The organism is Streptococcus pasteurianus (assembly GCF_004843545.1).
Classification (GTDB): domain Bacteria; phylum Bacillota; class Bacilli; order Lactobacillales; family Streptococcaceae; genus Streptococcus; species Streptococcus pasteurianus.
In genome coordinates this window covers 265,515-380,857 of the sequence record NZ_CP039457.1, presented here as the reverse complement: position 1 = coordinate 380,857, position 115,343 = coordinate 265,515, and the positions used below count along the sequence as shown (strand labels likewise).

At 38.1% G+C, this 115,343-nt stretch carries 105 protein-coding genes, 6 tRNA genes, 5 rRNA genes and 5 pseudogenes (2 of these 121 cut by a window edge); 19 read left to right on the top strand and 102 right to left on the bottom strand.

Annotated features, from left to right (window positions below; genetic code table 11):
- The 19 genes and pseudogenes from E8M05_RS02170 to E8M05_RS02080 form a co-directional block, all read right to left on the bottom strand.
- On the bottom strand, positions 1–181 hold the 5' end (the start) of the coding sequence (locus tag E8M05_RS02170) for a Cof-type HAD-IIB family hydrolase (RefSeq protein ID WP_013851492.1). 632 nt of this gene lie to the left of the window's left edge; 181 of the gene's 813 nt are visible here — the first part of the coding sequence; the start codon lies at positions 179–181; its stop codon lies beyond the left edge, outside the window.
- A gap of 2 nt (positions 182–183) precedes the next feature.
- The gene (locus E8M05_RS02165) at positions 184–801 is read right to left on the bottom strand and encodes a trimeric intracellular cation channel family protein (RefSeq protein WP_048791319.1); all 618 of its coding nucleotides are present in this window, start codon (positions 799–801) and stop codon (positions 184–186) included.
- 101 nt (positions 802–902) lie between these two features.
- Positions 903–1,106 carry a heavy-metal-associated domain-containing protein gene (locus E8M05_RS02160; RefSeq protein ID WP_013851491.1) on the bottom strand — a complete coding sequence of 68 codons (204 nt, stop codon included), beginning with the start codon at positions 1,104–1,106 and terminating at the stop codon, positions 903–905.
- Between the two features lie 21 nt (positions 1,107–1,127).
- The gene (locus E8M05_RS02155; protein WP_013851490.1) at positions 1,128–3,365 is read right to left on the bottom strand and encodes a heavy metal translocating P-type ATPase; all 2,238 of its coding nucleotides are present in this window, start codon (positions 3,363–3,365) and stop codon (positions 1,128–1,130) included.
- 23 nt (positions 3,366–3,388) lie between these two features.
- Positions 3,389–3,820: a CopY/TcrY family copper transport repressor gene (locus E8M05_RS02150; RefSeq protein WP_013851489.1), complete on the bottom strand. Its 432-nt coding sequence runs from the start codon at positions 3,818–3,820 to the stop codon at positions 3,389–3,391.
- Positions 3,821–3,961: 141 nt separating this feature from the next.
- Positions 3,962–4,510 (bottom strand): nucleotidyltransferase family protein, encoded by a 549-nt coding sequence (locus E8M05_RS02145; protein WP_013851488.1) that lies wholly within the window; start codon positions 4,508–4,510, stop codon positions 3,962–3,964.
- 12 nt (positions 4,511–4,522) lie between these two features.
- Complete coding sequence (locus E8M05_RS02140) at positions 4,523–5,065, bottom strand: LOG family protein (protein WP_013851487.1); 543 nt, start codon at positions 5,063–5,065, stop codon at positions 4,523–4,525.
- Between the two features lie 110 nt (positions 5,066–5,175).
- Positions 5,176–5,526, bottom strand: coding sequence for a 30S ribosome-binding factor RbfA (gene rbfA, locus E8M05_RS02135; RefSeq protein WP_003063416.1), 351 nt, complete (start codon positions 5,524–5,526; stop codon positions 5,176–5,178).
- 451 nt (positions 5,527–5,977) lie between these two features.
- Positions 5,978–8,686, bottom strand: a complete 2,709-nt coding sequence (gene infB / locus E8M05_RS02130; RefSeq protein WP_061100091.1) for a translation initiation factor IF-2 — start codon at positions 8,684–8,686, stop codon at positions 5,978–5,980.
- A 19-nt stretch (positions 8,687–8,705) separates the two neighbouring features.
- Complete coding sequence (locus E8M05_RS02125; protein WP_003063412.1) at positions 8,706–9,008, bottom strand: YlxQ-related RNA-binding protein; 303 nt, start codon at positions 9,006–9,008, stop codon at positions 8,706–8,708.
- The gene (gene rnpM, locus E8M05_RS02120) at positions 9,001–9,297 is read right to left on the bottom strand and encodes an RNase P modulator RnpM (protein WP_003063410.1); all 297 of its coding nucleotides are present in this window, start codon (positions 9,295–9,297) and stop codon (positions 9,001–9,003) included. Before rnpM ends, E8M05_RS02125 begins: the two co-directional genes overlap by 8 nt.
- A 19-nt stretch (positions 9,298–9,316) precedes the next feature.
- The gene (gene nusA, locus E8M05_RS02115) at positions 9,317–10,507 is read right to left on the bottom strand and encodes a transcription termination factor NusA (RefSeq protein ID WP_043910362.1); all 1,191 of its coding nucleotides are present in this window, start codon (positions 10,505–10,507) and stop codon (positions 9,317–9,319) included.
- Positions 10,508–10,591: 84 nt separating this feature from the next.
- Positions 10,592–11,077 carry a ribosome maturation factor RimP gene (rimP, locus tag E8M05_RS02110; RefSeq protein WP_172456429.1) on the bottom strand — a complete coding sequence of 162 codons (486 nt, stop codon included), beginning with the start codon at positions 11,075–11,077 and terminating at the stop codon, positions 10,592–10,594.
- 252 nt (positions 11,078–11,329) lie between these two features.
- Positions 11,330–11,807 (bottom strand): annotated as a pseudogene (locus E8M05_RS11770) (hypothetical protein); the annotation flags it as partial.
- Between the two features lie 399 nt (positions 11,808–12,206).
- Positions 12,207–12,291: transfer RNA gene (locus E8M05_RS02100), tRNA-Ser, on the bottom strand.
- Positions 12,292–12,332: 41 nt separating this feature from the next.
- Positions 12,333–12,971 carry a tRNA (guanosine(46)-N7)-methyltransferase TrmB gene (gene trmB / locus E8M05_RS02095; protein ID WP_003063401.1) on the bottom strand — a complete coding sequence of 213 codons (639 nt, stop codon included), beginning with the start codon at positions 12,969–12,971 and terminating at the stop codon, positions 12,333–12,335.
- On the bottom strand, positions 12,971–13,765 hold the full coding sequence (ccrZ, locus tag E8M05_RS02090; RefSeq protein ID WP_012961430.1) for a cell cycle regulator CcrZ: 795 nt from the start codon (positions 13,763–13,765) through the stop codon (positions 12,971–12,973). Before ccrZ ends, trmB begins: the two co-directional genes overlap by 1 nt.
- A 64-nt stretch (positions 13,766–13,829) precedes the next feature.
- Positions 13,830–14,864, bottom strand: a complete 1,035-nt coding sequence (locus E8M05_RS02085; protein ID WP_048791316.1) for an ABC transporter permease — start codon at positions 14,862–14,864, stop codon at positions 13,830–13,832.
- Between the two features lies 1 nt (position 14,865).
- The gene (locus E8M05_RS02080) at positions 14,866–15,591 is read right to left on the bottom strand and encodes an ABC transporter ATP-binding protein (protein ID WP_013851484.1); all 726 of its coding nucleotides are present in this window, start codon (positions 15,589–15,591) and stop codon (positions 14,866–14,868) included.
- 63 nt (positions 15,592–15,654) lie between these two features.
- Here E8M05_RS02080 and E8M05_RS02075 point away from each other — a divergent pair, with 63 nt between their 5' ends.
- On the top strand, positions 15,655–16,074 hold the full coding sequence (locus tag E8M05_RS02075) for an HIT family protein (RefSeq protein WP_013851483.1): 420 nt from the start codon (positions 15,655–15,657) through the stop codon (positions 16,072–16,074).
- Complete coding sequence (locus tag E8M05_RS02070; protein WP_013851482.1) at positions 16,071–16,373, top strand: hypothetical protein; 303 nt, start codon at positions 16,071–16,073, stop codon at positions 16,371–16,373. Before E8M05_RS02075 ends, E8M05_RS02070 begins: the two co-directional genes overlap by 4 nt.
- Positions 16,374–16,723: 350 nt before the next feature.
- Here E8M05_RS02070 and E8M05_RS02065 read toward each other — a convergent pair whose 3' ends face one another.
- From E8M05_RS02065 to E8M05_RS02040, 6 genes and pseudogenes are all read right to left on the bottom strand, one after another.
- A complete protein-coding gene (locus E8M05_RS02065) occupies positions 16,724–17,107 on the bottom strand; it encodes an HAD hydrolase family protein (RefSeq protein ID WP_325052501.1) in 384 nt (127 codons plus the stop codon).
- 337 nt (positions 17,108–17,444) lie between these two features.
- Positions 17,445–18,635, bottom strand: a pseudogene (locus E8M05_RS02060) (IS110 family RNA-guided transposase).
- A gap of 367 nt (positions 18,636–19,002) precedes the next feature.
- The gene (locus tag E8M05_RS02055; protein ID WP_061100090.1) at positions 19,003–20,475 is read right to left on the bottom strand and encodes a glycoside hydrolase family 1 protein; all 1,473 of its coding nucleotides are present in this window, start codon (positions 20,473–20,475) and stop codon (positions 19,003–19,005) included.
- Between the two features lie 13 nt (positions 20,476–20,488).
- Positions 20,489–20,980, bottom strand: coding sequence for a PTS sugar transporter subunit IIA (locus tag E8M05_RS02050; protein ID WP_053092473.1), 492 nt, complete (start codon positions 20,978–20,980; stop codon positions 20,489–20,491).
- Positions 20,981–21,003: 23 nt separating this feature from the next.
- On the bottom strand, positions 21,004–22,371 hold the full coding sequence (locus E8M05_RS02045; RefSeq protein WP_053092472.1) for a PTS transporter subunit EIIC: 1,368 nt from the start codon (positions 22,369–22,371) through the stop codon (positions 21,004–21,006).
- A gap of 70 nt (positions 22,372–22,441) precedes the next feature.
- Positions 22,442–23,260: a PRD domain-containing protein gene (locus E8M05_RS02040; RefSeq protein WP_048791313.1), complete on the bottom strand. Its 819-nt coding sequence runs from the start codon at positions 23,258–23,260 to the stop codon at positions 22,442–22,444.
- A 328-nt stretch (positions 23,261–23,588) separates the two neighbouring features.
- On the opposite strand from E8M05_RS02040, the pseudogene E8M05_RS02035 reads away from it, so the two are divergent.
- Positions 23,589–24,479: pseudogene (locus E8M05_RS02035) on the top strand (IS982 family transposase).
- Between the two features lie 757 nt (positions 24,480–25,236).
- Here E8M05_RS02035 and lytR read toward each other — a convergent pair.
- The 6 genes from lytR to E8M05_RS02005 all read right to left on the bottom strand — a co-directional run bounded on the left by lytR (position 25,237) and on the right by E8M05_RS02005 (position 30,390).
- Positions 25,237–26,394, bottom strand: a complete 1,158-nt coding sequence (gene lytR, locus E8M05_RS02030; RefSeq protein WP_003063388.1) for a glycopolymer--peptidoglycan transferase LytR — start codon at positions 26,392–26,394, stop codon at positions 25,237–25,239.
- A 10-nt stretch (positions 26,395–26,404) separates the two neighbouring features.
- Positions 26,405–26,917, bottom strand: coding sequence for a GNAT family N-acetyltransferase (locus E8M05_RS02025; RefSeq protein WP_013851480.1), 513 nt, complete (start codon positions 26,915–26,917; stop codon positions 26,405–26,407).
- Positions 26,910–27,353, bottom strand: coding sequence for a tRNA (adenosine(37)-N6)-threonylcarbamoyltransferase complex ATPase subunit type 1 TsaE (gene tsaE / locus E8M05_RS02020; RefSeq protein ID WP_003063385.1), 444 nt, complete (start codon positions 27,351–27,353; stop codon positions 26,910–26,912). The genes E8M05_RS02025 and tsaE overlap by 8 nt, the downstream gene beginning before the upstream one ends.
- A gap of 183 nt (positions 27,354–27,536) precedes the next feature.
- Positions 27,537–28,958, bottom strand: a complete 1,422-nt coding sequence (locus E8M05_RS02015; protein WP_013851479.1) for an NCS2 family permease — start codon at positions 28,956–28,958, stop codon at positions 27,537–27,539.
- Positions 28,959–29,062: 104 nt separating this feature from the next.
- Positions 29,063–29,662 (bottom strand): DUF1361 domain-containing protein, encoded by a 600-nt coding sequence (locus E8M05_RS02010; protein WP_003063380.1) that lies wholly within the window; start codon positions 29,660–29,662, stop codon positions 29,063–29,065.
- Positions 29,663–29,805: 143 nt separating this feature from the next.
- A complete protein-coding gene (locus E8M05_RS02005; protein WP_013851478.1) occupies positions 29,806–30,390 on the bottom strand; it encodes a hypothetical protein in 585 nt (194 codons plus the stop codon).
- An 89-nt stretch (positions 30,391–30,479) separates the two neighbouring features.
- Here E8M05_RS02005 and E8M05_RS02000 point away from each other — a divergent pair, with 89 nt between their 5' ends.
- The 6 genes from E8M05_RS02000 to serS all read left to right on the top strand — a co-directional run bounded on the left by E8M05_RS02000 (position 30,480) and on the right by serS (position 36,478).
- A complete protein-coding gene (locus tag E8M05_RS02000; protein ID WP_003063376.1) occupies positions 30,480–31,292 on the top strand; it encodes a Cof-type HAD-IIB family hydrolase in 813 nt (270 codons plus the stop codon).
- A gap of 327 nt (positions 31,293–31,619) precedes the next feature.
- Positions 31,620–32,612 (top strand): PTS sugar transporter subunit IIB, encoded by a 993-nt coding sequence (locus E8M05_RS01995; RefSeq protein WP_013851477.1) that lies wholly within the window; start codon positions 31,620–31,622, stop codon positions 32,610–32,612.
- 159 nt (positions 32,613–32,771) lie between these two features.
- The gene (locus E8M05_RS01990; RefSeq protein WP_003063373.1) at positions 32,772–33,575 is read left to right on the top strand and encodes a PTS mannose/fructose/sorbose transporter subunit IIC; all 804 of its coding nucleotides are present in this window, start codon (positions 32,772–32,774) and stop codon (positions 33,573–33,575) included.
- A 14-nt stretch (positions 33,576–33,589) separates the two neighbouring features.
- Entirely contained in the window at positions 33,590–34,501 is a 912-nt protein-coding gene (locus tag E8M05_RS01985; protein ID WP_003063371.1) for a PTS system mannose/fructose/sorbose family transporter subunit IID, read from the top strand.
- 76 nt (positions 34,502–34,577) lie between these two features.
- Complete coding sequence (locus E8M05_RS01980) at positions 34,578–34,949, top strand: DUF956 family protein (protein ID WP_013851476.1); 372 nt, start codon at positions 34,578–34,580, stop codon at positions 34,947–34,949.
- A 251-nt stretch (positions 34,950–35,200) separates the two neighbouring features.
- Entirely contained in the window at positions 35,201–36,478 is a 1,278-nt protein-coding gene (gene serS / locus E8M05_RS01975; protein ID WP_013851475.1) for a serine--tRNA ligase, read from the top strand.
- Between the two features lie 134 nt (positions 36,479–36,612).
- On the opposite strand, the gene E8M05_RS01970 is transcribed toward serS, so the two are convergent.
- The 14 genes from E8M05_RS01970 to E8M05_RS01905 all read right to left on the bottom strand — a co-directional run bounded on the left by E8M05_RS01970 (position 36,613) and on the right by E8M05_RS01905 (position 48,217).
- On the bottom strand, positions 36,613–37,386 hold the full coding sequence (locus E8M05_RS01970; protein ID WP_003063365.1) for an acetyl-CoA carboxylase carboxyl transferase subunit alpha: 774 nt from the start codon (positions 37,384–37,386) through the stop codon (positions 36,613–36,615).
- Positions 37,383–38,249, bottom strand: a complete 867-nt coding sequence (gene accD, locus E8M05_RS01965; RefSeq protein WP_013851474.1) for an acetyl-CoA carboxylase, carboxyltransferase subunit beta — start codon at positions 38,247–38,249, stop codon at positions 37,383–37,385. The genes E8M05_RS01970 and accD overlap by 4 nt, the downstream gene beginning before the upstream one ends.
- Before the next feature lie 8 nt (positions 38,250–38,257).
- Positions 38,258–39,628, bottom strand: coding sequence for an acetyl-CoA carboxylase biotin carboxylase subunit (gene accC / locus E8M05_RS01960; RefSeq protein WP_013851473.1), 1,371 nt, complete (start codon positions 39,626–39,628; stop codon positions 38,258–38,260).
- 95 nt (positions 39,629–39,723) lie between these two features.
- A complete protein-coding gene (fabZ, locus tag E8M05_RS01955) occupies positions 39,724–40,146 on the bottom strand; it encodes a 3-hydroxyacyl-ACP dehydratase FabZ (protein ID WP_009853419.1) in 423 nt (140 codons plus the stop codon).
- Positions 40,143–40,628, bottom strand: coding sequence for an acetyl-CoA carboxylase biotin carboxyl carrier protein (gene accB / locus E8M05_RS01950; protein ID WP_043910357.1), 486 nt, complete (start codon positions 40,626–40,628; stop codon positions 40,143–40,145). Before accB ends, fabZ begins: the two co-directional genes overlap by 4 nt.
- Positions 40,629–40,630: 2 nt before the next feature.
- Positions 40,631–41,863, bottom strand: a complete 1,233-nt coding sequence (gene fabF, locus E8M05_RS01945) for a beta-ketoacyl-ACP synthase II (protein ID WP_013851471.1) — start codon at positions 41,861–41,863, stop codon at positions 40,631–40,633.
- Positions 41,864–41,925: 62 nt separating this feature from the next.
- Positions 41,926–42,660 carry a 3-oxoacyl-[acyl-carrier-protein] reductase gene (gene fabG / locus E8M05_RS01940; protein WP_013851470.1) on the bottom strand — a complete coding sequence of 245 codons (735 nt, stop codon included), beginning with the start codon at positions 42,658–42,660 and terminating at the stop codon, positions 41,926–41,928.
- Positions 42,661–42,669: 9 nt separating this feature from the next.
- Complete coding sequence (gene fabD / locus E8M05_RS01935) at positions 42,670–43,590, bottom strand: ACP S-malonyltransferase (RefSeq protein ID WP_048791311.1); 921 nt, start codon at positions 43,588–43,590, stop codon at positions 42,670–42,672.
- 59 nt (positions 43,591–43,649) lie between these two features.
- Positions 43,650–44,606: an enoyl-[acyl-carrier-protein] reductase FabK gene (fabK, locus tag E8M05_RS01930; RefSeq protein WP_003063349.1), complete on the bottom strand. Its 957-nt coding sequence runs from the start codon at positions 44,604–44,606 to the stop codon at positions 43,650–43,652.
- Between the two features lie 162 nt (positions 44,607–44,768).
- Positions 44,769–44,993: an acyl carrier protein gene (locus tag E8M05_RS01925; protein WP_003063346.1), complete on the bottom strand. Its 225-nt coding sequence runs from the start codon at positions 44,991–44,993 to the stop codon at positions 44,769–44,771.
- A 62-nt stretch (positions 44,994–45,055) separates the two neighbouring features.
- Entirely contained in the window at positions 45,056–46,030 is a 975-nt protein-coding gene (locus tag E8M05_RS01920) for a beta-ketoacyl-ACP synthase III (protein WP_003063343.1), read from the bottom strand.
- Between the two features lie 2 nt (positions 46,031–46,032).
- Positions 46,033–46,467 carry a fatty acid biosynthesis transcriptional regulator FabT gene (fabT, locus tag E8M05_RS01915; protein ID WP_012961424.1) on the bottom strand — a complete coding sequence of 145 codons (435 nt, stop codon included), beginning with the start codon at positions 46,465–46,467 and terminating at the stop codon, positions 46,033–46,035.
- 115 nt (positions 46,468–46,582) lie between these two features.
- Positions 46,583–47,371, bottom strand: a complete 789-nt coding sequence (locus E8M05_RS01910; RefSeq protein WP_003063335.1) for an enoyl-CoA hydratase — start codon at positions 47,369–47,371, stop codon at positions 46,583–46,585.
- Positions 47,372–47,566: 195 nt separating this feature from the next.
- Positions 47,567–48,217: an HAD family hydrolase gene (locus tag E8M05_RS01905; protein ID WP_003063332.1), complete on the bottom strand. Its 651-nt coding sequence runs from the start codon at positions 48,215–48,217 to the stop codon at positions 47,567–47,569.
- A gap of 94 nt (positions 48,218–48,311) precedes the next feature.
- Here E8M05_RS01905 and E8M05_RS01900 point away from each other — a divergent pair.
- From E8M05_RS01900 to E8M05_RS01895, 3 genes and pseudogenes are all read left to right on the top strand, one after another.
- Positions 48,312–49,668: pseudogene (locus E8M05_RS01900) on the top strand (aspartate kinase).
- 329 nt (positions 49,669–49,997) lie between these two features.
- Positions 49,998–50,138 (top strand): hypothetical protein, encoded by a 141-nt coding sequence (locus tag E8M05_RS11205; protein ID WP_013851467.1) that lies wholly within the window; start codon positions 49,998–50,000, stop codon positions 50,136–50,138.
- Positions 50,139–50,218: 80 nt separating this feature from the next.
- On the top strand, positions 50,219–50,644 hold the full coding sequence (locus tag E8M05_RS01895) for a hypothetical protein (protein ID WP_233437508.1): 426 nt from the start codon (positions 50,219–50,221) through the stop codon (positions 50,642–50,644).
- 877 nt (positions 50,645–51,521) lie between these two features.
- Here the strand turns inward: E8M05_RS01895 and E8M05_RS01890 are convergent.
- The 11 genes and pseudogenes from E8M05_RS01890 to E8M05_RS01840 form a co-directional block, all read right to left on the bottom strand.
- The gene (locus E8M05_RS01890) at positions 51,522–52,007 is read right to left on the bottom strand and encodes a sigma-70 RNA polymerase sigma factor region 4 domain-containing protein (RefSeq protein ID WP_043910355.1); all 486 of its coding nucleotides are present in this window, start codon (positions 52,005–52,007) and stop codon (positions 51,522–51,524) included.
- Positions 52,008–52,165: 158 nt separating this feature from the next.
- A tRNA-Asn gene (locus E8M05_RS01885) sits at positions 52,166–52,239 on the bottom strand.
- Positions 52,240–52,244: 5 nt separating this feature from the next.
- A 5S ribosomal RNA gene (gene rrf, locus E8M05_RS01880) occupies positions 52,245–52,360 on the bottom strand.
- Positions 52,361–52,442: 82 nt separating this feature from the next.
- Positions 52,443–55,301: ribosomal RNA gene (locus E8M05_RS01875) — 23S ribosomal RNA — on the bottom strand.
- Positions 55,302–55,445: 144 nt separating this feature from the next.
- Positions 55,446–55,518: transfer RNA gene (locus E8M05_RS01870), tRNA-Ala, on the bottom strand.
- 55 nt (positions 55,519–55,573) lie between these two features.
- Positions 55,574–57,122, bottom strand: a 16S ribosomal RNA gene (locus E8M05_RS01865).
- The 16S, 23S and 5S rRNA genes sit together here with 2 tRNA genes alongside, the layout of an rRNA operon.
- A 498-nt stretch (positions 57,123–57,620) precedes the next feature.
- Positions 57,621–58,549: pseudogene (locus tag E8M05_RS01860) on the bottom strand (ABC transporter ATP-binding protein).
- Positions 58,549–59,595: an ABC transporter ATP-binding protein gene (locus E8M05_RS01855; RefSeq protein ID WP_003063311.1), complete on the bottom strand. Its 1,047-nt coding sequence runs from the start codon at positions 59,593–59,595 to the stop codon at positions 58,549–58,551. Before E8M05_RS01855 ends, E8M05_RS01860 begins: the two are co-directional and overlap by 1 nt.
- A gap of 11 nt (positions 59,596–59,606) precedes the next feature.
- The gene (locus E8M05_RS01850; RefSeq protein WP_136596400.1) at positions 59,607–60,638 is read right to left on the bottom strand and encodes an ABC transporter permease; all 1,032 of its coding nucleotides are present in this window, start codon (positions 60,636–60,638) and stop codon (positions 59,607–59,609) included.
- Positions 60,639–60,648: 10 nt separating this feature from the next.
- Entirely contained in the window at positions 60,649–61,563 is a 915-nt protein-coding gene (locus E8M05_RS01845; RefSeq protein ID WP_003063307.1) for an ABC transporter permease, read from the bottom strand.
- 109 nt (positions 61,564–61,672) lie between these two features.
- Entirely contained in the window at positions 61,673–63,328 is a 1,656-nt protein-coding gene (locus E8M05_RS01840; protein WP_013851462.1) for a peptide ABC transporter substrate-binding protein, read from the bottom strand.
- Positions 63,329–63,502: 174 nt separating this feature from the next.
- Here E8M05_RS01840 and pbp3 point away from each other — a divergent pair, with 174 nt between their 5' ends.
- A complete protein-coding gene (gene pbp3 / locus E8M05_RS01835) occupies positions 63,503–64,741 on the top strand; it encodes a D-alanyl-D-alanine carboxypeptidase PBP3 (protein ID WP_013851461.1) in 1,239 nt (412 codons plus the stop codon).
- Positions 64,742–64,789: 48 nt separating this feature from the next.
- Here the strand turns inward: pbp3 and sufB are convergent, their stop codons facing one another.
- The 9 genes from sufB to E8M05_RS01790 all read right to left on the bottom strand — a co-directional run bounded on the left by sufB (position 64,790) and on the right by E8M05_RS01790 (position 74,886).
- Positions 64,790–66,208: a Fe-S cluster assembly protein SufB gene (sufB, locus tag E8M05_RS01830; protein WP_003063304.1), complete on the bottom strand. Its 1,419-nt coding sequence runs from the start codon at positions 66,206–66,208 to the stop codon at positions 64,790–64,792.
- Between the two features lie 12 nt (positions 66,209–66,220).
- On the bottom strand, positions 66,221–66,658 hold the full coding sequence (gene sufU, locus E8M05_RS01825) for a Fe-S cluster assembly sulfur transfer protein SufU (protein WP_003063303.1): 438 nt from the start codon (positions 66,656–66,658) through the stop codon (positions 66,221–66,223).
- Complete coding sequence (locus E8M05_RS01820; RefSeq protein ID WP_003063302.1) at positions 66,645–67,877, bottom strand: cysteine desulfurase; 1,233 nt, start codon at positions 67,875–67,877, stop codon at positions 66,645–66,647. Before E8M05_RS01820 ends, sufU begins: the two co-directional genes overlap by 14 nt.
- A gap of 1 nt (position 67,878) precedes the next feature.
- Positions 67,879–69,141, bottom strand: coding sequence for a Fe-S cluster assembly protein SufD (gene sufD, locus E8M05_RS01815; protein WP_013851460.1), 1,263 nt, complete (start codon positions 69,139–69,141; stop codon positions 67,879–67,881).
- Between the two features lie 73 nt (positions 69,142–69,214).
- The gene (gene sufC / locus E8M05_RS01810) at positions 69,215–69,985 is read right to left on the bottom strand and encodes a Fe-S cluster assembly ATPase SufC (protein ID WP_003063299.1); all 771 of its coding nucleotides are present in this window, start codon (positions 69,983–69,985) and stop codon (positions 69,215–69,217) included.
- A 113-nt stretch (positions 69,986–70,098) separates the two neighbouring features.
- Complete coding sequence (locus tag E8M05_RS01805; protein ID WP_003063296.1) at positions 70,099–71,262, bottom strand: glycosyltransferase family 4 protein; 1,164 nt, start codon at positions 71,260–71,262, stop codon at positions 70,099–70,101.
- Position 71,263: 1 nt separating this feature from the next.
- Positions 71,264–72,019, bottom strand: coding sequence for an adaptor protein MecA (mecA, locus tag E8M05_RS01800; protein WP_003063294.1), 756 nt, complete (start codon positions 72,017–72,019; stop codon positions 71,264–71,266).
- Positions 72,020–72,099: 80 nt separating this feature from the next.
- Positions 72,100–72,939 (bottom strand): undecaprenyl-diphosphate phosphatase, encoded by an 840-nt coding sequence (locus E8M05_RS01795; protein ID WP_003063292.1) that lies wholly within the window; start codon positions 72,937–72,939, stop codon positions 72,100–72,102.
- A 51-nt stretch (positions 72,940–72,990) separates the two neighbouring features.
- Positions 72,991–74,886: a DUF2207 domain-containing protein gene (locus tag E8M05_RS01790; protein ID WP_003063289.1), complete on the bottom strand. Its 1,896-nt coding sequence runs from the start codon at positions 74,884–74,886 to the stop codon at positions 72,991–72,993.
- Between the two features lie 132 nt (positions 74,887–75,018).
- On the opposite strand from E8M05_RS01790, the gene E8M05_RS01785 reads away from it, so the two are divergent.
- The 4 genes from E8M05_RS01785 to E8M05_RS01770 all read left to right on the top strand — a co-directional run bounded on the left by E8M05_RS01785 (position 75,019) and on the right by E8M05_RS01770 (position 78,328).
- On the top strand, positions 75,019–76,590 hold the full coding sequence (locus E8M05_RS01785) for an ABC transporter permease subunit (protein ID WP_003063286.1): 1,572 nt from the start codon (positions 75,019–75,021) through the stop codon (positions 76,588–76,590).
- Positions 76,590–77,330: an amino acid ABC transporter ATP-binding protein gene (locus E8M05_RS01780; protein ID WP_003063284.1), complete on the top strand. Its 741-nt coding sequence runs from the start codon at positions 76,590–76,592 to the stop codon at positions 77,328–77,330. The genes E8M05_RS01785 and E8M05_RS01780 overlap by 1 nt, the downstream gene beginning before the upstream one ends.
- A 174-nt stretch (positions 77,331–77,504) precedes the next feature.
- Positions 77,505–78,113 carry a VanZ family protein gene (locus E8M05_RS01775; protein WP_003063281.1) on the top strand — a complete coding sequence of 203 codons (609 nt, stop codon included), beginning with the start codon at positions 77,505–77,507 and terminating at the stop codon, positions 78,111–78,113.
- 95 nt (positions 78,114–78,208) lie between these two features.
- Positions 78,209–78,328 carry a putative metal homeostasis protein gene (locus E8M05_RS01770; RefSeq protein WP_003063277.1) on the top strand — a complete coding sequence of 40 codons (120 nt, stop codon included), beginning with the start codon at positions 78,209–78,211 and terminating at the stop codon, positions 78,326–78,328.
- Between the two features lie 88 nt (positions 78,329–78,416).
- On the opposite strand, the gene E8M05_RS01765 is transcribed toward E8M05_RS01770, so the two are convergent.
- From E8M05_RS01765 to rpmB, 9 genes are all read right to left on the bottom strand, one after another.
- On the bottom strand, positions 78,417–79,301 hold the full coding sequence (locus E8M05_RS01765; RefSeq protein WP_003063275.1) for an SPFH domain-containing protein: 885 nt from the start codon (positions 79,299–79,301) through the stop codon (positions 78,417–78,419).
- Positions 79,302–79,515: 214 nt separating this feature from the next.
- Positions 79,516–80,766 carry a threonine ammonia-lyase IlvA gene (ilvA, locus tag E8M05_RS01760; RefSeq protein WP_013851457.1) on the bottom strand — a complete coding sequence of 417 codons (1,251 nt, stop codon included), beginning with the start codon at positions 80,764–80,766 and terminating at the stop codon, positions 79,516–79,518.
- A 132-nt stretch (positions 80,767–80,898) separates the two neighbouring features.
- Positions 80,899–81,921 (bottom strand): ketol-acid reductoisomerase, encoded by a 1,023-nt coding sequence (ilvC, locus tag E8M05_RS01755; protein WP_013851456.1) that lies wholly within the window; start codon positions 81,919–81,921, stop codon positions 80,899–80,901.
- Positions 81,922–81,990: 69 nt separating this feature from the next.
- Positions 81,991–82,473, bottom strand: a complete 483-nt coding sequence (ilvN, locus tag E8M05_RS01750) for an acetolactate synthase small subunit (protein ID WP_003063269.1) — start codon at positions 82,471–82,473, stop codon at positions 81,991–81,993.
- A complete protein-coding gene (locus tag E8M05_RS01745) occupies positions 82,466–84,169 on the bottom strand; it encodes an acetolactate synthase large subunit (protein WP_003063267.1) in 1,704 nt (567 codons plus the stop codon). Before E8M05_RS01745 ends, ilvN begins: the two co-directional genes overlap by 8 nt.
- Positions 84,170–84,302: 133 nt before the next feature.
- Positions 84,303–86,024, bottom strand: coding sequence for a dihydroxy-acid dehydratase (gene ilvD / locus E8M05_RS01740; RefSeq protein ID WP_048791002.1), 1,722 nt, complete (start codon positions 86,022–86,024; stop codon positions 84,303–84,305).
- Between the two features lie 265 nt (positions 86,025–86,289).
- Entirely contained in the window at positions 86,290–87,954 is a 1,665-nt protein-coding gene (locus E8M05_RS01735; RefSeq protein ID WP_003063264.1) for a DAK2 domain-containing protein, read from the bottom strand.
- On the bottom strand, positions 87,954–88,319 hold the full coding sequence (locus E8M05_RS01730) for an Asp23/Gls24 family envelope stress response protein (protein ID WP_003063261.1): 366 nt from the start codon (positions 88,317–88,319) through the stop codon (positions 87,954–87,956). Before E8M05_RS01730 ends, E8M05_RS01735 begins: the two co-directional genes overlap by 1 nt.
- 147 nt (positions 88,320–88,466) lie before the next feature.
- Positions 88,467–88,655, bottom strand: coding sequence for a 50S ribosomal protein L28 (gene rpmB / locus E8M05_RS01725; RefSeq protein ID WP_136596399.1), 189 nt, complete (start codon positions 88,653–88,655; stop codon positions 88,467–88,469).
- Between the two features lie 228 nt (positions 88,656–88,883).
- Between rpmB and E8M05_RS01720 the strand changes: the two genes are divergently transcribed.
- Positions 88,884–89,837 carry an IS30 family transposase gene (locus tag E8M05_RS01720; RefSeq protein ID WP_003067143.1) on the top strand — a complete coding sequence of 318 codons (954 nt, stop codon included), beginning with the start codon at positions 88,884–88,886 and terminating at the stop codon, positions 89,835–89,837.
- 121 nt (positions 89,838–89,958) lie between these two features.
- Here E8M05_RS01720 and E8M05_RS01715 read toward each other — a convergent pair whose 3' ends face one another.
- The 11 genes from E8M05_RS01715 to tig form a co-directional block, all read right to left on the bottom strand.
- Positions 89,959–91,392, bottom strand: coding sequence for a glycoside hydrolase family 32 protein (locus tag E8M05_RS01715; protein ID WP_003063255.1), 1,434 nt, complete (start codon positions 91,390–91,392; stop codon positions 89,959–89,961).
- Positions 91,393–91,450: 58 nt separating this feature from the next.
- A complete protein-coding gene (locus E8M05_RS01710; protein WP_003063253.1) occupies positions 91,451–92,848 on the bottom strand; it encodes a PTS transporter subunit EIIC in 1,398 nt (465 codons plus the stop codon).
- 139 nt (positions 92,849–92,987) lie between these two features.
- Positions 92,988–93,983 carry a LacI family DNA-binding transcriptional regulator gene (locus E8M05_RS01705; RefSeq protein WP_003063250.1) on the bottom strand — a complete coding sequence of 332 codons (996 nt, stop codon included), beginning with the start codon at positions 93,981–93,983 and terminating at the stop codon, positions 92,988–92,990.
- Between the two features lie 283 nt (positions 93,984–94,266).
- Entirely contained in the window at positions 94,267–94,683 is a 417-nt protein-coding gene (tnpA, locus tag E8M05_RS01700; protein WP_003063248.1) for an IS200/IS605 family transposase, read from the bottom strand.
- Between the two features lie 169 nt (positions 94,684–94,852).
- A tRNA-Thr gene (locus E8M05_RS01695) sits at positions 94,853–94,925 on the bottom strand.
- Positions 94,926–95,028: 103 nt separating this feature from the next.
- Complete coding sequence (locus E8M05_RS01690; protein WP_003063246.1) at positions 95,029–95,910, bottom strand: class II fructose-bisphosphate aldolase; 882 nt, start codon at positions 95,908–95,910, stop codon at positions 95,029–95,031.
- 213 nt (positions 95,911–96,123) lie between these two features.
- Positions 96,124–96,209: transfer RNA gene (locus tag E8M05_RS01685), tRNA-Leu, on the bottom strand.
- 52 nt (positions 96,210–96,261) lie between these two features.
- Entirely contained in the window at positions 96,262–97,197 is a 936-nt protein-coding gene (locus E8M05_RS01680; protein WP_003063243.1) for an alpha/beta hydrolase, read from the bottom strand.
- 117 nt (positions 97,198–97,314) lie between these two features.
- Complete coding sequence (locus E8M05_RS01675) at positions 97,315–98,919, bottom strand: CTP synthase (RefSeq protein ID WP_003063241.1); 1,605 nt, start codon at positions 98,917–98,919, stop codon at positions 97,315–97,317.
- A 272-nt stretch (positions 98,920–99,191) separates the two neighbouring features.
- Positions 99,192–99,764, bottom strand: coding sequence for a DNA-directed RNA polymerase subunit delta (gene rpoE, locus E8M05_RS01670; RefSeq protein WP_003063238.1), 573 nt, complete (start codon positions 99,762–99,764; stop codon positions 99,192–99,194).
- Positions 99,765–99,955: 191 nt separating this feature from the next.
- A complete protein-coding gene (tig, locus tag E8M05_RS01665) occupies positions 99,956–101,239 on the bottom strand; it encodes a trigger factor (protein WP_003063235.1) in 1,284 nt (427 codons plus the stop codon).
- Positions 101,240–101,486: 247 nt separating this feature from the next.
- Between tig and E8M05_RS01660 the strand changes: the two genes are divergently transcribed.
- A complete protein-coding gene (locus E8M05_RS01660; protein WP_003063231.1) occupies positions 101,487–102,329 on the top strand; it encodes a mechanosensitive ion channel family protein in 843 nt (280 codons plus the stop codon).
- Between the two features lie 47 nt (positions 102,330–102,376).
- On the opposite strand, the gene E8M05_RS01655 is transcribed toward E8M05_RS01660, so the two are convergent.
- The 17 genes from E8M05_RS01655 to E8M05_RS01570 all read right to left on the bottom strand — a co-directional run.
- Positions 102,377–102,940: a TIGR01440 family protein gene (locus E8M05_RS01655; RefSeq protein ID WP_003063227.1), complete on the bottom strand. Its 564-nt coding sequence runs from the start codon at positions 102,938–102,940 to the stop codon at positions 102,377–102,379.
- Positions 102,941–102,968: 28 nt separating this feature from the next.
- Complete coding sequence (locus tag E8M05_RS01650; RefSeq protein ID WP_003063224.1) at positions 102,969–103,436, bottom strand: ECF transporter S component; 468 nt, start codon at positions 103,434–103,436, stop codon at positions 102,969–102,971.
- Entirely contained in the window at positions 103,423–104,190 is a 768-nt protein-coding gene (locus E8M05_RS01645) for a bifunctional hydroxymethylpyrimidine kinase/phosphomethylpyrimidine kinase (RefSeq protein WP_003063221.1), read from the bottom strand. Before E8M05_RS01645 ends, E8M05_RS01650 begins: the two co-directional genes overlap by 14 nt.
- A complete protein-coding gene (gene truA, locus E8M05_RS01640) occupies positions 104,180–104,929 on the bottom strand; it encodes a tRNA pseudouridine(38-40) synthase TruA (RefSeq protein WP_003063219.1) in 750 nt (249 codons plus the stop codon). The genes E8M05_RS01645 and truA overlap by 11 nt, the downstream gene beginning before the upstream one ends.
- Before the next feature lie 118 nt (positions 104,930–105,047).
- On the bottom strand, positions 105,048–106,187 hold the full coding sequence (dnaJ, locus tag E8M05_RS01635) for a molecular chaperone DnaJ (protein ID WP_013851454.1): 1,140 nt from the start codon (positions 106,185–106,187) through the stop codon (positions 105,048–105,050).
- Positions 106,188–106,527: 340 nt separating this feature from the next.
- The gene (gene dnaK, locus E8M05_RS01630) at positions 106,528–108,357 is read right to left on the bottom strand and encodes a molecular chaperone DnaK (protein ID WP_003063215.1); all 1,830 of its coding nucleotides are present in this window, start codon (positions 108,355–108,357) and stop codon (positions 106,528–106,530) included.
- An 81-nt stretch (positions 108,358–108,438) separates the two neighbouring features.
- Complete coding sequence (gene grpE, locus E8M05_RS01625) at positions 108,439–108,978, bottom strand: nucleotide exchange factor GrpE (RefSeq protein ID WP_003063213.1); 540 nt, start codon at positions 108,976–108,978, stop codon at positions 108,439–108,441.
- Positions 108,979–109,020: 42 nt separating this feature from the next.
- Positions 109,021–110,055 (bottom strand): heat-inducible transcriptional repressor HrcA, encoded by a 1,035-nt coding sequence (gene hrcA / locus E8M05_RS01620; RefSeq protein WP_013851453.1) that lies wholly within the window; start codon positions 110,053–110,055, stop codon positions 109,021–109,023.
- Between the two features lie 134 nt (positions 110,056–110,189).
- Positions 110,190–110,771 carry a glycoside hydrolase family 73 protein gene (locus E8M05_RS01615; protein WP_003063210.1) on the bottom strand — a complete coding sequence of 194 codons (582 nt, stop codon included), beginning with the start codon at positions 110,769–110,771 and terminating at the stop codon, positions 110,190–110,192.
- Positions 110,768–111,541 (bottom strand): M15 family metallopeptidase, encoded by a 774-nt coding sequence (locus E8M05_RS01610; RefSeq protein WP_003063208.1) that lies wholly within the window; start codon positions 111,539–111,541, stop codon positions 110,768–110,770. Before E8M05_RS01610 ends, E8M05_RS01615 begins: the two co-directional genes overlap by 4 nt.
- Positions 111,525–112,229, bottom strand: coding sequence for a histidine phosphatase family protein (locus E8M05_RS01605; RefSeq protein WP_041973320.1), 705 nt, complete (start codon positions 112,227–112,229; stop codon positions 111,525–111,527). The genes E8M05_RS01610 and E8M05_RS01605 overlap by 17 nt, the downstream gene beginning before the upstream one ends.
- A 217-nt stretch (positions 112,230–112,446) precedes the next feature.
- Positions 112,447–113,784 (bottom strand): PFL family protein, encoded by a 1,338-nt coding sequence (locus tag E8M05_RS01595; RefSeq protein ID WP_003063201.1) that lies wholly within the window; start codon positions 113,782–113,784, stop codon positions 112,447–112,449.
- Positions 113,785–113,795: 11 nt separating this feature from the next.
- On the bottom strand, positions 113,796–114,062 hold the full coding sequence (locus E8M05_RS01590) for an ACT domain-containing protein (RefSeq protein WP_003063199.1): 267 nt from the start codon (positions 114,060–114,062) through the stop codon (positions 113,796–113,798).
- 132 nt (positions 114,063–114,194) lie between these two features.
- Positions 114,195–114,683 carry a sigma-70 RNA polymerase sigma factor region 4 domain-containing protein gene (locus tag E8M05_RS01585; RefSeq protein WP_043910349.1) on the bottom strand — a complete coding sequence of 163 codons (489 nt, stop codon included), beginning with the start codon at positions 114,681–114,683 and terminating at the stop codon, positions 114,195–114,197.
- 160 nt (positions 114,684–114,843) lie between these two features.
- Positions 114,844–114,917, bottom strand: a tRNA-Asn gene (locus E8M05_RS01580).
- A gap of 5 nt (positions 114,918–114,922) precedes the next feature.
- Positions 114,923–115,038 (bottom strand): 5S ribosomal RNA (gene rrf / locus E8M05_RS01575).
- 82 nt (positions 115,039–115,120) lie between these two features.
- Positions 115,121–115,343, bottom strand: a 23S ribosomal RNA gene (locus tag E8M05_RS01570); it runs 2,678 nt beyond the window's last position.

Sequence of the window (115,343 nt, the reverse complement as noted above, 5' to 3'; positions counted from 1 at the left end):
CATCAGTCAAGCCAAGTCGTTCAAAATAAGGCAGAATCCCTGATTTTGGTCGTCCTGTACAAAGAACAATTTTCACACCTGCTTTAGCAGCTTTTTGAATAGCTTTGACATTTTCATCAGGAATTTTTTTATCTGAATTGAGTAAAGTTCCGTCTAAATCAATTGCAATTAATTTAATCATTTCTAAGTGACCTTCCGTTTAATTTTTGGCAAATGCCATTGACGCCAGTAACCTATCATACGTAAGATGGTCAGAATCAAAACAAGCAAATAATAACCTGAATCGTTATGGACGATTTTAAAGTAAATCGCTAGCGCTGCTAAAATTGACCAACCTGCATAAACTTCGCTTCGTAACACCCCAGGTTTTCTCCCGGCTAAAACATCACGAACAATACCACCACCTGCACCGGTCAAAACTGCCGCAACAATGACTGCACTCAAGGGTTGATGCAATTTCACCGCATACATAGCCCCTTGCACACTAAACGCCGCTAACCCGATAGCATCCGTCAATACTTCTGCCTTTCTCCAACCTTTATGAGTAATGATGTTTGGAAATACCATGATAAATAGCATAGCAATCAAGGCAAAATAAAATGCTTGACCTTGCGACCAAAGCGCACTAATGGGTAATCCTATTAAAAGATTACGAATGGCACCACCACCAAAAGCTGTTACAAATCCTAAGATAAATAATCCTAGAATGTCAAAATCTTCTTCCATGGCAACAATAGCTCCTGAAAGTGCAAAAGCAATCGTTCCGATAATACTTAAAATATCCCAAACATCTATTGTCATTTTCGTTCCAAATTCATTTTTTTCTTACTAGACTAGTTTATCATTTTTAACGCAAAAAAAAACAGCACTGAGTCTGTTTTTTTATGATTTTTGAAATTCTTTTAAATTTCTTTTCCAAGGGTGAATTTTGTTCCCTTGAGTGCTCGTTTTAGGGAGAGTTTGAAAGGATTACCTGTGACAGTTGCTTGTTTTTTATCCAAATCAACAACCACTTTTTCAACGCCACGAACAGCTGACAATTTTTCTGTCACTGTTTTGACACAACCTTGGCATTTCATACCAGTAATTTCATACGTTTTTTCCATGTGAAACTCCTTTGTTTATCATTAATTCAGTTTAATATATTTTAGGCGAAGGGCATTGAGGACGACTGAAACTGAACTAAATCCCATGGCAAGTCCTGCAATCATTGGATTTAACAGAGGTCCACCAAATAGATATAATACACCCATAGCGACAGGAATCGCTAAGATATTGTAGATAAATGCCCAGAAAAGATTTTCCTTGATAATTTTAATCGTTAAACGACTAATGCTCAAGGCTTTCAGAACATCTGAGATTTCTGGTTTCATGAGAATAATATCTGCTGATTCAATAGCAATGTCTGTCCCAGAACCGACAGCGATACCAATATCTGCTACCGCTAAGGCAGGTGCGTCATTTATCCCATCACCAACCATGGCAACCATTTTTCCTTGACTTTGCAAATCCTGAATGGCTTGCGATTTCTGGTCTGGTAGAACTTCGCTAATAACTTTTTTGATACCAGCTTGTTTGGCAATAGCTTGCGCTGTCTTGCTATTGTCACCTGTCAGCATGACAACATCAATGCCTTTTTCTTGCAATTTAGCGACGGTTTCTTTACTGTCTACTTTTAGCAAATCAGCTACGGTGATAAGTCCTAGTAGTTGTTCATTTGCCGAGATGTAAATCGGTGTTTGTCCTTTTTGAGTCGCAGCCAGCACCGCTTCTTGACTAGCGGTCAAGTCAACCTGATATTTTTCCATTAACTTGCGGTTTCCGACGTAAACTGTTTGTCCGTCAATATCGGCCTGCAAGCCAAATCCTGTTAAGGACTTAAATTGTGTGACCTCTGTCAAAGCTAACTTATCTGCGGATGCTTTTTCCACAATGGCTTGACTAAGAGGGTGTTCTGACAATTTCTCGATTGAGGCAACTTGTGCAAGAAGCTTATCTTTATCGCCTTGGTAAGCAAAAATATCAACAACTTGTGGTTTGCCTTGGGTGATAGTTCCTGTTTTATCAAAGACAATGGTATCGAGGTGGTGAGCATTTTCAAGGGTATCACCGCGTTTATAGAGGATACCATTTTCAGCACCGCGACCAGTTCCGACCATAATCGCTGTCGGTGTTGCAAGACCAAGCGCACAAGGACAAGCAATGACAAGAACCGCAATGGCAACTTGGAGAGCAAAGACAAAGGTTTGTCCCATAATCAAGTACCAGAAAATGAAGGTGACAAGCGCAATCACGATAACAGTTGGAACAAAAACACCTGCTACCTTATCCGCAATTTTCGCAATCGGTGCTTTGGTCTGCTGCGCATCCTCAACCAATTTAATAATTTGGGCGAGCAAGGTTTCATCACCAACTTTTTCAGCACGAATGGTTAGCGCCCCTTGTCCATTGATTGAAGCACCATAAACCTTATCCTCTGTGACTTTCTCAACTGGGATACTTTCCCCTGTCAACATTGACTCATCAACCGCTGAGTGCCCTGAAACCACACTACCGTCAACAGGGATTTTTTTCCCAGGTTTTACTAAAATGAGGTCCCCAACGTGCACGTCCTCAATCGCAACAGCTTGTTCCACACCGTCACGGATAACCGTTGCTTCTTTAGCTGATAATTTCACCAATTTTTGAATGGCATCTGACGTGCGACCTTTTGACAGCGTTTCAAAGTATTTCCCGAGAGTGATTAAGGTCAAAATCACCGCAACTGATTCAAAATACAGCATATGCGCGTGGTGGCTATGCCCCAGTATAATATGATAAACACCGTAAAGGCTGTAAACGAAGGCAGCCGTTGTTGCCAAGGCAACCAACGAGTCCATATTAGGATACCCTTTAAACAATGAGCGGAAGCCATTGACATAAAAACGACGTCCAAAATACATGACAGGAAACGTCAAAATCAGCTGAATCAAAGCAAAGTTCAATGGGTGAGCTGACATGCTAATGATTTCTGGTACCCAAAGCCCCACCATACTTCCCATAGAAATATAGAGGAGCGGTATCGCAAATAAAGCTGATAAAAGAAACTTATGCCACATATTCTGTGTGGCTTCACTTTGGCGCTCTGATTGACTCTTTGCCGTTGTCGGATCAAAAACGCTGGCGCTATAACCTGCATCTGCTACCGCTTTTTCAATTTCTTTTTCACTGACTAAGTCAGGATTATAATCCACCGTCATTTTTTCTGTTGTTAGATTGACAACAGCGGAGTCAACATGGTCTAGCTTTTTAACAGCATTTTCAACCGTTAAGGCACAAGCTGCACAGGTCATGCCGTCAATGACGAAAACTTCTTCTTTTGCCATTTATTTTCCTTTCCAATCTAACCCTAAGCACTCAAATGCTCTTTACAGCGACATTGCCCAGGGATGCAATTGCACGGCACTTCTTCAAGTGCCTCTTCTTTTTTGGACAATAGCAGAGCTTGCAAGTCGTTAATGTCTGCCATTGTCATCGGCGTTGTTTCCAAGAGATGTTTGATAATTACGGTATGCTTGCGCTGACAAAATTTATCAAAAAGCTCATCGGCTTGTCGATTAATAGCTTCTTCTTCAGAAACAAGTGTTGAATAAAGAAATGATTTACCCGATTTCTGTGTTGCTAAATAGCCTTTATCCACTAATCGTTTCAACAATGTCTTAACAGTAGAGGCTGTCCAGTCTGTCTTTTGCTCGAGAATTTCCAAAATCTGGCTGCTAGTTGTTTCCTCTTTCGTCCAAACAACACGCATGATTTCCCATTCTGCATTTGAAATTGACATTGTTACCTCCTTTAAAATAGTTTTGGTTTACTTTTGTAGATTCATTATACGATTATAGTTTACATTTGTCAACGATAAAAGATTAAAAAATAAAACACATTGCAAAAATTAAAGCAATCTGTTTCACCTAGCGTATTATTCTTATTTATCAAGCAGTTGTAAGTTTGGCCATTTTTCCTGCCAATCTTTCTTAGCAAGGCGTTCACGATAGACCTGCATCCGTTTCTTATCTGCTAAAAAATGCGGTGTCGGTTGCACGACAAAATTAACAATATCGTCATCACCATAAGGCAAAAACAGTTCCAACTCATCATTGTTCAATCTTGCTGCAATGGCTGTGCAACGCTCTGGATATTTGCTAACAGCATCTCTCGCATTTTGGTAAGGGAGCGTATTTGGACTATGGCTGTGCATATAAACCTGGTTCTTGATTTCCCATTGATAGGCTGGATAGCGCTGTTGAAGGTCTTGCTGAAGCACCAGCGTTTCAGCATAAGACACATTGACATCATAAAAAACGACATCTAAATCACTTGCTTGTATCAAGCCAGCTTTTCCTGACAAGACATTCCAAACATAATTGCGTAATGTCCCAGCTGCTAGCCAAGAATCCTGCAAACCCAGCTCTGCTATTATCCTAAGAATCATCATTAACTCTTCATCTTGCACAAATAACGCTTGTAAATCCATAAATCCCATCCTTCATTTCTGATAACTACTGATAACCTCTTCTAACGCTTGCAGACTATCGACAAAGATAACCTTTTTGCGGTCAAATGTCGTTAAAAATCCTGCACACACCATCTGATTAAATTGTTCTTTGAGGCTATCATAGTAACCGTTCATGTTAAAAAGCAAGCAGGGTTTGTCGAGTTGCCCAACACGCGCCCATGAAATAGCCTGAATAATTTCTTCAAGTGTCCCTGGACCGCCTGGAAATGCAACTAAAATGTCGCCCTCTTCCATTAAGAGACGCTTACGCTCATCCATGTTATCAACAATTTGCAAGTGTGTTAAGCCTTGGTGTGCCTTTTCACGTTTTTGCATAAAATCAGGCATGATACCATAGACTTTAGCCCCCTGTGCCAATGCCGTGTCCGCCAAAACTCCCATAAGCCCAGTTTTGCTTCCACCATAAACCAAACAATGGTCATGTTGAGCTAACCAATTCGCAAATGCGACAACTTGTTCATGATAATCTGGTGTATTTCCCATACTTGAAGCCAAATAAACTGTAATATTCATCTTTTTTATTTCCCCATTTCAAAAAAACACTTTTATTATAACACAAAAGAACCCGCCAATTAGCGAGTTCTTAATTGTTTTTCTATTTTTAACTGAAATGGAAAGCTATGTTATTTTTTAGTTTCCAAATCACGAAGCATTTGGTCAATTTTATTGCCGTATTCGATTGATTCATCTTTGATGAATGTCAAATCTGGAATTTTGTACATAGTTAAGTTGCGACCAAGTTCACGTTTGATAGTTCCTTTTGCTTTTTCAAGACCAGTTTGGGCTTTTTGATTATCTGACGCAAGTTCAGAGTGAATAGTGTAATACACTTTAGCCATTGAAAGATCTCCAAGCATTTGGACATCAGTAATTGTCACATCTTGAACACGTGGGTCACGAACTTTTTTCTGCAAAATTTCGTTTACTTCACGTTTAATTTCCATACCAACACGGTCAACACGATGATTAGCCATAAAATATCCTTTCTAGTTATTTTGATATTTCTTATTTTTCTAAAGAAGTCTTTTTAATACTTTCCTTAAGTGGTGCGGACGGCAGGTTCAATAGTCCAGTGGACTATTGAAGGAATCCAAGGAATTCCATGCCTAAGTTTTGAGCCTAAAGTCTCAAAACTTCCGAGTGGCTGAATAGTAGTAAATTCAGCCACTTTCACCACAGCGGTAAGTAGCGTCTTGTTGCTCGCTTCGCTCGCAAATAATCAATCAATAGACAAGACTTACAAATTTTAGAAATTATTTCATAAAAACTAAATTTGTTGATACTCTAAAGATAGCTACCACCGTGGTAAAACAAGACTGCAGTATGTAGCTCTGTTTTTACTAGAGAATTCTTGAAAGCTAGCCATCAACTGAAAGTCTGCTAGAGCTTATCATACGCCATTAGAAACTTTAGTCTCAATGGGAATTAACGTTTAATTTCTTCCATGATGTAGCCTTCGATGATGTCATCAACTTTAATGTCGTTGTAGTTTTCAATCATCAAACCACCTTCTTGGGCGTTTCCGATTTCTTTAACGTCATCTTTGAAGTGTTTAAGGCTAGCAAGTTTTCCGTCGAAGATAACGACACCATCACGGATGACACGGGCGTTAGCATCACGAGTGATTTTACCACTTGTAACCATGAATCCACCGATTGTACCAACTTTAGAAACTTTGAAAGTTTCGCGGATGATAGCTTCACCGATAATTTTTTCTTTGTATTCAGGGTCAAGCATACCTTTCATGGCATCTTCAACTTCTTCGATAACTTTGTAGATAATTGAATGAAGACGAATTTCTACTTCATCAGTTTCTGCTTGTTGACGTGCTTGTGGTGTAGGACGTACGTTAAATCCAATGATGAAGGCATTTGAGGCTTCAGCAAGGGTAACGTCTGATTCGTTAATAGCACCAACAGCTGAATGGACAACTGAGACTTTAACGCCTTCAACATCAATTTTAAGAAGTGAGGCAGCAAGAGCTTCAACTGAACCTTGTACATCGGCTTTGATGATAACATTAACAGTCTTAACTTCACCTGCTTTAAGCGTATCAAATAGGTTTTCAAGGCTAACACGTTGTGTTACTTGACGTTGTTTCATCAATGCACGTTTAGCACGTTCTTCACCAGCGGCACGCGCAGCTTTTTCATCTTCATAGACGGCGAAGTGGTCACCTGCCATAGGTACTTCATTCAAACCAGTGATTGATACTGGTGTTGATGGTTCAGCTACTTTTACACGACGTCCAAGGTCATTAACCATAGCACGAACACGGCCAAACGTGTTACCAACAACGATTGGGTCTTGAACGTGAAGAGTACCTTGTTGAACAAGAAGTGTTGCGATAGCACCTTTACCTTTATCAAGACGAGCTTCAATAACTGTACCAATAGCACGAACTGTAGGGTCAGCTTTCAATTCTTCCATTTCAGCAACAAGGAGAACTGTTTCTAGCAATTCATCAATGTTTTGACCAAATTTGGCTGAAATTTCAACAAATTCACAGTCTCCACCCCAAGCAGTTGAAATAATACCGTGTTCTGCCAGTTCACCAATAACACGTTCTGGGTTGGCTCCTGGTCTATCAATCTTGTTAATTGCAACGATGATTGGGACACCAGCAGCTTTAGAGTGGTTAATGGCTTCGACTGTTTGGGGCATAACACCGTCATCAGCAGCAACAATCAAGATTGTAATATCTGTAATTGATGCACCACGCGCACGCATTGATGTAAATGCCGCATGTCCTGGCGTATCAAGAAAAGTAATTTTCTTACCATTTTCAATAATCTGATAAGCACCAATATGTTGCGTGATACCACCAGCTTCGCCTGTAGCGACACGTGAATTACGAAGGGTATCAAGAAGGGTTGTTTTACCGTGGTCAACGTGGCCCATGATTGTAACAACAGGCGCACGTTCAACCATGTTTTCAAGGTTGAGGTAATCTTCATCTACGAAGAAGCGTTCGATATCAGCTTCGTCAACCTCAACTTTTTTATGAGCTTCAATACCATAATCAACCATCAGCAGTTCGATTGTATCGCTGTCGAGGGATTGGTTTTGTGTTGCCATAACACCCATCATGAACAATTTTTTAACAATTTCAGCTGGTTCGCGTTTAATACGTTTTGCGATTTCAGCGACTGTCATACCTTCAGTATATTCAAATTCTTTAGGCAATTCATGGAACTTACGCTCTGTTACAGGTTTTGGAGCATTATTACGATTATTTTTACCTTTTTTGTTTTTCTTATTATTATTCCAGTTACTATTTCTTTGATTTCTCACTTGGTTTTGATTATTCCAGTTTTTTCTATTTTTATTCTTGCGCGATTCGTCTTCATGACTGTAATCATGTGATTTTTCAGGACGAACTTGTTTCTTACGACGTTTATCAGCAGTTGGGGTAGGAGGTTCTGCCACCACAGTTTGTGGAGCAGGCGCAACCTTTTTAACTACCGCTTTCTTCTCTTCACTCTTAGCTTTTGCCTCAACACGAGCTTTTTGTTCTTGCTCTTTTGCAGCAGTTGCTTTACGTTTGGCCTTTTCCTGCTCATAAATTCGTTTTTCGCTTTGACGTGAATACTCAGCATTTTGTTCAGCTTTTATAGCAGTGGCACGTGCTTTAAAGTCAACACGTGGTTTTGCTGCTTGCTGACGGTTATCACGTTGATCTCTTCGACTATGATTTTGAGGATTGTGATCGCGTTTATTCTGTTTGCGATTATTTTGAGTATTCCCTTGTCGGTCATTAGGATTTGAACGATCATCGCGACGCTGGTCGTTACGACGTTTTTTATCGCCACCATTAGCACGTCTTTCAGCTTCGGCTTTGGCACGTGCTTCACGCTCAGCCTTAAAATTACGGCTTTGTGGTTTTGATGGTGTTGCAGGAGTAGCTTTTGGAGCTCGTGCAACTGTTTTTTCAGATGCTTTTTCTACTTTAGGTTTAGCTGGAGTAGATTGAGGCTTATCTGAAAATTTTGCCACAATACGTTTGACATCAGATTCTTCCACGCTAGAAGAATGGCTCTTAACAGCAAGTCCTAATTCTTGAGCATATTCAACAATTTCTTTGCTTGATTTACCTAATTCTTTAGCGATTTCATATAATCTTTTCTTTGACAATTGATGTCCTCCTATTCTTTTAGTTCATAAGAGTCCTCATTTTCTTTGAAAATCCAGCATCTGCTATGGCTACCACTTTACGTGGTTTTCCAAGAGCAGCACTTAATTCCAGTGTGTTAAACACTGTAGAGACTTCTATTTTGTAATATTGACATTTATCAGCTGTTTTCTTTGTCAAATTAGCGCCAGCATCATTAGCTAGAAAAATAAGCTGTGCTTTTCCAGATTGAATCGCTTTGATAACTAACTCTTCACCAGAGATAACTTTTCCTGCTCGCTGTGCTAAACCAATTAAATTTGACAATTTTTCACGGTTATTCAAGACCCAACTCTCTTCTTTTTACTTTGTGATCAACGTAAGCAATTAATTCATCGTAAAATTCGTCAGGAACTTCCATTGAAAAACTACGATTAAACACTTTTTTGTTTTTAGCTTGGATTGCCTCTTCATTGTCAAGTTTGATGTAGGCACCGCGACCGTTTTTCTTACCAGTCGGGTCGATAAAAATCTCGCCTTCTTTATTCTTAACAATGCGAAGCAAATCGCGCTTATCAATTACTTCGCCTGAAACAACTGATTTTCTTAAAGGTATTTTACGTGTTTTAGCCATCAAACACCTCTATCTTTCTTTACTCTGCGTCGTTTGCTACAACTTCAGTTTCAACAGATTCAGCTGCTTCTTCAACAGGTGCAACTTCTTCTTGTGCTACAGCTGCGTTTGCTTCATGTTCAGCTTCAAGTGCTTCGTATTCTGATGCAGATTTGATGTCGATACGGTAGCCAGTTAAATGAGCTGCCAAACGAACGTTTTGTCCACGACGACCAATAGCAAGTGACAATTTATTGTCAGGAACGACAACAGTCGCACGTTTACTGTCCTCTTCGTCAAAAAGAACCATATCAACTTCTGCTGGCGCAATGGCATTGTAGATGAATTCCGCTGGATCTTCAACCCATTGGATAACATCAATATTTTCTTCGATTGGCACTTCAATACCAGCCTTAGCATCATAACGTTTTGGATGGAATTTGCTAATCACTTTCTTAATGTTGCTTCCACCACGACCGACAATAGTACCGATAGCATCAACGTTTGGATTGTGGCTACGAACAGCAACTTTTGTACGGTCGCCTGCCTCACGTGAAACGCTCATGATTTCAACTGTTCCGTCAAATACTTCAGGAATTTCTTGTTCCATAATGCGTTTGATGAATTGTGGGTGGCTACGGCTTACAAAAACGTTGACACCTTTTGGATTGTTTTCAACTTTGTAAACATAAACTTCAATACGGTCATGTGATTTGAAGGTTTCACCAGGAATTTGATCTTGGTGTGATAATTGCGCTTCAAGCGAACCAAGGTTAACATAGATGAAACGTTGGTCAAAACGTTCAACAGTACCAGTCATGATTTCGCCTTCGTGTTGTTTGTACTCATTGTAAGTTACTTCACGAATTTGACGGCGCATTTTTTCCATGATTGTTTGTTTAGCTGATTGAGCAGCAACTCGACCAAATTCAGCAACAGATTCTTCAAAACGAATTTTATCACCGAGTTCATAAGCTGAACTGATTTTCAACGCATCTGACAAACTGATTTCTAAACGGCTATCAAAAACTTCTTCAACAACTTCACGAACAGTGTAAACTTTAAAATCACCTTTTTTGTCATCGAATTCAATAACACATGATTCAGATTGACCATAACGACGTTTGTAAGCTGATTTCAAAGACTCTTTCACAGCATCAATGATGTCTTCTTTGTTAATGTGTTTTTCTTCTTCCAAAATACGGAAGGCTTCTAGCATTTCTTTGCTCATTGTTTTCATTGCTCTACATGGTCAGTAGAGCGTATCCTTTCGTCTATATCTAAATAAAATCAGATTGTAGTTTGTAAAACTTGACTACAATTTCACTGCCAAACGCGCTTTTGCAACTGTCGAATACGGAATTTCAACTGTTTTTTTCCGCGTTTTATCCAAATAATCAATGGTCAATGTGTCACCGTCAAAAGCAACAAGGTCCCCTTGGAATACCTTAACTTTATCAATCGCTTTGTAGAGACTAACATTGACATAAGAACCTACAGCTTTTTCAAGAGCTTCTTTCGTTTTTAACGGACGCTCTAAACCAGGGCTAGACACTTCCAACATATACTGCTCTGGAAATGGGTCTGGTTTAATGGCATCAAGCAAAGGGCTGATAATTTCAGTCAACTCTGCTGTATCATCTACCGTAATGCCTTCTGGCTTGTCAATTAAGATGCTAAGCACATAATCGCTCCCCATCTTCTCATACTCGACATCAACTAATTCAAACGGCTCTTTAATAGCTGGTGCAACCACTTCTGTAACGACATCAATGATTGTATTTGCGTTTGCGATAAGAATCCCCTCCTTTATCTTTTAAAATCAAAAATAGAAAGTTCACTACGATCACTTACTTCTACGAAGTGGACTTGTAGCGTCTCATCGTAGAACTTCGCTCTTAATCTCTTATAATCACTAGCCTTTTTAGCTAAAATGAGATTTAAGCACCACAAGAGGCGAAGTCACAAACTTCGCCTCCTTCCTCTTATTTTCTATTATAATAGCACATTTTATCTGAAATATCAAGACTTATGCTTGATGAAGCTAGAAAACTTACCCTTTCCCAGCAAGAATGTCTGATACTTTATACAATCCTGGGGAATATGTCCGACCAAATAATTTTTTCGTCAAGGCATTAAACGTATAATGGTCATCTAAAATCAAGACTTCGTCATATGTTTTTAGAGTGCAATAAAGTCATCGTCTGTTAAATCGAAATTATCCCTAGTATCAATATTTTCATTCCAGAGGTAATACCTTGTTGCGCTGTCGCTGTACAATGCCATTAAATCTAAAAATTCTTGGTCAGCCGACACAAAATTATCTCTGGTATATCAACATTGGCATCCCACGGATAATAACAACTAGCATATTGGATAAAATAACTATCTACATGTTCTTTATCCGCCGTTACAACCAAAATTCTATCCGTTAACGAATCGCTCTGATTTCCAGTAAGCTGATGAATTTCTTTTGCGACCTCATTTGTTTCCTGATTGTTATTGTAAACAATGCTATTATTTTCTGCCAAGACCTAGATTATGTTTACTGATAATTTTTCATAAGGACTAGTATTCCTACCAAGATTGCTAAAACGATGAGATTGTCATGGCCAATCAAAACACCGTTATACACTGAGCGTATCAATAACATTAACACAGCAAAATACTTAATGATGCTTGATTAAAAAAATCCCTTACTTTTCCTAATACCATTACAGCCTCACCATTCTAAGTAGTTTTACTACCAGCAGCTTGCTCCCAAATATTCAAACTATAGTTATTATTTTTTAAATATTTATTAACATCGGTGAGAGTCTTTCCCATTCATAAATCTCAATAACATTACGATAATTGAGTACAAAAAATGCCCTGATTTTTTACATCATTATCTATAAAATAAAGGGCATCTTTTACTATTCAATTTTGTAAGGAGAGGAGGGGATTCGAACCCCCGAGCCCAATTGGACTACACGCTTTCCAAGCGTGCGCACTCGACCACTATGCGACCTCTCCGAAAGAAGCTTAGATAACCACTTCTTTAACCAGTCCACTAATTACTGAAATTGTGCTTCAACACGGTAAATGACTTGTCCTTTTTGAGAAAATTTTTCCTCATATTCAGTCATGACATTTCCCTCAAAATCACTAGCATGCAGATCTAACCAAACTTGTTTTAAAATCATGCCATATTGTGAGAAACTTGCCAAACTGTATTCAAACAAACCACGGTTATCCGTTTTGAAATGAATTTCACCTTGTTCTGGTAAAATTTGACGGTAAGTATCCAAGAATGTCTTATAAGTTAAACGGCGTTTTTCATGACGTTTTTTCGGCCATGGATCTGAAAAATTCAAATACATTAAATCAATCTCACCATCTGCAAAATAATTTGTCAAATCAGAGCCATCAACTAACAACAAACGAACATTCGGTGCTTGACTATCTAACACTTTATCTAAAGCATAGCTAAGCACAGATACTTGAATGTCAATTCCGATATAGTTAATATCTGGATTTTGCAAAGCCATTCCAGTAATGAAGGCTCCTTTTCCTGAACCTACTTCAATGTGGATTGGATTATCATTACCAAATACTTCGCGCCAACGTCCTTTGGCTTCTTCTGGATTTAAAATAACATAGTGTGGGTTATTTTCTAAGTGCTCCTCAGCACCCTTACGTTTTCTAACTCGCATTATTTCTTTTTACTAACTAACTCCCTAAATTTTCGTAAACCATAAATTTCTTGATTCACGTGCTCCATGTCACGCTTATCAAAACAGTTTAAAATTTGTGAAAGATATGAGAATTGTCCGTACCAAACAATTTTTTGGCGTACTTTCTCATTATCCTTGTAACCATAATAATTTAACCACTCATGCCAACGTGAATATGGAATGTAATGACTCAAAAGAAAGGCTACATCATACATTCTATCTGTCAATCGTACAGAATCCCAATCAACAAGGTAAATCATACCACTAGTCGTAATGACCCAGTTGCTATGCTTAATATCACCATGCACAATCGTTGCAACTTCTGAACGAAACTCTGGTAAACTGCGTTTTAATTCTTTGACGATACTTTGCAGATAAGTATTCTCTTGGATTTGAAGTGGGGCATTTTTTTCCCAATCCACCAACAAATCATAAGGATTTTCAATCTTATAGTTCAACTGTAACAGCTGATTAACTAGAGGGCGTGATTTGTGCAAACGCAAAAGAATATGGACAATTTGTTTACTCCCCATATCCTCTTTTGTCAAAATTCTACCATCAAGCCACTCTTGAGCACTCATTGTATCACCATTGCCAGTTCGACGTACCCACAATAATTGTGGTGCAATCTGTTCTTTAGCAAGTGCAGGCAAAATCGGTGTCGTATTCAATTTAATAAAGATTTTTTCACCGTTTGGATATTGACCAATAAAGGCTTTACCACTCTTACCTTGCAAGGGAGTCATTGTCAATTCTTGATCCGATACTGTCACCTGTCCGCCCTCCTTTTCTTTCGTGAATCGTTTGTTTACTCCTATTTTACTTGTTTTACAGCGCCTAGTCAATCATCTTATTGATTTTGTAAGGAAGATACCATTCTGTAATAATAACCGTTACCAAAATCAATAAGCCTGCTGCTTGCCAAGAAAACGTTAATAACAACTCCAAAAAGCTCAATAAATACGATAATTTTTTCAAAAATGTCTTTAAATTAGCCGCCTTTTGCTTTTCAGAAATTGGATAAAGATTGGTCAAATATTGATAATCAAAATGTTGGGATAGGGTTAATAATTGAAAAAGTAATAAATAATTAAAGACCAAAGCCAAGCCAACTGCTACCAAGCGATTGGAAATAAAGATAAGCGCAAGCAAGCTCAATGCGAGTAATCGCAAGGTTAAAGCAAAATAATCTGAACTCCGTAAAAACGCACGTAGGTATAAATTTGACCATGTTTTGGCATGTGTTTTTTTGACCAAACCAAGCAAACTATCCAAGTACGAACGACGTTTCACACTAGCTGAAATTCCCTTAACCGTTGTGAAAAGTGAAAAGAATTTAAGCACTCCTTGACGACGTTTTGCTTCATAAGAAATGGCAGCATCCCATGAAAATTTTCCTTGAGAAAAGAATACCTTGCTTTTTTCTTTCATTACAAGCCATTTCACAACCGCTAAAGCAAGCAATAAAATGCCAAAGGTAACCGTTGAAAAACCTAGTTTAAAGAAGATGGGAGCTAATAAAACAAGAATTGCCGTTTGCACGATTGTCCAAATCACAAAAGCACGACGTCTTGCCTGTGATAGCCATTGCAAAATCTCAATTTCTTTTGGCAAATAGAACAATTTATCAGGTGCTTCCAAATAAGTCGCAATCTTCCCAAGGCTAAGCAAAACAAGGATAACCAAGACCAAAATCACGTCAATAACGACTGTCTGACTTGGAAACTGACGTAACAGCTGGCTGTATTGAACCATCAGAAAACCTGTTAAGAAAACCAAGACTAGCACAAAATGGTCATTAAAGACATAACGAAGATACTTTAAGCATTGCCCTAAAAAAGCACTACGGCGCTTTTGAAAAACTTCTTTCATATCACACCTCTTTAGTCAATGACATATAAATATCATTAAGCGTTGCTGTCTCATCACCAAATGCTTCACGTAGCTCTGCTAATGTACCAGTTGCACGAATTTTCCCTTGATGCAAAATCACAAAACGGTCACACATCTTTTCAGCAGCATCCAAAACGTGTGTTGACATCAAAATCGCTTTTCCTTTTGCCTTTTCTTGCGCCAATAATTCTGTCAAATCAGAAATTGCTAATGGGTCCAAGCCCAAAAAGGGCTCATCAACGATAAACAAACTTGGATTAACCATAAAGGCACAAATAATCATGACCTTCTGCTTCATCCCTTTAGAGAAATTAATCGGAAACCACTCTAATTTATCAGATAAACGGAAAAGTTCCAACAATTCTGTCGCACGCGCCATCGCCTCATCATAATTAAGGTCATAAGCCATTGCAACTGTTTCTAAATGTTCACGTAAAGTCAATTCTTCATATAAACTTGGCGTTTCTGGGATAAATCCAATTTTCTTACGATATTCTGCCTGATTCTGCGCCAAAGTCAAACCATCAATCGAAATTTGCCCTTGATATGGCGTTAAGAGCCCAATAATTTCATTGATTGTCGTTGACTTACCAGCCCCATTCAAACCAATCAAGCCAATAAGCTCACCATCACCAACTTCAAAAGAAATATTTTTTAAGACAGGGATGTTAATATATCCCCCAGTTATATTTTCAATTTTTAACATAAGATACCCACAAATTTTTGATATAATAATTATAACAAAATCAAAGGATTATAGGTGATTCAAATGGAAAATTGTATCTTTTGTAACATTATCGCTGGTGACATTCCGTCATCAAAAGTCTATGAAGATGACCAAGTACTTGCTTTTTTAGACATTTCACAAACAACTAAAGGACATACTCTATTAATTCCAAAAGAGCACGTCCGTAATGTTCTTGCCATGTCTCAAGAAACATCAGAAACACTCTTTGCTCGTTTACCGAAAGTCGCACGTGCCGTCCAAAAAGCTACTGGTGCTGTCGGAATGAACATTCTTAATAACAACGAAGAAGTCGCTGGACAAACTGTTTTCCATGCACACGTCCACCTCATCCCACGTTATGATGCTAACGATGAAGTCACATTTGCTTTCACAGAACATGAACCTAACTTTGAAGCTCTTGGCAAATTAGCAGAGCAAATCTCTCAAGAGGTAAAAGCATGAAATTAAGACATCTTATCGCACTCGGCGTGGCTGGCTGCGCAGGATATGCAGCCTATCATGTCTATAAAAACCGCGACCAATTTAAAGCAGAAATCGCAGAAGCTGATGACATTAGCGAAAGAATTTCAACTGACATCGTAAAAATTCGTCGCAGTATTGACGACATTAACAACCAGCTTCCAACACTTCAAACAATCAGCCAAGATTTGGATTACAAACGTCGCCTTTTTGAACAAGAAACCAATAGCCGCTTAAAGCAAATCAAAGCAACGCTAGCAAAATATCAAGAAGAAAACTAAGCAACAACCACCAAGCTAAAAGGCTTGGTGGTTTTATCAGCCATATTCAACAGTTAATAGTGACATGATTTCTGATAAATTATTTCAATATCTGACACTTCAACTAGTTCTTAGTACATTAATATTTTTACAAGTGACTAATAAGAAATCAACCTTTCATTTATTTCCCTTTTGAACTTGCTTTTATATGTCTATGGATACAAGAATATATATTTTCCCTATTAATAAAGAGTGCTAAAAGGGAGCCAAATATAGTTTGTTTAACATTAGCATGTTGCAAAAAGTTATAAAATTTCATTTTGAATTAAGTTTGACGTCGTTTATCAGAATGTATTCATAATTTATATTACTTATTGAATAAAAGTAGTACCTAATTTGTATAAAATGACATAAAAATTAAATTTATACTTTGTATCCCAAAAAGAAGCTGCCGATAAGACAACTTCCTCATAAGTTAGAAAAACATTGCACTTTGCTTTCTCAGAAACATTTGATGGTGTATAGGAATGATTGAAATAGTCTAGCATATCACTATCATTGTCCCCATAACCGAATACATAAATTTCATTTGAATCCCATTGATTAATTTCCATTAACTTTTGGACATATTTGGTAGGATTTAACTCTAATATATCAATCTTTACCACCTGATCTTTAATCTTTCGAACATCCGCTTCAAATTGAAAATGAGATAACATGTAGTTTATATATTCTTGGTTTCTATTTTTTAATATTCTCTTATTCCAAATACTCCATATAGAACAACACTCAATATATTATATTCTTTACGATACAATCCAACGTATATCTTACTCTATTATAATATATCCAACATTATAGTTGAATAATATTTCCATAATGTTCTCTGCAACTTGAGGAACAACAATCTGTTTATAAATTATTTTTTCTACCATTTGTCAATTATAACAAGGTAATTCTCTTTAGAAAATGTTTAATACCTTTACTTAGAGGATGCTGTCAGCTGATTTTTCCAAAAAAAGGGTACACAAAATCATCACCTTACTATCAATTTTTTAAATAAGGTGTTACAATAATTGAGCATAGACGACTTTAATGACTTTGGGTAGCAGTATAGTCGTAAAGTTTGTTATGCGTTATGAGGTAATACATTGTCCGAATGTGACGATGTACAGCGGCAATCGTATGTGGCTTCGTTGAAGTTGTTTGCGATTGTCTTTTTCGTTTGTCATAGAAGTCCGCAATATGACTGGGATTAGTGTGACTAGCAACAGCGATATTGTGAATGCATTTATAGAGAATTTTCCTAGCATAAGGATTTCCCCGTTTTGTGATGTGTTCTTTGGCAAGAAAGTTTCCAGATTCGTAATGCCTTAAATCAATACCAATAAAGGCATTAATTGGGTTGGCAGACTGAAAGCGGCGAATGTCCCCGAGTTCTCCGATAATGCTTGTTGCTGTTGCTTCAGCGATACCAGGAATAGAGCATAGAATATCGTACTCGGGTAATGGTTGAGCTAGACTAACCATTTCATCCAGTACGACTTGTCTTCGTTCTGTTAGTCTAAGTAATTCTTGGCATAATATCTTACTTCTTCAGTCATAGGAGAGTTTTTCTTAACAGCACAGTATGACTGTTTAGCAAGCGGTTTAAGTTTGTCAATCAAATAAGCAATGCGTTTATCAGAGATTCGTTTAGAAGTGGATTGAGAAATGACGTCGGTTAACTCACCTTCACTTAAATTGAGAACGAAGTTCCTGCTAGGAAAAGCAATAACCAATTTCCAGTATTGTTCTCCAGTAGGTGCAGATAAGGGCTCCTCCAATTCAGGGAAAGTCACTTGTAAAACCTTGTGAAGTCGATTCTTAGTACGAACAATATCTTCAGTTAGATTCTGATAGAATCGACTTAAATCATGTAAGTTTTGATAGACTTCTTTTTGAACGTAGGTTGGCTTTCTATTTAGCACAAACTGAGATTGTGCTAGCTTTTCAGCGTCAATTTTATCTGTTAAGCTATCGAGTTGTTTCTTAGCTTCCAGTGAATTGAGTCGTGTATAAGCGTAGCCACTGTCTTCAAGAAAGACCTGGAGGCGCCGAGAGTAGACTCCGGTTGCCTCAAAGATGATTTCGGGGTTGTTGGACGATTGTTAAATCGCTCAAGAGACGTGCAAATCCGATGGCGTCATTTGTTATTGTGTAATTATGGATTTTCTCTCCATTAACTAGAATAGCAACTTCTGAACTTGCCTTACTCACATCAATTCCAAAAACAACTCTCATGATAAATACCTCTTTGTCTTGAATGATTCCTTGTTTTAATGATTTCATTTTCAATACTCGACGTTAAACGTCCCACATACTTCGATAAAATTCCACCTAAAACAATGATGTCTTGCCAGTTTTATATACGACGTCTAGCGCCTAAAGAACTTACGACTTAACAAGACACCTCTACTTTAACATAATGAAAAAGTAGTAAGTACTTTCTCTCGTCAGAGATTTCCTCACTACTAATCTTAGAATGTTTTATTTCTATCTAAAATGATTACCCCATTCATAATGATAGAATATATAGGTTGTTTATAGAAATCCAAACATCTTACCCCATAATGAGTTCCATCTAAATCACTCACAAAACTCTTCATAATTATAACTCAGTTCCATTTGATGCGATTACTTTCTTATAGAATTCAAAACTATCTTTCTTGATACGATTATATGTACCATTTCCATAGTCATCTATATCAACATAGATAAATCCATAACGTTTGCTCATTTCTCGTGTGGATTCAGAAATCAAGTCAATACATCCCCACCAAGTATAACCAATCAAATTAACACCATCTAAGTTTATCGCATCACTCATAGCACATACGTGTTCTTTCAAATAATCTTCACGATAAGGATCATGCACTTTTCCATCTTCTGAAACCACATCTCTTGCGCCTAAACCATTTTCCACGATAAATAATGGCTTTCTAAAACGATCATACAGTTCTACTAAAGAATAACGTAATCCCGAAGCATCGGTTTGCCAGCCCCATTCACTGCTTGGAAGATATGGGTTTTTAACTCCGTTAAAGGTATTTCCCGGAGATAATTCCAATCCTTCTGTACTAGCTGCCCAACAAGAGGTCATATAATAAGAAAAACTTACAAAGTCTACAGTACCTTCTTTTAAAATTTCTTCATCATCTTTTTCAAAATGAACTTCAAATCCTTTATTATCGATTTCTTTCTTTAAATAAATAGGATATTCACCAAATACTTGAATATCGACATAGCGATAAACACTTCTCATTCTTTGTTGCGTTGCCAAATTATCTTCCGGCTTACAGGTAAATGGATAGAAACATAATTTTGTCATCATGCAGCCAATCTGAGAATCCGGACAAATTTCATGTCCTATTTTAACAGCCAAAGCACTGGCAACCATTTGATGATGCATGGCTTGATACATCGCCTGTTCAAATGGCACATCATCAAACTGGTCTTCGATCAGCCCGCCACTTGTAACCGGATGTCTTAACATGGCGTCTACTTCATTGAATGTCAGCCAATATTTTACATATTTTCCAAAGTGTTCAAAACATGTTCTTGCGTATTTTATGAATAAATCTATACATTCTCTACCATACCATCCACGATACTTATTGATCAGTGCAACCGGTACATCATAATGAGAAAGCGTAACCAAAGGCTCTATATCATATTTCTTTAATTCTTTAAGTACATTCAAATAAAATTCTATACCTTTTTCATTTGGCACCTTATCTTCAGGATTTGTATAAATTCTTGACCAGCAAATGGACATTCTATACACTTTAAATCCCATTTGCGCAAACAGTGCGATATCTTCTTTGTAATGATGATAAAAATCAATACCTCTTCGTTTTGGATAATTGATATCATTCTCTGTTTGAGCCATTTCCAGATTTTTAGAAGAAAACGCAAATTGTTTTCCCATATCTGAAATGTTACCTGCACGGAATTCTAAACAATCTTGGATCGTCATTCCTTTTCCATCTTCATCCCATGCGCCTTCACATTGATTTGCGGCTGTAGCACCACCCCACAAAAAATCTTTTGGGAAGTTTAATTTTCCTTCATTTGTATACATTATCATTTCCTCCTTATAGTACAACTTCTGCTTTTGTCTTTTGTCCAAATGAACTAAAAGAATATTCTTTATTGTCAACACCTTCAGTAATGATCAACATTGTCGTTGGATCATATCCGGCTTCCTTTACCATTTCCAGATCAACATCAACAATTTTTTGTCCGGCTTTTACATGAGATCCCTGTTTAACATGTACATTGAACCCTTTTCCATCTAAATCAACTGTATTGATACCTACATGAACCAATACTCCGGTACCATCTTTCATGCGAATCGCAAACGCATGTCCGGTTGAAAACATGACTTCTAAAACCCCATTACAAGGAGCTACGATTTCTTTGGATATTGGAATAAAACCTACTGTTTTTCCCAGAACTTCTTTTGAAAACATCTCATCTTTGATATCTTTTGCCGGAATCATTTCACCATCACATACAGAAACCATCTTGTCATCCGGAATATTCGGTAACGTTTCTTTCTTTTTGAACATATTCAGAAATCCCATAGTAAACATCTCCTTTTATTTTTCTAAATTTTTTCGTCTTCTTTAATTCCAAGAACCATTACGATCACAAAAGCTACAATAGCCGATACTGCCATTCCTAAAGCTACACACCAAAAATTATCTGTCATGAATGCCGGAGTAGATAAAATACAAGAGTTAACATATGCCGATGCTCGACCACCAAACATACCGACAATTGCACCACCTACAGCACCGCCAACAACTGTCGCAAGCATTGCGTTTCTAAATTTCAAGAATACGCCATAAATACCGGGTTCGGTAATACCGATAAATGCTGAAATCGCAGTAGAAGCTCCAATTTGTTTATTTTCTGATTTCTTTGCACGGATCCATACAGCCAAGCAGGCTCCAAATAATGCAAGCGTCCCCATTGTATGCATAGGCAATAACCAGTCATAACCCAATCCAGCCAAATTTCCTAAACAAATTGTACTCAATGATAAATGCATGCCTGTCATTACAACAAACAAACGAGTTCCACCAATGATTGCCCCGGCAATGATTGGAGATAAACCATATAAGAAATTAAACAAACCAACCAAAAGTTCAGAAATATACATTGCCAAAGGTCCAATCGCAACTAATGTCAATGGAGTCATGATCAATAATACAACCATTGGTGTAAATACAATTCTTAAACTCTTAGGGATAATTTTATCCGCATATTTATAAACATAAGATAATACCCATACTGTCAAGATAATCGGAATTGTACTTCCATAATATCTAGGAAACGGAATCGGTAAACCAAACAAGCTCATCGCTTCTAAGCCTGCTGTATTTCCCGCTGTCATTGTCGGATATAACAAGACACCTGCCAAAGAGATTGCCATTGCGATATTTGTCTTAAAATGTTTTGCGGAAGACCATGCCACTAAGAAAGGTAAGAAATAGAAAGCACAATCACCAGCCATATTCAATACAACATTAAATGTACTCTCTGCATCAACTCCACAATAAGAAGTTAAAATTGTCGAAATACCTTTGATCATACCGGCACCGGCAATAGCAGGAATTACAGGTAATAGAATTGCTGCCAGTGTTTGAAAAATCGTATTGATTCCAAACTTGTATTTTTCATCGTCTAAGTTTTCTTCAATCTTTGATTCTGTATTTAATCCAGATACTTTACAAAAATCCTGATATACATCATCTACATGTTGCCCAATAATGATCTGTAGCTGATTACCATTCCACTGATAACCCGTTACACCATCAAGCTTTTCAATTTCTTCTACTTTAACCAAACCTTTATCTTTAACATTTAAACGTAAACGAGTCATACAATGATAGGCACGAGTAATATTTCCGATCCCACCAACTTTTTCAAGAATCTCTTTCGATAATTCTTTATAATCTTTTTTAGCCATTTCAAGCTTCCTCCTAATTTCTTAATATATTTTTTCGATACATTGCGCGCTTTTATGTATCGTAAAAACCTTATTCAACTATTTCTTCTCGATTACTCAATCGATTCACATGAAGAATGACATACATCATTTCTTCATCATTCGGTAATATATCTAATGCTTCACAAATTCTCTTTGCACATTCATATGTCTTAGGATATTCATCAATCAATTGATCAAACATCTTCTTATTTTCGGTTTTGATCTCTTTATTGTTCATTACTCTTTCTAATAAGTAATACATATGAGATACAAATCTTGAATAATTAAATCCCTCTCTATCAATTTTTAAGCCCATACACTCTTCAACGATCTGAGTACACTTTTCGATCTTGCTTTGATTTCCTTTTGTACCTGTTTCAACTGTAGCTAGTCCATAATCAATAACATGTAAAGTGATTAGTGCTGCTTCTTGTTTTGGCAAATCTATATCCAATCTGTGTTTGATAAGTTTTAAAGCATGCTCACCAATCTGCATTTCATTAGGATACATATGCTTTACTTCATAGCTCAAAGGCAAATCTATATGAATATTTTCTTTATATCTGCGAATACTAAACGTAATATGATCGGCAAGAGTAAAAATTAAATTTTCATTAAACTCTGTCTTTAAAAGTTGATTTGCGTAATCGATAATTTCTGTACTTAATTGAATTATTTCTTCCGGTATTTGAGATAACATATCAATAAACATTGGGTTAACGTTATAGAATGTTCTTTCAATTCTATTGATTGGAATATCATAAGGCGGTTTCATAAACCCAATCCCTTTTCCAAAAGCGATTACTTCATTTCCCTTACTGTCCAAACAAAGGGAAATATTATTATGAATATTTTTCACTATCCTCATACAGCAACCTCCTTAAATGCAAAAAAACTCTTCGACCTCGCCATCACACACAAAAAACTAAAATTTGTGTGATAGGACAAGCCTCGAAGAGTAACTAACCTATTCAATAACTAGATTGTATCAAATATTGTAAACGATGTCAACAGACTTATTAAAATTAATTATATGAATATAACTGAAAGTTCCAAAATGAAATTGGTCACTCACTTGAAATTTGATAAAGTTAGTTAGAAGTTATATTTATATTCCCGCTGTGCTAGTTAATCCTAACCGAACTAAAAAACTTTGCGTATCATAACTCAAAACAACCATGAAATGAGGAGATGATATGCAAAGCCAAGTTCATTATCTTGTAAATCCCAATCAAACACAAGTCATTTTTTCAAAAATTTTGACTAAAGTTATCACTTTATATCAACGTTTTGTCCCTAATGAAGTTAGAAATAGACGAAATATCTATTTACAAAAACAACCTAGTGTGGTTATGATCACTAGCTATCTCTGGGCAGTTCAAGAGGGATACCGAACTGCGAGTGCTATTTACCGTGCCATTCATCACAATCTCTTCCCAAACAGTTCCCCAGAACGCTCTCGCTTTTGCCGTATTTTCCCAAATCTTGCTCAAAGCATTCAGCGGATGCGCTATTTTATGGTCTTAGACTTGTGTCAAACCTGCTCTTTCGGTTTGATTGATAGTTTTCCGTGTGCTCTGTGCCAACGCGTTCCCACCCTACTATCAGATATTGGCTATAACGCTACTAAGAAAGTGCACTACTACGGTATCAAGTTTTCAATACTTGTGAGTGATAGTGGATTTCCGATAGATTATGTAGTAACTCCAGCCTCTATTTCAGATGGCCAGTTTATCTTTGAATTGCTTGAAAAGAGCCCTCTCTATCATTTACAGAGATAAGGACTATGTGGATAAAGAAGTGAAGTCGGAATTATCTCTGTATGGTATCAAGTTCATATCACAACTAAAGAAAAATATGAGTGACCATTCGTGGTTTGATAATTACCGAAACAGTCGCTTGAGGAAACCTATAGAGACCGTGTTTTCGAGTTTAGAGCAACTTGGGATAGAGAGCGTTCACGTTGCCAAAGCCTACAGGCACTCAAATTTTGAACAGAAGCGATACTGCTAACCTATTCACTCATGCTTGAAACTAATCAATATGATTTTGGGTTGAGTCTAAAATATTCTCTAGCTCACGCCTGATTAGCTAGAACAACGGGTATTTATATATGCATATATAAATTAACTTTTCTGGTAAGCTGAGTTACATAGCTTGCCTCTTCTAATACAGATCTCTATCGACAGTATGTATGTTCTAATTTTTGAAGAATGTGCCATCACAAATTCAACAGAAATATTCAACCTTCTTTCTTGTGTTTCTGTTGGGATAATGACAGCGCCGAAAAAAAGAGAATATCAAGGCTAAATTTCAAGCGCAAGTTCGATATTCAGTAAAAATTGTCGAGGAGCTAAGTAGTTCAAGCTTTTTTAATTCCTTTAGTCAAACATCGTCTGATAAAACACCATTTGATTTTATTCTTATTTGTCTGTAAGCTTTACCAAGTAGCCCAACAATTTGATGATAACTAATGTCTTCAGAATTCCTTTACTGTGCTTGTGATGAACTACATTTTATCTCTTTGCGATTTTTTCATTAACTTCGATAATATCTAACCACTTATTAATTTATTTCTAGGAATATTTATTCTATTATCGCTATTTTGAATCCAGCTTTGCTTCCATAAAATACATCACTCACCCCTATAATAATTAAATCGTAACGTTGCTCTATTCGTAAACATCATCTAATTGTAACTATTAATTTTTTACATTGCCAAGCGTAGTCTAAAATATCTTTTTCAAAAGATTTATAAGTTAGTTATTTTACATCCACTAGTTATTAAAAAACATGGGAGTTGAGAAAAGGACCTCGACTCCCATGTTTTATGTAATTATATTCTTAATATGAATAAGCACTGTAATCAGAATAAGTATCTGTGCTATAGTCGCTATAACCACCACTATTGTAATCACTGTAACCACTGTCATAGCCGCTAAAACTACTATAATCACCATAGCCACTATCATAAGAGCTTGATATTCCACTACCATAAAGATTTTCATAGAGAACAGCTGTCGTTTGCAAGGTTGTACTTTCATCTAAGCCAAGTTGTTTCTTGATATTATTTTGAATTTCAAGCAGATGGTCTGATGTGACAATCTGATATGATGTACCATTAATCGTCGCATCCTCACCTTGTAGTTGGTAGGTTTTAATATCACCCAAAGCATCTGTATAGCCAAGTAAGCTTGGAATCGTGCTAGATGAAATTTCAATATTTGTTTGCATATTGCTACTTACAGCAGAAAGGATTTTTTTATATGAACTTACACTATCAAGTGCTAAAATTTTCTGCAAAACTTTTTGAATGACTTCACGTTGGCGTTTTTGACGTCCATAGTCACCTTCTGGGTCATCATAACGCATACGTGCGTAAACCAAAGCTTGTTCACCATTAATCTTGTGAGTACCAGGTTCAACAGTTGCTGTATATTCAGGTTCATTTTCTGCAATCGAAATGGCAAAATCGAAATTATTGGTTACGGTAATACCACCAACGGCATCAACCAAATCTACCAAACCTTGCATGTTGATTTGGACATAGTAATCAATAGTAATGTCCAACAAACTTTGTACCGTCATGATAGCCATTTGCGCACCACCAGAAGCATATGCGGCATTCAATTTAGCTTCAACGCCATTCATATCATTATCTTCTGGTCCAGTAAGTGTCACCAAAACGTCACGCTCCAAACTAGTCATCGTTGTTTTTTTCGTTTCAGGATTAACAGTCACTAGAATCATAGAATCGCTGTTACCTTCCCACGTTGATGTACGTTCTGAATCGCCTGTGTCAACCCCCATTAAAAGAATTGAGATAGGTTTTGTTTGCTCAATAGCATTACTACTAGAATCAGACGTCTTGTAGTCTTTAAACGTTTTTGAAAGCTCACTTGTTGAGAAATTGTAAGCTGTTGTAATATAAACACCTAAGGCAACAATTGTTGTTACAAAGATTGCTGCTATCATTAGCAGAATTTTTTTTCCGAGTTTCATTTGTTTACTTTTAGTCTATCAACCTACTCATCAAGTAGACGTCAAGAAATTCTCCATCTTTAGTTTTTGCGCCACGTTCTTTCGCAGCTTCAATCTTAAAACCGAACTTTTCATAAAGGTGAACAGCTCTGCTATTTCTAGCTTGAACTGTTAACTCCAAACGGCGAATCATTGGCGTTTGCTCTGCCCAATCAAGAGCAACTTCCATTAACAGTGAACCAAGCCCGTATCCCCAATATTTTTCTTGCAATGCAATGAAAACATCTCCGATATGATTAGTTTGTGGTGAGTTCGTGCTAACAATATTAAGCACTCCCGCAAGCTCAGAACCAACTCTAACAACCAAACAAATTTCATTTAAGACTTCTGCACGTATTTGCAAAAAAGTCTGCATATCATCAATAGATAAATCTTTCTCTAAAATGATAAAATCTGTTTCTGCATTGACTTGATTGAGTAAATCAATCAAAACTTTGGCATCTGAAGGCTGCGCTTCCTCAATGATAACTTCCTGCTCAGCCACGTTCAATCGCCTCCAAAAGCGCTTGACTACGTGAACCATTAGCATGTAGTGTTATTTCACGCCCATCTCCTGACGGCGTAATAACAACTTCTAGATAATCACCAAGCAAGTCAGTCTCAAGAAGCTCCCCCCATTCAATCACAGTTACGCCATCACCATACAAAAAATCATCTAAATCGATAGAATCCGGATCATTTCCGATACGATAAACATCTAAATGATAAAGTGGTAAACTTCCTTCGTATTCTCGAACAATCGTGTATGTTGGACTCTTAATCATCTGGTGAATATCAAGTCCTTTAGCGATTCCCTTGGTTAAGGTTGTCTTACCAGCACCAAGATTTCCTGTTAAAACAAGAACATCTCCTGCCTGTAATTCTTGACCAAGCCGATTTCCATAAGCAATCAACTCATCTTCATTGTGACTATAAAACATGGAACTATTATATCAAAAAACTGGAGCTCTTCCAAGTCTCGTCCGATTTTTATCCTATTTTTATTATAAAAATTCAAAATTCTAATTTTGCAAGCACCTTAAAACAGCTACTCAATACCGCCTAAAAAGATTGAAAAAAGCTGGAGGAATTTCTCCTCCAGCTTTCATCTAAAACTATATCTTTTACAAAATTGCCAAGCAAACAAAGTTAAGAATGAACAAGAAGTCCAAAATCCACATAACAAAGTGAACATCTTTAGCTTGACCTTTCACAATTTTAACTAATGTGTAAGTGATAAATCCAGCTGCGATACCGTAAGTAATGCTATAGCTGAATCCCATAAAAATTGATGTGAAGAAAGCTGGAATAGCTTCACTCAAATCATCCCATTTTACATTTTTAAGATTTGAAAGCATCATCACACCAACGATGATAAGGATAGGTGCTGTTGCTTGTGTAGGAACGATTGAAACAAGTGGACTAAAGAAGCTTGAAATAGCAAAGAGAACAGCTACAACAAGGGCAGTCAAACCAGTACGACCACCAGCACCGATACCTGCTGCTGATTCAACGTAAGTTGTTACATTTGAAGTACCTGCAATCGCACCCAATGTTGTACCAACTAGATCAGAATAAAGGGCACGATCAAGCGCTTGAGACTCTTTATTTTCACCAGTTGTAGCAACAATACCAACCTTCTCACCAGTACCAACAAGTGTCCCAATTGTATCAAAGATATCTGTTAAAGCAAAAGCAAGGATTGCCATTAAAACGCCTGGAATACGTGAGGCATCTGAGAACAACGACCCCAAACCTTGACTTCCAAGAGCAACACCAAACACTTCTTTCAAATCATTGATAGAAGCTGATAAGTTTGTCGCTGACCAGTTGATTGAACCAAGATCAACCACGCCCATAAAAATACCAAGAATAGTTGTTACAGCAATTGAAAGAATAACGCCACCACGAATACCTTTAACAATAAAGAAAATAGTAATAGCAAGACCAATCAATGCAAGGATAACAGCAGGTGTGTTAAAAGCAACCAAACCTGGAGTGGCTGAAGCATTAGCTGTAATTGAAGCAAGACCTTTGTCAGCACCTGTTCCAGATACTGTGTATGTTCCTGCATCAACAGAGAATTTCAAGAAACCAGCATTTTTGATACCAACGTAAGCAAGGAAAATACCAATACCTGCTGAAATCGCTGATTTTAAAGTTGCAGGAATTGACTCAATAATCAATTTACGAACTTTAGTAAGAGTAATCACAAGTGAAATAATTCCACAAATGAAAACCATCGCTAGCGCTTCTTGCCAAGTATATCCTAATGCAAAGACAACTGTATAAGTAAAAAAAGCATTAAGTCCCATACCAGGTGCCTGGGCATACGGAAGGTTTGCATAAAAAGCCATCATCAATGTACCAACAACAGCTCCTATAATAGTAGCAAGGAATACACCTTGCGTAGGCATACCAGTTTGTGAAAGAATTGAAGGGTTGACAAATAAAACATAAGACATTGCAAAGAAAGTTGTCAAACCAGCAGTTACTTCTGTACGAACATCTGTACCATGTTCCTTAAGTTTAAAAAACTTTTCCATTTTAAAATGGTTTCTCCTTTGATAGGGTTAATAATAATCGTTTTTCGTACAATTTCCGAACAACTCATATAGTCTATCAAAAAAACGTTCATTTTTCAATAACTTTATTTGAAATTTTCTCGGTCAAGAAATACCAGACATAAAATCTGAATAAATGTAAACCCTAACACAAAATGAACAGCATCCCAGCTAACAACGTCTAGAATTTCACTAATAACGGTTTTTGGACGTGTGAAAATATCCCAAGAATTCAAGCGGGCGTAACGCCCGATATGGATAGCAAAACTTGAAATAAATGACAAAACACCAATAAAAAGCAACCGTAAATAATAATTTTTTAGTTTAAAAGTAAGAACAATATTTTTAACACTTTCAATCCCACAAAGAACACCAAACAAAATACTAGACACATATAACATATACAAAATCAAACTCGTTTTGTTCCACAATACTGTGCTTGTAAATTGCATATGAACAATATCCGTTAACATATAGAAAGTATTAGGATAAAAGAATAGCCACAGAATAGCTCCTAATCCCCTTACAACTTTTTTACTTATATAATAGGAAACAAGTGAAAAATCAAGAGCCACCAAAGCTAAAAACATATTCCAAACAAGGTCTGGTCCTTCAAGATGATAATGATAAATGCCAAAAGCAATACCTCCGAAAAATAGATGAACAAAAACAATTTTTTTAGCCATGTTTTTCTCCTTTCCTTAAACAGACATTATAACAAAAAAGATTTTAAAAAGCCCTTTAAAACTAACAAATAAAGTGAGCATAACCACCAGACATGGTGGTAAAATACTAAAAAATAAAAGCCAAGGGCAACTCCTTAGCTTAATTAATCATTATCCAACAAAATAAACATCATCACCTGTACAACCATTAATCCTAGAATAAATGGCATATTAATTGTTGTCAGAGCTTTTGAGACCTGCTCAAAAATATTGAGGTGTTGTGATAAAATCACTTTCCAAGTAATCCCCAATGTTCGTAAAATCTGAAACATTAGACTAGCAAAAAATGCAATTCCCATTACAAAGAATACTTGAATATAATGATTTAATTTAAATGCATTTAAGATCAACCGTATACTCAATGTTCCAGCAATCAAGGCAAATACAAGAACTGCCAAATAAAGCATGAAAGATTTCATCCCATTTGATGTCCATAAAGCAGCAGTATCCCAAGATGTGTCAGCCACACTAAACAAGACATTCAAATTATAAGGATAGAAAAAGCACCAAAATATTAAAACCAAGCCACGTAACAAAACGTGTTTGAAATAATAGAATAAAAATCCCATTTCCAAAGTCAACAAAGCAAACAGGACGTCATTCATCAAACCATCAACGTTAGACTGATAATAAACAACTCCCAGAATAATGCCCAAGGCAAATAAGTGACTCCAAACAATTTTATACATGAATCGAAAACCTCATTTTTTATTACTACTATTATAGCATAGAAATCTTTTCTTTTAATTTTATAGTCTTTTTTGTTATAATAACAGCTATGATAAAGAAAATGATTGCACTTGATTTAGACGGCACATTGTTGCGCAGCGACAATACCATTTCAGATTATACCGTTGAAACGATTAAAAAGGTTCAAAATAAAGGGCATAAGGTCGTTATTGCAACTGGGCGTCCTTATCGTATGGCACTTGAACACTATCGCCGCCTTGAATTATCAACTCCGATGATTTCTTTCAATGGCTCGCTCACGCATTTACCCGAGAAAAAATGGGAATGGGAACATAGCGTTACGATTGACAAGCAATACCTGCTTGATATTCTTGATATGCAACAAAGCATTGAAGCAGATTTTATTGCCAGCGAGTACCGAAAAAAATTCTATATTAGCGCCCAAGACCATAATCGCGTAAACCCTCAGCTTTTCGGTGTCCCAGAAATTACTAAAAAAATGTCAATGGACATCAAAAAAATCACTAAAAATCCGAACGGCATTCTCATGCAAACACGCCATCAAGATAAATACGCTCTTGCAGAAGAGATGCGTAAACACTTCAATTACGCAATCGAAGTTGATTCTTGGGGCGGTCCGCTGAACATTCTCGAATTTTCACCAAAAGGTATCAACAAAGCCTATGCTTTAAAATATCTCCTAAAAATACTCAATATCTCTCAAGATAACTTGATTGCTTTTGGTGACGAACATAATGACACCGAGATGCTATCATTTGCTGGAACAGGCTACGCTATGAAAAATGCAAGTGACACTCTTCTGCCATTTGCCGATAAACAAAGTGAATTTTCTAATGAAGAAGATGGTGTTGCCAAAGAACTTGAAAAAATTTTTCTATAAATTTATGAAAAACTCTCTTTTTTGAGTTTTTTCTTTTTTCATTCTTTTTAAAACGTTTTCATAACATTTTCATTTTTTTGATAGGCAGTATCCGAACAAATGCTATTTTTTCTGTCAAATTCAGTCGTTTTAACCTGAGCGTTTCTGAAAATTTTTCATGATTTATGCTACTTTTTCTCAAAAAGCTATTGCTTTTTTATTGAAAACGTTTTACAATAATATTGTTCTTAAATTTCCTTGAAACGGAAAAGAATTGCCAAGTTCGCTTGGAAGGAGATTATTCTTTTTTGTTTCAACGAAAAATATTTAAAAGGAGGAAGAACAAGAATGGGTATCGGTATTATTATTGCCAGCCATGGTAAATTTGCTGAAGGTATTCATCAATCAGGTTCTATGATTTTTGGCGAACAAGAGAAAGTTCAAGTCGTAACTTTCATGCCAAGCGAAGGACCAGATGATTTGTATGCACACTTCAACGATGCTATCGCACAATTTGATGCTGATGATGAAATCCTCGTACTAGCTGACCTTTGGAGTGGTTCTCCATTTAACCAAGCTAGTCGCGTGATGGGTGAAAATCCAGACCGCAAGATGGCTATCATTACAGGTCTCAATTTGCCAATGCTTATCCAAGCCTATACAGAGCGTATGATGGACGCTAATGCAGGTGTTGAACAAGTTGTTGCAAATATCATTAAAGAGTCTAAAGACGGTGTTAAAGCACTTCCTGAAGAACTCAACCCAGCTGAAAAAGCTGCTGCTGCGCCTGTTGCACAAGCTGCACCTCAAGGTGCTATCCCAGAAGGAACTATCATTGGTGATGGTAAACTTAAAATTAACCTCGCTCGTATTGACACACGTCTTCTTCACGGCCAAGTTGCAACAAACTGGACACCAGCATCTAAAGCAGATCGTATTATCGTTGCTTCTGATACTGTCTCTAAAGACGAATTACGTAAAGGTTTGATTAAACAAGCTGCGCCAAATGGTGTTAAAGCAAACGTTGTTCCAATCAAGAAATTGATTGAAGCCGCTAAAGACCCTCGTTTTGGTAACACACATGCACTTATCTTGTTTGAAACACCTCAAGAAGCTCTTGAAGCTATCGAAGGTGGTGTGCCAATTAAAGAACTTAACGTTGGTTCAATGGCTCACTCAACAGGTAAAACAATGGTTAACAACGTTTTATCTATGGATAAAGATGATGTTGCCACATTTGAAAAATTACGTGATCTTGGCGTAACATTTGATGTACGTAAAGTTCCTAATGATTCTAAGAAAGACTTGTTTGATCTTATCAAAAAAGCAAACGTTCAATAATATGAGCTGTGTTTAACATAAAAAGTGAGCGTTTCTATACATTACCGATTATTATAAACACAAACTCAACATCCTGTTTTTATCCAAATTAAGTAAGCCGTGGTTTCTGGCTTACCTATTGCACATTGAAAACTTTTATAAACGAAAGGAACTAGAATAATGTCAGTTATTTCTATGATTTTAGTCGTTGTAGTTGCCTTCTTCGCTGGTCTTGAAGGTATCCTTGACGAATTCCAATTCCACCAACCACTAGTTGCCTGCACGCTTATCGGTCTTGTTACTGGTAACCTTGAAGCAGGTATCATCCTTGGTGGTTCACTTCAAATGATCGCTCTTGGTTGGGCTAACATTGGTGCCGCTGTTGCGCCTGATGCTGCCCTTGCCTCAGTAGCTGCTGCCATTATCATGGTCAAAGGTGGAGATTTCACAACTAAAGGTATCGCTGTTGCAACTGCGACTGCTATCCCTCTTGCTGTTGCTGGTCTTTTCCTTACAATGCTTGTTCGTACAGCTTCTGTTGCCCTTGTTCACGGTGCTGACGCTGCCGCTAAAGAAGGAAACATCGCTGCTGTTGAACGCACTCACTTAGTTGCCCTATTCCTTCAAGGACTTCGTATTGCTGTTCCTGCTGCACTTCTTCTTGCAGTACCAACTTCAGCAGTACAATCTATCCTTAACGCTATGCCGGACTGGTTGTCAGGTGGTATGGCCGTCGGTGGTGGTATGGTTGTTGCCGTAGGTTACGCTATGGTTATCAACATGATGGCTACGAGTGAAGTGTGGCCATTCTTCGCTATCGGTTTTGCTGTAGCAGCTGTCTCTGATCTTACTCTTATCGCACTTGGTACAATCGGTGTTGCTCTTGCCTTTATCTACCTTAACCTTTCAGAAAAAGGTGGAAATGGAGGCGGAACTGCTTCAGGTTCTGGTGACCCAATTGGCGATATCCTAGAAGACTACTAGAAAGGGGCACAAACATGACTGAAAAACTTCAATTATCAAAATCTGATCGTCAAAAAGTTTGGTGGCGTTCAACTTTCCTTCAAGGTTCTTGGAACTACGAACGTATGCAAAACTTAGGTTGGGCATATGCTTTAATCCCTGCCATCAAAAAACTTTATACATCGAAAGAAGACCGAGCCGCTGCTCTTGAACGTCACTTGGAATTCTTCAATACTCACCCATACGTTGCTGCTCCAATCATCGGTGTAACTCTTGCCCTTGAAGAAGAACGCGCAAATGGTGCTGAAATTGATGACACAGCTATCCAAGGGGTTAAAATCGGTATGATGGGACCTCTTGCTGGTGTCGGTGACCCAGTCTTCTGGTTTACTGTTCGTCCTATCCTTGGTGCCCTTGGTGCTTCACTTGCTATGGCAGGTAACATTGTTGGTCCACTCCTATTCTTCTTTGGATGGAACATCATTCGTATGGCATTCTTGTGGTACACTCAAGAGCTTGGTTACAAAGCTGGTTCTGAAATCACTAAAGACCTTTCAGGTGGTATTATCCAAAAAATTACTAAAGGTGCTTCAATCCTTGGTATGTTCATCCTTGCTGTCTTGGTTGAACGTTGGGTATCAATTACATTTACTGTAAATCTTCCTGCAACTCAATTGTCAGAAGGTGCTTACATTGAATTCCCTAAAGGAAACGTAACAGGTACTGAACTTCAAGGTATTCTTGGCGATGTCGCTAGCGGACTTAGCTTGACTTCTACACAAACTAATACACTTCAAGGTCAATTAGACTCATTGATTCCTGGTTTGATGGGGCTTCTTCTCACATTCTTCTGTATGTGGTTGCTTAAGAAAAAAGTTTCACCAATCACAATCATCATTGGATTGTTCATCGTTGGTATCATCGCTCGCTTCTTCGGAATCATGTAATAAAAGAAAGGAAGGATTTCGGTCCTTCTTTTTTTATTATGTTATAATAGACTAAAAGCTTATCAGAGGAGATGACATGGCACAATCAATTAATTCTACGGTAGAATTAACGACTACTGGTGTTTCTTACCTCGGTATGGGGGGAAAAGTAGGCAAATTTCTTTTAGGCAATAAAGGCTTAGAATTTTACAGCGATGCTAATGTTGAAGATTACATTCAAATTCCTTGGGAAAATATTGAAAAAATCGGAGCAAATGTTTCTCGCAATAAAGTCAGCCGTCACTTTGAAGTCTTTACTGACAAAGGTAAATTTCTTTTTGCCTCAAAAGATTCAGGAAAGATTCTAAAAGTAGCTCGCCAACATATCGGAAACGACAAAGTTATCCGTATGCTAACCTTGGTTCAAATCATTATTAAAAGACTATCAATATTTGTCAAAAGGAAATAAATCTAGTATAATAAAGAGTACGGATAAGTAAGAGTGGATCTCTTTCAGAAAGTCTGCGGTTGCTGTGAGCAGATAGAGTGATAATTCCGAAATTCTACCGTTATATCATTTAAAAATAGAAAATTAAGTGCACAGGATGTGAAGCTGGATGGAACCGCGCGATTGCGCTCCAGCAAGTTTACATGCTGTGCTTTTTGTTCATCTGAGCTTTATTTAGCCATATGAACGCTGAAGATCACTGGAGGAAAACTATGTTAGACATCAAACGTATTCGTAACGATTTTGACGAAGTCGCTAAAAAATTAGCAACACGTGGCGTTGCTGCTGAAAAATTAGTTGAATTAAAAGAACTTGACGACAAACGCCGTGAATTGCTTGTCAAATCTGAATCAGCTAAGGCTGAACGCAACACAGCATCTGCCGCTATCGCTCAAGCAAAACGCAACAAAGAAGACGCTTCTGAACAAATTGCAGCAATGCAAAAATTATCAGCAGATATCAAAGCTAATGATGCCGAATTAGCTGAAATCGATGACAAATTAGCCGAATTCACAACTACACTTCCAAATATCCCAGCCGCTGATGTTCCTGTCGGTGCTGACGAAGATGAAAACGTAGAAGTTCGCCGTTGGGGAACACCTCGTGACTTTGACTTTGACATCAAAGCTCACTGGGATCTTGGTGAAGACCTTGGCATTCTTGACTGGGAACGTGGTGCCAAAGTTACTGGCTCTCGCTTCCTTTTCTACAAAGGACTTGGTGCTCGCCTAGAACGTGCTATCTACAACTTTATGTTGGATGAACACGCTAAAGAGGGTTACACAGAAGTTATCCCACCTTACATGGTCAACCATGACTCAATGTTTGGTACTGGTCAATATCCAAAATTCAAAGAGGACACATTTGAATTAGCTGACTCTGACTATGTTCTTATCCCAACTGCGGAAGTGCCACTTACAAACTACTACCGTGGTGAAATCCTTGACGGTAAAGAACTTCCAGTTTACTTCACAGCAATGAGCCCATCGTTCCGTTCAGAAGCTGGTTCAGCTGGTCGTGACACACGTGGTTTGATTCGTCTTCACCAATTCCACAAAGTTGAAATGGTGAAATTCTCTAAACCAGAAACATCATACGACGAATTGGAAAAAATGGTGGCTAACGCTGAAAACATTCTTCAAAAACTTGGTTTGCCATACCGTGTTATCACACTTTGTACTGGCGATATGGGATTCTCAGCTGCTAAAACTTATGATTTAGAAGTTTGGATTCCAGCACAAAATACTTACCGTGAAATTTCAAGTTGTTCAAACACAGAAGATTTCCAAGCACGTCGTGCTCAAATCCGTTACCGTGACGAAGCAGATGGCAAAGTTAAACTTCTTCACACACTTAACGGTTCAGGTCTTGCCGTTGGACGTACAGTCGCTGCAATCCTTGAAAACTACCAAAACGAAGATGGTTCTGTAACAATTCCAGAAGTTCTTCGTCCATACATGGGTGGAGCTGAAGTTATCTCACCTAAATAAAAAAATATCCTGCTAGCCAATTGACTAGCAGGTGTTTTTTTTACTAAAGAAACTAGAATACAATAAAAATTCCCTTGAACCATCCTCAAACCAAGAAATTTTTCAGGATTTGAGGCTAGCACAAGCGGGATTTTTTAATATTTTCTAAAACGTTGATAACGACTTTCAAGGAGTTTTTCCAATGGTAGTTGACTAAGCTCATCTAATTCAGTGATTAGATTTGTTTTAATCATTTCAACAATTTCACTTGAAAAATAGCCATGTTCGGGAATAACTCTATCAACTACTCCCATATTATAAAGCTCACCAGCTGTGATTTTCATCAATTCAGCGGCTTCTGTCGCACGAGAGCCATCTTTCCAAAGAATAGAGGCAAAGCCTTCTGGACTCAAAATCGCATACATGCTGTGTTCGAGCATCCAAACCTTATCAGCCACAGCGAGTGCAAGAGCACCACCAGAGCCCCCCTCACCAATGATAATAGCGATAATTGGCACTTTAAGGTCGCTCATTTCAAGTAGATTGCGTGCAATGGCTTCCCCTTGTCCACGTTCTTCAGCACCAACACCAGGATATGCTCCCGCTGTATTGATAAACGTAACGACAGGACGACCGAATTTTTCAGCTTGTTTCATCAAACGTAATGCTTTACGGTAACCTTCTGGATTTGGTTGACCAAAATTGCGTTTGAGATTCTCTTGTAAATTTTTTCCTTTTTGAATACCAATAACTGTCACAGGACGACCATCTAGGCGTGCGATACCGCCAACAACAGCACCGTCATCAGCAAAATGACGATCGCCATGAAGTTCCATGAAATCATCAAAAATGAGTTCAGCGTATTCCAAGGTTGTCAAACGTCCTTGATCACGCGCTTCTTTCAATATTCTTGATACATCACTACTCATTTAGCACCTCCATGAAACGCAACTAATTTGGCAATAGCATCTGGCATTTCCGTGCGTTTAACAATCGCATCAACAAAACCATGTTCCAAAAGGAATTCTGCCTTTTGAAAATCCTCAGGCAAATTTTCTCGAACAGTTGTTTCAATAACACGTCGTCCAGCAAAGCCGACTAAAGCTTGTGGTTCAGCAATAATAATATCACCTTCCATAGCAAAACTTGCTGTCACACCACCCGTTGTAGGGTCGGTCAAAATCGTTAAATAAAACAGACCAGCTTCAGAATGACGCTTAACAGCAGCTGAAATTTTTGCCATTTGCATCAAGCTCATAATACCTTCTTGCATACGAGCACCACCTGATGCTGTGAAAATGACAACAGGTAGTTTTTCTCCAATTGCTAATTCGAATAAGCGTGTTATTTTTTCACCAACAACTGTTCCCATTGATGCCATGATAAAGTTTGAATCCATAATGGCAAGCGCCACTTTTTGCCCCTTTATCAAAGCCTTACCAGTCAAAACAGCTTCATCAAGTCCAGTTTTTTCACGTATTTTTGCTAATTTGTCTTGGTAACCTGGGAATTTAAGAGGGTCTTGCGTTTGTAGCCCAGTAAAGAGTTCCTCAAAACTTCCTTCATCTACGGTAATAGCTAAGCGCTCTTTGGCAGAAATTCGAAAATTATAAGAACAAGCTGGACAAATTTTTGCCACTCCTAAATCCTTTTGATAAATCATATGCTTACAAGCTGGGCACTTTGCAAACAATTCATCAGGTACCTCTGGTACTTCACGAGGCGCTGATTGGCTTAGGGAATTATTGGGAGTAATTCGAATGTATTTATCTTTTTTACTAAATAAAGCCATGAAATCTCCTAATCATTTTCTTTATTATAATTTGGCAAGAAAGTCTCCATCAAGAATGACGTATCGTAGTCTCCAGCGATGACATGCCCATCTGAAATTAAATCCATTTGGAATTCTGCATTTGTGGTAATACCTTCAATTTCTAACTCATAAAGGGCACGCTGCATTTTCATCAGAGCATCAAATCGATTTTCACCATGAACAATAATTTTAGCAATCATACTGTCATAATAAGGTGGAATACTATAACCATTGTAAACAGCTGAATCGACACGCAATCCAACACCACCACTTGGCAAATACAAATCTGTAATTTTACCAGGACTTGGTGCAAAATTGAATTTCGGATTTTCAGCGTTAATACGACATTCAATTGCATGACCTGTGATTGTAATATCATCTTGTGTCACAGATAATGGTTGACCTGCTGCAATACGAATTTGTTCCTTAACAATATCAACACCAGTAACAAACTCAGTGACAGGGTGTTCTACCTGAACACGTGTGTTCATTTCCATAAAGTAAAATTCTGATGTTTTCTCGTCAAGCAAGAATTCAATCGTACCTGCATTTTCATAGCGAACTGCTTTTGCGGCACGAATAGCGGCATCGCCAATTTGAGCACGCAAGGTTTTACCAATAGCAACTGATGGACTTTCTTCTAAAACTTTTTGGTTATTACGCTGAAGAGAGCAATCACGTTCACCAAGATGAACGACATTGTCATGAGAATCACCTAAAATTTGAACTTCAATATGTCGAGCTGGATAGATGACTTTTTCGATGTACATAGCACCGTTACCGAAAGCCGCCAAAGCTTCTTGTGAAGCTGATTCAAAGGCAGGTACAAGTTCTTCTGCAGATTCGACTTTTCGAATTCCTTTACCACCGCCACCAGCAGAAGCTTTTAGCATAACAGGATAACCAAGCCTATCAGCCACTTCAAGTGCTTCCTCTGCAGTAAATACCTCACCGTCAGAACCAGGAATAACAGGTACGTTTGCACCAATCATTTCAGCACGAGCATTGATTTTATCACCCATTTTATCCATGATTTCAGCACTAGGACCGATAAATTTGATGTGCATTTCTTCACACATGGTAGCAAATTTTGAATTTTCACTTAAGAAACCAAAACCTGGATGAATGGCTTGCGCTCCTGTCACAATAGCAGCTGACAAGACAGCATTCATATTAAGATAAGAATCCGTTGAACGAGCTGGACCGATACAGATTGCTTCATCAGCCAAAATTGTATGCAAAGAATTTTTATCCGCTTCAGAATAGACAGCTACCGTATTGATTCCCAATTCACGCGCTGCACGAATAATACGCACCGCAATCTCACCACGATTGGCAATTAATAATTTTTTAAACATACGTCTGCTTTTATCCTCCTATCAGGAATTGCATCTTTGCAACCCTTGTCAAAATTCTTTATGTTGTCACAGTTTACGTTAAACTACTATTCTTCTTAACTGCCAATAGCAAATGTCAATGTGCCAGAAGCTGCTAATTTCCCGTCAACTTCTGCTTTTGCTTCAACTACAGCAATTGTACCACGACGTTTGACAAATTTTGCTGTCATCACCAATTGGTCACCTGGAACAACTTGTTTCTTGAAGCGAACTTTATCCATTCCAGCGTAGAAAACTAGTTTCCCTTTATTTTCTTCTTTTGAAAGTTCCAAAACACCAGCAGTTTGCGCAAGAGCCTCCATAATAAGAACACCTGGCATTACTGGATATTCTGGAAAATGACCATTGAAAAACGGCTCATTGATTGTCACATTTTTAATCGCAACAATTTCATCGTCACTCACTTCAAGCACACGGTCAACCAAAAGCATTGGGTAACGGTGTGGCAAAGCTTCACGAATTTGTTTAATATCAATCATTTAATACGTACCAATCCTTGTCCAAATTCAACAACATCTTCGTTATTTACCATAATTTCTGTGACAATACCATCGTTTGGAGCTGGAATTTCATTCATCACTTTCATTGCCTCAATAATCAACAATGTTTGACCTTTTTTAACAGAATCTCCAACTGAAACAAAGGCTGGTTTATCAGGAGCTGGAGCAAGATAAGCCACACCAACAAGCGGACTTGTTACTTCATCACCTTCAGCAAAAATATCAGTATCAACAACTGTTTCTTCAAAATCGCTTGCTGCTTGCGCAGGGGCTACGGGAGCAGTTGCTGCTACTTCAACTGGTGCCGCAGCAGGAGCTTGACTAGCTTGTTGTGGTACTACTGGTGAAGTGTATTCATTTTTGCTAAATGTCAATTCAGCTTCACCTGTTTTAAATGAAAATTCACGTAAACTTGATTGGTCAAATTGTGCCATCAAATCTTTTACTTCTGAAATATTCACCATTACGCCTCCCAACGTTTAAATGCTAAAACAGCATTGTGTCCACCAAAGCCAAATGTATTTGAAATAGCATATTCTAGCTCTGCTTCTTGACCTTGTCCATAAACGACATTGGCTTCAATATCTTCTGACAACTCACATGTACCAGCTGTCATTGGAATGTAGTTATGACGAAGTGCTTCGATAGTAGCAACAGCTTCAACAGCACCAGCAGCACCAAGAAGGTGACCAGTAAATGATTTTGTTGAAGAAACTGGAACATCTTTACCAAGAACTGTTACGATAGCTTTGCTTTCGCCTTTTTCATTGGCTTGTGTAGAAGTACCGTGTGCATTTACATAGTCCACATCTTCTGGAGAAATACCTGCTTCTTTAATAGCCAATTTAATCGCTTTAGCCGCACCAGAACCGTCTGGTGTTGGTGTTGTTTGGTGATAAGCGTCACAGTTGCTACCATAACCAACAACTTCAGCAAGGATTGTTGCACCACGTTTTTGAGCGTGTTCAAGGCTTTCAAGAACAAGGACACCTGCACCTTCACCCATCACAAAACCGTTACGGTCTTTATCAAATGGAATAGCAGAGCGAGCTGGATCTTCTGTTGTTGAGAGGGCAGTCAGAGCATTGAAACCACCAATACCGATTTCATTGATTGCTGATTCAGCACCACCAGCTAAGATAACATCGTGATAACCAAATTTAATTTCGCGGAAAGCTTCACCGATTGCATCATTAGATGAGGCACAAGCTGTTGTGATTGATTTACATACACCACGAGCACCAATACGCAAAGCAATGTTTCCTGCAGCCATATTTGACAAAGCTTTTGGAATGAACATTGGTTGAATACGTTTGATTCCCTTTTCGTGCATACGAATAATTTGCTCCTGCATTTCTTGCAAACCACCGATACCAGATGACACGATAACACCTGTACGGTCACGATCAACAGTGTCCATATCAAGTTTTGCATTTTCAAGAGCTTCTAAAGTCGCATAAATCGCATAAAGTGAATATTGGTCCATACGATTTTTATCTTTGCGAACAAAATATTTATCAAATGGAAAATCGTGAATTTCACCAGCATTGTGAACAGGAATTTCAGAATTATCAAATTTAGTGATTGGTCCAATACCAATTTTACCGTCGTGAAGATTATGCCAAAATTCTTCGGGTGTATTGCCAATAGGGGATGTTAAACCGTAACCTGTAACTACAACTCTATTTAATGTCATTTTTATCTCCTTTGAAGAGAAATTTTCAATTCTAATTAAAATCATTAAGACAAAGCAACCGATTATTGCATTGTCATACCACCGTCAATAGCTATCACTTGACCTGTCAAGTAATCTTGCTGTGCTAAGAAACTAGCAATAGAAGCCACCTCTTCAGCTTTACCAATGCGTTTCATTGGAATTCCCGCTAAAATTGCTTCTTGCATTTTTTCAGGAATCGCATCAGTCATATCTGATTCAATAAAACCAGGGGCAATAGCATTGACACGAACACCGCGTGCAGCTACTTCACGAGCAACTGATTTCGTAAAACCAATCAAACCAGCTTTTGAAGCAGCGTAGTTAGCTTGTCCAACGTTACCAGTCAAACCAACAACACTTGATAGGTTAATGATAGCACCTTGACGAGCACGTGTCATCGGTTTTAAGACTGATTGTGTCATGTTAAACGCACCAGTCAAATTAACTTTAAGCACAGACTCAAAATCAGCTTCTGACATTTTTAGCATTAATTTATCATTGGTAATACCCGCGTTATTAACTAAAACATCAACAGAACCAAGCTCATTGATAGCTTCATCAACCATACGCTTAGCATCATCAAAATTTGACACATCACCTGAAATAGCAATTACTTTAACGTGATAGTCTTTAAAGCTATCAATCAAATCTTGCGAAATTTCAGAACGCCCATTAAGGACAATATTAGCACCAAGACCAGCAAATTGGCGTGCGATAGCTAAACCAATTCCACGAGTTGAACCCGTTACGAAAACATTTTTATCTTTGATTTCCATGATTTTCTCCTATTTTTCTAGAAAAGCTTCTAAACTAACTTCATCTTCAACCGTTGAGACTGGAATAGCCTTATCGATTTTACGAAGAAATCCGCTCAAAACTTTACCAGGACCAATTTCGATAACTTCTGTCATTCCAAGCTCACGCATTGTTTCGATAGAATCATAAAAACGAACAGACTCTTTAACTTGTCTAGCAAGTAAAGATTTAATATCAGCACGGTCCATAACTTTTGCTTCTGTATTGCCAATTAAAGGAACTTGAAATTCAGAAAACGTCACTTTATCAAGAACCTCTACCAAACGTTCACTAGCAGATTGTAGTAAAGCGGTATGGAAAGGCCCTGAAACTTTCAAAGGAATCAAGCGTTTTACACCTGCTTCTTTTAGCAACTCAACGGCATAGTTAACGGCTTCTATTTCTCCACCGATAACGATTTGTGCAGGTGTATTGTAGTTAGCAGGTGTTACAATTCCCTTGCTAGAAGCCTTTTGACAAATTTCTTCAATCAATGAAGCCTCTGTATTCATGACAGCAACCATTTTTCCAGTACCAGCTGGCGCTGCTGTTTCCATAAATTCACCGCGCTTCGCAACAAGCGCAACGGCATCTTCAAAACTTAAAGCACCTGAAGCCACCAAAGCAGAATATTCACCAAGAGAAAGACCAGCCACCATATCAGGACGATATCCCTTTTCTTGCAACAAGCGGAAAATAGCAACCGAAGTTGTCAAAATCGCTGGTTGAGTATAGCGAGTTTGGTTGAGTTTATCTTCTTCATTGTTAATTAATTCATGAATATCATATCCGAGAATACTACTAGCTTGTTCAAAAGTTTCTCTAACAATAGGATATTTTCCATATAAATCACTTGCCATTCCAAGCTTTTGAGCCCCTTGACCGGCAAATAAAAAGGCTATTTTTGTCATTAAATCCTCCTAAGCGGGAAAATTGATTTATCTTATATTAATTTTTTTAGTCTTTATTACTAATCAGACCAACGTTCAGCTTCTTCTAAGATGATTTTTTGAGCACCATAGTAAAGGTCTTTTAAAATTTCTTCACAAGTTTCTTCTTTACGAATAAGCCCTGCAATCTGACCGGCCATAACTGAACCAGTAACAACATCACCGTCAACAACCGCATTACGTAAAGCACCGGCACCAAGCACTTCAATATCTTCTGCCGTCTTACGTCCAGCTAGAAAATCTTTTTCAGCATGGGCATATGATGTTGTTAATTTGTTTTTGATAGCACGAACTGGGTGTCCAACAACTGACGCTGAAATAACTGTATCAATATCTTTTGCTTTTAAGATTTTATCTTTAAAATTTTGATGTGCATTAGATTCTTTAGAAACTGCAAAGCGTGTTCCAACTTGAATAGCTTCCGCACCAAGCATAAAGATTGCTGCAGCACCACGTCCGTCGCCAACACCACCAGCACCGATAACAGGAATATTTACCGCATCCACAACTTGACGAACAAGTGTCATTGTTGTCAATTTACCAATGTGCCCACCAGCTTCCATACCTTCTGCGATAACCGCATCAGCACCTAATTTTTCCATACGTTTTGCAAGAGCAACACTTGGAACAACCGGAATAACTGTAATACCTGCTTCATGGAAACGTTCCATGTATTTACCAGGGTTACCAGCACCTGTTGTGACAACTTTTACACCTTCTTCAATGACTAAATCTACAATATCATCAACAAATGGTGATAAAAGCATAATATTGACACCAAAAGGTTTGTCTGTAATTTTTTTAACTTTATCGATATTAGCTTTAACAACTTCCTTTGGGGCATTGCCACCACCGATAATACCTAAGCCACCAGCATTAGAAACAGCACCAGCTAAGTCGCCGTCAGCAACCCATGCCATTCCTCCTTGAAAAATTGGATATTTTATATTTAATAATTCTGTTATACGTGTTTTCATATTAAACCTTCTTAGTCTTTATAAAACAATAATTTGATAGTCAAACTATCATAATAAGAAGAGAGGGAGTAAGATAAGCACTAATGTCTTAGTTACATATCCCACAACCCTTCCTACTAAATATAGTGGAGTTAGTTTTTAGCACCAACTCCAGCCATGCTATTATTTTGTTTTTTCTTCAACGTAAGCAACCAAGTCACCTACAGTATTAAGACCTTCTTCAGTTTCAATTTGGATGTCGAATTCATCTTCGATTTCTGAAATAACTTGGAAAACATCAAGTGAATCAGCATCAAGTTCATCGAAAGTAGTTTCCAATTTTACTTCATCTGTCTCTTTACCAAGTTCTTCAACGATAATTTCTTGTACTTTTTCAAATACTGCCATGATTATTTCTCCTTATAAATATAAATAAAAATTTTATCTTGTGCTTATACACAAGTTTGTAACTAGATTTTAACAATTAGACTGCCCCATGTCAAACCTCCACCAAAAGCAGAGAAAAGAACTGTTTGTGAACCGTCTAATTTAATGTATCCTTTATCAACATACTCAGATAAAAGAATCGGAACACTTGCTGCACTGGTATTTCCATATTCCATCATGTTAGCTGGAAGTTTATCTACATCAACACCAATTTTTTTAGCAATTTTATCTAAAATACGGATATTAGCTTGGTGTAAAAACAAATAATCCAAATCTTCAGCTGCCACATCAGAAGCTTCAATTAAAGCCTTGATACTCTTAGAAACGTCACGGATTGCAAAATCAAAAATTGCTCTACCATCCATTTTTAAGAATTTATCATCAGTTTCTTCTTCTGAAAATGGCGAAGACAAGCCAACCTTCCCTGAAGTTAAACTAAACCCACGACTGCCGTCTGTGTGTAGTGATTCTGCTAAGAAATGTTTTGTTTCGGAAGCCTCAATCAAGACACCACCAGCACCATCTCCAAATAAAACTGAACTGCTACGTTCAGACCAGTCTAACGTTTTTGACAAAGTCTCAGCACCAATCACAATTCCTCTTTTGTACATACCTGACTGGATGAATTTATCCGCAGTTGCCAAAGCAAATACAAAACCACTACATGCTGCTGTCAAATCCATTGCAAAGGCATTAACCGCACCAACATTCGCTTGAATACGTGCCGCAGTAGAAGGCATTAAACTATCAGGGGTTATCGTTGCAACAATGATGAAGTCAATATCTTCAGCCGATAAACCAGCTTTAGAAATCAATTGCTTGGCAACTTGTGTCCCTAAATCGCTAGTTGTTTCATTTCGAGTGATGTGCCGTCTTCTGATACCAGTACGTGATGAAATCCACTCATCACTAGTATCCATAATTGCAGACAAATCATCGTTTGTAATCACTTGTTCAGGGGCATAAGCTGCTGCCTGAGCAATTCTTGCAAATACCATTATTACATTAACTCCTCAAGAAACTTATGAAGATTCTTCAACCCTTGAGCCAAGGCTTCAAATTCCTCTTCATTCATATCTTCCGCAATATGGATAACCATATTTTTGTGGAATTTATGATGAAGTCTGTCTAGTAATCTTCCTTTTTTTGTCAAAGTTAAGTGAACAACACGGCGATCCAATTTTGAACGTCGTCTTTCAATATAACCTTTTGCCTCAAGTTTATTCAGGCTAGTGGTTATTGTTCCGAGCGTTAACATCAACTCACGAGCAATATCACTTGGAGTAACATTAGAATTTTTACCAATAATCTCAATGGTATGCATTTCTTTTAATGAAACATCATTGAACTGACTTGTTCTTAGACTTGTCTCTTCAATGACTTGAACACGATTAAAAATATCAACAAGGTATTCATTGATTCGATTATAATCCAAGACCTCACCTCCTAAATAAACTTTGACAGTCAAAGTATATCAAACATCAAAACATTTTGCAAGATATTTAAGAATCTTTCATTCAATAATTTTAAAATCAAATCATTCTCTTACATTATTTTCCTGAAAATTTTGGACGACGTTTTTCAGTAAAAGCACGGACGCCCTCTTTAAAGTCTTCTTTAAATGCTAGTTCTTCTTGAAGTTGCAATTCAAGTGATGTATAATCTTCCCAGCCTTCAAAAGATGCCTTCCATGACATTTCTTTAATCGCTCGGTAAGAATTTGCTGCGCCTCGTAACAAACGTTTTGTAAGTTGATTTGTTGTTCTTTCAAGCTTTTCAGATTCACATAGTCGGTAAACAATGCCATATTCAAGCGCTTTTTGGGCATTTAAACCTTCCCCAGTCATTGCCAATTGAATGGCACGAGTTGTACCAATTGCACGACTCATTAAGAAAAGACCTCCAGCATCTGGCGCAAGACCTATACCAACAAAAGCTTGAATAAATTTAGCTTTTTCACTAGCAACAACAAAATCTGCAGCGACAGCCATATTTGCAGCTGCTCCCGCAACCGCACCATCTACACTCATAATAATTGGTTTTGGTAATTTTTTCATTACAAATGAAATTTTATTAACCAAACTAGCAATTTCAACCAATGATTCAACATTGTCAGATTCTACAGCACGTTGCATTTCTGCCAAATCACCGCCAATTGAAAAAACTTTTCCAACTGCCTTAATAACCAAAATCTTGACAGAATCCTCTGATTTAACGTTACCTAAAACCTCAAGAATCTCTTGACATGTCGGGATATTAAAACCGTTTGAAATATCAGGACGATTCAAGGTTAAAGTTGCCACTTCGCCCTTTTCATAAATAACATTATTAAAAGACATCTATTTACCTCCAATAAATAGGACAAAAATAGTTTGATGATTTAACTATTTAGCAAATGCTATTTTAGCATATTATTTCTTTTTTTATCAAGTAAAAACCGCTTATTTCACAAAATAATTTGATATATAAATAATTTAATAATCAAATAATTGTATTAAAAAAGTGGAAAACTAGCGATAATTGCTAACTTTCCACTACTTTTCAACAAGTGCTTCAAAAATCTGTGTCAAATTGTCAACCAATCGATTTGCCTTGCTTTGGTTCATTCCAAATAACTTATCCTCAATTGCCCAGACATGTAAGTCAGCAGAAATACCTGCTTGAATGCCTTTTTCACTATCCTCAATAACCAAAATATTATCCTGATTCGTTCTTAATTGCCGAGCAGCTTCCTGATAAATAGCTGGATGAGGTTTTCCTTTTGGAAACTCTTCCCCCGATAAAATAACTGAGAAGTACTCTCTCATCTTTGTATCGTCTAAAGCCTTTAAAATATCATGTTTTGTTGAACTTGATGCTAAGCCCAAACGATAACCATTATCATAAAGCTTCTTAATCACTTCAAAAGTATCTGCAAAAATTAAGTCCTTATAAGGAAGTGGGTGATTATGCTTATAAGTTGTATATTCTTCTTGCAATTGGTGAATATCCCAATTTTCATAATCATCACGTAAAATATCTCGCCAAATTTGTTTCATGTTTCCACCGATAAAAAAACTAAGTGGTAAATGCTTTATACTAATTCCTCTTTCAGCTAAAAATTTTTCACGTCTATGATAATAAAAAGTCTCTGTATCAAATAATACACCGTCCATATCAAAAATAATAGCATTAAAATTTTCCATTCTTTCATTATACTATCTTTTTCTTTTAAAAACTACTGACAAATTTTCAGAATTTTGCTATAATTGTTTACAAATTTATATTTTGGAGAAGTTCATGAAAGTAATCAAATTTGGTGGTAGCTCGCTCGCTTCTGCTGAGCAACTCAAAAAAGTATTGAACATTGTTAAATCAGACTCAGAACGACGCTTTGTCGTTGTATCTGCCCCAGGTAAGCGTAACGCTGAAGATACCAAGGTAACAGACGCCCTTATTAAATACTATAAAACATATACAGCTGGCGATGACGTTACTTCTGCGCAAGAATGGATTATCAATCGTTATCAAGCCATGGCAGACGAACTCGGTTTAAATTCTTCTATCGTGAGCAAAATTGCTGGTGCCATTACAAATCTTGCAACTCTTCCTATCGACGGAAATGATTTTCTTTATGATACTTTCCTAGCAGCTGGTGAGGACAATAACGCAAAACTCGTTGCGGAATACTTCCGTAAAAACGGTATTGCTGCTCGTTATGTTCACCCTAGAGAGGCTGGAATCATCGTATCTAGTGAACCAGGAAACGCTCGTATTCTTCCGTCAAGTTATGACAAACTTGAAGAATTACGTGATTCTGAGAAGTCCTTGTTATCCCTGGCTTCTTTGGTGTAACAACTGATGGGCAAATTTGTACCTTCTCACGTGGTGGGTCAGATATTTCAGGTTCTATCGTTGCCGCTGGTGTTAAAGCTGATTTATATGAAAACTTTACTGATGTTAATGGTATTTTTGCAGCCCACCCAGGCGTTGTCCATAAACCTCACACTATTAAAGAGTTGACATATAGAGAAATGCGTGAGCTTGCCTATGCAGGGTTCTCTGTCCTACATGACGAAGCGTTGATTCCTGCTTACCGTGGTAAAATTCCACTTGTCATCAAAAATACTAATAATCCTGACCATCCAGGGACACGTATTACTTTAAAACACAGCGGACCTACAATTCCTGTCATCGGTATCGCTGCAGATGATAACTTCGCAAGTATCAACATGTCTAAATACCTCATGAACCGCGAAGTCGGATTTGGTCGAAAAGTCCTCCAAATTTTAGAAGACCTCAATCCGTTGGGAACACATGCCTACAGGTATCGATGATATGTCAGTTATCGTCCGTGAACGCGAATTAACACCAATCAAAGAACAAGAAATTATCTCTACCTCACACGAGAGTTAGGTGTTGATGAAGTTGATATCGAGCACAATCTTTCAATCATCATGATTGTTGGTGAAGACATGAAAAACCATATCGGGGTAACTGCTACAGCAACCAAGGCTCTTTCAGATAAACACATCAACCTTGAAATGATTTCTCAAGGTTCAAGTGAAGTTTCTGTCATGTTTGTAACCCAAACAGAACAAAAAAACAAGCCGTCCGCTCTTTATATAATGCTTTCTTCATAGGAGACCAAGACTAATTCTACACACGAAACTCTGAGACAATAAAATCTCAGAGTTTTATTTTTTATGATAAACCTATTCCGTAGCAATGATATGACGGCCCAGGTTCTTGGCAATATCAGAAACAGAGTTGCCATTTTTTACATAAGCCTCTATTATAACAAGCTTATTTGTGATAAGATAACTTTTTATGTCTAACTTAATTTTACAAATTAGGGATTCAAACCTTGTTACCACAAAACAAACTCAAAGACTTTTGGAAACAGCTTTCAGTTACCTTTGATAATTAATTTTGAAAGAATGAACGTTCCAAAACAAACTTACAACTCCTCTGTAAAAGGGGGAAATGAAGATTGATATTCATTTGATTATATTAACCAACTTAACAACACGTTCATTTAATTACGAAGCGCTAAATCATCTTGACATTCCTAACAACAATGGAAATATCGCCATTTCTGTCCATACCTATGAATTATATTCATGAACAATAGATAGCAGCGAAAGCCACAAAGACCACGGTAATAACAAATACAGTAGCTATAATCTAGATACTCTAACATCATCATGAATGACTTTACAAAGATTCAAAGCGAAAAAATGCTCCAATTACTATCAGTAAATTGGGGGCCTCAGATTTCAACAATACAGACGAATGCGTTGGGCAAAAGAGTACATGGCTCAGCTACTAGCATTGACTTTTGTGTGTCCTTTGGGATAATAATGCTGATAATGACTACTCATCAAGCGAGAGTTTCGGATTTATTAGCCGTTCAACAAACAAACTTTATGACAGTTTCAACACTCATTAACTATGCCAAAAGAATAGCTCAACTGATGCTAGCAGTACTGGTGATAATTCTTTCAGAAAAAGACTATCCTTTGAACAATTTGTTTGCTGCCAATGGAGCAAGCTACCAATCACAAGAAATTCCTAATGCTCTAAACTACATTAACATTGAAGCTAACACTAATAAATATGGCTTTGTTTAGAAGAAATCTATTGCTAACTTCTCTCTTAAACTTCAAGAAACGATACGAAACACTTTGCAAAAGGGAAAGACAGCCATAAAGTGAAACATCGAAAACTGACGAATGATTTTTTAAAATATGAACAGCATCAAGAAACGTTTGTAGAATACAGTAGTTTTTCGAAGACCGATACAAACGCTACCTTTATGCAGATAAAAGAAACAATATGGAGTTGGGACTTTTTTACTAAATGATTAACTCAAAGCAAGCGACAATCTTCAAATTAACACAGAAAATCAATTTGTTCTCCATTATAGTATTTTTAAAATCCAACTGATACCAAAACCCCATTTTCATTTTTAGAAACCTATCCGCATGTTTTTAAAAGGATTATCGCTGAGGCAGGTGAATTTACAAATCTCCTGATGGCTAGGAGCATCCATTTTCACACACCTAGATTAGGAAAACAGCAACAGGTTTTGAACAAGAAATCAATATCGTAGTTTACAACCAAATGTTTCCCTCAAAAAGCTATTTATGTCAATGGCAGCTATCAAGAGTTGAAATACCAAGAAAGTCAAGCATTTCTATCTGAAGAAAGCAGTCAGATTTTCGCACAACACAAAGGTAATGTGAAACTGGTCTTCAGCCAGATAAAGGCTCTCAGGTTACAATGTTTGTAACCTGAGAGCAAAAAAAAAATAACCATTAATATAGGATTGGGGCTTACGCCCAATAACCACCTTAAATACAACAGAAACACGAAGAGAACTAAAAAATAGAGACTCATACAAAAGGTGACTCTCTATTTTTTAGTTCTCAATCCTTTTTATCTCAGGCTCTTTTTGCATCTATATTATTCTATAGCCTTGTACTCTCCAAATAATGTTTTCAATATTTAGAAATTATTTTTAAACTCGTTAAAGAAGGGCTCAATCTGGGCTAGAAAAGCCTTTTTTCCCTCAAAGCGTTCCCCACGCATCACCTTCGCCAATTTCTCTCGTGCCTCTATTCCCAGTCGCTGCTCAACCGCTTGCAGCCGCTCCTGATAAGCCACATAATCCGCCAGGTCCAGAAAACTTGTTTGTGCTAAACAATGCCCCACATCACTAATTTCCTCATATGGTAGCTGATTAAACTTGCGTTTCAGGCTTTCCTGATGACGAATCACATCCTTGAGATAGTTGGAAAACTTTGTTTTAAAATAAGAATAAAGGGACAACTCATCCTGCAACACGTCTGGCTTTTCTTGTAAAAGGCGGAAAAGAACCACCCGTCCCTCTTGTAACCAATCATCGTAGTCCCACAGTTTAACAAAATAGTGACGACGCAACTTAAGTACAATCGGTTTAACTTTTTCAAAATAGGCTTCAAATGCTTCCATCATTTTCAAATCTCCTTAGAACTTAATTTCCCTACTTAAAAGGTATCACCATTATAAAAGAAAAGTACAAAAAGACCATGACATTTTTGTCATGGTCAAAAAACTATGAAGTAAGATAAAAAAAGCAACAGCCTAGAACTGTTACTACCGTTTTCTTACTCCGCCAGTAGGACTCGAACCTACGACATCATGATTAACAGTCATGCGCTACTACCAACTGAGCTATGGCGGATAAAAGCTAAGCGACTACCATATCTAACAGGGGGCAACCCCCAACTACTTCAGGCGTTCTAGGGCTTAACTGCTGTGTTCGGCATGGGAACAGGTGTATCTCCTAGGCTATCATCACTTAACTCTGATTGATTATCCAATCAAAATTGAATACCTATATATTCTAACAAGTTTCCGACGCGCTGTCAATTCTTCTCAGTTACTTTGGATAAGTCCTCGAGCTATTAGTATTAGTCCGCTACATGTGTCACCACACTTCCACTCCTAACCTATCTACCTGATCATCTCTCAGGCTCTTACTGATATTAAATCTAGATAATGGGCTTAAAGATGCTTGGCAAGCTACCCAGCGCTTGCCCTTTGGCAAGACAACTGGTACACCAGCGGTAAGTCCACTCTGGTCCTCTCGTACTAGGAGCAGATCCTCTCAAATTTCCTACGCCCGCGACGGATAGGGACCGAACTGTCTCACGACGTTCTGAACCCAGCTCGCGTGCCGCTTTAATGGGCGAACAGCCCAACCCTTGGGACCGACTACAGCCCCAGGATGCGACGAGCCGACATCGAGGTGCCAAACCTCCCCGTCGCATGTGAACTCTTGGGGAGATAAGCCTGTTATCCCCAGGGTTAGCTTTTATCCGTTGAGCGATGGCCCTTCCATGCGGACCACCGGATCACTAAGCCCGACTTCGTCCCTGCTCGAGTTGTAGCTCTCGCAGTCAAGCTCCCTTATACCTTTACACTCTGCGAATGATTTCCAACCATTCTGAGGGAACCTTTGGGCGCCTCCGTTACCTTTTAGGAGGCGACCCGCACCCCAGTCAAACTGCCGTCAGACACTGTCTCCGATAGGGATCACCTATCTAGGTTAGAGTAGCCATAACACAAGGTAGTATCCCACAACGCCTCCACCGAAACTAGCGTCCCGATTTCATAGGCTCCTACCTATCCTGTACATGTGGTACAGATACTCAATATCAAACTGCAGTAAAGCTCCATGGGGTCTTTCCGTCCTGTCGCGGGTAACCTGCATCTTCACAGGTACTAAAATTTCACCGAGTCTCTCGTTGAGACAGTGCCCAAATCATTACGCCTTTCGTGCGGGTCGGAACTTACCCGACAAGGAATTTCGCTACCTTAGGACCGTTATAGTTACGGCCGCCGTTTACTGGGGCTTCAATTCACACCTTCGCTTACGCTAAGCGCTCCTCTTAACCTTCCAGCACCGGGCAGGCGTCACCCCCTATACATCATCTACGATTTAGCAGAGAGCTGTGTTTTGATAAACAGTTGCTTGGGCCTATTCACTGCGGCTGACTTAAAGCCAGCGCCCCTTCTCCCGAAGTTACGGGGCCATTTTGCCGAGTTCCTTAACGAGAGTTCTCTCGCTCACCTGAGGCTACTCGCCTCGACTACCTGTGTCGGTTTGCGGTACGGGTAGAGTATAATTAACGCTAGAAGCTTTCTTGGCAGTGTGACATCACTAACTTCGCTACTTAACTTCGCTCCCCATCACAGCTCAATGTTAGAGATACAAGCATTTGACTCATATCACACCTCACTGCTTAGACGTGCTCTTCCAATCGCACGCTTTAGTTAGCCTACTGCGTCCCTCCTTCACTATATACTCTAGTACAGGAATATCAACCTGTTGGCCATCGGATACACCTTTCGGTCTCTCCTAGGTCCCGACTAACCCAGGGCGGACGAAGCCTTCCCCTGGAAACCTTAGTCTTACGGTGGACAGGATTCTCACCTGTCTTTCGCTACTCATACCGGCATTCTCACTTCTATGCGTTCCAGCGCTCCTCACGGTACACCTTCTTCACACATAGAACGCTCTCCTACCATACCTATAATAGGTATCCACAGCTTCGGTAATATGTTTTAGCCCCGGTACATTTTCGGCGCAGGGTCACTCGACTAGTGAGCTATTACGCACTCTTTGAATGAATAGCTGCTTCTAAGCTAACATCCTAGTTGTCTGTGCAACCCCACATCCTTTTCCACTTAACATATATTTTGGGACCTTAGCTGGTGGTCTGGGCTGTTTCCCTTTCGACTACGGATCTTAGCACTCGCAGTCTGACTGCCGATTATATCTCATTGGCATTCGGAGTTTATCTGATATTGGTAATCCGGGATGGACCCCTCAATCAAACAGTGCTCTACCTCCAAGAGACTTAACATCGACGCTAGCCCTAAAGCTATTTCGGAGAGAACCAGCTATCTCCAAGTTCGTTTGGAATTTCTCCGCTACCCACAAGTCATCCAAGCACTTTTCAACGTGCCCTGGTTCGGGCCTCCAGTGAGTTTTACCTCACCTTCACCCTGCTCATGGGTAGGTCACATGGTTTCGGGTCTACGACATGATACTAAAGCGCCCTATTAAGACTCGGTTTCCCTACGGCTCCGTCTCTTCAACTTAACCTCGCATCATATCGTAACTCGCCGGTTCATTCTACAAAAGGCACGCTCTCACCCATTAACGGGCTCGAACTTGTTGTAGGCACACGGTTTCAGGTTCTATTTCACTCCCCTCCCGGGGTGCTTTTCACCTTTCCCTCACGGTACTGGTTCACTATCGGTCACTAGAGAGTATTTAGGGTTGGGAGATGGTCCTCCCGGATTCCGACGAGATTTCTCGTGTCTCGCCGTACTCAGGATACTGCTAGGGTTTAAGATTATTTCGATTACGAGGCTATTACTCTCTTTGGCTTACCTTCCCAGGTAATTCTTCTATAATCTTGCGTCCCACAACGCAGTCCTACAACCCCGATGTGTAAACACATCGGTTTGCCCTCTTGCCGTTTCGCTCGCCGCTACTAAGGCAATCGCGTTTGCTTTCTCTTCCTGCAGCTACTTAGATGTTTCAGTTCACTGCGTCTTCCTCTTCATTACCTTAACAGTAATGAGTGACATGCTTCACATGCCGGGTTCCCCCATTCGGACATCTCTGGATCAATGTTTACTTACAACTCCCCAAAGCATTTCGTCGTTAGTCACGTCCTTCATCGGCTTCTAGTGCCAAGGCATCCACCGTGCGCCCTTATTAACTTAACCTTATTTTGGTCTATTGACCTTAAACTCATTAAATCACAGCGTTTCGGTTTATTTCTTGTTACTTTCTACAATTATTTCTAATTGTGGAATTTGATATAGATATTCAATTTTCAATGGACAATCACTTTGAATCTTTCGATTCAATGGAGCCTAGCGGGATCGAACCGCTGACCTCCTGCGTGCAAAGCAGGCGCTCTCCCAGCTGAGCTAAGGCCCCACAAGACCTCTCAAAACTAAACAAGACTACCAAACGTGCTTCCGTTTTTCCTTAGAAAGGAGGTGATCCAGCCGCACCTTCCGATACGGCTACCTTGTTACGACTTCACCCCAATCATCTATCCCACCTTAGGCGGCTGGCTCCTAAATGGTTACCTCACCGACTTCGGGTGTTACAAACTCTCGTGGTGTGACGGGCGGTGTGTACAAGGCCCGGGAACGTATTCACCGCGGCGTGCTGATCCGCGATTACTAGCGATTCCGACTTCATGTAGGCGAGTTGCAGCCTACAATCCGAACTGAGATTGGCTTTAAGAGATTTGCTTGCCGTCACCGACTTGCGACTCGTTGTACCAACCATTGTAGCACGTGTGTAGCCCAGGTCATAAGGGGCATGATGATTTGACGTCATCCCCACCTTCCTCCGGTTTATTACCGGCAGTCTCGCTAGAGTGCCCAACTAAATGATGGCAACTAACAATAGGGGTTGCGCTCGTTGCGGGACTTAACCCAACATCTCACGACACGAGCTGACGACAACCATGCACCACCTGTCACCGATGTTCCGAAGAAACTTTCTATCTCTAGAAATAGCATCGGGATGTCAAGACCTGGTAAGGTTCTTCGCGTTGCTTCGAATTAAACCACATGCTCCACCGCTTGTGCGGGCCCCCGTCAATTCCTTTGAGTTTCAACCTTGCGGTCGTACTCCCCAGGCGGAGTGCTTAATGCGTTAGCTGCGGCACTAAGCCCCGGAAAGGGCCTAACACCTAGCACTCATCGTTTACGGCGTGGACTACCAGGGTATCTAATCCTGTTTGCTCCCCACGCTTTCGAGCCTCAGCGTCAGTTACAGACCAGAGAGCCGCTTTCGCCACCGGTGTTCCTCCATATATCTACGCATTTCACCGCTACACATGGAATTCCACTCTCCCCTTCTGCACTCAAGTTTAACAGTTTCCAAAGCGAACAATGGTTAAGCCACTGCCTTTAACTTCAGACTTATTAAACCGCCTGCGCTCGCTTTACGCCCAATAAATCCGGACAACGCTCGGGACCTACGTATTACCGCGGCTGCTGGCACGTAGTTAGCCGTCCCTTTCTGGTAAGTTACCGTCACTGTGTGAACTTTCCACTCTCACACACGTTCTTCTCTTACAACAGAGCTTTACGATCCGAAAACCTTCTTCACTCACGCGGCGTTGCTCGGTCAGGGTTGCCCCCATTGCCGAAGATTCCCTACTGCTGCCTCCCGTAGGAGTCTGGGCCGTGTCTCAGTCCCAGTGTGGCCGATCACCCTCTCAGGTCGGCTATGTATCGTCGCCTTGGTGGGCCGTTACCCCACCAACTAGCTAATACAACGCAGGTCCATCTACTAGTGATGCAATTGCATCTTTCAAGCATCTAACATGTGTTAAACACTGTTATGCGGTATTAGCTATCGTTTCCAATAGTTATCCCCCGCTAGTAGGCAGGTTACCTACGCGTTACTCACCCGTTCGCAACTCCTTCTACTCTAGCAAGCTAAAGTAGTCAGCGTTCTACTTGCATGTATTAGGCACGCCGCCAGCGTTCGTCCTGAGCCAGGATCAAACTCTCATTTAATCTTGTTCTCATTCTGTCACTGACAGATTATTTCTTAACAGGTCGATTTCTCAACCCGCACGTTTGGTTCGTCTTGTTCAGTTTTCAAAGGTCTTTGTCTCTCGTGAGACAACTTCTATATTCTATCAAATCTAAAACAGCTTGTCAACTACTTTTTTAAAGTTTTCTTCAAATCTGTTTCAATCTGATTACTGCTGAACATCTCGGACAACAGCTATATTAGTGTATCATCTCAAACTTACTTTGTCAACTTCTTTTTTAGATTTTCTGTAAGCCTGACTCCTGCTCTCTTACGACAGCTCAACTAGTATACTAAACTTAAGATAAACTGTCAACTACTTCTATCAACTTTTTTAAGTGTGGCTTGTCCCCCTCACGGGGTGTAGTAGAGAATATGACTAAGGAGATTGTGGAAAAGGTGTAGGGGAGGCGTAAAAAGGGCGATTGGAGGCTGAAATTTAGATATACAAAAAAGAGAAGGAAAACCTTCTCTTTGTCTTATAATTCTTTTCTATAAGCTTCTGCTTCTGCTTCTGTACAAAGAACAAAGTGTCCAGGTGTAATTTCACGCATTTCACGTGGTTGGCCATCTAGTTCTACACTTGGATCATACTCTTCATGGATACGATTTCTTTCAGACTCTGGGTCTGGTTCTGGAATTGCAGTCAACAAGCTCTTAGTATATGGGTGAATTGGATGATTATAAACATCATCAGATGTTCCAATTTCAAGCATTTTACCCCAGTGCATAACCCCAATACGATCTGAGATGTATTTAACCATTGACAAATCGTGAGCGATAAAGAGATATGTTAAACCCTGTTCTCTTTGAAGTTTTTGCATAAGGTTAACAACTTGAGCTTGGATTGACACGTCAAGGGCTGAAATTGGTTCATCGGCAATGATGAACTTTGGTTCAACGGCAAGAGCACGAGCGATACCAATACGTTGACGTTGTCCACCTGAAAATTCATGTGGATAGCGTGTTGAATGGTCTTTGTTAAGTCCAACTAAAGCAAGTAAATCTTGAACTTTTTGGTCACGCTCTTCTTTACTGCTAACTAATTTATGGATGTCAAGTCCTTCCGCAACAATGTCACGAATTTTCATACGACCATTAAGACTAGCTTGTGGGTCTTGGAAAATCATTTGAGCATTTTTACGGAATTCGTGCAATTCTTTCCCTTTAAGGTGAGAGATGGTTTCACCATCAAAATCAATTTCACCTTTATTAATATCGTACAATTTCAAAATAGCACGACCAACGGTTGTCTTACCAGAACCTGATTCTCCAACAAGACCGAAAACTTCACCTTCGTAAATATCAAAACTGATATTATCAATAGCTTTACTTCGTTCTTTTTACCTTCGTTAAAAGTCAATGATACATTTTTAAGTTCAACAAGCTTTTTTCTATTTTCAGTCATCAAGCTTTTCTCCCTTCAAGTTCTTTCCATTTTGCCCAACGTTTTTGAATTGGTAATGGTGGTGTTACTTTAGGTGCACGTTCATCTAACAACCATGTAGCTGCAAAATGCGTATCACTAACTTTAAACATTGGTGGTTCTTCCTCGTAGTCAATATCTAAAGCAAACTCGTTACGTGGTGCAAAAGCATCACCTTTTGGTGGATTGAGGAGATCTGGCGGTGTACCTGGGATAGATTGAAGGCTTCCTGCTTCAGTATCTGTTGTTGGCATTGAATTCAAAAGCCCCCAAGTATATGGATGTTGCGGGTTATAGAATACTTCGTCTACTGTCCCATATTCAATAATCTTACCAGCATACATAACAGCAACACGATCAGCCATTCCCGCAACAACACCGAGGTCATGCGTGATAAAGATGATTGATGAGCCACGTTCTTTTTGAATTTGTTTCATTAAATTCAAAATTTGTGCTTGAATAGTTACGTCCAAGGCTGTTGTAGGTTCATCAGCAATTAAAATATCTGGATTTGCTGCCAAGGCAATTGCAATAACAGCACGTTGACGCATACCACCTGACCATTGGTGCGGATAATCATTAATATGTTCTTCTGCGTTTGGAATACCAACATTTTTCATGAGTTCCAAAGCACGTTTTAAAGCTTCTTCTTTAGAAACTTTTTCATGAATCATAATTGGTTCAGCAATTTGTTGACCAATTTTCATTGTTGGATCAAGACTTGTCATAGGGTCTTGGAAAATCATTGCAATTTCATTTCCACGAACCTTAATCCATTCGTCTTCTTTTAATTCTATTAATCTTTTACCTTTAAAATCGATGTCTCCTGTAACTTCTGCATTTGAAGCTGACAAGCCCATCAACGTTTTTGTTGTTACAGATTTACCTGAACCTGACTCACCAACAATGGCAAGCGTTTCGCCTTCTTTTAAGTCAAAGCTGACATCACGAATAGCTTTAATTTCCCCAGCATAGGTATGGAAATCTACACGGAGGTTTTTAACTTGTAAAATTGTTTCTTCAGTCATAGTTTTTCCTCCTAACGATCACCAGATTTTGGATCGAATGCATCACGAAGTCCATCACCTAATAAGATGAAGGCAAGTGAGATCAATACCAAAGCAAGGGCTGGTAAAATAACTTGATAAGGGTAATATTGTAAATATTCTTGGGCATCAGTAATCAATGAACCAAGTGATGCTGTAGGTGGTTTCACCCCAAGGTTGATAGCTGAAAGAACAGCTTCGTACATGATGGCACTCGGAACTGTCATCATGATTTGAACAATAATAATCCCTGAAATATTTGGAAGAATATGTTTAAAAGTAATTTTTGGCGCACTTTCACCCAATGAACGAGCTGCAAGAACAAACTCTTGTTCACGATAAGAAAGTGTTAAGTTACGCACTTGACGAGCCATTGAAGTCCAACCGACAATAGCAATTGAAATGATGATTGATGTGACACCATTACCAAGCAAAAGCCCTAGCATTGTTACAATAACCAAGTTAGGAATTGATGAAATAACTTCAATGATACGTTGCATAATCATATCGACTTTACCGCCGACATAACCTGAAATCAAACCGTATGTTACACCAATCAAAAGGTCAATCAAAGTAGCTACGATTGCGATAAGAAGGGAAATACGAACACCAACAATAATACGTTTGGCAATACTACGTCCCAAATTATCAGTACCTAAAATGAATTTTGTTCCTTCTGGTACACCTTGATCAGCATAAACATCTGTTGCTTCTGTACTCCCAGAATAAGTAATTGTCCCATTCCAGAATGGAAGATTATCGCTAATTTTGGGTGGAAGGTTACGATATGTTGTAACTTCTTTTGTGTTAAATGCATTAGCATCATCACGCGGAACTAACACGACTGAAATCATTGAAAAGACAATCAAGATAGCCAAGAACCACATTGAAACGACAGCTAATTTATTTTTTTTCAAACGACGCCAAGCATCTTGCATGAAAGAAAGAGCAGGCTTTTCGATTTTTTCTTGTGAGCTGGCTGAACCAACACCAACAAGTTTAAATTCTCTATTTTTTTCTGCCATATTATTCTCCTTACTGCAAGCGTACACGAGGGTCAACAATACTTGTTGCAATATCTGTTACCAAAATGGCAACCATCAACATCATTGCATATACAATAGTTGTCCCCATGATTACTGGGTAGTCTTTAGCTGGAATAGATGTGACAAATTGTTGACCAATTCCTGGAATTGAGAAAATTTGTTCAATCAATGCTGAACCTGTCAAAAGGTTTGCTGCCATAGGTCCAACCAAAGTTAAGACTGGAATCATTGAGTTACGGTAAGCGTGCTTACGAGTTACTTGACGTTTAGTCAACCCTTTAGCAGTTGCTAATTGGATATAATCTGAACTCAATGTTTCAATCATTTGTCCCCTGAAGAAACGTGTTACTTGAGCAAATACTGGAATTGCCAAGGCAAGTGATGGCATGACAGTCTGTGCAAATGTTCCCCAACCAGCAAGTGGGAATAGGCTCCATTTGAAACCAAGAAGTACCAAAAGGAAAAGACCGATAATGAATGAAGGCACAGAAATACCTAATGTTGAGATAACACTAAGGACGCCGTCAATCCAGTTATTTTTGTTACGTGCTGAAGCAGCACCAACCAAAATACCAGCAATAAACCCAATAACAAGCGCTTGAACACCAAGTTGGATAGAAACGCCCAAACGTTGTGAAATCAAACGTGATACCGGTTGGTTAATTGATTGGTAACTTGTACCAAAGTCACCGTGAAGAACATTCCAAAGATAAGTAAGGTATTGTTGCCATACTGGCTTATCCAAACCATATTGTTTGTTCATTAGAGCAATCATCTCATCAGTCAGTTTGGGATTATTGTAAGGTGTCCCAGGCATAACTTGCATGAGGAAAAACGATAGGGTGACCACGACCCAGAGTGTTATAAGCAGAATCGCAACACGTTTAAGAATGTATTTTACCATAATATTTCCTTCTCTTTATTGCTTTTGTTGGCAGGAGAAAAAATTTCCTGTCAACAAAAGCAAGAATTGGTCGCAACCAATTCTTGCCCAATATAGTCACTATTAAAGATTAATCCTCTTTATAAGCGTATGTAAAGTCAACTTGTAATCCAGTAGAATTACGAACAAGTCCCTTGATTGATGGGTTTTGAAGTGATTTTGTACTGCGGAAGTAAAGTGGGTTATAGTGAGCATTGTTATAAAGCTCTGCTTCCGCTGTCTTATAATCTTCAGCTGCTGCTGCTGGATCTAAAGCATCTGTTGTAAGAGCTTTTTGATAGGCAGCGTCATAAGTAGCATCAGAAATTTTACCATAGTTATATGAAGAAGTTGAAGTAAATAATCCGTAGAAAGTAGATCCTTCTGGGTAATCACCAGTCCAAAGTGTCATTACAATATCAAAGTTTTGATTTTTTGAATCTTGTAGACGTTGTTTGAAAGTCACAAGTTTTTCTTCAACTGTTAAACCAGGTAGAGCATCTTCCCAAGTTTGCTTGATATAGTCTACTGTCGCTTTAGCAACTGGCGAATCAGAATCTGCTGTAATCGTTAAAGTAACTGAGTCAGTTCCAAGTTCAGCTAAACCTTCTTTAAAAAGCTTAGCAGCTTCTTTTTCATCATAACTATAATCAGCGGCCACATATTTAGACAAATCAGTTCCATCTGGTAACGTTTCTAACCCCGTAGGAGCTAGTGCATTAGCCACTGTAGAACCTGTATCAATAGCTGCTTTGACAATACCTTCACGGTCAGTTGCTAAATTAAGCGCTTGACGAATTTTTGTATTTGTCAAGGCTTCTGTTGAACCTGATTCATTGTAAACCATGTAAGCTGTTGTTGCTTCAGGAACATCTACAACATCATCACGGTTTTTATTAGCGTTGTAGATTGCATCTGTTCCTGAAATGCTAGCTGTATCAAGCTCACCGTCTTTATACATTTGTACGGCTGTGTCAGCTTTCTTAACAGTTTGAACGTTTACTTTCTTCGTTTTAACATTATCAGCATCCCAATAATATTTGTTTTTCACAAGTGTAAATGTTCCACTTGTTCCATTCCAATCTTCAACTGTATATGGACCAGAATACAACGCTTTTTCAGAAGTTGTTGCGTAATCATCTCCAGTTTTTTCAACAAATTCTTTGCTTTGTGGCATAAAGTTAGCGAACGAAAGTAGGCTCATAAACTGTGGCGATGGGCTAGATAGTGTAAAGATGACTTTATTTCCATCAGCTTTGACTCCTAGCTCGTCAACACCTTTTGTTCCAGCAATAACCTCATCAGCATTTAAGACATGTGCATCTGATACAAGATAAGCATACTCTGAAGCTGTTGATGGATCAACAATACGTTGCCATGTATAAACGAAATCTTCGGCTGTTAAGTCACTACCATCAGACCATTTTAAATTATCACGCAATGTTGCTGTATAAGTCAAACCATCATCAGAGACCTCTACTTTTTCAGCCAAATCTGGCTGTAAGTCTCCGTCCTCATCACGACGAAGAAGGTTACTTCCTGAATTCCCGATAGCAATTGATGAATAAGCATCCGTAACTTTCGAAATATCCAAAGTGCTAATTTCTGTTGGTGTATACCAATTAATTTCATCACTACTTGATGATGACGATGAACTACTACCTCCACAGGCTGCTAAAGATGCTGCTGAAAATAGGGTAATCGCCCCCAATCCAATGCGCTTCCATGCTTTACGTTTTAATGACATGTGACGCTCCTCCTGATATTCTCTCTAAAATTATATTATTTGACAAATAGAATTATATCATAAACTTTTCTTAAAGAAAATACTTTTGTCAGAATTTTTTGTCAGATTATCTAACACGATAATTATATGGTATAATCATAATGATTAATTTTTTTACAAAGGATGGAACTTCTAATGAAGAAGATTTTTGCGTTTTTTGCAATTTTTCTGACTTTTCTTGCAGTAGGAAGCAAAGTTAGCGCAGATGATGATTTTGATGTATCTGCCGAACACGCTATTGCTGTTGAAGCTACCACAGGAAAAGTATTGTATGAAAAAGATGCAACCACACCTGACGGAATTGCATCTATGACCAAGATTTTAACTGTTTACTTAGTTTATAAGGCTATTGATGAAGGAAAAATTTCTTGGGATACCAAAGTTTCTATTTCAGATTATGCTTATAATTTGACAGCGAATTCTGATGCTAGTAATGTTCCTATGGAAGCACGCGAATATACGGTTGAACAACTTGTAAATGCAGCAATGGTCGCTAGTGCAAACAGCGCAGCTATTGCCCTTGCAGAACAAATCGGCGGTACTGAAAGTAAATTTGTCGATATGATGAAAGCACAATTGGAAGCATGGAGCATCACAGATGCCACAATTGTCAATGCCTCTGGTCTTAATAATAGTTATCTTGGTGATAATATCTACCCAGGTTCAAGTTCAACTGATGAAAATATGATGAGCGCTCGAGATGTTGCTATTATTGCTCAGCACTTAATCACTGAGTATCCCGATATTTTAAAAATCACAAGTCAAACAACTGCTGACTTTGATGGCACTACGATGAATACCTACAACTATATGTTAGAAGGTATGCCATATGAACGCTCAGGGGTTGACGGTCTTAAAACAGGTACGACAGAATTAGCTGGCGCTTCTTTTGTGGCTACTTCAACTGAAAATGGTATGCGTATTATTTCTGTTGTTATGAATGCAGATGGTTGGGAAGATGATGAATACGCTCGTTTTGAAGCAACAAATGACTTGCTAGATTATGTCAAATCAAACTATGAAATGGTGACACTTGTCAAAGCAGGGAAATCTTACCAAAGTAGTAAAGCTACGGTTAATGACGGTAAAGCAAAATCAGTTGCTGCTGTTGCTTCTGAAGATTTAAAAGTTGTTCATCGTATTAATACTGATGTTTCTGCTGATTTTTCAACTAATGCAGACGGCTATGATGCTCCTATTACTAAAGGGCAAAAAGTTGGAACCATTACTTATAATGACACCCAAATTGTAGGAACTGGTTATCTTGATTCTGAACCAAGTGTAACTGCAGTTGCTAAGACAGATATTGATAGAAGTATTTTCTTCAAGGTATGGTGGAATCACTTCGTCACTTTTGTTAATGAAAAACTTTAATTTTCATATATAAGAGAGGCAAGCCTTTGGCTTGTCTCTTTTAGTCTATTACCCAACAGAACCTTCCATTTCATAACTAATCAATCGATTAAGTTCAACGGCGTATTCCATTGGTAATTCTTTTGTGAACGGTTCAACAAATCCCATAACAATCATCTCTGTTGCTTCTTGTTCTGAAAGACCTCGGCTCATAAGATAATAAAGTTGTTCTTCTGAGATTTTTGAAACTTTAGCTTCATGCTCAAGTGCAACTTGTGAATTATGAATTTCGTTGAAAGGGATGGTATCTGAACGCGAAATATCATCCATGATAATGGTATCACATTCAATATGACTAACTGATTTTTTAGATTCCTTATTGAAAGTCACTTGACCACGATAGTCAACTTTTCCACCACCTTTGGCAATGGACTTTGAAACAATCGAAGATGAGGTGTGTGGTGCATTGTGAATCATTTTTGCACCTGTGTCTTGGTGTTGCCCTTTATTAGCAAAAGCAATTGACAACATTGTGCCACGCGCACCTTCGCCGTCAAGGTAAACAGATGGGTATTTCATGGTTGTTTTCGCACCAAGGTTACCGTCAATCCATTCAACAGTTGCATTTTTCTTGGCTGTGGCACGTTTTGTTACCAAGTTATACACGTTGTCCGACCAGTTTTGAATCGTTGAATAACGCATATAACTGCCTTCAAGTGCAAAAATTTCAACGATAGCGGCATGCAAACTTGCTGATGAATAATTTGGTGCGGTACATCCTTCGACATAATGAACGCTTGCCCCCTCATCAACGATAATCAATGTTCGTTCGAATTGCCCTGTTGCTTCATTGTTAATACGGAAATAAGTTTGCAAAGGGATATCGACCTTAACCCCTTTTGGCACGTAGATGAATGTTCCACCTGACCAAAACGCTGAATTCAAAGCTGCTAATTTGTTATCCGTTGGCGGAACTAGCTTAGCAAAATATTTTTTAAAGAGGTCAGGATACTCTTTCAAAGCAGAATCCGTATCTGTGAAAATGATTCCTAACTTATCGTACTCATCTTTCATGTTATGATAAACGACTTCTGATTCGTACTGAGCTGACGCTCCTGCGAGGTAGGCACGTTCAGCTTCAGGAATTCCGATACGTTCAAACGTTTCTTTAATTTTATCTGGAACATCATCCCATGAACGCGCTGGTCTGTCAGAAGCTTTTTGATAATAATTAATCTCATCAAAATTAATATCTGACAAATCAGGTCCCCAATCTTGCATTGGCATTTTATTAAAAATTTCCAATGATTTCAAGCGGAACTCAAGCATCCATTCTGGTTCGCCTTTTTCTGCTGACATTTCACGAACAACAGCTTCGCTGATTCCTTTTCCTGTGGAAAAAATAGGTGTTACATCGTCATGAAAGCCAAATTGATAATCACCGATATCAATTGGCTTTGGAGTTATTTTTTCATTTTTTTCAGGCATCTAGTTACCTTTCTAATCCTTACTATCGTTTTCAATAGCTTTTTTCAGAGCATTCCAAGCAAGTGTTGAACACTTGATTCGCTGCGGAAATTTTGAAACCCCTGCCAAAAAACTAGCTTCGCCTAGTCTTTTTTGAGCATCATCTTTTTCACCTTGAACCATTTTTGAAAAAATCTCAGCCAGTTCAAGCGCTTCTTCTTTTGTTTTACCGATAACGGCATCTGTCATCATGCTTGATGAAGCTGTCGAAATGGTACAACCATCACCTGCAAAGGCGATATCCGAAATACGATCACCGTCAAACTTCACTGATAAAGAAATCACATCACCACAAGTTGGATTGTTAAGATTGACTTGGTCAACATCTTCTAATTTTCCATGGTGATGTGGACTTTTGGAGTGGTCAGAAACTACCGCCATATAAAGACTATCTAATCTAGAAAGTGCCATTGAAAAACTCCTTTGTTTTAAGAATTGCTTCTACCAGTTTATCACAATCTTCTTTCGTATTATAGATATAAAAACTTGCACGCACAGCTGAATGAATACCAAGATAAGTAATCAATGGTTGTGCACAATGGTGTCCTGCACGCACAGCGACACCTTCATAATCTAGTGCCGTTGCCACATCGTGTGGGTGTAAGCCATCTAAGTTAAAGGCAATTACTCCCATGTGTTGACTTGGGTCTTGTGGTCCGTAAACCGTCAAACCATCAATAGCTTGCAATTTCGGAAGGACGTAATTTACTAATTCTTGTTCGTGAGCATGTACGGCGTCCATACCAATATTGGTTAAGTAATCAATAGCTGCTCCCAAAGTAATAGCTCCCGCAATATTGGGTGTTCCTGCTTCAAACTTCCATGGTAATTCTTTCCATGTTGCCTCTTGTTCATAGACAAAATCAATCATTTCGCCACCAAATTCAATTGGTGACATTTGATTAAGCAATTCTTCTTTACCATAAAGGACACCAATACCCGTTGGTCCTAGCATTTTATGTCCCGAAAAAGCAAAGAAATCGCAGTCCAAATCTTGAACATCAATGCTCATGTGAGGTGCTGATTGCGCACCGTCAACAACCATATATGCCCCAACTTGGTGAGCTAGCTCTGCTATTTTTTTGACAGGTTGAATTGAACCAAGGACATTTGAAACGTGGGCAACACTAACAAATTTTGTTTTGGGTGACAATTTACTTTGCAAGTCTGCCATGTCAAGTTGTCCGTCTTTGAGGTAAGCGTAGACTAATTTTGCTCCCGTTTTACGGCAAGCTTCTTGCCATGGAATGACATTTGAATGGTGTTCCATGATTGAAATGAGAACTTCATCGTCTTTTTGGAGCACTTCTTCTGCAAAACCTGCTATCCAGTTTAGTCCAGTTGTAGTGCCTCGTGTGAAAAGAATTTCTTTTGTTGACTTGGCATTAATAAATTGGCGTGCCTTTTCACGACTAGCTTCGTAAGCAGCCGTTGCACGTTCAGCCAAAGTATGAACACCACGGTGAACATTGGCATTTGTCTTATGGTAATAGTCGTTAAGTGTATCAAGAACTTGTTGTGGTTTCTGTGTTGTTGCCGCATTGTCAAGGTAAACTAATGGTTCATCATTGACAATTTGGTCAAGAATAGGAAAGTCTTGATAAATGTTATGCGCATCTAATGCTGACATTCTAACGATTCTCCAATTTACGGTCTAATACCGCAATCATTTCATCACGGACTTCTTTTACAGGAATTTCCGTAATAACAGCGCCCAAGAAACCACGAATAACCAAGCGCTCTGCTGTATCCTTATCAAGTCCACGACTCATCAAATAATACATATCTTCGGGGTCAACTTGTCCAATTGAAGCCGCATGACCTGCCGTTACATCATTTTCATCAATTAACAAAATTGGATTGGCGTCAGAACGTGCTTTATCAGAAAGCATTAAAACACGGCTTTCTTGTTGTGCATCTGCTCCTTTTGCTCCCTTGATAATATGTCCAATACCGTTAAATGTCAGTGTTCCACGTTCTAAAATAACACCATGTTGTAAAATATGACCAATTGAATTGCAGCCGTAGTTTGTCACACGTGTATCCACACCTTGGACTTGACGTCCTGATGATGCTGCAACAACTTTAAGATTGGCATGGCTACCATTTCCATACAAATCTGAATCGAAATCAGCGATAACATTGCCTTCATTCATGATACCGAGTGCCCAATCGACACTAGCATCTTTACCGTGGCGAGCACGACGACTAATGTATGTTGTGACATTCTCACCCAGACGGTCAATAGCTGAAAATTTTATTTGGCTATCATCAAGTGCAATAACCTCGACGCTGATATTCGCTGTTGCTTGAGCATCACCCTCGCCAATTGTTTCAAAGCGTTCCAAATAATTAATGCGACTATTGCGCCCTGCAATGATTAAAATATGCTTGTTAAACGGCACATCACTAGCTTTATCTTGATAAAATAAGCCTTCGATTGGCTCTTCAATCTCAATATTATCAGGAACGTAAAGAACAGCTGCGCTATTAAAATAAGCGGTGTGATAAGCAGCTAACTTATCTTCTTTAAAATCACGCGCTGCTCCAAAATACTTTTCAATAATATCAGGAATTTCTTCCAAAGCTGTATAGAAATCGGTGAAAATAACACCTTTATTAATCAAATCAGTTGGTAATTGTTCTAAAACGGTTTGTGTACCGACTTGAACAAGTTTTGGATTGTCTCCAAGTGCTGTGAAATCAGGGACATTAGCAAGTGCTTGGTCCTCTGAAATCGTCCCATCACCTAAGTTCCAGCGGTGAAATTTAACACGGTTGATTTCAGGTAATGTCAATTTATCTATATTATCAAAGGCAGTCAAACGACGTTCTTGTAGCCATAAAGGTTCTGCCTTTGTTTGTGAAAAATTTAGGATAGATTCTTTCGTCATAATTTGATGTTTACTCCTTTTCATAGTCATCATACGAGTATCGTCTGCCAAAAGCAGACTCTGACATCATCAATTACACTTCTTCTTCGTATTTTAGTCCAAGTTCTTCTGCAATTTTTGCATAGCCTTCTTTTTCAAGACGGGCAGCAAGTTCAGCATCACCTGAAAGAACAACACGTCCATCCATCATAATATGCACCACATCTGGCGTAATATAGTTGAGAAGTCGTTGATAGTGAGTAATAATCATAGCTCCAAAATTATCGCCACGCATAGCGTTAACACCTTTTGAAACAATTTTAAGAGCATCGATATCAAGTCCTGAATCAATTTCGTCAAGAAGTGCAAATTTAGGTTCGAGCATTAGCAATTGAAGAATTTCATTACGTTTTTTCTCACCACCTGAGAAACCTTCGTTAAGGTAACGTTCTGCCATTTCTTCTTTCATGCCAAGAAATTCCATTTTTTCATCAAGTTTTGTGATGAAATCCATAACTGAAATTTTATCGTCATCTTCTTTTCCAGCATTCATAGCTGCACGGATAAATTCAGCATTGGTAATTCCTGGAATTTCAGATGGGTATTGCATAGCAAGAAAAAGCCCAAGACGTGCACGTTCGTCAACTTCGAGTTCAAGGATATTTTCACCGTCAAGCAAAATTTCGCCTTGAGTAACCTCATAATTTGGATTTCCCATAATAGCTGCTGATAAAGTTGATTTACCAGTACCATTAGGTCCCATAATCGCAGCAATCTCTCCAGTCTTAAGGGTTAGATTGACACCTTTTAAAATTTCTTTATCTTCAATAGAAACATGAAGATCTTTTATTTCAAGTACAGACATGTGTACATTCCTCCAATTAATCAAATACGACAGTAACTTTTTTCTGAAAATTACCGCAGTTCTATAGGGTTACTAGTCATTATATCAAAAAAAAGCCATAATAGGCTTTTCAATCACTTATTATTTTTGCGATTTTTCCATTTTAGCATGGTTGCTTGGCGATAATCGCTATTTCCGATAAATTTAAGCGTATCAAAGAGTGGTGTACGCCCTACTCCCCAAATTTCTAGCCCTTCAATAAAGACTTCTAAAGCAAAGGCAACACCAACCATTAAAAGCACACCGCCAAGACGGCTAGAGACATTTAGCAACAAGGCGATAAGTGAAAAGAGAATGGCAATACCATAAACCACTAAAACTGCTCCACGATGCGTGAATCCCATTGCCAAAAGGCGGTGATGCAAGTGCATCTTGTCTGCTTCCGTCGCTGGACGCCCTGACAATTTACGACGAATAATCGCCACAGTAGTATCTAGTATTGGTACACCAAGAATGATAACTGGCGTTACCACGGCAACAGCTGTTGAATTTTTCAACCCTTGCAATGATAAAACACCAATCATAAAACCTATAAACAGAGCACCCGTGTCTCCCAGATAAATAATCGCAGGGTTGTAGTTATAAGGGAAGAAACCTGCAATACAAGCAATCAAAAGTAAGATTGTCAACGTTAGGTAAAAATCAGTTTGCGGTAAAAAGAAATACGAAACCAAAGCCATTGTAACAAGGCTAATGATTGATACGCCACTAACCAAACCATCTAAACCGTCAATCAAATTCATTGCATTGGTAATCGAAATAATCCAAAAGACGGTTAAAAAGAAAGTAATTACTGAATTAAACTCGAGCAAAGGACCGCCAAACGGTATTTTAAAACTATCAAATCGGAAATCTGTAAATGCCCAGACAACAACAGCTCCAAGAATAATGCCTGCCATTTTTGTCTTAGGTTTCAATTCGTAAATATCATCGATAAAACCAATCGTTGTGATAATCAATCCACCAATAACGACTGGCAAAATATAATCAAAATAAGATGTTGTCCATATCGGCTCTTTCAAAACCCTTGGCATTAGAATTAAGGCTGAAATCAAGAAAGAGATAAAAATTGCTAATCCACCGCTGCTTGGCATAGGTACTTCGTTGACACGTCTAGCATTTGGATTATCAACAGCTCCAACACGAAATGCAATAAAACGAACAATCGGTGTCAAAAATAATGATAGTAAGAAAGCGCCGATTAAAACAAGAACATATTCAATTGTAAAGGGTGCCATATTATACCAACTCAATCATTTTTAATTTTACAACAGCGTCATCTGCTAACATTTCAAGACCGTGCTCTTGCAAATAAGCACGCGTTTTTGTACCTGTGCTAGCATATTCCAACAAACGAGCATACATCAAATTCGCATAGTATGACGGATGATTTTGTAAATCAAGTAAAATGGTCATGTGGTAAAGACCACCATCTTTGTAGAGTTCTGATGCTTCAACCGGAAAATCAATTGCTTTAGCAAAGGCTACTACAGCTTCAAGCGTTTGAAAATCAAAGACATAATGAACATAGTCAGATGGATTAATGTCATCTTCTGATGGTTCTGTTTGAGCTTGTTCTGTGAGAACCTCCTCAACAGCACTTTCCATCATTTCTTCAATTTTTCCTAATTTTTCATGCGCTTCAGTATCACCTTTAGAAAGCATTGTTTGTTCCAATGTTTTGAAAAATTCCTCAGGTGACATGTTTGACACGTCGTCAAATGCAGCTAAATCTTCAAAATTAATTTCTTTATTAATTTCAGATTTTGTAACAAAGACATCAATACGGTCTTTTCTTGGTGTCACACGGAAACTAAGCATTCCGCTATCTTTGAAATTATCTGGTAAATCTAATTCGTCCATTACTGAGTAGAAGAACTCCTCTGTCTTTTCTTGTGGAATCAAAAAATCTTTCAACTCCATGCCACGTTCTTCCAAATCTTCCATACTAATCGTTATTTTTAGCGTTGTCTCGCTAATCTGTTTCATTTCCATACTAATTACATTATACAAGAAAAGTCGGACTTTTTCAATTTTTACGCTATAAAAGCAGCCCTTGAGAGGCTGCTTAGTTATTAAAAGATAGCTTTCAAGATACTATAAACAATAAGAATCGAACCTAAAACGATACGATATTTACCGAAAATAGTGAAATCATGTTTTTTAACATAATCAGTCAAGAAGCGGATAACGTAAAGGCTGACAAGGAATGCTGTCACACTAGCAACCATTAAAATTAAAAATTGACTGAAACTAAGAACATTTCCATCTAGGAAGAACTTAACTGCCTTCAAGCCACTATAACCAAACATTGTTGGGATAGCAAGGAAGAAAGTAAAGTCAGCGGCAACTGAACGACTTGTCCCCACAATAATTGCCCCTAGAATTGTAGCACCTGAACGACTTGTCCCTGGAATAATACTAAGAACTTGGAAGCAACCAATCCAAAAAGCGGTTAAATAAGGCATACGAGCAAGTTCAGTAACCTGCGGTTCAACATTAGCATTGCGTTTTTCAATCCAGATAAAAGCAATCCCATAAACAATCAAAGCAATGGCGATTGGAACCATGTAATTAAAATGTGCTTCAAACCAATCATCAAGCGGCAACGCAATCAAAATTGATGGAATACAAGCAATAACAACTTTTAACCATAATTGCCATGTTAATTGGACTTCACGCGCTGTTTTACCAGGTTGAAATGGGTTCAAACGTTTAAAGTAAATTACGATAACAGCCAATATTGCTCCCAATTGGATAACAATATTGAACATATCCAAAAACGCTTTGCTTTGGTTCAAACTGATAAACTCTTGAACCAAAATCAAGTGTCCTGTACTTGAAACAGGTAACCACTCTGTAATTCCCTCAACTATCCCTAAAAAGATAGCCTTTAGTAGTTCGAAAAATAACATAAGTTCTCCTTAAATTTATATCTCTTCAATTATAGCAGATTTGAAGCGTTTTTAAAACGCTCCGCCTCCACCTCCGCCTCCGCCGCCAGAGAATCCTCCCCCGCCACCTGAGCCGGAGCTACCAGAGGAAACGGAAAAATGAGCAGCCATGTTCGCATTGTGACTAGCTAATCCTAGCTGATGAGTATGCATACCAATCATATAACCTAGTTCTTGATTGGTTAAAATAACCGATTCATTTGCAAGCTTGATAGCATTAAAATCAAGGTATTTTTGCACCCGTTTAGCATAACCAAATAAAGTAGCATAAACCAAGATACGATTCCAAACAACGACACCTTGAATATCAACTTTATCAAATTTATCAATGTCACGCATCATATTGGTAAAGCTAACCCATGCTTGCACACATTGTTGACCCTCAGCTGTTATCGTTCCATGTTCGGTAGAATAATGCATTTTTCGGTTAATGTAAAACAGCATGAAAATCACAATTGCTAGTAAAGTACCGTATATGAGAAAAATCCAATGCTCCTGCATAAATGAATAAACGCCGCTTAAAGTTACTAAGAGCATTGCTACCAGTAGGAAGCGACGTGCCAACGAAATGGTACTCTTAGTTCCTTCAGATAATTCTTGACGAATAGCTGGTAAGTTTTGACTCGTCACCTCTTTTTCCACTAACTTATTAATGCTATTCAATTTAGCATTGTATCGGCGATTAAAATCATTTCCTATCTTATTAAGCTTGCTTTCTAGTGTTTTACCTTTATATTGTTTTTTATACTTATTCAGCAAAGTATCATCAAAATGGTAATCAGCAAAAAGATCATCAATAATTATTTTCTCTTTTCCACCAAATGCCATATCAATCACTTCGGCTTCATAATCCATCATCGGCATATCAAGATGACAGAACAACTCCTTATTATCAACGCTAATAACCTTACGGTCAATCAAATCAAGCAAGGTTGCTTGCATAGCTGTCTCAAAATTAAACTTTTGTGGAATTGAACTGCCTTTAGTATCCAAATGTTGCAGATCCACATCATAAATGTATTTCAATACTAAAAGTGGCGACCAGTCCTCTGGCGCTTCGTAAGAACGTATTTTTCTATCAAAATGTTCATATTGTCCAGCAAGTCTGAATGCTCTGAAAAATACCACTAAAGCACCCACTATCAATATAATAACAATTGCTGGCAAGATATAAAATAACAACATCTGTAAAACTTGACTTCTATGAACAATTTTAGCCTCTTGTTTGATAATAGCTGACTTTCGATTCTTAGATGATAAGCTAACATTTTCAAAAATTGAATGGTCCCAATAAGCGTGTAGCTCCAATTTACCACTAACATTTTTAGCTGAAATTTGATAACCATTCGACATTTTGGTAACTGTTGTTGAATTCAGATAACCTGTATGTGCCCACAATTGGCGATTGGAAGTGGACTTATCCGTGGTTACCGTAAAATTCACATTATGCAAGGTTTCATCCCAATCACTGATTGGTACCCAGTTTAATTCGACAACATCTGAATACGGAAACAACAATTGCGATAATTGCCAGTGCACAGTAACCACAACAGTATCACCACTCGAACCAGCATTATAAACTTTCACTTCATAACCATCACCAAGATTAGAAATTCTAGTGTCAACTTCTCTGCTAGTTCCATTAACTTCTGCCGAAATTTCAGGTTGACTATTTACCGAAAAACCAGCTGGCATATTACCAGCTTCTCCCAATGTTACAATTTGCCCATTATAAGACGAATCAAACTGATACGTAATCTTCTGAATAAAATCAGCTGAATTATCGTTATGTATTTCTAAAACACCGTCATAATGGCTAATACTGTAGTCAACTTCAGCATTAACCTGAACGGACAATCCCAAAAATGTCATAATAGCAAGTAAAAATAATGTTAATTTTTTCATCATCTCCTACTCCTTTCCTCTCCCTTATTTTACCATATTTCATTGTATAAATATTCTATTTTTAGGATGATTATATTGAAATCAAAATCTATTTCTTGTAAAATGGTAGGGTATAAGAATAGACAGGAGTCTTAAATGAAAAAGTTACTTTTAAGTTGTTTTGCAGCTGTTCTTCTTCTCTTTGGAGGAATGACTAGCATACACGCTGACGAATACCTTCGTATCGGTATGGAGGCTGCCTACGCTCCCTTCAACTGGACACAAGATGATGATTCTAACGGAGCTGTTCCTATTGAAGGAACTAATCAATATGCTAACGGATATGATGTCCAAATTGCTAAGAAAATTGCAGACAGTTTAGGCAAGGAACTTCTCGTTGTCAAAACAACTTGGACAGGATTAATTCCTGCACTTACTTCTGGGAAAATCGATATGATTGCTGCCGGAATGAGCCCAACTGATGAACGCAAAAAAGAAATTGCCTTTTCAGATAGTTACTACACAAGTTATCCCGTAATCGTTGTTTCTAAAAAAGGCGATTATGCCAATGCAACATCTCTAGCTGACTTTTCAGGTGCAAAATTAACATCTCAACAAGGTGTTTACCTTTATAACCTCATTGACCAAATTAGCGGTGCAACTAAAGAAACTGCCATGGGTGACTTCAACCAAATGCGTCAAGCTCTTGAATCTGGTATCATTGACGGTTATGTTTCTGAACGTCCAGATGCCATCTCAGCCGAAAACGCTAATAGCGACTTCAAGATGATTTCATTTGAAGAAGGTCAAGGTTTTTCAACATCAGAATCTGATACAGCTATTGCCGTTGGTCTTCGCAAAGACGACACAGAAATGCTCGCTAAAGTCAACGCTGTTTTAGCTGGTATTTCAGAAGATGAACGTTTGGAACTCATGGATAAAATGATTGAAGAACAACCATCTGATAATTCTGAAGAAGATGAAAACAGCAACTTCTTCACTGACATGTGGACAATTTTCAAAAATAACTGGAATCAATTCTTACGTGGTGCTGGAGTGACACTCTTCATCTCAATTATTGGTACAGTTGTCGGTCTCTTTATCGGACTTCTCATCGGTGTTTATCGTACCGCTCCAAAAGCTGCCAATAAAGTATTAGCTGGACTTCAAAAAGCTTTCGGTTGGGTACTCAATGTCTATATTGAAGTCTTTCGTGGTACGCCAATGATTGTACAAGCGATGGTTATTTACTATGGTACTGCTCAAGCTTTTGGAATCTCAATTGACCGTACCTTAGCCGCTGTCCTTATCGTTTCAATCAATACTGGTGCTTACATGAGCGAAATCGTCCGCGGTGGTATCTTCGCCGTTGATAAAGGTCAATTCGAAGCCGCAACAGCACTCGGATTTACCCACGGACAAACCATGCGCAAAATCGTTCTTCCACAAGTTGTCCGCAATATTTTGCCAGCAACAGGTAACGAATTTGTCATCAATATCAAAGATACTTCTGTATTGAACGTTATTTCCGTTGTCGAACTTTACTTCTCAGGTAACACCGTTGCGACACAAACTTATCAATATTTCCAAACATTTACTATTATCGCGATTATTTACTTTATCCTCACCTTTACTGTGACACGTATCCTACGATTTATTGAACGTCGTTTCGATGCGGACACCTACACAACTGGTGCTAACCAAAACCAAACGAAAGAGGTGAAATAATGACACAAGCTATCATTGATATTAAACATTTAAAAAAATCTTACGGACAAAATGAAGTCCTCAAAGATATTTCACTTTCAGTAACTAAAGGTGAAGTTATTTCGATTATCGGTTCATCAGGTTCAGGAAAATCGACATTTCTTCGTTCTATCAACCTTTTAGAAGAACCAACAGCTGGTGAAATCCTCTTTCACGGGCAAAATGTTCTTAAAAAAGATTATAATTTGACAGAATATCGTGAAAAATTGGGCATGGTTTTCCAATCATTTAACCTTTTTGAAAATCTTAACGTTTTAGAAAATGCCATCGTTGCCCAAACAACTGTTCTCAAACGTTCACGTGACGAAGCTGAAAAAATCGCTAAAGAAAATCTTACAAAAGTCGGTATGACAGAGCAATACTGGAAAGCAAAACCAAAACAACTCTCTGGCGGTCAAAAACAACGTGTGGCTATCGCACGCGCCCTCTCTGTCAACCCTGAAGCAATGCTCTTTGACGAACCAACTTCAGCCCTTGACCCAGAAATGGTCGGAGAAGTTTTAAAAACAATGCAAGACCTTGCCAAATCTGGTTTAACAATGATTATCGTTACTCACGAAATGGAATTCGCCAAAGAAGTTTCTGACCGTGTGATTTTCATGGATAAAGGCGTTATCGCCGAAGAGGGAACACCTGAACAAATCTTTGAACATCCACAACAAGAACGTACAAAAGTTTTCTTACAACGTTTCTTAAAATAAAGTTTAAATACAAAGCTGGAGACAACAACATCCCAGCTTTTTTTAGTTTCTAAATAGCATAAAATTGCTAACATTTTTCAAAAAATCTTTTTAATATAATTATAAGTTTCCTAGCTTATACTAACGATAGTAAAAATTACCCCGACTATTAATCACTAGAAGGAGGAAATCAAAATGGCAACTTTAAAAAGAAGTATCATCAATATCGCATTAACTCTTGTATCTTTTGCTTTTTCAAGTTGGTTTTATGAATACTATCTGATGACTTATACCCATTACATTTCCTCTTATGGTGTCTCATTTACCCTTGCCTTAAATACTATTATTACACTGATTTTAACTTATTTCACGTTCATTCTAATACACTTAGTTTATACTAAGAAGATTACAAGTTTGACAGTCGCTGTCTCTTACTTCATTTATTTTATGATTTTGATTTACGTGATTTTGCTGAAAAATATCGGTATCCAAGGCTATTCTTTTAATCCATTATCGTTTATTTCTGACTTTACAAGTGGTAGCCGCTTTGTTCCTATTATGAACCTTGTTATGTTTATACCTTTGGGCTTTCTTTTCCGACCTTCCAAAGAAAATTTTATCCTAGCTTTCTTTGGTTTACTGACGATTGAAACAGCCCAATACGTTTTCCACCTTGGTATTTTTGATTTAGGAGATGTCACCCTTAACCTCTTGAGCATTAGTATTGGCACTCTGCTACATCAAACTGCTTTAAGAAAATGGTTAAGTCAACATATCACACAAAAAATAATCAAATTCTCTTAAAAAATTTAGTATAACACAAAATGCTTTACTGGTTAAGTAATTTGTGTTATACTATTTTTTGTTAACGTTAATAAATCTATCACAAGGAGGTTGATATGGCTGAAAAAGTCGATTTAGCATCTGCTTATCGTAGATTAAAAAGTCCCAATATAAAAACACGGAAACGTGCGTTGAAAATCATTCATGATTATAAACGCTTCAAAAAAGCAAATTAATTCCTTACATTATTAATCCCTAATATTGCCAGATTAAAAGACCTATTGCAAGGCTTCCTTCCGCCTGCAATAGGTCTTTTTTTGGTTATTATTTTGCCTTTAATGATGACAAAATTTGGGTACGAATGTCTTCGATTCCCTCTGGGTGATTTGGCAAGAAAAGTGTTTGATTCCCCTTAGCTGCAAAGGTATTTAGCGTATCAAGGTATTGGTTAGTCAAAAGGATAGACATGATTTGTTCTTCTGTCATTCCAACATTAGCATTTTTCAATTCTTGGATTGATTCAGCAAGACCATCCACGATAGCTTTACGTTGTTGCGCAATACCAACACCATGCAAACGATCTTTTTCTGCTTCAGCTTCGGCAGCTGTGACGATTTTAATCTTATCAGCATTAGCCAATTCTTGAGCTGCCACACGTTTACGCTGTGCCGCATTGATTTCATTCATTGATTGTTTAACTTCAGCATCTGGTTCAACTTTAGTAATTAATGTTTTAACAATAACGTAACCATAAGTTGACATTTCTTCAGCCACTTGATGTTGCACTTCAAGTGCAATTTCATCTTTTTTCTCAAATAATTCATCCAAAGTCAATTTTGGTACTGATGAACGTAGAGCATCCTCAATGTATGACTTAATTTGAGCTTCTGGGCGCATGAGTTTGTAATAAGCGTCGGTAACATTCTGTTCATTAACACGGTACTGCGTAGCAACATTCAAAGTCACAAAAACATTATCCTTAGTTTTCGTTTCCACAACGATTTCAGATTGCAAAAGGCGCAACTGAATACGCGCAGCAATTTTATCAATTCCAAACGGCAGACGCACATGTATACCACTACCAGATGTCGTTTGGTATTTCCCAAAACGTTCGATAATAACAACGGTTTGTTGACGTACCACATAAAGTGTGCTAGCAACAACACTCAAAAGAACCATAAGAAAAATAACTAAAACAATTAAAATCATGATAAATCTCCTTTAAAACTATTTCTTTTTACTATTAGAAATCGCACATCCGATAGTAATAAGAGAACAAAAAATAATAAACCACACAGTATTCATAAAATCCCCTCTTGTACCCATCAATTAATACAATTATATTGTATTTCTCTAAAAAGTCAAGCAAAAAGACATAAAAAAACCTAGTCAGGATGTAAACCACAACTAGGTTGCATTGTTATCAAACAAGTAAATTATAGAGACTTTCATTCCCATGTAAATTGATGTAGGATGAGTCAAATGCTGACAAACGATTAATTAAATCATTGTAATCATTTTTATCACCTAAAGTAATACCAATCAGAACTGGTCCTCTTCCTTTATTGGCGCGTTTAATGTACTCAAAACGCGTAATATCATCATTTGGTCCAAGAATATTATTTACAAATTCACGTAACGCACCTGGACGTTGTGGGAAATTGACTACAAAGTAGTGTTTGACACCGTCATAAATAAGTGCACGTTCTTCCATTTCTTGCATACGATTAATGTCATTGTTCCCTCCAGAAATGATGCAAACAATTGTTTTTCCTTTGATGTCATCTTTCATCACTTCAAGTGCTGCAATTGACGCTGCTCCAGCAGGTTCTGCGATAATCCCTTGTTTAGAGTACATATCAATCAATGTTTCAGAAATCAAACCTTCGTCCACACCGACCAATTTATCAACATACTTGCGAGCTGTTTCAAATGTTTTATCTCCGACTTTTTGCACGGCAATACCGTCTGCAAATTTATCGATTTCTTCTAATTTGACAGGATGCCCTTTATCAAAGGCAGCACGCATACTACGAGCACCTGAAGCTTCCACACCAACGACCTCAATTTCAGGTGCCACATCTTTAATGTAAGTGGCTACTCCTGAAATCAAACCTCCTCCACCAACTGGAACATAAATTTGATCAAAGACAACACCCTCTTCTTGGGCTTGCTCATAGATTTCATAAGCGACCGTTCCTTGACCAGCTTGAACAGCTTCGTCATCAAACGGATCAATAAAGGTCATCCCTTCCGACTTAGTGAATTCTTGTGCAGCTTGTGCGGAAGCATCAAAAGTATCACCAACAAGCTTAATAGTGACGTAAGGTCCACCAAAAAATTTAACTTGTCCAATTTTCTGTTGCGGCGTCGTAACAGGCATAAAAATTGTTGCAGGAATTTTCATCTCGTGACAAGTAAAAGCAACACCTTGTGCATGGTTTCCAGCAGAAGCACAAACCACACCACGTTTTTTCTCCTCATCAGACAACTCATGGATAGCATAATATGCCCCACGAATTTTAAACGAACGCACTTTTTGCATATTTTCACGTTTTAAATAAACTGTTGCACCATATTTTTCTGACAAATAGCGGTCAAAATCAAGCGGTGTACGCTCAACAACACCCTTTAAAACGTCATAGGCATTGACAACATCCTTAGCTAAAATCATAAACCAACCTTCTTATATTCAAAAATTTCGATTTTTCTATGCACACATAGAAAACTTAAAACCATTTAGTCAACTAATAGATAAAAAACCGATGACAAACATCGGTATTTTATCAGTAAGTCTCTTCAAAAATTAATTATAAATTTTGAATGCATCGTCATCATTTTGTCCAACAAATGGCATTGCCTTACGAAGTTCACTACCTACTTTTTCGATTTCAAGGTCTGCAGCTTCTTTACGGTAAGCTTCAAGTTTTGGACGACCTGATTTATAGTCATTAACAAAGTCTTCTGCAAATTGACCAGATTGGATATCTGCAAGAACAGCTTTCATGTTTTCTTTAACGTCTTTAGTGATAACACGTGGTCCTGATACATAGTCACCAAATTCAGCTGTATTCGAAATTGATTGACGCATTTTCTTAAAGCCACCTTCATAAATAAGGTCAACGATAAGTTTCATTTCATGAAGAACTTCAAAGTATGCCAATTCAGGAGCATAACCAGCTTCTGTAAGAACTTCAAAACCAGCTTCGATAAGGGCAGTTAAACCACCACAAAGAACTGCTTGTTCACCGAAAAGATCTTCTTCAGTTTCTTCTTTAAATGTTGTTTCAAGAAGTCCAACACGCGCAGCACCAACACCTTTAGCCCAGTCCATAGCAATATCTTTGGCATTACCAGTAGCATCTTGGTAAACAGCGTAAAGTGCTGGCACACCAAATCCTTCAGTGTAAGTACGGCGTACAAGGTGACCAGGTCCTTTAGGAGCACACATAAAGACATCTACAGTTTCTGGAGCTTTAATGTATTCAAAGCGGATATTGAAACCATGGGCAAATCCAAGAGCATTACCAGCTTCAAGGTTAGGAGCAATTTCTTTGGCATAAAGGTCTGCTTGAATTTCATCTGGTGCCAAAATCATGATAACATCTGCAAGTTTAGTTGCTTCTGCTACTTCATAAGTATCAAAGCCATCTTCTTTTGCTTTATCAAATGATTTACCATGGCGAACACCAATGATAACATCATGACCTGAATCACGTAAGTTTTGTGCATGGGCATGACCTTGTGAGCCATAACCAATAATAGCAATTTTTTTACCATCAAGAGCTGCTACTTTTACATCTTTTTCGTATTCCATTGTTACTGCCATAATAAATATCTCTTTTCTATTTTTTATTTTAAATGCCCAAGGCATCAGAGTTAACTAGATTAATGTTTATCAAGAAAAATCTCTTGAAAATCCTGTCGCACCTGTACGAGCAAGATTTTGAATACCATACGGTTTTACTACACGAAGAAGCGCTTCAATTTTATCTGCATCACCTGTCACCTGAATCGTAATAGATTTTGGAGCAACATCAACAACACTAGCACGAAATGGCTGAACAACAGCCAGAATTTCAGCACGTTTGCTTGTTGGTGCCGTTAACTTAACCAAAATGACTTCACGCTCTAAGTGAGGAATATCCGTAATATCACGGACACGTAAAACATCAATCAAACGATTTAACTGTTTAATAATCTGTTCAACTTCTTCCAAATTCTCAACATCAATGATAATTGTAATTCGGGAAATATTTGGTTCCATAGTATGCCCGACTGAAATAGACTCAATATTAACCTGACGTCGCGAAAGAACACCTGTAAAACGGTTAAGAACACCTGTTGAATTTTGAAGCTTAGCTGTCAACATTCTACGCATTAAACTTCACCCCCAACATCTCACTATTTGATTTACCAGTTGGAACCATCGGATAAACGTGTTCACGATTAGAAATCGCAACCTCAACTAACATTGGCTTATTCTCAGTAATAACTTTCAAATCTTCTTCCAAAGTGTTAGGATCTGTAAACTTATAATGAGCAATGCCGTAAGCTTCTGCCATTAATTGGAAATTTGGTTCATCATCAAATGTTGATTCGCTACGGTGTTCATCATAGAATGATTCTTGCCACTGACGAACCATACCAAGTGAATGATTGTTAATCAAGACTACCTTAATTGGAACACCATAACCATTTAGCAATGCCAACTCTTGGTTAGTCATTTGGAAACCACCATCACCAACAAAGACGATAACTTCTTTATCAGGATTAGCTAGTTTAGCACCAATAGCAGCAGGAATTCCAAATCCCATTGTTCCTAGTCCACCAGATGTAATGAGTTGACGTGCATTTTTATATGGGTAGAATTGTGCTGCCCACATTTGATGTTGACCAACGTCGGTAACAACGATAGCATCCCCATTTGTTATCTTACCAATTGCTGCAATAGCATGCTGTGGTTTGATAATCGTTTCATCGAAATCATAGCTAAATGGTGCTTTTGCTTTATTAGCAAGAACTGATTCTGTCCAATCATCGTGACGTGTCTTAACTCCATCTGCTTCAAGGAGAATTTCCAAAGCACGTTTGGCATCACCTACGATAGGAATCTGTGTTTTTACAACTTTCCCAATTTCTGCAGGGTCAATATCAACGTGAGCTACAACTGCTTTTTTCGCAAATGTCTTTGGATTTCCTGTTAAGCGGTCCGCAAAACGGCAACCAAAGTTAATCATAAAATCACACTGCGTTAACGCCATATTAGACGCGTATGAACCATGCATTCCTCCCATACCCAAAGATAAGGGATGATCAATTGGTATAGCTCCCAAACTTAATAACGTAGAGACAACTGGAATATTGTAACGTTCGGCAAAGGCAATTAATTCTTGCGAAGCCCCTGCATAGTTAACGCCGCCACCAGCAATAATCAATGGTCTTTTAGCCTTTTTCAATTGAGTTAAAATTTTCTTCACTTGAAGTGCATTGGGTTCAACCGTCGGCTGATAGCTAGGAAGATTAACTGTTGGGTCATGATAAAAGCTTGTTTTCGTCTCTGAAACATCTTTTGGCAAATCAATAACAACTGGACCTGTACGCCCTGTTGTTGCGATATGAACGGCTTCTGTTATAATACGAGGCACATCAGCAACATCACGAATTTGATAGTTGTATTTTGTAATTGGCATTGTGATACCGATAATATCAGCTTCCTGAAAAGCATCTTTCCCAATACCTGACATTCCAACTTGTCCAGTAAAGACAAGCATTGGAACACTGTCACTCATCCCGTCAGCAATACCAGTAATGGCGTTAGTTGCACCTGGACCACTGGTCACAATGGCAACCCCAAGTTTTCCTGTTGATTTAGCATATCCTTCTGCTTCGTGGAGGGCTCCTTGCTCATGACGTGCCAAAATATGGCGAATACCATCAAAATTATATATAGCGTCATAAAGCGGTAAAACAGCTCCACCAGGATAGCCAAAAATTGTATCTATTCCCAGACTAGCTAAGGTTTCCAATAGCAATTCTGATCCGTTTTTGGATTCTTTTAATCTAATCTGTTTCACAAAGTCCTCCTTTGCATGTAAATTCCGAATTATCTAAAAATTCCAACATCTTGTTACTATAATAACATTTAAAAAAAATAAAGCAAGTGAAAGTTAAAAATAATTTGTCCACTTTCACAAATTATTTTTAACTTTATTCTTTATCCTGACTTTCACGTTCAGCTTTACGTTCTTCAAATTCTTCTTGGGTCATCATTGAACCGCCAAAATTCGCAGATGAGGCGAAAGCCGTGTAACGACGTAACCAACCGCTTGAAATTTTTGATTTGAATGGTTTTAAGTGTTTACGACGTTCTGCTAGTGTTGCATCATCAACAATCAAGTCAATTGTACGATTAGTCAAATCAATATAGATTTCATCACCGTCTTCGATAAGGGCGATATTACCACCTTCTGCCGCTTCTGGTGAAACGTGACCAATCGCAATACCACGTGTTGCCCCAGAGAAACGACCGTCTGTAATCAATGCTACATCTTTACCAAGTCCACGTCCGACGATTTTAGAGGTTGGCGCGAGCATTTCTGGCATACCTGGACCACCTTGAGGTCCTTCGTAACGAATAACGACAACGTGACCCTTTTTAACCGTTCCATTATCAATTAATTCAAGGGCTTCATCCTGTGAATCACAACAGATAGCCTTACCACGGAAGGTTTTAACAGATGAATCAACCCCACCGACCTTGATAACAGCGCCATCTTGGGCAATGTTTCCATAAAGAATTGACAAACCACCTACTGGTGAAATTGGACTTTCAAGTGGGTGAATGATTTCCTCATTTTTGATTTCTGCGCCAGCTACATTTTCCTTCAATGTTTTACCTGTAACTGTAATGCGATCACCCTTAATCGTTCCTTTTTTAATCAATTGATTGATAATCGCTGAAATACCGCCAGCTTCTTGAACATCATGCATGGTATAAACGCTTGATGGTGCAATTTTAGACAGGTATGGCGTTTTCTTAGCAATTTCATTAATATCTTTTAGATTGTACTCAATACCTGCTTCACGCGCAATCGCAAGGGTATGAAGAACCGTATTGGTTGAACCACCCATAGCCATATCAAGGGCAAAAGCATCATCAATAGCTTCTTTTGTGATAATATCACGTGGACGCAAATTATTTTTGACATTGTCCATCAAATATTTTGCTGCTTGGCGTACCAATTCACGACGTTTGTCAGAAACAGCAAGAACCGTACCGTTTCCAGGAAGAGCAAGACCAAGCACTTCCATAAGAGAGTTCATCGAATTAGCTGTGAACATTCCCGCACAAGAACCACAAGTTGGGCAAGCATTTTGTTCTAGATAATCTAATTCTGTTTTTGACATATCGCCAGCTTGATATGTTCCGACCGCTTCAAAAAGACTTGACAAAGTCGCTTGGTGACCTGTCATATCAATACCGCCCTTCATCGGACCACCTGAACAAAAGACTGCAGGAACATTGGTACGAAGCGCAGCTAAAATCATACCTGGTGTAATTTTGTCACAGTTAGGAATATAGAAAACACCGTCAAACCAGTGCGCATTAATGACTGTTTCAGCAGCATCCGCAATGATTTCACGAGATGGAAGGCTATAACGCATCCCAATATGCCCCATAGCAATTCCGTCGTCTACCCCAATGGTATTGAATTCAAAAGGGATACCACCCATTTCACGGATAGCTTCCTTCGCGACATCTGCCAACTCACGCAAATGAACATGTCCAGGAACAATATCAATGTAAGAATTACAAATTGCGATAAATGGTTTTTGCATGTCTTTAGCAGATTTTACTTGCCCGGTTGCATAAAGAAGACCACGGGCTGGTGCTTTATCCACACCTACCTTAATCATGTCACTTCTCATCTGTTTTCTCCTATCAATTAAATCTTACACTCCATGTTAACACTTTATAAAATAAAGTCAAGATAATTTTCAGAAAATTTTGTTAGTTTAAAATTTTTTCTCTTTTCAAAATATAAGCACCGCTTTCTATTATATAATAGGATAAATTGATTCTATTATATATAAAATCATTTTCCTATAAAAACAACACATTTCTTACATAGGTATTGCTCTTTGAGGGCAGAAAAAAAGAGCCTGAATTGTTCAGACTCTCTTTATTATGTTTTTATTCAACACTCATCAAGTATGGATAAACTGGTTGTTTACCATCATGAATTTCAACTTCAACATCTTCGTAAGTTGATTCAAGATATTCAGAAATTTCTTCTGCTAATTCTTTATTTCCTTCTTCACCAACATAGATAGTGATGATTTCACTATCTTCGTCAATCATTTTAGCAAATATTTCTTTCAATGTAGTTGTCATATCTGGATTTGAAACCACGATTTTACCATCAACCATACCAAGGTTGTCATCTTTGTGGATTTCAAGACCATCGATAGAAGTATCGCGAACAGCAAGTGTCACACTACCGCTAACAACATCAGAAAGGCTGGCTGTCATTGCTTCAACGTTCTCTTCCAATGATTGTGCTGGGTTAAAAGCTAACAAGCTTGCAAACCCTTGAGGTACAGTGCGTGTTTCAACAACTGCCGCTGGCACTTCAGATACTTCTGCTGCTGATTGTGCAGCCATGAAAATATTTTTATTATTTGGCAAGATAATAACATTTTTAGCATTAACAGCATCAATCGCTTTAACAATATCTTCTGTAGACGGGTTCATTGTTTGACCGCCAGAAATAACGTAGTCAACGCCTTGTGATTTGAAGATATCAGCTAAACCGTCACCAGCACATACTGCAACAATAGCAAAGTCTTTTTCTTCTTGGCTAATAGCTACTGCTTGGTCTTTTTCAAGAACAGCGTCGTGTTGGTTACGCATGTTATCAACTTTAACTTTTTTAAGCGCACCATATTTAAGCCCTTCTTGAAGAACAAGACCTGGATCTTCAGTATGGACGTGAACTTTAGCAATTTCATCGTCGTTAACAAGGATAAGTGAGTCACCTAAACCACTCAAATAACCTTGGAACTCTTCATAGTTAAATTCTTTAACATAAGTAGGACCTTGTTTAAGTGCAACCATGATTTCAGTACAATAACCGTATTTAATGTCTTCAGTTGCAACGTGTTCAGCTACTGATTTGTGGTGTTCAGCGTTAATCATTTCAGTCATTACCGCTGGAGTTGCTTTGAAATCTTCAGAAGCGATGTACTCACCAGTCAAAGCAGCTAAAAATCCTTCATAAATAAAGACTAAACCTTGGCCACCTGAGTCGACAACACCAACTTCTTTCAAAACAGGAAGCATTTCTGGTGTTTTAGCCAAAGCACGTTTAGCACCATCAAGTGCAGCACGCATTACTTCAACAGCATCGTCAGTTTCTTCTGCTTTCTTAAGAGCGGCAGTTGCTGCTCCACGAGAAACAGTTAAAATAGTACCTTCAACAGGTTTCATAACAGCTTTATAAGCTACCTCTACACCTGATTGGAAAGCATGAGCTAAATCTTGACCAGTTAACTCTTCTTTATCTTTGATTGCTTGACCGAAACCACGGAATAATTGAGATGTGATAACACCTGAATTACCACGTGCTCCCATCAAAAGACCTTTTGATAGAATTTGTCCAACTTCTCCAACAGTACTTGCAGGCTTATCTGCAACTTCTTTGGCACCATTTTCAATTGTCATTCCCATATTTGTTCCTGTATCACCGTCTGGGACAGGGAAAACATTAAGGGAGTTTACATATTCTGCTTGATTTCCAAGACGTGTGCTAGCAGCTTGAACCATTTCTTGGAATAAACTGGTTGTAATATTTGACACTAATCTTCTCCTACAACTTTAATATTTTGTACGTAAACATTCACCATATCTGCTGAAAGGCCAAGTTGGTTTTCAAGGTTGAACTTGACACGTTCCTGAATGTTTTTTGACACCTCAGAAATCTTTACACCATACGACATTACAGTGTAAACATCGACTGAAATACCACTTTCTGTTGATTTGACAACAACACCTTTTGCGTAGTTTTCTTTACGCAGAAGCGCTTGAAAATTATCCTTAAGAGCACTTTTACTTGCCATACCAACAACACCAAAAATTTCTGTTGCGGAACCTCCAACAACAGTTGCAATAACGTCGTCAGATAACTCAATTTGGCCATCTTTTGTATTAATTTTCACAGTCATATTTACTACCTCAAAAGTTTTTATCAGTTTATTTTACCATATATTAGCCGTCTTGTAAAAAATAATAAAAGATTACCGGCTACAAATAAAAAATAATAAAAGATTACCGGCTACAAAACAAAGAAAAAAGCCTTTCGGCTTTTCATTTTATACGCGTTCTACTTTACCAGATTTAAGCGCACGAGCTGATGCCCAAACTTTTTTAGGTTTTCCATTAACAAGAATAGTAACTTTTTGAAGATTTGGTTTAACTGCACGTTTTGTTTTGTTCATTGCGTGTGAACGGTTGTTTCCTGATACAGTCTTACGATCTGTGAAATAACAAACCTTAGCCATATTTATCTGCGTCCTCCTACTTAGATTCTAGGTGCTTTACACCACATACCATAAAATAATATCATATTCAGCATGTTTTCGCAAGCTTTTTAGCAAATAATCAGCAAAAAATAATTATGAAAGCACGTAGGAAAGTTCTAAAATGAAGTTAGCCACCTAAGGGTATCAAAAAACATCTCAGAGAGATATAATTGTAATCACCACAACAACAATTAGAAAGACTCTGAGATGCAAAACTATTATACACCAAAAAGTAAACATTTAACACTAACTGAACGTAGAATGATTGAACGTTGGCTTCAAGAAGGGCTCTCAAACCGTGAAATCGCTAGGAGATTAGCTAAAGCTCCTCAAACCATTCACAACGAAGTCAAACGTGGTCAGGTTAGACAACAAGTGCGTAAAGGAAAATTTGAAGTGATCTACTCAGCTGATTTTGCTCAAAAAGCCTATCAAAACAATCGCAAACGTTCTGTTAAACAAGTCTCCCTAACCAAGGGACTCAAAGAAAAGATAACTCACTACATCGAACAGAAATACTCTCCCGAGATGATGATAAAGTCAAAAGGGATACCTGTTCCCATCTCTACCATTTACTACTGGATTCATCATGGACACTTAGGATTGACCAAGGCTGATATGCTTTATCCTCGACAAGAGAAAGCTAAGAAAAAGCATGCTAGTCCCAATTTTAAGCCAGCTGGAAAGTCTATTGAGGAACGACCAGAAAGCATTAATAAGCGTGAGAATATCGGTGATTTTGAAATTGATACAGTTATTCAAACACGGGCAAAAAACGAGTGTCTGTTGACTCTAACCGATAGAAAGAGTCGTTATCAAATCATTCGACTCATTCCCGATAAGTCCGCGTTTTCAGTCAATCAAGCTCTGAAAGCAATCCTCAAGGATTATCAAATGAACTCTATCACAGCTGATAACGGGGCTGAGTTCAGTCGTTTAGCAGAAGTTTTTGACCCTACTCATATCTACTATGCCCACCCGTATTCTTCTTGGGAGCGTGGTACTAATGAGAATCATAATAGACTCATCCGGCGTTGGTTGCCTAAGGGAAGCAAAAATGCGACTCAACAACAAGTCGCATTTATTGAAAACTGGATTAACAACTATCCAAAGAAACTATTCAATTATAAATCTCCTAAAGAGTTTTTACAGACTGGCTAATTTGAACTTGAAATTTGGCTATGAAAGCACGTATGATTTTCTAACCTCAAACTGATTTCTACTAAAAACTCTAAAAGATTTTGTAAAAAAAATCCAGCAGAAGATTCTGCTGGACTTCTCTTTATTCGATATTAAACTTTTTCAAATCATAAATAGTCAACTGACCATCTGATTTTGAATCAAACGTAATTATTTGTTTCAATGTATCGCTAAATACTCTAGATGTCATTGTATAACGACCACCATTTATGAAAATTTCTAGCGATGACGTATCAGAAAAAAACTGCAATCGGCTAACCTTATCTAAGGCAATATTTCGCTGTGTACGTCCAAAGCCTGATTCTCCCATTTTTAGCGACAATAGTGAACCATCAAATGTCAAAATAACGTCATCTCTTAAACGAAGAGAAAAACTTTCTGCTGGATTGCTAAATGTGACATTTATTTCAAAACAGCAATTTTCTGTTTGCCACTGCGTAAATTCAGATATTTGACTTTGAAACTCGTTCTTTCTTAGCTTTTCAAACTCCTTCAAAGGTCTTTGATAAACAGCACCATTTTGAAAAACTAGTTCTCTTGGCATTGTCAAAGCATGTCGCCAGTTATATTTTACTGTGGGATCTTCTTGATATTCTGACTCCATTGGCAAGCCCATCCAAGCCATCAAAATTCGTCGACCACTTTCATCTTCAAATGTCTGCACTGCATAAAAATCAAATCCATAATCAAACTCTTCAAATTTTCTTACAGTGTAATCGCCGTGATTCTCATCTACCAAAAAATAGCCACTCTGAAAAACATTTTGGTACCTAGCTTCTTCTTTTTCAAGTCCTTGAGGTGAAACTGAGAGAATGAGTTGGTTACCCAGTTTAAATAAATCTGGGCATTCCCACATAAAGCCAAATTTTTCACTTGTCTGTATGCGTGTCACATAGTGCCAGTGTGACAAATCAGTTGAATGATAAACTAGAGCGCAGCCCTTATCTTCAATACTTCTCGCCCCTAAAACCATGATATATTTCTCACCGTCTTTTAAAATTTTAGGATCTCTGACGTGTGTTGTCATGTCATCTGGATAATCACTATTTGCTAACACAAGTTCTTTACCAGAAAAATGAAAACCGTCACTGCTCGTCAAATGAATAGTATTCTGCTCACGTCCAGTCAAGATGTAATCATAATCACCATCTAACAATTTGACATTTCCAGTGTAAAAATAATGAATAATTCCATCTTTGACAATCGCTGAACCGCTGTAAGCACCGTCGCGATCAAGTCTATTATCCGCAAAAACAAAAGGTTCTTCTTCTTTGTAAGTAAGCCAATCTTTTGTGGTATAATGTCCCCAAGATTTTATTCCCCAACCAGCATCAAAAGGAGTATATTGAAAATAAACATGGTTAATGCCATTTTTTTCAACTAGACCATTTGGGTCATTAAGCCATCCAGCCGGTGCCATCAAATGATAGTTTAAACGATTAACGTCCGAATCAACAAGTCGCCGCATGTCATTATGGATTTGACAGTCTTTGGCATATTCTTCTTTCGTGTACATGTTTCCTCCAATAATATAGCCTCCCTAAACAATGTAAGGAGGCTTTGATTTTATTTTTTTAGTTTTCTTCTTTGAAGAATGGTTTTAAGATAATTGTAGCAGCTAGCCCAACTCCAAAGCCAATTAAATGGGCAATAATATAATTTAAATAACCATTGTGAGCAGGGTCACAAATAGCAATACCTGGTACTACTGTTGTACCAAAACCGAGTGCGGTTAATTTTGCAAAGTAAACATATGCACCTGCAACTGCACCACCAATACATCCTGCAACTAGTGGGTAACGATAGCGAAGGTTAACACCGAAAATAGCTGGTTCACTAATACCAAACAATGTTGAAGCAAAACTTGGCAAACAAAGTTCACGAGCTTTAGTATCTTTCCAGTGAGTAATCAAATAACCAATAACTGCACCAGATTGTCCAATCAAAGCAACTGACATCAATGGGTTGATGAAGTTATGTTTTGTATCAGCAAGCAATTGTGCTTCTGCTGCACCAATAATATGGTGAAGCCCTGTAATAACCAATAATTGTTGAACACCGGCAAATAAAGCATAACCAACAAATCCTAGATTTTCAGCAGACCAAACCAATCCACTTGTCAAACCATGTGAAAGAATACGACCTACTGGTCCTACAACTGTAAACAAAAGCAAAGTTGAAAGAAATACAGTAAACAAAGGCGCAAGCAAAAGCTTAACAGAGTTTGGTACTACTTTATTGAAGTAAATATCGAGTTTTGCAACAACAAAACCAATCATCAAAGCAACTAAAATACCGCCTTGGAAGCCGACCATTTCAATTGGTAAACCAAATAAATGAATCACTTCAACATGAACAGTTCCAGATGCAGCTGAATAGGCATTTGCAAGTGAAGAATCAAGCATGATAGCCCCAACAACCATACCAAGAACCGGGTTACCGCCGTAGCGTTTAACTGCTGAATAACAAACTACCATTGGTAAAATAGCAAAGATTCCTGTAGATGCAAGACTTGCTAGTCTGTTGATAGCGTATAAAGTTTCATTTTCCTTAACAATGGGGTAATTACTAAGAACACCTGTAATACCCATCAAAAGTGCTGCTGCAAGGATTGCTGGAATAATCGCAACAAATACATCAGATAGAGATTTAATAACTGCTTGAATAGGATTTGCTTTTTTGGCACTTTCTTGTTTAAGCTCATTAAGTGTCATATCTGCTATACCGACATATTTTGAAAAAACCTCATACACGTCATTAACTAATCCAGGTCCAAAAATCAACTGAATTTGATCTCCAGCGACAAATGCTCCTTTAACTAAGTCGACATTTTCAAGTTTTTTAAGATCAGCTAAACTGTTATCTTTTAAAACGATTCTCAAACGAGTCGCACAGTGAGCAACACCTGAAATATTTTCCCTACCGCCAACGTATTTTTCAATATCCTGACTAATTTTCTTTAAGTCTGCCATAATGTCTCCTTTTTCGTTTTGGAACCGGTTCCGTTAATGTTCGACTATATTATAACACCATATGAATACGCTGTCAATACTTTTTGCTCAAAAAAATAAAAACGGTTCCATTTTTTTCATTAAAAAAGAACAGTTCAAATCAACTGTCCTTTTCGACAACACTTTGGCGTTTTATCAATTCAAATGGAATAATCTGCAATTGACTGACTGGCTTATCATGAATCATCTGCAGAATCGTCTCCGCACTAATCCTTCCCGTATTATACCAATCAAATTTAACTGTTGTTAATGGTGGATTCAAAAGTTCACTCGTTTCATAATCACCAAAACCAGTAACTGACACATCTTTACCAATCACTTTTTTAGATTGCAAGAATAATTTGTAAACACTTTGTGCGATACGGTCTGTCGCACAAATAATCGCATCTGGTAATTTATCCTCTTCTAAAAAGTTTTCAAGAATATAGACTGATTCTTCATAGTAATAACTAGAAAAAACAAATTCAACATTGGTTACACCACTTGCTGCTAGGCCATCAACAACACCATTTTTCCGTTCTTTACCGACTGCTTTATCATTCTCATCGACCCAGACTCCAAGAACTGACTTGGCACCACTTTTTGCGATTAATTGTCCAATGGCATAACCAGCATTGTAATCATCATTAACAACCGTTTTAAGGCCTTCATATTTTTGACCAATGAAAAGAACTGGCTGCGAAATACTTTCAACAACTTTCTGGTGCTGCTTGGTAATCCCTGTAGAAATAACCAAAATGCCGTCAACGTTCATTTTACTGAGTCTTTCAATGCTACGAATTTCTTCTTCAGTAGAATGATCTGTGTGTAAAATTAAGGGATTATAGTGATTTTCTTTCAAATAAGCCACAATCACTTCAACAATTCGAGGAGTGGTTACTGAATTAAATCCAGGTACCACAAGACCAATGATCTTACTACTTTTAGCATTTAGTCGAGCAAACAAATTTGGCTCGTAACCATGTTTTGAAATAATCGTTTGGATACGATTTGCTGTTTCTTTCTTAACACTTCCACCGTTTAAATAACGTGATACAGTACTTTTTGCTACGCCTGCAAGTTCTGCAATATCACTTATCGTTAATTTCTCTTTCATGCTGTATTCTTAAACTTTCGTATAATATTTTTAAGTTATCAATATAGTCATTATAACATATCATGGAGTGTGAGCCCGTTTTTCATCAATCAAAACTACCCGTGAGAACGGGTGGTTTGCTCTTCGGCTGAAAGCCTCTCTTACCGGCCAAAGCCTAAAGGCTTACTGAATGGTTTCCCTTTTGCACCACTTTTACTCACTAATCCGACTAGCGGATTAGTATCAGCTATTTCTTCGGATTTTTTTCTCCTGTAAAGGGATCGTATGGTTCGAATAAACTTAGCTAATCTGCTACAACGTCTTCTTGTAATTGTTGACGAATATAGTTTTCTATTTTCTTCTGATTACGACCTACGGTGTCCACATAATAACCGCGACACCAAAATTTTCTATTGCCATACCTATATTTCAGATTGGCATGTCTATCAAAAATCATTAAACTGCTTTTTCCTTTTAAATAACCCATAAAGGATGAAACGCTCAGTTTGGGCGGGATACTCACTAACATATGAATATGATCTTTACACGCTTCGGCTTCATGAATTTCTACTCCTTTGCGGTCACATAATTGACGTATAATCTGACCGATACTTGCCTTGTATTTTCCGTATACAATTTGTCGACGATATTTTGGGGCGAAAACAATATGATACTTACAATTCCATGTGGTATGTGCTAAACTATTATTATCCTGATTCATCAGGGGTCCTCCTTATGTATATTAGTTTGTGGTCGGGAAACCTTTTCTAATATATCATTTTAGGAGGATTTTTTTATGCCACGCTGAAAGCTACACTGAACCATTAGCACAGCTAGTGGTTTTCTGATAACAACAAAAATCCTGATAACTATCAGGATTTAAAACTATTTGCCGATTGCAGGAATCGAACCTACGACCTACGCGTTACGAGTGCGTTGCTCTACCGACTGAGCTAAATCGGCTAACAAAGACATTATATCACTCAACTAAAATTTGTCAATTAAATAGTAACGATTAACACAAAAAAACTCCCCAAATGGGAAGTTTTTTCTAAACGAAGTTTGATTAAGCTTTGTTAGCTGAACCAAATACGTCGATACGTTCTTCAACAGCTTCTGTAATAGCTTCGAAACCTGGTTTCAAGAATTTACGTGGGTCGAAGAGTTTTTTCTTATCGTATTCTTCTTCGTTTGCTTCGTATTCAGCAACAAATTCACGAGTAGCTTTAGCGAATGCAAGTTGACATTCAGTGTTAACGTTAACTTTAGCTACACCAAGCTTGATAGCTTCTTGAATTTGCTCATCAGGAATACCTGAACCACCGTGCAATACGATTGGGAATCCAGGAACAGCAGCAGTTAATTTTTCAAGGTGATCAAGGTGAAGACCTTTCCAATCTGCTGGGTATGGACCGTGGATGTTACCGATACCTGCTGCAAGGAAGTCAATTCCTGTAGCAACCATAGCTTTAGCATCTTCGATTGGAGCAAGTTCACCATCACCGATGATACCGTCTTCTTCACCACCGATAGTACCAACTTCAGCTTCAACTGAGATACCTTTAGCATGTGCTTTAGCAACAACTTCTTTAGCTTTTTCAAGGTTTTCTTCAAGTGGAAGGTGTGAACCGTCAAACATAACTGAAGTGTATCCAGCTTCGATACATTCTAATGCATCTTCAAAATGACCATGGTCAAGGTGAATAGCAACTGGTACAGTGATACCCATTGATTCTACAAGGTTTTCAATGAGTGCTTTACAAAGTTTGTAACCACCCATGTATTTTGCAGCACCCATTGAAGTTTGGATAAGAATTGGAGCTTTTTTAGCTTCTGCCGCACGTAAAATTGCTTGAGTCCATTCAAGGTTGTTTGTGTTAAATCCACCAACTGCATATCCGTTATCACGGGCTGCTTTGACAAATTTTTCCGCTGAAACGATTGCCATTATATAGGCCTCCTATTTATTTTTTGGGATAAACCCTTTTACACGTACATTTTATCACAAATCTTATCAGATTGCTAGCGTTACTTGAAATTTGACTGATTTTCTATGAAAAAACACTCACAAATAACAAAATTTACTGAAAATAAAAGTCTTATTTCATACTATTATTTTCTATTAAATAATAAAAAAAGACAAGCTCTAGCTCGTCTACTCTGCGGAAAGAGGGACTTGAACCCTCACGATCTAAAGCGATCACAGGATCCTTAGTCCTGCGCGTCTGCCAATTCCGCCATTTCCGCTGTTCCTTAACAACATATAAAATTATATCAACTTATCTTTTTGCTGTCAATACTATTTTTCATATTTTTTCAAGAAAGTTGAAATTTTTTCAATGTATGCTTGAGGATCAGTTTCAAAGGATTTGGCATGTCCCGCACCTTTAACGATATACAATTCTTTCTCGCCTTGTGTGGCTTGATAATTCTTGTAAACCATACTTGTTGGCACAAAAGTATCATCACTGCCATGGATAAAAAGAACTGGACGTGTGTTATTTTTTAACTGATTCACACTACTTGCTTGACCGTAAGAAAAGCCTGCACGAATTTTTGAAATGGCAGATACTTCATAAAGAATTGGGAAAGCTGGGAGATTATACATTTCTTTAGCTTGATATTTCAACTCATCCCAGACACTACTATAACCACAATCTTCAATAATATTAACAACTTGGTCAGGCAAACTTTCCTCACCAGAAGCCATCATAACCGTTGCTGCTCCCATAGAAACACCAAACAAGGTAATTTCGCTGTCTGAATTTTGTTCAACTAGCATCTCCGCCCATTTTATGACGTTTAAGCGGTCGTTCCAGCCATATCCAATGATTTGCCCTTCACTGTCACCATGCGACATATTATCGGGCATAAGGACATTGTAGCCTAGCTCATGAAACATCCATGCATAAGGCTTCATATCTTCCTTATCGTTTGTAAATCCATGAACAACAATAACCGTTTTATTTGTTGCTGTTTCTGCAGGAACATACCAAGCATCTTGTTTTAAACCTTGGTTGGTCATCCAAAGCGTTTCTTTTGTCAGTTGGTCAAAACTCTGCTCATAGGCGTAGATAGGGGTGCCTTTTGAACGACCATTATTATTAATGAATGATTTTTCTTCACGAATTTGTGCTACATGGAAAAAATAAAAACTTGCTCCGACACTTACTACAAAAAGTAGAGCAATAATTCCTAATAAAACACGATGTTTTCTAATTCTTATTTTTCTCATGCTCACTATTATACTATTTTTTCCTAAAAATAAAAGGGGTACAGATTCATTAGAATTGTATTATCAAAAAAACACTCCCAAGCTTTTAGCTTGAAGAGTGTTAATCTGTTTTAATGATTATTTGCTATTTTCAATCGCTGCTGTCACAAAGGCTGTGTAAAGCTCTTCTGGACGGTTTGGACGACTTTGAAGTTCTGGGTGATATTGAGCAGCCACGAAGAATTTTTTCTCTGGCAATTCAACAACTTCCATCAAGCGGTTATCTGGCGATACACCTGAGAAAACAAAACCTGCTTCTTCAAATTGGTCACGGAATTTAGTATTGAATTCGTAACGGTGACGGTGACGACGTTGAACAACTTCTTGATTGTTATAAGCTTGTGCTGCACGTGAACCTGGTTTTAATTTACATGGGTAAAGCCCAAGGCGAAGTGTTCCACCCATATCTTCGATATCAATTTGGTCACGCATAATATCAATAATTGGGTATTTAGTATCCGGAGCAAGCTCAGCTGAATTTGCACCTTCCAAGTTCAATACGTTACGAGCGAATTCCACACAAGTCAATTGCATACCAAGACAGATACCAAGCATTGGCACGTCTTTTTCACGCGCATAGCGGATTGCTTCAATTTTACCTTCTGTCCCACGTTGACCAAATCCACCTGGGACAATGATACCATCAGCATCACCAAGCATTTCTTCAACATTGTCAGCCGTAAGATCATTGGCATTAACCCATTTAAGATCAACAGCCACATCATTAACATAACCTGAATGTTTAAGAGCTTCGACAACTGAAAGGTAAGCGTCTGGCAATTCAACATATTTACCAACAAGAGCAATCTTAGTTGATTTTTTAAGATTCATAATCTTATCAACCATTGTAGACCATTCTGACATATCCGCTTTTGGCACATCCAATTTCAAGTGGTCACAAACGATTTGATCCATGTTTTGAGCTTGCATGTTAAGTGGAATTTGATAAATATGATCCACGTCAAGTGACTCAATAACAGCTTCTGGAGCAACATCACAGAATTGTGCCAACTTATTTTTAATGTTTTGACCAGCTGGTTTTTCTGTACGGATAACCAACATATTAGGTTGAATACCAAGACCACGCAATTCTTTAACAGAATGTTGTGTGGGTTTAGTTTTCATTTCACCAGCAGCTTTAAGGTATGGAAGAAGCGTTGTGTGGATGTACATAACATTATCAGCACCAACATCTGCTTTCATTTGACGAAGGGCTTCAAGGAATGGAAGACTTTCAATATCACCAACTGTACCACCAACTTCTGTGATGATAACGTCAGAATCAGTTGTTGTCGCGGCACGTTTGATTTTTTCTTTCAAAGCGTCTGTGATGTGTGGAATAACTTGGACAGTTGCACCAAGATATTCACCTTTACGTTCTTTACGAAGAACTTCGCTATAAATTTTACCAGTTGTTACGTTAGAATATTTGTTAAGGTTGATGTCAATAAAACGTTCATAGTGACCAAGGTCAAGGTCAGTTTCAGCACCATCGTCTGTCACGTAAACTTCACCGTGTTGATAGGGGCTCATTGTACCTGGGTCAATGTTAATATAAGGGTCAAATTTTTGGATAGTTACTTTAAGACCGCGATTTTTCAAAAGACGACCAAGACTTGCAGCCACGATTCCCTTACCGATAGAAGAAACAACACCACCAGTAACAAAAATATACTTAGTCATTAAATAAAACTCCTTTTAAATAAAATGATAGCAAACGATAAGTGCTTGAAGATTAAGAATAACAACAAATCAAAACATCCGTAAGATATTTGATAAAAAAGTAAATAAACATTTACTTTTAGGAAAACAAAAATAGCTCCCTAAAAAGTTAGGGAGCTTTCATACGACCTCTAAAAAAGAGGTGCCCGAATAATAATATAAACTATCCTGTGGCGTTTGTCAAATGATAATTGACAACTTTTTTTAATTTAGTAAAAAACTAATGCTGGTGACTACTCTTCGTCTAAATCATCGTCTTCGTCGTCTTCTTCGTTGATGTCAACTTCTTCATCCAAATCTTCATCTGGAATAATTTCGTTGATTTCTGAATCGTATGACTCAACTTCTGATTTTTCGTCATCTGGATTTTCTTCATCGTATTCTAAATCAGATGATTCAGGTGTGAAATCTTCATCTTCTGGATCATCATCTGAATAATCAATGGCATCTTCATCACCATCCATGAAGGCATTAACACGTTTTGGTTTGCGTTTTGGTGCTCCATTTTCATCTTCTTCAAGAGTGATGATTTCTTCGTCAATTTCATCAATAGCATACCATGAACGGAGCCCCCATTTGTTATCCCCAAGTGGAATAAAACTTCCGTCAACGTTCAATGCAGAATAAAAATATGGCAATGCTTCACGAATTTCTGCATCTGATTTTTCAAGGTAGTTTTGGATCTCATTCACAAGATCGCTGAAATACATTTCATGATCACGTCCACGTTCTTCTAAAATCGCACGGGCAACTTCAATCATTGAAAGTTCGCTTTTTTCTTGTCCAGCAAATACTTCTAATTCCAAGGTAGTTCTCCTTATTATTTAGGATATGAGCAAATAGCCACAAAAACCCTATTGTCTTAATTTTCGTCATTCTCTATTTTACGCTAATTTTATCAATTCGTCAAAAGATTTATAAGAATTTCTGATAAAGGGCATAAAAAGCCAAGTAATCTATTGATTACCTGACTTTATAACTATTTATCTAAGATAAATTATTTTACTTTAGCAGTGCTTGTGACAACGTCAACAGCTTTCTTCATAGCGATGTCGTGTTTAAGCATGTCAGCTGAAAGAAGATTACGAACTTGTTCAACTTCCATGTTGTATTCTGAAGCAAGGTCGTTGATTTCTTTTTCGATTTCTTCGTCAGAAGCTTCAAATCCTTCAGCTTTAGCGATAGCTTCGATAACAAGGTTAGTTTTAACACGTTTGTCAGCGTCAGCTTCGTATTGTTTGTGAAGGTCTTCTTCAGTTGTACCAGTCAATTGGAAGTACATTTCTGGAGAGATACCTTGACGTTGCATGTTGCCCATGAATTCGTTCATAGCACGGTGCACTTCGTCATGTACCATTTCTTCTGGCAATTCAACGATTTCAGCGTTAGCAACTGCCAATTCAAGTGCAGCACCTTCAACAGCATCATCGTATGCAATTTCTTTAGCTGCTTCAAGCTCTTTACGGTATTTAGCTTTCAATTCGTCAAGAGTTTCAACTTCTTCGTCGATGTCTTTAGCTAATTCGTCGTCAAGAGCTGGAACTTCTTTAGCTTTAACTTCATGAACAGTTGTTACAAATTTAGCGTCTTTACCAGCGAGATCTTCTGCTTGGTAGTCTTCTGGGAATGTTACGTTAACATCAACAGTTTCACCAGCTTTAGCACCTACTAATTGATCTTCGAAACCAGGGATGAATTGACCTGAACCAAGTTCAAGCGAGAAGTTATCACCTTTACCACCGTCAAATTCAACACCGTCAACTGAACCTACGAAGTCAATAACAACTGTATCGCCAAGTTCTGCAGCATCTTCTTTGATGATAAGTTCAGCAAGGTTGTTGCGTTCGCGTTCAACTTTTTCGTCAACTTCAGCATCAGTTACTTCTTTTGTAGCTTCAACTGAAACTTCAAGGTCTTTATAGACACCAAGTTTTACTTCTGGTTTTGTAACAACTTCTGCAGTCAATGTCCATTCTTGACCTTTTTCCATTGATTGGATGTCAATTTTTGGTTGAGCAACAACATCAAGGCTAAGTTCAGCAACTGCTGCTTCGTATGCTGCTGGAAGAATGGCGTTCAAAGCATCTTCGTAAAGTGCTTCTTCACCAAATTTTTGGTTAAATACGGCACGTGGCATGTGTCCTTTACGGAATCCAGGTGCGTTTAAATTTTTCTTAACTTTGTTGAAAGCTTGATCAAGAGCTGGTTGGATTTTATCTTGATCAATTGTGAATGTAATCACGCCACGGTTAGTAGCTTTGTTTTCAAATGATACCGACATGAAGTCATTTCTCCTTAAAATTTTATATACAGTTTAGTTTACCATATTTTACAGGCTTTTAAAAGTTTTTTGTGTAAAAATCCTAGGTCAATCGCCACTCTATTTGCGAAATGGCTACGTATTAAACCGGATCTTAATGACACTGCGGTCAACTTTTCTCATTTTACTGTCCTACATAAAAATTTTGGAAATTCTTAATTTAGATTAAACACTTGCTTGCTATTCGTTTTTTTAATAAACTAAGGGTATGAATATTATCTCTAAATATCTCGAACAATTACAAATCGAACAAATCGCTGTGGATCTTATTTCTAAGGCGGTTTCATTGATACTTCTTTTTCTATTTTTCTTAATTATAAAGCGTGTTGCTGATTTTATTTTTAAACATGCGGTAGAAAAATCAATTACGCTTTCGCGCCAAACGGAAGCTCGCCAAAAGACAATCAGCAAACTTTTGCACAACATCATGAGCTACACCATCTACTTTTTCCTACTTTATTGGGTGTTGAGTATTCTTGGTGTTCCAGTTTCTAGTTTATTGGCTGGTGCTGGTCTTGCTGGGGTCGCTATTGGGCTTGGTGCACAAGGCTTTTTAACTGACGTGGTTAACGGATTCTTTATTCTTCTTGAAAATCAATTTGAAGTCGGTGATTCTGTCGTTATTGGAACAGTTGAAGGAAATATTTCAAGCGTCGGTATTCGTACCACACAAATTCGCGGTTTCGACGGAACACTTCATTTCATTCCTAATCGTAATATTACTGTTGTTTCTAACAAATCACGTGGTGATATGCGTGTTCAGATTGATATTCCAATCTACGCTCACACAGACTTAGAAAAAATCTCAAATATCATTAAGACGATCAACAAAGAACAGCTACCATCTTATCCTGAAATCGTTGGTAGTCCAACCATTTTAGGACCACGTACAAATAGCACTGCACAACTTGTTTTCCGTGTTGATATTTTCGTGCAAAATGGCAAACAAAGTTACATTTATTCTAACTTTTACCGTCTTTACCAAGAAGCGCTTTTGGAAAATGACATTGCATTGCCAACGATGTATGCCAACCCGACACTTACAAAATAGACTATTATATCATAAAAGAGGACGCCAACCGTCCTCTTTATTTATTTTTAAAATTTTCGAATTGGGTCTGATGTATAAGTTGCACGCGCGCCACCAATTAATTTTGGTCGGCTCGCTAAAGCAGTCACATGAGCGCCGCCCAATTCTCGTTGGACTGGGATTAACGGTACTTGTACGCGCTTGACATGCATACCAATAAAGGTATCTCCAATGTCTAGCCCAGCATGTGCCACGATTTCTTCAACCTCGACAGGATCTTGCATGAACTTGAAAGCAGCAACTTGTCCACTTCCGCCCGCATGCAGATTTGGAATGACATTAACTATTTCTAATTCTTTTTTCTCAGCTAATTCGCGTTCGACCGTCAAAGCACGATTTAAATGTTCACAACCTTGTACAGCTAGATAAATCCCACGCTCCTTCAACACCTCTAAAATCATCTTAACAATCACTTCACCGATTTCAGCACTGCTATTTTTCCCAATCAAACCACCTGAAACCTCGCTTGAGGACAAGCCAAGAACAAAAATTTGACCTTTTTTAATAGCAGAGCGTTCAACAATATCAATCACAATAGCACGTGTTTGCTTTTCTAATTCTTGTAGGTTCATGTCAATCCTCCTTTTACTTCATTATACACTAATGTTTTTCAAAACGCAGATAAGCAAGATAGACAAGGTAACCAACAAACATTCCAAAGAAATTTTGTAAAACATTTCCTAAAATACCTGCCCAAGCAGCACCCAAGCCATACCCCAACAGCAAGGCGGCTACAAAATACCAGCCAATCATTGAAACACTAGCTAGTACAAGACCGAGAATACGTTTTTTCCCATTCCAACCTGCAAAAAATCCTTGTGCCCCATGTGCAATCAGACTATGAAACATATATTGTGGATAGCCCAGCAAAAGGTCAATAAGAAAGCCAGATAAGCCACCGACAATTGCTCCAGATTTTGAACCTAAATAATAAGCAGTAAAATAAATTCCAACATCTAACAAGGTCAAATAACCTGTTGGGGTTGGAACATGAATGTAAGCCAAAACAACACTCAAAGCTGTCAAAACAGCCATTAAGGTTAAGTCACGCGTATTAGTTTTCTTCATAATTTTGTTTCACTCCATATTGGTCTGAATGACGAATCGCTTGATAAACGAACTCTTTAGATTGTTCAACAGCAGCTTTGGCAGACTTTCCAAGTACTAATTGGCTTGCAATGCTTGAAGCAAATGTACAACCAGCACCGATATTATTATTTTCAAGGACAGGCGTCTCAAAAACAGTCACGTTTTCACCGTCGTAAAAAACGTCAATCGCTTTTTCCTTACTTAATCGGTTACCACCTTTAACAACCACGTTTTTCGCTCCTAACTGGTGCAATTTTTTCGCCGCAGCTTTCATATCATCCAAAGTTTTGATTGAGGTTTGGGTCAACAGCTCAGCTTCTACCAAATTCGGCGTGATAATGGTCACATATGGAAAAAATTTCAAGAGTTCATCACGAAGCGCTGAAACTTCAACATCATGTTTTTCTTTACAAACCAAAACTGGGTCAAGAACAATTGGAATTCCAACGTGCGATTCAACGAATTCAAGTGCTAAATCAGCAACTTTCACGTTTGGCAACAAACCAAGTTTTATCCCTGAAAAAGGAACATCTTTGAGACTATTTAATTGGTGAGAAAAAACTGTTTCATCTGTCGCAAAGACATCAAATCCATTTTCTGTCAATGCCGTTAAGCAAGTTACCGCTAGAAAACCATGCAAGTGATTGGTTGTATAGGTCGCCAAATCAGCATAAAGACCACCGCCACTAAAAATATCATTTCCTGAAATGGCTAAAATGTACTTATTCGTCATAATTAATCTCCTTTAAATAAAGACCATTCCCCGCTGCCGTAGGGCCTGCTAAATCACGATTTTTCGACTCTAAAACCGTCTTAATCTGACTAACTGGCATACGACCATTACCGATTTTCAACAAGGTTCCAACCATATTGCGTACTTGCTTGTAAAGAAAGCCATTGCCACTGAATGTAAACACAAAGAAACCTGTTTTGTCATCAATAGCAACTGTTGCTCGCGTAATCGTGCGAACTTTATTTTCAACAGAAGTCCCAGAAGCCGTGAAACCTGTAAAATCATGTGTCCCTACCAAATCCTTAATGGCTTCTTGCATACTTGTCAAATCTAGGGGATAAGGATAATGCGTCGCATAATGTCGCATCATTGGATTTTTTGGTCGCCCAGCATCTACTAAAAACTCATAAGTCTTGCTGTGCTTATTGTAACGGGCATGAAACTCATCACTGACTTGCTCGACTTTCACCACATCTATATCTTCTGGAGACTGCGTATCCAAACCAAATCGTAATTTTTCCACATCACGCGCCTGTGGCAAATCAAAATGTACGACCTGTCCATAAGCATGCACCCCTGAATCTGTACGACCAGCACCATGCACTTTAACTGGATTACCACTATTTAATTTCTGTAATGTTTTTTCTAATTCTTCCTGAACAGAACGCTCACTCGGCTGTCGTTGAAAGCCAGCAAAAAGCCTACCGTCATAGGAAATCGTTGCTTTATATCTTACCATGAGTGTATTTTATCATCTTAACAAAAGACTTTCCAGAAAATTTAGAACAAACTGTCCCCATACAGAATTTTACATAAAAAAGAGATTGGAAATGTTAGTTTCCAATCTCTGTGAGAGTTTATTCACCGTCAAAGGCGTCTTTCATTTTGTTAAAGAATCCTTTTTTCTTAGGATTAACAACTTTATCACCACCTGCTGCTGCGAAGTTTTTAAGCGCTTCGACTTGAGCATCATTAAGTTTAGTTGGTGTTACGATATTGACGGTTACATGTTGGTCTCCTTGACCTCCACCACGCAATTTCGGAGCACCTTTACCTTTGAGGCGGAATGTCTTACCAGTTTGTGTTCCAGCTGGGATTGTCATTTCAACATCACCATGCACCGTTGGCACTTCGACAGTATCACCAAGAGCTGCTTGAACAAAGCTAATATTCATGTTGTAGTAAATGGTTGAGCCATTACGTTCAAATTGCTTACTTGGTAAAACATTGATAATAACGAAGAGGTCACCATAAGGCCCGCCGTTAAAGCCTGCTTCACCTTGACCTTGCAAGCGAATTTGTTGACCAGTTTCAACACCTGCTGGAATCTTAACAGATACTTTATGAGTTTTCCTTTCATGACCAGTACCATGACAAGTGTGACAAGGTTCTTTAATTTCTTTACCTGTACCATGGCAAACATCACAAGTTACTTGACGACGCATCATACCAAGAGGTGTCTGTGTATCAACATTAATAACTCCTGAACCATGACAACGACTACATGTTACGGGACTAGTTCCAGATTTAGCGCCTGTACCAGAACATGTTGAACAAGTTGATTCACGGTTATAAGCCACTTCTTTTTTAACACCAAAAACGGCCTCTTCAAAACTCAAATTCACACGATATTGAAGATCATCACCTTGACGTGGTGCATTGGGATTGCGCATACCCCCGCCACCACCGAAAAAGCTTGAGAAGATATCTTCAAAACCACCAAAGCCAGCACCGTCGAAACCGCCAAATCCACCAGCTCCGCCACCGAATCCGCCATTAGATCCCGCAGCACCATATTGGTCATAGGCGGCACGTTTTTGCTCATCACTTAGTGTTTCATAAGCCTCTTGAACTTCTTTGTACTTTTCTTCAGCACCAGGTTCTTTGTTAATATCTGGGTGGTACTTCTTCGACATTTTTCGATAAGCTTTTTTAATCTCATCTTGCGAAGCGTCTTTAGAAACACCCAAACGATCGTAAAATTCTGTATTGTTCATAATTATGATATTAAGCCGTTAAGCGACTCAAAGAAAAATAGGAAACTTTCCCGACGATACTTGCATCTAGGTAAAGTTTATCTTTTTTCATAGAGTCGTAGGCGTATTCAAATATATAAAATAACTTTTACGCCTTTTCAGCCCGTGTTCATTTCTGAACACTTTCCTTTCTTTATCATTAAAAAGGTTATTCAAAATAATTCTATGGTTTCTCTATTTATCCAAAAACAGAGGTTGATATTTTCGCAACCTCTGAATTTTATAATTTACCAAGAAAAAATCACACTAAACTTACCAAAATAAGTAAATAGTCAAATATATTCTTGATAATCATGATGAATTATTTTTCAGTAAACTCACCGTCAACAACGTCATCACCATTGTTTGATGAATCAGTTGATTGTGTACCTTCAGCACCTGCTTGGGCTTGTTGTGCAGCTGCAGCTTGTTCGTACAATTTCACAGCAAGAGCTTGAGCTTTTTCGTTAAGAGCTTCAAGTTTAGATTTCATATCTTCAAGATTGTTAGCTTCTTGAGCAGCTTTCAATTCATCAAGAGCAGATTGAGCAGCATCACGTTCTGTATCAAAGCCTTTGCCTTCTGTTTCTTTGAGTGTTTTTTCTGTTGCAAAGATAGCTTGATCAACTTCGTTACGAAGGTCAACTTCTTCTTTACGTTTAGCATCAGCTTCTGCGTTAGCTTCTGCATCTTTCATCATTTTTTCAATTTCTTCATCAGTCAAACCAGAGTTAGATTGAATAACGATGTGTTGTTCTTTTTGAGTACCAAGGTCTTTAGCTTTAACAGACACGATACCGTTTTTGTCAATATCAAATGTTACTTCGATTTGAGGGATACCACGAGGTGCAGCTGGAATATCAGTCAATTGGAAACGACCAAGAGTTTTGTTATCAGCAGCCATTGGACGTTCACCTTGAAGAACGTGGATATCTACGGCTGGTTGGTTATCAGCAGCCGTTGAGAACACTTGTGATTTAGATGTCGGGATAGTTGTGTTACGGTCAATAAGTTTTGTAAATACACCACCCATAGTTTCAATACCAAGTGACAATGGAGTAACGTCAAGAAGAACGACATCTTTAACATCACCAGTGATAACACCACCTTGGATAGCAGCACCCATAGCAACTACTTCGTCAGGGTTAACAGATTTGTTTGGTTCTTTACCAGTTTCAGCTTTAACAGCTTCGACAACGGCAGGAATACGTGTTGAACCACCAACAAGGATAACTTCATCGATTTCAGAGATTGAAAGACCAGCATCTGACAAAGCTTGACGAACTGGAGTTTTAGTACGTTCAACAAGGTCACGAGTCAAATCATCAAATTTAGCACGAGTAAGGCTTGTTTCCAAGTGAAGAGGTCCAGCAGCTCCAGCAGTGATGAATGGAAGTGAAATTTGTGTTTGAGTCACACCTGAAAGGTCTTTTTTAGCTTTTTCAGCAGCATCTTTCAAACGTTGAAGAGCCATTTTATCTTGGCTAAGGTCTACGCCATTTTCGTTCTTGAAGTCAGCAACTAACCAATCAATAATTTTTTGGTCGAAGTCGTCACCACCAAGTTTGTTATCACCTGCTGTTGCAAGTACGTCAAAGACACCGTCACCAAGTTCAAGAATAGAAACGTCAAATGTACCACCACCAAGGTCAAATACTAAGATTTTTTCATCTTTATCAGTTTTATCAAGACCGTATGCAAGAGCGGCTGCAGTTGGTTCGTTAACGATACGTTCTACTTCAAGACCAGCGATTTTACCAGCATCTTTTGTTGCTTGACGTTGAGCATCGTTGAAGTATGCAGGAACTGTGATAACAGCTTTTGTTACTTTTTCACCAAGGTAATCTTCAGCATAACCTTTAAGGTATTGAAGAATCATTGCTGAGATTTCTTGTGGAGTGTATTCTTTACCATTTGCAGATACTTTTTCAGAAGTACCCATTTTAGATTTGATAGAAATAACTGTATCTGGGTTGGTTACTGCTTGACGTTTAGCAGCGTCACCAACGATGATTTCACCGTTTTTGAATGAAACAACTGAAGGAGTTGTACGGTTACCTTCTGGATTTGCAATAATTTTTGATTCAGTTCCTTCAAGAACTGCAACGGCTGAGTTTGTTGTACCTAAGTCAATACCAATAATTTTAGACATATTTTATCCCTCTTTTTATGATTTATCTTTTTTACTTTCAGTTATAGTTTTACGACATTGCGGTCAAGTCTTTGCTAACGATTAGCTGTAAACAACAACCATAGCTGGACGCAATAGACGTTCGTGAAGTTTGTAACCCTTTTGAAGCACTTGAGCAATGCTATCTGCAGGATGTTCTTCATCAGCTGGAAGAGTTTGAACTGCCATATGTAAGTTGTGGTCAAAGTTTTCAACAACCACTTCTTCAACACCTTCTTCGTTAAGCGCACGAATCAAGCTATCACGTGTCATTTCAAGACCTTTTTTCACATCATCTGTCAATCCTTCAACAGCAAGTGCTCTTTCCAAATTATCCAAACTTGGTAAGATTGCTTTGGCTAAATCTTGTGAACGATATTTTTGCAATTGCTGACGTTCTTCATTAGCGCGACGTTGAATGTTTTGCATTTCAGCATGAGCACGAAGGTATTTATTTTCAAAATCTTCCGCACGCTCAAGTGCTTTTTGCAATTCTTCATTTTGAGCATCTTCTTGAGGCTGCTCTTCTACTTTTTCTTCAGTCACAACATCAGTGGCTTCAACTTCTTCTTGAAGTTCTTCGTTTTTAGTTTCTTCTGACACTGTGTCCCTCCCCTATCTTTTTTATCAATTTAATTACTAAACTTAGTTGACCTCGTAATGATTACTATTGAGGTAACGATAATAATCACCAAGTTTCATCGCCAAAACACGCCCGATAACATTTACCAAGCTAACGCTTCTGCGATAATCCATATCAATCGGACCAATCAAGCTAAGAAGCCCAAATCCACGATAAGGAATCAGAAACTTATGTGTCAAAACAGTCACATTAGCTAGTGCTACTTCTTGACTATCTGCAACCTGAACAGTCGCAATCTCATCTTCTTTCATTGAGGAACGAAGAGCAAATGCGACCCTTTGGTCATTATCTAAGAAACGATATGTTTCCAGATTAGCATAATCAAGTGAATTAACCTTACCAGCCACAAAAACCAATTCTTTAAACAATTCTGCGAAAATATAGTCGAACAAACCTAATACATTGTCTGTCACCGTAAAATATTTTTGTAAAATCTGCGGAATCTCTGTTCGTAACTTATAATGAATATCCAACACCGTTCGTCCAAGCAAACGTTCATCGACGATTTCTTTCAAAGTTACCAAGTCTTTCAACATAAAATTTTTAGGAATGGCAAATTGAATTGTCGCAGGTTTGGATTCATCCAAGGTTAAAACAGCTAGAGCATCATGACTCGATAGTTGAACAATGTCGAAAGCTGTAAGTTTTTGACGAGCTGGCTCAACATCCAAAATCACTGACGTGTAACCAGTCATATCAGCCAAAACCTGACTTGCTTTTTGTAGAATATCATCAAGCTTAAAAGCTTCAAAATCAAAAGCTTTGACGACCTGATAAATATCACGTTCATTGATACTATCAAGACTCAATGAATGCTCAACAAAATATTTGAAACCAGCAGTACTTGGCATTCGTCCACTTGACGTATGAGCCTTTTCAAGTAATCCCAACTTTTCTAGCTTCGCCATATCGTTACGAATCGTTGCACTACTCGAGTCAATGGTTGCCTGTAAAGTCCTAGAGCCGACAGGTTCATGCGTCTGCGTAAATAATTCGATAATCAAATTCAAAATATCACTTTGACGTTGAGTAATCATAACCTCGCTCCTTTCTACATTTAGCACTCATATACTTCGACTGCTAATTTATGATTTTATTATACTCCTTTAAAAACGAGTGTCAAGAGAAAAGCTCAAAAAATTAGCACTCTTTTTATAAGAGTGCTAATTTTTTATTTATCATACGATGTTAAGTTGTTTTTTTCAATAATAGCAATCAATTTCGTAGCATAGTCAGGGTCTGTGCTAAATCCTATATCTTGCAACGATTGTGCTGGTTTTTTATAGCCCGTATTAGATACTAAAATATCATACGCTCCATCGCTTAATGTGCCAGATTGTAATAAATCAAAATAGTCATAAATAGCAGCTGTCCAAGATTTATAAACCGCAAAGCAACCTGTCTCAGTCTGCCACTCATTGACAAAATAACTCTTATAAGTTAATTCTATGGACATTTGACCATCCTGTGCCTGCACCGCAAATAAATTATGATATTTTACTGCCAGTAAATTCGTTCCATAATTTGATTCCAAAACAGCTTGAGCAATGATAATCGAAGGACGTACGCCATATGATGCTGCTACTTTTTGAATCGTCGGAGCAATTTCTTCAATAAACTCTGTTTGCGTATAAGAAACACTCTGCTTCTTCGTAGCATTTGGCGTTGCATGATGCAAGCAAAGCAAAAGAATTCCAACAAAAAAGATAAAAACAAAAGTCAAAAATTGTTTCAGAGAAAAACGAGATTTCATCGATTATTCTCCTTCAACAAAGACACATATTCTTCTAAGGTTAAGTTGTTTTCTGTCATGTATTTAGCAGATTCAACGCCAACATAGCGGAAATGCCAATCTTCGTAATCGACTCCCGTTGAATCACTCTTTCCTTCAGGAAAACGTAGAACAAAACCATATTCAGGAGCAATAGCTACGACTTGCGCAACAACATCTGCATCACTCTCATTCAAAGAATTTACCGTACTCATATCAATAGCAAGTCCAGTCTGATGTTCACTAGCACCAGCAGGCTGTGAATACGTCTTAACCAAATCCTCCGCCGCTTCTTGCGTTAAACTTGGATTAGTTGCCATTTCTTGTGACACATAGGAATTAAATAATTCTTCTTGATAAGCCACACTTCGGTAGCCAGAAATCAAATGTTCACTGCTATCAATAGCTTGCGCTGCTGCCAAAAAATTTCGAACATTATCAGTAATACGTGAATCCACATAGATATTATCAATTTGCGTTAAATCAGGATTCATCTCAGCTGTAATATTATCACGATTAACTAAAACAAGCTCCCAATCACTCGATGAAACATCTGGCAAATCCGTCGCTGATGCTGTTGAACTCGTTGAAGACTCAGAGCTCACCAAGCTTGAACTATCCGTTGATGACTTTTGAGCATTTCCACTCAATGACAATTTGTCACCTTGGACAAAAACAAAAATACCGACTATAAAAATTACAATAACTAACAACCCTAAGATAAGAGTTAGCAAACTACGCTTTTTTCTCATTTTTTCTTTCTTCTAATATTTGCCTACCACGCAAACGATAACTAACATCGCCGATAGACTCTATTGTAAATTTTCCATTTTCAAAACTAACAACGGAAATACTACCGTTGTCCAATCCCAAACTTCTCGGTGTTGCACGATCAACTAGCCACAAAAACGTTCCAATAGTCATTCCATGGCTAACAACAATAGCATTTCCACCACCCAAAGCCTCGATTTTTTCAGCAATAGCAGTAAACCCCTCTAAAATACGGCCACTCAAAACTTCCCAAGTCTCAGCCCAACCAGCTGTATCGACTTGATAAATACCTGCCGCCATTTCTTGATAAGTCAACTTAGTCATATCCTTATCAAATACACGTGGCAACACACCATTAAAGAGCTCACCATCGTATCCGCCATCTAGGCTACCAAAACACCATTCGCGAATACGTTTGTCACGAGTATATGGGATATTTTCCTGTTGACATTCACGTAAAATAATCTCCATTGTCTGTAAAGTACGTCCACTATCACTCGAAAATGCCTCTTTAAAAACAATTCCTGCATCTTTCAAACCTAGACCAAGCTCTTGAATTCCACGCTCACCATCAACAGTTAAAGGGCTATCACTCCAGCCTTGAGCACGACCAATCGTATTGAACATCGTTTTTCCATGACGAGCAATATACAATTTTGTTTTAACCATAACAGTTCCTCCCATACTTGATTCCTATAAAAAATAGAGGTGTACGACAATAAAAATAATGAATTTTACTTTTTCAGCTCTTTTATTATATCATATTTTTCAAAAGCTTCGTCAGTTAACACATAGCTTTGATAACCTGAAATCTTTTTTTAATTTAGACAAAAAATACCTAGGATAGCAATCTTTGCTTATTCTAGGTAAATATCGAACAAAATAATTAGTTTTTAAAGCTATGAACGGGGGCAGGAATTTGACCACCACGTTTGATAAAATCAGCAGATGAATTATGATTAACACTCATTACAGGCGCTGTACCAAGAAGACCACCAAATTCAATCATATCGCCTTCTTTACCTTTTGGAATAATACGAACAGCTGTTGTTTTTTGATTAATTACACCAATAGCTGCTTCATCAGCAATCATAGCAGCGATTGTTTCGTAAGGAGTATCTTCAGGAATAGCAATCATATCCAAACCAACAGAACAAATAGCTGTCATTGCTTCAAGTTTTTCCAAGTTAAGTGAACCATTTTGAACAGCAGCAATCATACCTTCATCTTCAGATACAGGAATAAAAGCACCAGACAGACCACCAACTTGGTTACAAGCCATGATACCACCTTTTTTAACTTGGTCATTTAAAAGAGCAAGCGCTGCAGTTGTTCCATGAGTCCCAACTGTTTCAAGCCCCATTTCTTCAAGGACACGAGCTACAGAATCCCCAACCGCTGGTGTAGGCGCAAGAGAAAGGTCAACAATACCAAATTTAACACCTAAACGTTCACTCGCCATTTGACCAACCAATTGACCAATACGTGTAATCTTAAAGGCTGTTTTCTTAACCGTTTCAGCAACAACGTCAAAACTCTCACCGCGAACTTTTTCAAGAGCGCGTTTTACAACACCAGGACCAGAAACCCCGACATTGATGACAACATCAGCTTCACCAACACCATGGAAAGCACCCGCCATAAATGGATTATCTTCAACCGCATTTGCAAACACGACTAATTTTGCTGCACCCAAATCAGACAATTCAGCCGTTTCCTTAATAATGCGCCCCATATCAGCAACTGCTGTCATATTAATCCCTGATTTTGTCGAACCAATATTAACAGATGAACAAACTTTTGAAGTTTCTGCAAGCGCACGAGGAATAGAGTTGATAAGGACTTTATCTCCTTTTTGGTAACCCTTTTGAACCAAAGCAGAAAAACCACCAATAAAGTCAATTCCAATGTCATTCGCAGCCTTATCCAAGGCATGAGCCAAAGGAAGGTAGTCGGTCGCATCAGTCGCTGCTCCAATAATAGAAATTGGTGTTACAGAAACACGTTTATTAACAATTGGAATACCCAATTCGGCCGCAATCTCATCGCCAACAGCTACCAAAGAACCAGCTTTTTCGACAACTTTCTTATAAATCTTATCTGCAGCCTTATTAATATCTGGATCAACACAATCAAGAAGAGAAATTCCCATTGTAATGGTACGAACATCAAAATTTTGTTCCTCAATCATCGCAATGGTTTCAGTAACTTGTTTAATATCCACGTCTTTCCTCCTTAAATATTGTACATAGCATCAAAAATAGCTTCGCTTTGAATATTAATTTTAACATTCAACGTTTCACCATAAGCTTCAAATTCTGAACGTAAATAAGTAAAATCTTGCGTTTCATCAGATGAAACAACAGCCATCATTGTAAAGAAATCATCCAAAACTGTTTGAGAAATATCATCAATATTTAAACCTAATTCAGCAATTTTTGCTGAAACCCCAGCTACAATACCTGTTTTATCCTTGCCAACAACAGTAATAATTGCTTTCATGAGAAGCCTCCAAAATAGTATTTTTTCAATTCTACCATAATTTTCAGAAAAATTCCATTTAATTCAGATACAAATTCATTAAAAAACGAATTATTTTCTGTATTTTTAAAAAAATATTCATATTTTGGTATTCTATTTGCTATTTTCCCTAAACTCGTTAAAGAAGGGCTCAATCTGGGCTAGAAAAGCCTTTTTTCCCTCAAAGCGTTCCCCACGCATCACCTTCGCCAATTTCTCTCGTGCCTCTATTCCCAGTCGCTGCTCAACCGCTTGCAGCCGCTCCTGATAAGCCACATAATCCGCCAGGTCCAGAAAACTTGTTTGTGCTAAACAATGCCCCACATCACTAATTTCCTCATATGGTAGCTGATTAAACTTGCGTTTCAGGCTTTCCTGATGACGAATCACATCCTTGAGATAGTTGGAAAACTTTGTTTTAAAATAAGAATAAAGGGACAACTCATCCTGCAACACGTCTGGCTTTTCTTGTAAAAGGCGGAAAAGAACCACCCGTCCCTCTTGTAACCAATCATCGTAGTCCCACAGTTTAACAAAATAGTGACGACGCAACTTAAGTACAATCGGTTTAACTTTTTCAAAATAGGCTTCAAATGCTTCCATCATTTTCAAATCTCCTTAGAACTTAATTTCCCTACTTAAAAGGTATCACCATTATAAAAAGAAAAGTACAAAAAGACCATGACATTTTTGTCATGGTCAAAAAACTATGAAGTAAGATAAAAAAAGCAACAGCCTAGAACTGTTACTACCGTTTTTCTTACTCCGCCAGTAGGACTCGAACCTACGACATCATGATTAACAGTCATGCGCTACTACCAACTGAGCTATGGCGGATAAAAGCTAAGCGACTACCATATCTAACAGGGGGCAACCCCCAACTACTTCAGGCGTTCTAGGGCTTAACTGCTGTGTTCGGCATGGGAACAGGTGTATCTCCTAGGCTATCATCACTTAACTCTGATTGATTATCCAATCAAAATTGAATACCTATATATTCTAACAAGTTTCCGACGCGCTGTCAATTCTTCTCAGTTACTTTGGATAAGTCCTCGAGCTATTAGTATTAGTCCGCTACATGTGTCACCACACTTCCACTCCTAACCTATCTACCTGATCATCTCTCAGGGCTCTTACTGATATTAAATCATGGGAAATCTCATCTTGAGGTGGGCTTCACACTTAGATGCTTTCAGCGTTTATCCCTTCCCTACATAGCTACCCAGCGATGCCTTTGGCAAGACAACTGGTACACCAGCGGTA

What these genes read in the sequence shown, in the direction of transcription:
- mecA (WP_003063294.1), bottom strand. Translation starts at nt 72,019, where the DNA reads ATGGAAATGAAACAGATTAGCGAGACAACGCTAAAAATAACGATTAGT.
- E8M05_RS01985 (WP_003063371.1), top strand. Translation starts at nt 33,590, where the DNA reads ATGACTGAAAAACTTCAATTATCAAAATCTGATCGTCAAAAAGTTTGG.
- E8M05_RS01720 (WP_003067143.1), top strand. Translation starts at nt 88,884, where the DNA reads ATGCAAAACTATTATACACCAAAAAGTAAACATTTAACACTAACTGAA.
- E8M05_RS01970 (WP_003063365.1), bottom strand. Translation starts at nt 37,386, where the DNA reads ATGAGTAGTGATGTATCAAGAATATTGAAAGAAGCGCGTGATCAAGGA.
- E8M05_RS02005 (WP_013851478.1), bottom strand. Translation starts at nt 30,390, where the DNA reads ATGTATAAAATTGTTTGGAGTCACTTATTTGCCTTGGGCATTATTCTG.
- E8M05_RS01655 (WP_003063227.1), bottom strand. Translation starts at nt 102,940, where the DNA reads ATGAACCTACAAGAATTAGAAAAGCAAACACGTGCTATTGTGATTGAT.
- ilvC (WP_013851456.1), bottom strand. Translation starts at nt 81,921, where the DNA reads ATGGCAGTAACAATGGAATACGAAAAAGATGTAAAAGTAGCAGCTCTT.
- ilvN (WP_003063269.1), bottom strand. Translation starts at nt 82,473, where the DNA reads ATGCGTAGAATGTTGACAGCTAAGCTTCAAAATTCAACAGGTGTTCTT.
- ilvA (WP_013851457.1), bottom strand. Translation starts at nt 80,766, where the DNA reads ATGATTTTAGCTAAGGATGTTGTCAATGCCTATGACGTTTTAAAGGGT.
- trmB (WP_003063401.1), bottom strand. Translation starts at nt 12,971, where the DNA reads ATGCGAGTTAGAAAACGTAAGGGTGCTGAGGAGCACTTAGAAAATAAC.
- sufD (WP_013851460.1), bottom strand. Translation starts at nt 69,141, where the DNA reads ATGACGAAAGAATCTATCCTAAATTTTTCACAAACAAAGGCAGAACCT.
- tig (WP_003063235.1), bottom strand. Translation starts at nt 101,239, where the DNA reads ATGTCGGTATCATTTGAAAACAAAGCTACTAACCGTGGCGTGATTACA.
- E8M05_RS01680 (WP_003063243.1), bottom strand. Translation starts at nt 97,197, where the DNA reads ATGAGAAAAATAAGAATTAGAAAACATCGTGTTTTATTAGGAATTATT.
- E8M05_RS01905 (WP_003063332.1), bottom strand. Translation starts at nt 48,217, where the DNA reads ATGGAAAATTTTAATGCTATTATTTTTGATATGGACGGTGTATTATTT.
- pbp3 (WP_013851461.1), top strand. Translation starts at nt 63,503, where the DNA reads ATGAAGAAGATTTTTGCGTTTTTTGCAATTTTTCTGACTTTTCTTGCA.
- accC (WP_013851473.1), bottom strand. Translation starts at nt 39,628, where the DNA reads ATGTTTAAAAAATTATTAATTGCCAATCGTGGTGAGATTGCGGTGCGT.
- E8M05_RS01765 (WP_003063275.1), bottom strand. Translation starts at nt 79,301, where the DNA reads ATGATTTTAATTGTTTTAGTTATTTTTCTTATGGTTCTTTTGAGTGTT.
- E8M05_RS01610 (WP_003063208.1), bottom strand. Translation starts at nt 111,541, where the DNA reads ATGAGAAAAAAGCGTAGTTTGCTAACTCTTATCTTAGGGTTGTTAGTT.
- E8M05_RS01715 (WP_003063255.1), bottom strand. Translation starts at nt 91,392, where the DNA reads ATGTACACGAAAGAAGAATATGCCAAAGACTGTCAAATCCATAATGAC.
- E8M05_RS11205 (WP_013851467.1), top strand. Translation starts at nt 49,998, where the DNA reads ATGAAGATTGATATTCATTTGATTATATTAACCAACTTAACAACACGT.
- E8M05_RS02055 (WP_061100090.1), bottom strand. Translation starts at nt 20,475, where the DNA reads ATGTATACAAATGAAGGAAAATTAAACTTCCCAAAAGATTTTTTGTGG.
- E8M05_RS01895 (WP_233437508.1), top strand. Translation starts at nt 50,219, where the DNA reads ATGAATGACTTTACAAAGATTCAAAGCGAAAAAATGCTCCAATTACTA.
- E8M05_RS02155 (WP_013851490.1), bottom strand. Translation starts at nt 3,365, where the DNA reads ATGGCAAAAGAAGAAGTTTTCGTCATTGACGGCATGACCTGTGCAGCT.
- E8M05_RS01775 (WP_003063281.1), top strand. Translation starts at nt 77,505, where the DNA reads ATGGCAACTTTAAAAAGAAGTATCATCAATATCGCATTAACTCTTGTA.
- E8M05_RS01845 (WP_003063307.1), bottom strand. Translation starts at nt 61,563, where the DNA reads ATGGTAAAATACATTCTTAAACGTGTTGCGATTCTGCTTATAACACTC.
- E8M05_RS01770 (WP_003063277.1), top strand. Translation starts at nt 78,209, where the DNA reads ATGGCTGAAAAAGTCGATTTAGCATCTGCTTATCGTAGATTAAAAAGT.
- E8M05_RS02070 (WP_013851482.1), top strand. Translation starts at nt 16,071, where the DNA reads ATGAAATTAAGACATCTTATCGCACTCGGCGTGGCTGGCTGCGCAGGA.
- E8M05_RS02080 (WP_013851484.1), bottom strand. Translation starts at nt 15,591, where the DNA reads ATGTTAAAAATTGAAAATATAACTGGGGGATATATTAACATCCCTGTC.
- rnpM (WP_003063410.1), bottom strand. Translation starts at nt 9,297, where the DNA reads ATGGCTAAAACACGTAAAATACCTTTAAGAAAATCAGTTGTTTCAGGC.
- E8M05_RS02000 (WP_003063376.1), top strand. Translation starts at nt 30,480, where the DNA reads ATGATAAAGAAAATGATTGCACTTGATTTAGACGGCACATTGTTGCGC.
- fabD (WP_048791311.1), bottom strand. Translation starts at nt 43,590, where the DNA reads ATGACAAAAATAGCCTTTTTATTTGCCGGTCAAGGGGCTCAAAAGCTT.
- fabK (WP_003063349.1), bottom strand. Translation starts at nt 44,606, where the DNA reads ATGAAAACACGTATAACAGAATTATTAAATATAAAATATCCAATTTTT.
- E8M05_RS01785 (WP_003063286.1), top strand. Translation starts at nt 75,019, where the DNA reads ATGAAAAAGTTACTTTTAAGTTGTTTTGCAGCTGTTCTTCTTCTCTTT.
- E8M05_RS01850 (WP_136596400.1), bottom strand. Translation starts at nt 60,638, where the DNA reads ATGGCAGAAAAAAATAGAGAATTTAAACTTGTTGGTGTTGGTTCAGCC.
- E8M05_RS01705 (WP_003063250.1), bottom strand. Translation starts at nt 93,983, where the DNA reads ATGAAAGAGAAATTAACGATAAGTGATATTGCAGAACTTGCAGGCGTA.
- E8M05_RS01980 (WP_013851476.1), top strand. Translation starts at nt 34,578, where the DNA reads ATGGCACAATCAATTAATTCTACGGTAGAATTAACGACTACTGGTGTT.
- E8M05_RS01990 (WP_003063373.1), top strand. Translation starts at nt 32,772, where the DNA reads ATGTCAGTTATTTCTATGATTTTAGTCGTTGTAGTTGCCTTCTTCGCT.
- E8M05_RS01675 (WP_003063241.1), bottom strand. Translation starts at nt 98,919, where the DNA reads ATGACTAAGTATATTTTTGTTACTGGTGGTGTTGTTTCTTCTATCGGT.
- E8M05_RS01925 (WP_003063346.1), bottom strand. Translation starts at nt 44,993, where the DNA reads ATGGCAGTATTTGAAAAAGTACAAGAAATTATCGTTGAAGAACTTGGT.
- E8M05_RS01730 (WP_003063261.1), bottom strand. Translation starts at nt 88,319, where the DNA reads ATGACTGTGAAAATTAATACAAAAGATGGCCAAATTGAGTTATCTGAC.
- E8M05_RS01585 (WP_043910349.1), bottom strand. Translation starts at nt 114,683, where the DNA reads ATGGAAGCATTTGAAGCCTATTTTGAAAAAGTTAAACCGATTGTACTT.
- serS (WP_013851475.1), top strand. Translation starts at nt 35,201, where the DNA reads ATGTTAGACATCAAACGTATTCGTAACGATTTTGACGAAGTCGCTAAA.
- dnaK (WP_003063215.1), bottom strand. Translation starts at nt 108,357, where the DNA reads ATGTCTAAAATTATTGGTATTGACTTAGGTACAACAAACTCAGCCGTT.
- E8M05_RS02050 (WP_053092473.1), bottom strand. Translation starts at nt 20,980, where the DNA reads ATGGGATTTCTGAATATGTTCAAAAAGAAAGAAACGTTACCGAATATT.
- ilvD (WP_048791002.1), bottom strand. Translation starts at nt 86,024, where the DNA reads ATGAGAAGTGACATGATTAAGGTAGGTGTGGATAAAGCACCAGCCCGT.
- E8M05_RS01645 (WP_003063221.1), bottom strand. Translation starts at nt 104,190, where the DNA reads ATGACGAATAAGTACATTTTAGCCATTTCAGGAAATGATATTTTTAGT.
- E8M05_RS01710 (WP_003063253.1), bottom strand. Translation starts at nt 92,848, where the DNA reads ATGGCAGACTTAAAGAAAATTAGTCAGGATATTGAAAAATACGTTGGC.
- fabZ (WP_009853419.1), bottom strand. Translation starts at nt 40,146, where the DNA reads ATGATTGATATTAAACAAATTCGTGAAGCTTTGCCACACCGTTACCCA.
- hrcA (WP_013851453.1), bottom strand. Translation starts at nt 110,055, where the DNA reads ATGATTACTCAACGTCAAAGTGATATTTTGAATTTGATTATCGAATTA.
- lytR (WP_003063388.1), bottom strand. Translation starts at nt 26,394, where the DNA reads ATGAAACTCGGAAAAAAAATTCTGCTAATGATAGCAGCAATCTTTGTA.
- E8M05_RS01660 (WP_003063231.1), top strand. Translation starts at nt 101,487, where the DNA reads ATGAATATTATCTCTAAATATCTCGAACAATTACAAATCGAACAAATC.
- E8M05_RS02165 (WP_048791319.1), bottom strand. Translation starts at nt 801, where the DNA reads ATGACAATAGATGTTTGGGATATTTTAAGTATTATCGGAACGATTGCT.
- accD (WP_013851474.1), bottom strand. Translation starts at nt 38,249, where the DNA reads ATGGCTTTATTTAGTAAAAAAGATAAATACATTCGAATTACTCCCAAT.
- tsaE (WP_003063385.1), bottom strand. Translation starts at nt 27,353, where the DNA reads ATGTTTTATAGTCACAATGAAGATGAGTTGATTGCTTATGGAAATCGG.
- E8M05_RS02010 (WP_003063380.1), bottom strand. Translation starts at nt 29,662, where the DNA reads ATGGCTAAAAAAATTGTTTTTGTTCATCTATTTTTCGGAGGTATTGCT.
- E8M05_RS02075 (WP_013851483.1), top strand. Translation starts at nt 15,655, where the DNA reads ATGGAAAATTGTATCTTTTGTAACATTATCGCTGGTGACATTCCGTCA.
- tnpA (WP_003063248.1), bottom strand. Translation starts at nt 94,683, where the DNA reads ATGAATCAGGATAATAATAGTTTAGCACATACCACATGGAATTGTAAG.
- E8M05_RS02140 (WP_013851487.1), bottom strand. Translation starts at nt 5,065, where the DNA reads ATGAATATTACAGTTTATTTGGCTTCAAGTATGGGAAATACACCAGAT.
- E8M05_RS01605 (WP_041973320.1), bottom strand. Translation starts at nt 112,229, where the DNA reads ATGGTTAAAACAAAATTGTATATTGCTCGTCATGGAAAAACGATGTTC.
- E8M05_RS01890 (WP_043910355.1), bottom strand. Translation starts at nt 52,007, where the DNA reads ATGGAAGCATTTGAAGCCTATTTTGAAAAAGTTAAACCGATTGTACTT.
- E8M05_RS01820 (WP_003063302.1), bottom strand. Translation starts at nt 67,877, where the DNA reads ATGTCAGCATTAGATGCGCATAACATTTATCAAGACTTTCCTATTCTT.
- E8M05_RS01690 (WP_003063246.1), bottom strand. Translation starts at nt 95,910, where the DNA reads ATGGCAATCGTTTCAGCGGAAAAATTTGTCAAAGCAGCCCGTGATAAC.
- E8M05_RS02040 (WP_048791313.1), bottom strand. Translation starts at nt 23,260, where the DNA reads ATGAGGATAGTGAAAAATATTCATAATAATATTTCCCTTTGTTTGGAC.
- truA (WP_003063219.1), bottom strand. Translation starts at nt 104,929, where the DNA reads ATGGTAAGATATAAAGCAACGATTTCCTATGACGGTAGGCTTTTTGCT.
- dnaJ (WP_013851454.1), bottom strand. Translation starts at nt 106,187, where the DNA reads ATGAACAATACAGAATTTTACGATCGTTTGGGTGTTTCTAAAGACGCT.
- E8M05_RS01795 (WP_003063292.1), bottom strand. Translation starts at nt 72,939, where the DNA reads ATGTTATTTTTCGAACTACTAAAGGCTATCTTTTTAGGGATAGTTGAG.
- fabG (WP_013851470.1), bottom strand. Translation starts at nt 42,660, where the DNA reads ATGGAAATCAAAGATAAAAATGTTTTCGTAACGGGTTCAACTCGTGGA.
- E8M05_RS01650 (WP_003063224.1), bottom strand. Translation starts at nt 103,436, where the DNA reads ATGAAGAAAACTAATACGCGTGACTTAACCTTAATGGCTGTTTTGACA.
- E8M05_RS02145 (WP_013851488.1), bottom strand. Translation starts at nt 4,510, where the DNA reads ATGGATTTACAAGCGTTATTTGTGCAAGATGAAGAGTTAATGATGATT.
- E8M05_RS02150 (WP_013851489.1), bottom strand. Translation starts at nt 3,820, where the DNA reads ATGTCAATTTCAAATGCAGAATGGGAAATCATGCGTGTTGTTTGGACG.
- E8M05_RS01805 (WP_003063296.1), bottom strand. Translation starts at nt 71,262, where the DNA reads ATGGCACCCTTTACAATTGAATATGTTCTTGTTTTAATCGGCGCTTTC.
- sufB (WP_003063304.1), bottom strand. Translation starts at nt 66,208, where the DNA reads ATGCCTGAAAAAAATGAAAAAATAACTCCAAAGCCAATTGATATCGGT.
- rpmB (WP_136596399.1), bottom strand. Translation starts at nt 88,655, where the DNA reads ATGGCTAAGGTTTGTTATTTCACAGATCGTAAGACTGTATCAGGAAAC.
- E8M05_RS01920 (WP_003063343.1), bottom strand. Translation starts at nt 46,030, where the DNA reads ATGGTATTTGCAAGAATTGCTCAGGCAGCAGCTTATGCCCCTGAACAA.
- E8M05_RS02015 (WP_013851479.1), bottom strand. Translation starts at nt 28,958, where the DNA reads ATGGAAAAGTTTTTTAAACTTAAGGAACATGGTACAGATGTTCGTACA.
- sufU (WP_003063303.1), bottom strand. Translation starts at nt 66,658, where the DNA reads ATGGCACTTTCTAGATTAGATAGTCTTTATATGGCGGTAGTTTCTGAC.
- E8M05_RS01840 (WP_013851462.1), bottom strand. Translation starts at nt 63,328, where the DNA reads ATGTCATTAAAACGTAAAGCATGGAAGCGCATTGGATTGGGGGCGATT.
- E8M05_RS01790 (WP_003063289.1), bottom strand. Translation starts at nt 74,886, where the DNA reads ATGATGAAAAAATTAACATTATTTTTACTTGCTATTATGACATTTTTG.
- E8M05_RS01855 (WP_003063311.1), bottom strand. Translation starts at nt 59,595, where the DNA reads ATGACTGAAGAAACAATTTTACAAGTTAAAAACCTCCGTGTAGATTTC.
- fabF (WP_013851471.1), bottom strand. Translation starts at nt 41,863, where the DNA reads ATGACATTAAATAGAGTTGTAGTTACAGGTTACGGTTTAACATCCCCT.
- E8M05_RS01910 (WP_003063335.1), bottom strand. Translation starts at nt 47,371, where the DNA reads ATGTCTTTTAATAATGTTATTTATGAAAAGGGCGAAGTGGCAACTTTA.
- E8M05_RS01780 (WP_003063284.1), top strand. Translation starts at nt 76,590, where the DNA reads ATGACACAAGCTATCATTGATATTAAACATTTAAAAAAATCTTACGGA.
- sufC (WP_003063299.1), bottom strand. Translation starts at nt 69,985, where the DNA reads ATGTCTGTACTTGAAATAAAAGATCTTCATGTTTCTATTGAAGATAAA.
- E8M05_RS02085 (WP_048791316.1), bottom strand. Translation starts at nt 14,864, where the DNA reads ATGAAAGAAGTTTTTCAAAAGCGCCGTAGTGCTTTTTTAGGGCAATGC.
- E8M05_RS01615 (WP_003063210.1), bottom strand. Translation starts at nt 110,771, where the DNA reads ATGAAATCTCGTTTTTCTCTGAAACAATTTTTGACTTTTGTTTTTATC.
- E8M05_RS02160 (WP_013851491.1), bottom strand. Translation starts at nt 1,106, where the DNA reads ATGGAAAAAACGTATGAAATTACTGGTATGAAATGCCAAGGTTGTGTC.
- E8M05_RS01590 (WP_003063199.1), bottom strand. Translation starts at nt 114,062, where the DNA reads ATGAAAGCAATTATTACTGTTGTTGGCAAGGATAAAACAGGTATTGTA.
- E8M05_RS02045 (WP_053092472.1), bottom strand. Translation starts at nt 22,371, where the DNA reads ATGGCTAAAAAAGATTATAAAGAATTATCGAAAGAGATTCTTGAAAAA.
- rbfA (WP_003063416.1), bottom strand. Translation starts at nt 5,526, where the DNA reads ATGGCTAATCATCGTGTTGACCGTGTTGGTATGGAAATTAAACGTGAA.
- E8M05_RS01995 (WP_013851477.1), top strand. Translation starts at nt 31,620, where the DNA reads ATGGGTATCGGTATTATTATTGCCAGCCATGGTAAATTTGCTGAAGGT.
- nusA (WP_043910362.1), bottom strand. Translation starts at nt 10,507, where the DNA reads ATGAGCAAAGAAATGCTAGAAGCCTTCCGTATTTTGGAAGAAGAAAAA.